Consider the following 115,343-nt stretch of genomic DNA (forward strand, 5'->3'; position numbering starts at 1 on the left):
GGGGCGGAATCACGGGCGCGGCGCGGTCCCCAGGGGCCGCGCCGCGCCCGTTTCGCCCCTCGCCCTCCGCCCCGTCCCCACCCTCGGCACGCCCGACGCCTTCCCCTCCGTCACGGCCCTGCCCGCCTGTCCCGCCTGTCGCGCCTGTCGCGCCTGTCGCGCCTCCGGCCGCGTCGACGCCCCGGCCCCCGCCGGTACGTCCGGCGCCCTCCGCGCCCGCACCCCCGGCAGCGGCACCGTCGCCACCGGCGGAACCGGCCGCCCCGGCCATCGCCTCGATCCCGGCGATCACACAGTCGAGCGCCACATCGAAGTCCCGTTGCTCCACGAGCCGGACGGCCCGCTCCCCGCCGTCCTCCTCCCGCGCCCCGTACTCCGGGTACTCCGAATACTCCGGCAGCGCACCGAGGCGCGCACGCAGCGCACGCGAGCACTCCTGCGCCGAGACCCCCGCGGCCCGGCACCGGCTGCGCCACCCCGCCTCGACGGCCGCGTGCCCGTACACGAACGAGAACAGCGCCGCCAGCGCCCCGTCCGCCCGCGAACGGTCCAGCCCCGCGCTCAACAGCACCTCCCCCACGGCGAGACGGTGCGCCACCGCACTCGGACCGATGTTCAAGAACCCGTCCAGCATCCCCGTCACCCACGGATGCCGCCGCAGCAACTCCCGCAGCTCATGGGCGACCTGCCGCAACTGCACCCGCCAGTCGGCCCCCTCGCCCGCGGGCTCCGGCACCGCCAGCTCGCCCTCGACGGCGTCCAGCGCGAGTTCGAGCAGATCGTCCTTGCGGTCCACGTACCAGTACACCGACATCGCCGTCACCCCGAGCTCGGCGGCGAGCCTGCGCATGGAGAACCCGGCCAACCCCTCGGCGTCCAGCAACCGCACGGCAGCCGCGGTCACCTTCTCCCGGTCCAGCCCCTCCGCCTGCCCCTCCCGGCCGGTCGTCCTGCCACCGGCCCTGCCCCCGCGCCGCCGGGGCCCCGGCGGCTCCTCCAGCCAGACGCTGGTCCTGCGCACACGGCTCGTACGACTGCCGTCGCTCATGGCATGCGCTCCTTCGGGAACCGGCTCGCACAGAACCGGAGGGAGGCGGAACGTGGGCCGCAACCGCCCGCCGCATGCGGACCGTTACCCCCTCGATGCTAATCCGTGTCCACCCCCACCGAGCCCGCCCGCACTACCTACGAGTCAGCCCCAGAACGCACAACCGACCCCCGTCTCCTACACGCCCCTCCCACCAACTTCCCGCTGCCTGCTGCCTGCTGCCTGCTGCCTGCTGCTGGACCGGCGGCTGAGGTGTGATGCCTGACAGCTGACGACTGGGAGCCTGCGCCCGAATCCCGGAGCCCGATGGCCGACGCCCAATGCCACACGCCCGACGGTCGACGCCCGCGTATCGACCACCTCGCGCTGCCGACGGCCCATCCGACAACAGGCCGGGTCGCCCACGACTCACTCCGCCGGAAACCCCACCGCCATCAGCCCCAACGGCTCGTGCCCGTACGGCAGAAGCGACGGCCGCACCCCCCGCAACAGCTCGTCGTCGAACCCGGCGACCAGCACAGCGCCCAACCCGGCCTCCGCAGCCCGCAGATACACGTTCTGACTCGCGTGCCCCGCCTCCAGCCACACATACCGCTGACCACGCAGTCCGCGCGGCGGCTGATCCGCGAAGTGCCGGGTGGCGGCCGCCAGGTCACCGCTCAACAACAGCAGCGCCGGCGCTTCCCTCAGCCACTCCCGATCGACGAGCGTCGTCCCCGCGACCCGCTCCCGCAGATCTCCCTCCGCGACGGGCCTCAGCTCGTGCGCCCCCGCCTCGTACCGATAGGCCCCCGGGTCGAGCCCCTCCACAGCCCCGGCGATCAACGTCACCCCCAACGGATACAGCCCGTGCGCCGACGGGCCCACCCGATGCCCTTCACCCGTCTCCCCCTGCGCCGCCCACAACAGGCCCCCGACCTGCTCCCGGTCGACCGCCCGCCCCGCGAAACACCGCGTACTGCGCCTCCGCCGCAACAGGGAGAAGAGCCCACCCTCACCACCCGTCTCACGCCCGACTCCGCCCACCGGCCCCAGACTCACCCGCGCCCCGTCCATGAACCCAGGCAAACACGCGGCACCGACAGCGGCCGCAGCCCGCGCACACGAAGAAGCCCCCTCCGTCCCCGAAGAGGGCTTCCGCGATGCTGCCGGATCAGCCGACGCCCGCCGCTCCGACCTCAAGGCACACGGCGACGTACCCGGCGCCTTCCGGCTCCACGCCCGCCCGGAAGACGGCAAGACCGCTCCGGCCGTGAGCGCGAGGAAGCGTCTGGTTCACATCCAACGGGAGAGTGAGCAGTTGGAACTGCCCGCGTACCGCAACGGGCCCCGCCACGACCTCGACCACGGTCTCGCCAGTCGACACCCTGCCCGTGGCGCCCCCGACGGTCCGTCACCACCGGTCCGGAGCTCTGTCAGAAATACAGAATCCGGAATCCCAGTAGCCAAGTCCCGAGGTGATAGAAACCCCAAAGAAGATTGATAAAATGCACAGTACGCCCAACGAACGGCGCGACGTCTGCGGAGCAGCCGCACGGGTGTTACGTATACCCACGAACAGACCGTAAAGCACGGACATGTACATCAGTCCGTAGAACAACAAGATACCGATAGCTCTGGCGTCGATCGAAAGACTGACGACAAAGCGGAAGCTGATTAGTCCCGCGATGTACCCGAAGGCCGCAACAGTGATGCCGACCCACGGGTTTCCCCACCAGCTCCCGGCGGACCTGGGCGCATGATTTTCGGGAGGAACCGGTGGCGGCTGGATGGGGTCGTAAGCCGGTCGTTCGGGGATCGGCGTCGGTTGCGCGACCGACGTCCGGCGCGAGACGGGCATCTGCATGGCGGCGAGAATCATGGACCGCATCTGCCCGGCGCTGGACGGCCTCTTGTCCGGCTCCTTGTCCAGGGATCTGGAGATCAGTCTCTGAACCGCTTCGGGTACCGTGACGCCCAGGCTCGACAGCAAAGGGGGCGCCGAGTGGACATGGTGATACAACAAAGCGGCCTCTGACTCCGCATGAAAGGGCCGTCTACCCGACAGAAGCTCGAAAAGGAGAACACCCGTCGGGTAGAGATCACTCCTGTGATCGAGTTCCTTTCCTTGGGCCTGCTCAGGCGACATGTAGTGGGCTGTGCCGACCACCGTTCCCGTCCGGGTGATCGGTGAGGCATCCGCCGCTATGGCCCTGGCAATTCCGAAGTCCAGAACTTTCACGTCGCCGTCCATGGTCATCATGACATTGGCCGGTTTGATGTCCCGGTGAATCAGTCCAGCTTTGTGGCTCGCAGCCAGACCATCCAACACGTCCGCGGTGATCCGCAGGGCTTCATCGACGGGCATCGGGCCGGCGGAGACGAACTGGCTCAGGGGACGGCCTTCGACGAATTCCATCACCATGTAGGGGACGGAGTCGCCGTCGGGGACCGGCTCCTCTCCTATGTCGTGAACCGCGACAACTGTGGGGGTGTTGAGCCCTCCCACCGCCCGAGCCTCTTGCTGGAACCTGGCCCTGAATTCCTCGCTCGCGGCTGCGCGGTGCATCACCTTCACCGCGACCTTGCGTCCTAACGCACTGTCGACGGCCTCGTGAACAGTAGCCATACCACCACGGCCGACAGTTTGGATCAGCTCGTAGCGGCCCGCACCAACCGATGTCAGGCCCTCCCCCTCGTACACGCGTCCTCCTGCCAACTCCCCCTGTTGGATACAGACGATGCCAGCGAATGACTGAGGCGAACAAGGCGTCAAAACAGCCATCGCTCCACCCGAAAAATGATCGCCGGACCCGGACGGTGCTCGCTTGGCTCGTCAGAGATCTTCTCCACGTATGACCAGAGCGATGACCACCGGCACATCGAGCCGAAACCGTCAGCGATCAGCTGTGATCGGAGAGCGGCACAGGCCGGCCTCCGGTGAGACGCACCAATCCTTGCGCTGTGCCTCGGCTCCGCCCGGTGAAGCGTCGAGGCGGCGCAGGCAGGACGCGATCGACCTCGACGCGTACGAGCTGTACCCGAACCATTGGTTCCGGCAGGCCGGTTCTCCGCGTGATCCCGTCGCGGGACGCCCGGCGCACCGCCGGCGTGCTCCTCGTCGTGCCCAAGGCCCACCCGGGGGTGGCCCAGCACATCCTGCGGAGGCTCACAGGCCACGATGACCATGGACGTCTGCCGAAGCGCCGATGAGGCCGGGCCCGGGACCGCCCGCCCCCCGGCAGCTCTCGGAAGCGCTACGGGTGGAGCAGCCGCGTAGGAGGCCGTAAGAGGTCGTTGCTGTGCTCCACTGCCGTACGGCCCAACGCAAGAGGGCCCCGGGGTGACCCGGGGCCCTCTGAGCTGCTGCGCGCTCGGCAGGATTCGAACCTGCAACCTTCTGATCCGTAGTCAGATGCTCTATCCGTTAAGCTACGAGCGCTTGGCTTCCCGGCGGTTTTTCTTGCCGGTCGGCGTTGCGGGAACAACATTACATGACCTGCGACCGGAGGCGAAATCCGATCGACGGACCGCCTCTGACCTGCGGAAACTCCTCTGAGGAAGGTGTAGGGCGGGACAGCCCGGGGGAGCCGGCGGGGCGGATGCGGTGGGGGTGTCGGCGGGGTGGGAACTCGCTGTAGTTCGGTGGATACCGAGAGGGGTCGGAGTGCCCCGGGAAAACGAAGAAGCCCCGGCGCTGGGCCGGGGCTTCGGAGACCTTGACGATCTGAAGCGGAGGCTCCGGGATTTGAACCCGGGATGGGGGATCACCCCAAACCGCATTAGCAGTGCGGCGCCATAGACCAGACTAGGCGAAGCCTCCAGCACACATCCGTCCCCGGAGGGGCGGTAAGTGTGGTGCCGATGATGGCACAGCCACCGGGGCTGTCACCAATCGGCCCCCACGGTACTCGTCGCGGGAGCCCAGGGCAAAGCGTTACGGAGGCCGTCTCCGTCACTCGGTGTCACTCAGCGGAGTGGCGTGAAGGGGGCGCAACGAGGGCGTGGGTGGGGCGTTGGGGCTGGGAGGGGCGCGGCCCGCGCCCCGTTCGCCCCGGAACACATGGGAGTTCCCGTGCCACGTCGCACCGATCTGTCAGCGCCCTCGTCGCACTCGCCGTCGCACTCGTCTCCACACCCGTCCCCGACGCCTTCGCCGGAGTCGTCACCGGCGTCGTCGCCGTCCGTCGTGCGACTGCTGTCGTCGTGTTCCCCCGCGCGCCGGGCGGCGACCGGGCTCGTCTCCGCGGCCTTGCTCGCGGCCACGGGTGTGCTCGCCGGGGCGGGGCCGGCGGGGGCGGCGCCGAGTGGGGGTCCGGGCACGGTCGCCGGTACGGGTGATGTGCTGAGGTTCACCGTCCGGGACAGCGGGGATCCGGCGTACGACGGGACGTACGAGCTGCGCTGTCGTCCGGCGCGTGGTGGCCATCCGGCGCCGCTGCGGGCGTGCGGGGCGCTGGACCGGGCGGAGGCGGAGGGCAAGGAGCCGTTCCGCGCGGTGCCGTCGGGGGCGATGTGCACGATGGTCGACGGTGGGCCGGCGACCGCGCGGGTGACCGGTTTCTGGCATGGACGGGCGGTGGACGCCGAGTTCAGCCGGCACAACGGGTGCGAGATCGACCGCTGGCAGGCGCTCGTTCCGGCGCTGCCGCGGGTGCGCTGACGGCGAGCGTGCTCACGGCGGGTGCGCCCACGGCGGGTGCGCTGACGTCGAGTGGGTCGTCGGCCGGTGGTTGGCCGCGGCCGGGTGTGCGGGGCGCTCAAGGAGGGCGGGTGACGGGCGGGTTCGGAGGTCGGACGGGGGTTGTTCCGGGGTCGTGCGGGGGTCGTTCGGGTGGGCGCCTGGAGGGGGCTGTGCGCCTGTTCCGTGCTCCCGGTGCCCCCTCCGGGACCCCACCGGCCTCCACCGTCCCTCCCCGCATCCGGCGCCGCGTGTGCTGTCGCTCCCCGTAGACTCCCCCCTGTGACACGCCCGGGGTGGACGACAGACCGGCAGTCGTGACCTGACGGACCAACGCGGAAGAAACGGGCGGATGTCACGAGCACCGTGAGGTCAGCAGGAGGGAACACTCGCCGTGAGCAGCAGGCCATCCCGAGGCGCTGCTCGCCTCGCCGCCATACTCGACGCCCTGCCCGACGCACTGCTCCTGGTGAACTGCAACGGCACGGTCGTCAATGCGAACACCATCGCGCTGGAGGCATTCGAGACACCCGGGACAGCACTGGTGGGCCGTGGACTGCTCGACCTGCTGCCCGAGTTCGACTCGAAGCGGATCCCCGGGTCGATGCGGCGTCCCGATGAGGCAGCGCAGGCGCAGGGCCGCCAGAAGCCGACCCGCATGGTTGCGCGGCGGACGGACGGCACCGAGTTCCCGGTCGAGGTGACCAGCACCAACCTGGAGGACGGGCGCACCCCGTACGCCTCCGCTTTCGAGGCCGCGTACGCCGATCACGGCGCGGGCAACGGGTTCACCGGGGACGAGCTGTTGATGCTCGTCGTCCGTGATCTGACCGGCACGCTGGACACCGAGGCCGAACTGGCCCGCCAGCAGCGGCAGACGGAGATGATCCTGCGGGCGGCCTCCGAGGGGGTCGTCGGGGTGGACGCCGAGGGGCGGATCGTCCTCGTCAATCCGGCGGCGGCACAGATCCTCGGCTACCGCGCGGGGGATCTGGGCGGGCGCCGGCTGCATCCGTTGCTGCACCACGCACGGCCGGACGGCAGCCCCCTCCCGTACGAGGAGACGCCGCTCGCCGACACGTTGCGCTCCGGCCGCAAGCACCGGGTACGCGCCGGTCAGGTGCTGTGGGCGAAGGACGGGCGGGCCGTGCCCGTCGACATGACGACGGCGCCGGTGCGGGACGGCGAGCAACTGGTCGGAGCGGTGCTGGCGTTCACCGACCGGCGGCCGTACGACGCGCTGCGCGCACGGCACGAGCAGCTGCGGGCCCTGCTCCAGGACGCGCTGCGCGGGCCGTTGGAGCAGTTGCGCAGCGAGCTGGCCGGGCTGGCGTCCGATCCGGCGGGGCAGCTGTGGCCGGAGGCGAACCAGGTGCTGCACCATCTGGCGGCCGGCTACTCGCGGATGACGACGCTCGTCGACAACGTCCTCGGCTATCAGCGGCTGGACGCGGGGCTGGAGCGGCTGCGGCCGGAACCGGTACCGGTGGACGCCGTGGTGAACGCCGGTGTCGAAAGCGCTATCGAGCTGATCGGGCCGGGCCGGGCCCAGTTCGCCGTGCACGCTCCGTCGACGGAGGCGGAGGTCGACCCGGAGCGGCTGGCCGTGGCGCTCGCCCATCTGATCGCGGATGTCGCCGGGGTGGACGCGACCGGCTCGGCCCCCGCGGCGCCGCCTGCCGGGGTGGACCCGACGATCGTGGTCGCCGCGGCGCAGCGCGGCGGGGCCGACGGGGTCGTACGGATCGAGGTGCGCGGGCCCTACGGCGGCGGCAGCGCCGTCCACGAACCGCTGGTGCGCGGGGTCGTCACCCGGCACGGCGGTGTCCTCCAGACCCACGAGGTGCCGGGGTCGGCGGGCAGCGCGTACGTCCTGGAGGTTCCCGTCACCGCCACGGGTGAGGCGGCGCGCGGTGCCCGCCGTGCGCGGGGGGAGCACGGCGACGGCTCGGGCCGCACGCGCGGCGGCAGCCACGCACGGGTCGCGGCGCGCGGCGACGGCGGGGAGAGCGGTGAGGGCGGCCCGGCGACGGCCGTCGGCGGGGCCACCGGGGAGACGACGGTGATGCCCGTGCCGTCCGCGCCCGCGCGCGGCACCGGCGCCGGGGTCTCACCCGGCGGTCCCGGTGATCAGGGCGATTCCACCGGGACCACCGGCGGGCCCGGCGGCGCCGGGGTCGGCGGTGTCGACGGGGCCGACGGGACGGGCGGCGTGGCCGCGATGGGCCCGGAGGCGGGCGCCGGGCGGCCGGACGCGGGGCCGGGGAATGCCGTACCGGGGCCGGGGATGCCGCCGCACGGAACGCCCGCCGGTGGGACGGCTGTTGCTCCCGGGACGGGTGAGCAGGTTCCCGGGGTCGCGGGTGCCCCCGGGGCGGCGCTCGCCCGGCCGGACGACGGCGGCGAGGGCCTGGCCGACGGGGCCGGGCTGACGGACAGGACCGGCCTGACCGGTGGGAACGGTGGCGCCGGGATGAGCGGCGGCGCCGGGATGGACGGTGGCCCGGCGGCCGGGTCCGCCGGTGGTCCGGGGCACCCGGAGAGCGGTACGGCCGGGGCAGCGGTGCCGATGGGCCCGGCGGTGCCGGCGGTACCGCCCATCCCGGCCGTGCCGGATCCGCGGCGGAGCCTGGAGCAGCAGGGGGAGCCGTCGGCGGGCGGGGTTCCGGTTCCGGTGCAGGGCCGTCCGGTGCACGACACGTTCGGGCCCGGGGGCCCCGGCGGGCCCGGTGGGCCGACGGGCGAGGGCGCGGGGTCGGCCGGGGCCGGTGCCGGGGCCGGTGCTGAGGCCGGGCAGGGCATGGGGGCCGGGTCCGCCTCCGCGTCCGGGGCGGGGCTCGGTGAGGAGCCGGTGCACGGGGCCGGGTCCGGCGAAGGGCCGGTGCACGGGCCCGGGGACGGTGCCGGGAGCGGTGCCGCGCACGGGCAACTGCACGGGCAGGCACACGGTCAAGCGCACGGACAGACGCACGGCCAGACGCAGGTGGCGCCCCACGGGCAGGGATCGGCCCCCGGACAGGCGCCCGGGCCGTTGCACGGGCAGGAACACGCCCAGGGACCGGCGCAGGCTCGGGGACCGGCGCAGGTTCAGGGACCGGAGCAGGCGCAGGGGCAGACGCAAGGGCAGGGTCCGGAGCTGGGGCCGCATGCGGTGCCCGGTGGTGAGCAGGGGGCGCCGGCCGGCGAGGTGGTGCCCCCGCCCACGGGCCGACGGCGCCGGGCGCGGCCGAACCCGGCCGAGGAGCAGCCCGAGCAGGCGTCCGGCGCGGAATCCGGGGCTCCGGCGCTGCCGCCCGGCGGCAGCGCGCCCGTGCCGGTACCGGCGCAGGGGTCCGGGCGGCGCGCCCGGCGCGCGCTGGCCGATCCGGCGTCCGGTGCCCGGGTGCACGGCGGCGCGGACGACACGGCGGGCGGGCACGGCTCCGGGCCGCAGGGCGCGGCCGCGGAGCTGCCCGCCGCGCAGGACGCCTCGTGGGATCCGGCGCGGGACGCGTCCGGTGAGGTCCCGCTGGGGGCGGCGGAGCACCGTGCGGTGCACGCCCTCCCCGCTGCCGAGGGCCATGGGCGGTACGGCACGGCCGGTGGCCGGCAGAGCCCGGGCCCTGGCGGAGCCGTCGAGATCGCTCCCGTGGAAGGCGAGGGCGCGCACGGCACGGCGCCGCACGCCCCGGAGGCTCCCGCGGGCTCGGGGGCCGGGGCCGCTCCCGGGGAGGCGGGTCCCGTCGGCACGGTGACGCCCGAGGAGGCGGGGCCGGGCGGGGCCGGGGGAGCCGGTGCGCCCGGGGGCGAGCTGCCGGCCGCCGCGGGCGGTGGCCGCAGGGCTCGGCGCATCGCGGCCGCGCGGGCCCGCGCCGAGGCGGAGGCCGCTGCCCAACGCGGCCCGCAGCATGCGCCGTTCGCGCTGCCGCCGGTGGCCGGGGACGACGCGGAAGCGCCGGGAGCCGGTGGCGGAGCCGCCGGGGCGGCCGGTCCGGCCGCAGCGCAGGACCCGGGCGTACCGGGGGAAGCGCCCGGTGATCGGGAGGCGCACGGTGCGGCCCCGCACGCTCCTGGTGGCGCCCCCGGAGCAGGAGTTCAGCCCGGGGCGGGCGTGCCCGGGGCGGGGCTTCAGCCGGTCACGGGTGCGCCCGGGGAGTCCGGGCCGTCCGGTGCGCAGGACGAGCAGACGGCCCAGGCGGCGCAGGCGCAGCCGGCGGAGCGCTCCGTCGTGGCGGCCAGCCCGATCCTGGGCGGCGGACCGCTGCCCGAACAGGTGCCGCAGCAGTCGGGGAGCCCCGCGGCAGAGTCGGCGAAGCAGGCCGGGCAGACCGGGCACACCGAACAGACCGGGCAGGCCGGTTACGCCTCGTCCCCTCAGCAGGAGCGGGCGGGGCTGCCGGAGCGCCGGGGGCTCGAACAGGGCCCGCGGGTGCGGACCTTGGGCCAGGGCGTGCCGTTCACCGAACGGATGCCCGAGCAGGCGGGGCACCAGTGGTCCGGGCAGCAGACACCTGCCGGCCCGGCATCGCCGGCAGCGGCGTCGTCGGGGCCGGGAACGGCGGCCTCGACGCCCTCGACCGTTTCGGCCATACCGTCCACTCCGTCGACGCCCGGGCCGCCGCCCGGTTCGGGCCGTCGGCGCAAGCTGGCCACGCCGCAGGAGAAGCCGGAGCAGGAGAGCCCGCAGACGGCGGGCCGGACGGAGAGCGCACAGCCGTCCGAGCCGGGACAGCAGTCCGGTCCGGGCCCGCTGCCCGGGCCGATGCCGATGCCGCAGCCGGCTCCGCAGCCGCAGCAGTCCACCGGGGCGTACGGGGCGGGGCAGTACGAGAGCGGGCCGCAGGAGTTCGCCGTCGGTGCCGCCGCGGCGACGTCCGGCGGGGACTCGGAGGGCCCGGAGCCGCTGGACGGGCCGGACAGCCCGGTGGAGATCGCCGACGGCCGCGGGCTCCGGCTGCCGCCGCAGGCGGTGGACGACGAGCTGCCGCCCGAGCCGCTGGACAACCCGCGCCGGCTGCTGGTGTGGCCGGAGCCGGACGTCTCCACACAGCAGGCGCTCTCCGAACGCGGCTACCGGCCCGTCCTGGTGCACTCGCGCGAGGAGGTGGACGCGCAGATCGCGGCGTACCCGGCCGCGCTCTTCGTCGACCCGCTCACCGGGCCGATCACCAGGACGGCGTTGCAGTCGCTGCGGACGGCCGCGGTGGCCGCCGAGGTTCCCGTCCTCGTGACGGCCGGTCTCGGGCAGGCGACGCGCGAGGCGGCCTACGGCGCCGATCCGGCCGTGCTGCTCAAGGCGTTGGCGCCGCGGGACAGCGAGCAGCATCCGCCCCGGGTGCTGCTCGTCGAGGAGCACGAGGCCATCGCGCGCGCCTTCGCGACGACGCTGGAGCGCCGGGGCATGCAGGTGGCGCACGCGCCCACCGACTCCGAGGCGGTGAACGTGGCCGCGCAGGTACGGCCGAACCTCGTCGTCATGGATCTGATGCAGGTGCGGCGCCGACGGGCGGGGATCATCGACTGGCTGCGGGTGAACGGCCTGTTGAACCGGACGCCGTTCGTCGTCTACACCTCTGCCGGTCTGGACGAGGCCGAGCTGCCGGGCCTCGCCTCCGGGGAGCGGGTGCTGTTCCTGGCCGAGCGTTCGACCAGCGCGGAGGTGCAGTCCCGGATCGTCGACCTGCTGACGAAGATCGGCGCCAACTGACCGCTCACGCGCCTCGCCGGATCGGATGAGGGGGCCCTGCCCCCACGCCCTCGTCGGGGCCGCCCCGACCGGGAGGGACGGGGCCCGGCCGGGGCATGCGGCGAGCAGCGAGCGAGAAACGGCGAGCGGCGAACCGGCCGTCGGTGTGCGGCGGTTGGGCTGCGCACCGCACCGCGCAGCGGCCCCCGTACTCAGGACCGTGGGGTGGGGCGGGCCGGTGGCCTCGGGTGGCAGGCGTTCAGGCGGAGTGGGTCAGTTCGGTGACGTCCAGCTCGCCGGCCGCGTACCGGGCGCGGAGCACCTTCTTGTCGAACTTGCCGACGCTGGTCTTCGGCAGGCTCTCCACCGTGGCCCAGCGCTCCGGCAGCTGCCAGCGCGCCACGTTCTCGCCGAGGAAGGCGCACAGCGCCCCGTACGGTACGGGCCCGTCCCGGAACGCGACGGCGGCCAGCGGGCGTTCGCCCCACTTGTCGTCCGGTACCGCGATGACGGCGGCTTCCGCGACGGACTCGTGTGCCATCAGTACGTTCTCCAGCTCGACGGAGGAGATCCACTCCCCGCCGGACTTGATGACGTCCTTGGCCCGGTCGGTCAGCGTGAGGTATCCGTCGGGGCTGATCACACCGACGTCGCCGGTGCGCAGCCAGCCGTCGGGGCTGAACTTGTCCTCGGGGCGGAGCGGTTCGGCGTCGGCGCCGCCGAAGTAGGCGGCGGCGATCCAGGGGCCGCGCACCTCCAGCTCGCCGGGTGAGCGCCCGTCCCAGGGGGCGAAACCGCCGCCCGGTGCGGCGAGCCGCGCCTCGACGCCCGCGGGGAAGCGGCCCTGCGTCACCCGGTACGGCCACTCCTGTTCGGCGGTGAGCCCGGCGGGCGGGTGGGCGACGCTGCCCAGCGGCGAGGTCTCCGTCATGCCCCACGCCTGGCGCACGAGGACCCCGTGCCGCTGTTCGAACGCCTCCATCAGGGCGGGCGGGCAGGCCGAACCGCCGATGGTGACGGTGGCCAGGCAGGAGATGTCGCGCGGCCTGGCGTCGAGTTCGGTCAGCAGCCCCTGCCAGATGGTGGGGACGGCGGCGGCGTGCGTGGGCCGCTCCCGTTCGATCATCTCGGCGAGCGGGCCGGGTTGCAGGAACCTGTCCGGCAGCAGCAGATTGATACCGGTCATGAAGACGGCGTGCGGCAGACCCCAGGCGTTCACATGGAACATGGGGACGACCGGGAGCGTGGTGTCCTTATCGGTCAGGCCCATGGATTCGGCCATGTTCACCTGCATCGAGTGCAGATAGACCGAACGGTGCGAGTAGACCACGCCCTTGGGCTCGCCGGTCGTCCCGGAGGTGTAGCACATGGCCGCCGCGGTGCGCTCGTCCAGCTCCGGCCAGTCGTAGGTGGTGGGGCGGCCGGCCAGGAGTTCCTCGTAGTCGTGCACCCGGGGGCGGCAGTCGGCGGGCAGCGCGTCGCCCGGGTCGTCGCCCACGACGACGAGGTGTTCGACGGTCTCCAGGCGCGGCAGCAGCGGGGCCAGGAGCGGCAGCAGGGTGTGGTCGACGAGGACGACGCGGTCGGCGGCGTGGTTGATGATCCAGGTCAACTGCTCGGCGGGCAGCCGCAGGTTGAGCGTGTGCAGGACGGCGCCCATGCCGGGGACGGCGAAGTACGCCTCCACATGGCGGCTGTTGTTCCACATGAGCGTCGCGACCCGGTCGTCGCGCCGTATGCCGAGCCCGTCGTGGAGCGCGTGCGCGAGCTGCGCGGCACGCTGCCCGGTGGCGCGGAAGGTCGTACGGTGCGGTTCGCCTCCGGTCCAGGTGGTGATCCGGGAATCGCCGTGGATCGTCGAACCGTGCTGGAGGATACGCGAGATGGTCAGCGGTACGTCCTGCATCGTGCTCAGCACCGGGGCCTCCCGAGGCGTGGATTGCGCGGAGTGAGAGCGCATTACGCACCGGTAATGCGCGGGCTTCCGCGGAAGCCTGCCACCGACCCAGCGGTATGTCACGAGTGCGGAGCGCACTCCGGGCCACCCGGGCGCGACACGGGCGCCGGGCGCACCGGGCCGCCGCGCCGCCGGTCAGGCGGCCAGCGGCTCCTCCTCGCCGTACTCCCCGAGCGCGGTGCCGGGCTCGCCGGACTCCTGCGCGGGGCGCACCCGCGCACCGTCCCGGTACGCGCGGCGGCCGGCTCTCCCCTCGTACGCGAGGGCGCCGCAGGAGCCGACGATCCGGCCTGCGGGCGCCGCCGCGCCCTCGGACGCGCCCGGTGCCTCCGGCGCGCCCGCGCTCCGGCCCGGGGACGCGGCCTCCGGGGAGACGGCTGCCGAGGCGGCGGCCCCCGGCGACGACGCGCCCAGGACGTCCGAGGCGAGCTGTGCGTCCTCCCGCAGCTTCGCCAGGGCGCGGGAGACCGCGCTCTTGACGGTGCCGACCGAGACGCCGAGCACCTCGGCGGTCTGCATCTCGCTGAGGTCCTCGTAGTACCTCAGGACGACCATGGCGCGCTGCCGCGCGGGCAGCTTGCCCACCGCGCGCCACATGGCGTCCCGGACGGCCTGCTGCTCCGCCGGATCCGGCGAGGGCAGCGGATCGGGCTCGGGCAGCTCGTCGCAGGCGAACTCGTCCACCTTGCGCCTGCGCCACTGCGAGGTGCGGGTGTTGACGAGCGCGCGGCGCACATAGCCGTCGAGCGCCCGGTGGTCCTGGATCCGTTCCCAGGCGAGGTACGTCTTGGCGAGCGCCGTCTGGAGCAGGTCCTCGGCGTCGCTCGGGTTGGCGGTCAGCGAGCGGGCGGTGCGCAGCAGCACGGGGCCGCGTGCCCTGACATACGAAGTGAAGGTCAGCGGTGATCCCCCCGTGCCTGGCTGCACGGCAGGGGCGACCCCCGCGTGCGTCGCAGCGGTGGTCCGGGTGTGCCGAACTGTCCCAGGCGTGGTCATGGCTCAACGCTAGAAGTCGCCGGGGCCCCCTCGGATCGACCGGAGGTCCCGAAGCCGCGTCCGCCTCAGGGTGTAGGGGTGGGGCCGCCTACACCTCCTGAAGGTGGAGGCCGCCCCGCGACCGGGTCAGGGACGGGCGTACGGGACGCCTCCCGGGGCGCCTCCGTACGCCCGTGTCCCCCGGCCCCGTACGCCTGTACGCCTGTCCCCGGCCCCCTACGGCTCGTCCCCCGGCCGTCGTCCCCCGGTACGGGGAGCCCGCCGTCGTACCCCCCGGGGGGGGCCGGGCGGAGCGGGGTCATCCGACGACGGCGACGGGGGCGTCCACGAGGTTCTCGTCGATGTGCAGCGTCCGCCCGCCGTACGTCCGCTGCACATTGCCGGAGTGCTGGTGGATCCGGCGGTGCGGCTGCCACGCGCGGGCGTGCAGCCGGCGCTCGGCCGTCACCGACTGCGGCACCCGCCACCGCGCGAACCACATCACGGACGGCAGCCCGCGGGCCCCGGCCGCACGCGCCGTCTCCAGATGGGCGATGCCGGAGTCGGCACTGCTGTAGTAGCCCGCGAGATAGCCCTGTGAGCGGACCGCGTTGTTCCACCCCTGGACGAAGCGCAGGGTGGTCTCGGCGCACTCGGTGTTGTGCCGGTCGTAGCCCTCCATGTCGAGGTAGACCGCGCTGCGCCGGGCCATACCGAGCCGCTGTGCCTGCCGCACGGCGTCCATGCCCTCGCGGCGGCCCTGCTCGTACGGCTCCTCGGTGCTCATCCGCATCTTGCGCTTGTGCGGGGCCGACACACAGGGGGACTGCGAACTCACGTACAGCGGGAGCAGTTTCCAGCCCATGCGGTGCACGGCGTCCACCCACTCCGGGGTGAGGTTCCGCTGCTGCGGACAGGCCCTGCCCCGGCCCCCGATGTACACCCCGACGGCGCCGAAGGGCGAGTCCCGCTTCCAGGTCCGCATGGTCTCCGCCGGGGGCGCCTGACAGGTGTCGAAGGCGCGCCCGTCGAAGATCTCGGCGCCGAAGTCCCGCGGGTCGCCCCGTACCAGGGACGCCTCACCGCCGGGGACGCCCGGGGCGCCGGGGGCCGCCGGGTCGTCGGGCGCGTCCGGCGCCGCCGGGTCGGGCAGCGGGCCCCGATCCTCGGACGGCGCGTCCGGCGCCTCGGGGGAGCCCGGCGAGCGGGGTGCGCCGCCGGAGGCGCCCGGCGAGGACGGCTCGCCCGAGGACGGCTCAGGGGAGGACGGCTCCGCCGGGGACGACGCGGGTGCCGACGGCTCGGACGCCCCGGACGGCGCGGAGGCCCCGGGGGAAGCAGGGCTTCCGGCCGTGTCGGGCGTTCGGGGGGAAGCGGACGGTTCGGAGGGCGTGGCAGCGGTCGGCCGGGTGGACGGCGGCGGGCCGCCGCCCTCGCCGGAAGGTGCGGGAGGGTGGCTCGTGGCCGGATCCGGTGGTGGGACCGCGGCACCCGCGGTGGCGGGCACGGCGGTGGCAGCGGTGGACGCGGTGAACGCGGTGAACGCGGTGAACGCGGTGAACAAGGTCACCACGGCGGCGGCCAGAACGGACATCCGACCGATGATGTGATTTTTCTTCCGCATGGGGCCGAGTGAAGGAGACCGGCCGCGCGGAACCGCTCAGGCACGCCCGCCGCCACTTCGGGTTCCCCCGGATCTCCCCGGATTTCAGCCATCTGCCCCGCACGCCGCGAGATCCGCCCGTACCTGTGCGTGCCTGTGTGCCCGGGCAGCCGAGCCCCGGGCCACCGCCCGGAGACCGCCGCCCCGGCCCCGGCCCCGGCTAAGCGTCCTGCGCCAGGATCAGGCCGGACGTCGGGACGCCCGTGCCCGCGGTGACCAGGACATGGCCGGCGCCCTCGACCTGGTTGACCGCGCTGCCCCGGATCTGCCGCACCCCCTCGGCGATGCCGTTCATCCCGTGCAGATACGCCTCGCCCAGCTGTCCCCCGTGGGTGTTCAGCGGAATCCGTTCCTCCGCGACGAACCCGGCACCCTCCCCGCGCCCGCAGAAGCCGAACTCCTCCAGCTGTGTGAGCACGAACGGGGTGAAGTGGTCGTAGAGGATCGCCACGTCGATCCCGGCCGGTGTCAGCCCGCTGCTGCGCCACAGCTGGCGTGCGACGACGCCGGACTCCGGCAGCCCCGTGATGTCGTCCCGGTAGAAGCCGGTCATCTGTTCCTGCGCACGCCCCGCCCCCTGGGCCGCCGCGGCGATCACCGCGGGCGGGTGCCGCAGCCCGCGCGCCCGCTCGACGGAGGTGACGACGATCGCCTGGCCCCCGTCCGTCTCCTGACAGCAGTCGAGCAGCCGCAGCGGCTCGACGATCCAGCGGGAGGCCGCGTGGTCGGCCAGCGTGATGGGCCTGCCGTGGAAGTGGGCGGCCGGATTGGTCGCCGCGTACTTGCGGTCGACCACGGCCACGTGCCCGAAGACCTCCGGCTCCAGCCCGTAGGTGTGCAGATAGCGCTGTGCCGCCATGGCCACCCAGGAGGCGGGGGTGAGCAGACCGGACGGCAGCACCCAGCCGAGCGCCGCCCCCTCAGCGGAGGGTTCGCGCTGCTGCACACCGGAGCCGAAGCGGCGCCCGGAGCGCTCGTTGAAGGCGCGGTAGCACACCACCGTCTCGGCGATTCCGGCGGCGACGGCCAGGGCGGCCTGCTGCACGGTGGCGCACGCGGCGCCTCCGCCGTAGTGCACCCGCGAGAAGAAGGACAGCTCCCCGATCCCGGCCGCCTGGGCCACGGTGATCTCCGGACTGGTGTCCATCGTGAAGGTCACCATGCCGTCCACATCGTCCGGCGCCAGTCCGGCGTCGTCGAGCGCGGCCCCCACCGCCTCGACGGCGAGCGCGAGTTCGCTGCGGCCGGAGTCCTTGGAGAACTCCGTCGCCCCGATCCCGGCGACGGCGGCCCGGCCCCCGAGCGTGTCCGCACCCCGCAGGCTCATCCCCGCGCTCCCTTCCCGTCACGGCCCGGCAGTTCCACGAGGACGGTGCCGGTCACATGGTCCCCGGCCGCGTTCGCTCCCCGGATCGACAGCTCCACCGTCCGCCCGGGCCCGTGCTCCTCCGCGGCCGGAGCGGGGCGTACGGCGGTGACGCGGCCGGTGAGCGTCATCGTGTCGCCGGGGCGGTTGGGCACGCCGAGGCGGATGGCGACCCGGCGCAGCCGCGCGGCGGGGCCGGCCCACTCGGAGACATAGCGGCCGACCAGCCCGTTGGTGGTCAGGATGTTCATGAAGATGTCCGGGGAGCCCCGCTCCCGCGCCGCCTCGGCGTCGTGGTGCACGTCCTGGAAGTCCCGCGAGGCGAGCGCCCCGGCGACGATCAGCGTCCGGGTCACCGGCACGTCGAGCGGCGGCAGCGCGTCCCCGACGCACACCGGTTCCTCGTCGCCGACCGGGCCGGCGGGCCGGAAGACGGGCAGCACGAGGCCCTCGTCCTCCCCCTCCAGCCGTGCGAAGTCGACCCGGACGGGCATGCCGATCCGCACCCGGCGGTAGGAGATCCCCGCCAGCTGGGCCACGATCCGCACGCCCTCCTCCAGTTCGACGAGGGCCACGGCGTACGGCGGATCGAACGCGGGGAACGGCGGATGGTGCATGACCACGAACGAGTGGACGGTGCCGCGCCCCGACGCCTCCTCGGCCGTCCACTCCCTCGCGCCGCACCCGTTGCAGCCGGGCAGCCAGGGAAAACGCGCTGTCCCGCAGGCCGTGCAGCGCTGGAACAGCAGCTGTTCACGCTCGACGCCCGCCCAGAAGCCGGCGTTGTCGCGGTTGATCACGGGGCGCGGTCGCCGGTTCCCCTTCCGCGCCCGTCCCGCGGGCGGCTCCCCGGTGGAACGCGGCTCGGCCGGGCGGTACTTGAGGATGCGGAAGCGGTGGGTGCCGACGAGCGTGCCACCGGCCCGGACGTCCATCCGCGTCGTGACGAAGTAGCCGGTGCCCAGCCCGGTCCGCTTGCGCGGCGAGACGGACTCGATCACCGAGTCGAAGACGATCTCCTCGCCCGGGGTCAGCGTCCGCACGTACTCCTGTTCGCAGTTGGTCGCGACGACCGAGGTGCAGCCGGCCTCGTCGAGGGCGCCCAGCAGCCCCTCGTAGGCCGCGGACCGGCCGCCCGGGGCGTCGTCGTCCGTCTGCCGGGACGGCTCCGTCAGCCCCGCCATCGTCCACACCTGGAGCATCGTCGGCGGCGCCGAGCCGTCGGCCGGCAGCGGATGCCCGAGCGCCTCGCACCAGTGCCGGATCATCGGCGCGTTGACCGGATCGCGGCCCCGCACGGCCGTGGCGGCCGGCTGCCCCTCGTAGGACGCCAGGCGCTCGTACAGCGGGTCGTCCACGTCCGCGTCCCGTCCGGCAGCCGGTTCCCCCACGCCCGTCTCCTCCCCTCGGCCCGATCAACTGACTGTGCGTCAGTTTCTGACGGGCCGTCAAGTAGTCGGGCCGGCCGGAGGCGGAGGCCGGCGCGCGGAAACGGAACCGCGCGCCCACGGAAGGCCCGTGGACGCGCGGCTTCAGCCCATCCCCATGAGATTCCGGCCGCGGGGGCGGTCGCCCCCGTCATGCCGTCACACCGTCACCACAGGTTGTTGAAGACGACGGTGTAGGTGTTGTTCGTCGTCTCGTTGTCCTGGTCGACGACCGCGCCGTGGCCGGAGACGGTGGCGTTGTTGGCGTTGTTGGTGCTGTTGCCGGCACCCTCCGCGTTCTGCACCTGGACGTTGTCGGCGGCGTTGGAGTTCGCCCCCTCGTCCGCGAAGGAACCGTTGTCGGCCTGTGCCACGCCCGACAGCACCGTGACGGCGAGCGGGACGGCGGCGGCGGCCGAGACGAGACGGACGACCGTGCGGGTGCGTGCCATGTTTCATTCCTCCGGAAAGCGTGAGTGCGCCGCGGGCGCGGCGCTGCACCGAGAAGTGCGCTGTCGTGGACGGCAGTTGGCCCGCTGCCTGGTGTCGCTTGCGACGTCGCGGGACCAGAGTTGCCCAACGTGCCGGTGGTGAACCCCGGACCGCGGCGGCTTTCCCTCGCACGTATGACGACGTGTCGATAAACCCTCTTCGCTCCCGTGCACCCGCGGCACCGCCGCACGCCCCCGGGGCGCCGACCCCTTCCCTGACGTGGGGGAAGGCATCACAGCCGGTGCGGGGAAACCGCTTGCTCCGCTTCCCGGACAGCCGCCCGACGACCCGGCGCACCGCGTGGGGACGACCGCCCCGGGGAGCGCCCCCGGCGCGCCCACGCGTACGCGAAGGGGCCGTCGCTGCCCGGCGGAACAGCTCCCGGAACGCACCCGCGACACCCGCTCAGCCACCGCCCCACGCCGAACCGGCCACCGCACAGCTGTACTTCGGACAGGGGCCTGCCCCGGCCCCGGACGCGCGACGGCCCCTCGCCGGACACCGGTCGACCACCCCGCGCATCCGCACGGCCGCACGCCGTGCCGGGCGCCCCCACCACCCCGGAGCACGGCCCTCCGGAAGCCCGGACCCCGGCCCCGGCCACCCCGTTTCAGGCGTTTCAGGCCGCGCACCACCCCGGGTCGCGACCGGTGAGCGCGAGGACGCGGTCCAGCAGCGGCGCGCCCCGGGGCACGGAGACGGCCGGCCCGAAGAGCCCGGGCACCCCGGCCGGGTCGGCGGTCCGCTCCAGCATCGGAAGCAGCGCGCGCAGCGCCCGCTCGTCCCCCGTGTACGGCTGACCGGTGGCCCGCGCGAGGTCCCAGCCGTGCACGACGATCTCGTCCAGGCCGGTCAGCGCCGCCTCCCCGGCAGGCATCCCGATCCCGGCGACCCGGGTCTCCCCCCGCCAGGCCGCCGGCTCCCGCAGGGCCGCTGCCAGCTCGTCCAGCCGCCGCGGCAAGCGGGCCCGCCAGTCGTCCGGAAGCGGGGTGCTCACCTCGGGCGGAGCGTCCGTGTACGCCGTGTGCTGCTTGCCCGCGGCGTCCCGGAAGGCCGCCGCCCCGTCCAGCACATGCCGCAGCAGATCCCGTACGTCGTACCGCGCACACGGCGTCGCCCGCCCGAGCGCCGCGTCCTCCACCCGCTCCGCGACCCGCGCCAGCTCCCGCGCCGCCGGGCCCGCGTCCACCGGCACCTCACCGCCCGCACCCGCGCCCCCGTCGCTGCCTCTGGCCCCGTTCCCGTCCGTCATCGCGCTCCGCCTTCCGCTTCCGTACGCCCTGTCACCGGCGTGACCGGCGTGACCGGCGTGACCAGCCGTCACCCTGGCCCGCCCGGGCCGCCGGCCGGGCCACCGCCCCCGGGTTCCCCGGGACGCGCTGGGCTCACCGGCCGCCGGCGGGCAGGGCGCGCCGCAGATGGTCGGCCGTGTGTGTGCGGGCGGAGCGCACCATCGTGTGCGGCGTGCCGGAGAACACCACCTCGCCGCCGTGCGCGCCGGCGTCCGGGCCGATGTCGATCACATGGTCGGCGTGCTTGACGATGTCCAGATCGTGCTCGACGACGATCACCGTGTTCCCCGCGTCCACCAGCCGGTCCAACAGCCCCAGCAGAGCGCCGACATCGGCCATGTGCAGCCCGGACGACGGCTCGTCGAACACGTACACGACCCCGGTGCGGTGCAGCCGGTGTGCGAGCTTCACCCGCTGCCGCTCACCGCCCGACAGCATCGACAGCGGCCGCCCCAGCGTCAGATATCCGAGCCCGACCTCCCGCAACGGCGCCAGCCGGTGCAGCACCACCGGATCGGTGAAGTGTGCAAGCGCCTCCTCGACGGTCATCTCCAGCAGCTCGGCGACGTTCCGCCCTGCCAGCCGGTATCCGAGCACCTCCTCCCGGTAGCGCCGCCCCGCGCACAGCTCGCACACCGTGGTCACCGGATCCATGAACGCCATGTCCATCGTCACCGTGCCGCGGCCCTGACAGCCCGGGCAGGCGCCCTTCGAGTTGAAGCTGAACAGCCCCGGATCGACCCCGTGTTCGCGTGCGTACGCCCGCCGTACCGGATCCCAGATCTCGGTGTACGTGGCCGGCGTCGACCGCGCCGAGATCCCGGCCGCCGACTGATCGAGCACCACGGCCTCCGCGCACTGCTCCACCAGCACACCGGTGACCAGCGACGACTTCCCCGAACCCGCGACCCCGGTGACGGCCGTCAGCACCCCCGTGGGGAAGTCCACGTCCACGCCCTTGAGGTTGTGCAGCGCCGCGCCCCGCACCGGGAGCACACCATCCGGCGACCGCAGCCGCCCCGCCGGCTTCAGCCCCCGCGGCTCCCGGAAGTGCCGCCCGGTGACGGTGCCGCTCTCCGCGAGCTTCTCCACCGTGCCCTCGAAGACCACCCGGCCCCCGCCCGCACCGGCGCCCGGCCCCATGTCGATCACATGGTCGGCCCGCGCGATCACCTCCCGGTCGTGCTCGACGACCAGCACCGTGTTGCCCTTGTCCCGCAGGGCGAGCAGCAGCGTGTTCATCCGGTCCACGTCCCGCGCGTGCAGGCCCACGCTCGGCTCGTCGAAGACGTACGTCATCCCCGTCAGGCTGCTGCCCAGATGGCGCACCGTCTTCAGCCGCTGCCCCTCGCCGCCCGACAGCGTCCGCGTCGGCCGCTCCAGCGTGAGATAGCCCAGCCCCACCTGCTCGATCCGGCGCAGCACCGCCAGCACGGCATCCACCGCCGGTCCGCCCACCGGGTCCCGGGCCACCCGCGAGCGCTCCAGCACCCCGGTCAGCTCCCGCACCTCCAGCGCGCACAGCCCGGCGAGGGAGCGCCCCTCGATCAGGGACGCGCGGGCACGTGCGTTGAGCCGCGCGCCCTCGCACTCCGGGCACACCACCTCGTGGACGACCGCCTCGGCGTGCCTGCGGTCCCGCTCGCCCAGCGACTCCAGGCCGGGCGCGATGAACCGCCGCGTGAAGCGCGGCACGACCCCCTCGTAGTCGTTGAACGCGATGTTCCCCGCGTCGTCGCCCTGCGGACGCTGCGTCCTGAACCCGCCGCCGTACAGCAGCAGTTCCCGCTCCTCGGCCGAGAAGTCGCCCAGCGGCTTGTCCGGGTCGAACACCAGCGGCCCCCGGCCGAGGCTCTCCTTGCCCTCGTACCGGCGGATCTGGGCGTACCGCTTCCAGTAGTTGGTGCCCACGGCGAACGCCGGATGCCGGATCGCCCCCTCGTTGAGCGACTTCGACTCGTCCAGCAGCCTGCCCAGGTCCAGCTCCACCGTCCGGCCGAGCCCCTGACAGTGCGGACACATGCCCTGCGGATCGTTGAACGAGTACAGGTTCGACGAGCCCGCACTCGGCCGGCCGCACCGCGAGAACAGCACCCGCAGCACCGGATGCACATCCGTCATCGTCCCCACCGTCGAACGCGCCCCGCCACCGACCGGCTTCTGGTCGACGACGATCGCCGGCGTCAGATTCTCCAGCCGGTCGAACGCCGGCCGCTCGTACCGCGGCAGCCGATTGCGGACGAACGAGGGGAAGACCTCGGCCAGTTGGCGCTGCGACTCGACCGCCACGGTGCCGAACACCAGCGACGACTTCCCCGAACCCGACACCCCCGTCACCACCGTCAGCCGGCCCCGCGGAATCCGCACCCGCACCTCGCGCAGATTGTTCTCCCGGCCTCCGACCACCTCGATGTCGCCACCGACACCCGCACCGACCCCGTCCACCCGTCCTCCTCACGCAACGCTGAAACCCCCAGCCTCACGCGCAAACCAGACACCTTCTGTCAGGTATCCAAAACCACCTCACCGCCCGCCCGCTCCACTCCCCGGGAACCCCGGCCACCCCGCCCCCGGCCAGCACAAAGGGGCGCCCCGAATCCGGGACGCCCCTCGATGAGCTGGGCCTTCATCCACCCTGCGGAGGCGGTGGGATTTGAACCCACGGAGACATCGCTGCCTCGACGGTTTTCAAGACCGTTCCCTTCGGCCGCTCGGGCACACCTCCCCGCGCCGTGCTGGACGGCGCCGAAGACAGCCTAGCGTGTGGCTTCGGGCCGCCGGGGCGCGAGGGCGTGAACGGGCAGGCCGGAAGGGGCCGTCGGCCCGTGGGCGCCCGGGAGGGGCGGCCACGGGCAGCGGCCGGGTGGAGGCGCGGCCTACTGGTCGTCGCCCTTGCGGGTGCCCAGGGTGACCTCGACCTTGCGTTCGTCGCCGCCCCGCTCGAACGTGATCTGGACCTTCTCGCCGGGGCTGTGGGTCCAGATCGTGCCGATCAGGGTCGGTCCGCTGTCGATGACGGTGTCGTCGAGCTTGGTGATCACATCGCCCGGCTTCAGGCCCGCCTTGTCGGCCGGGCCGCCCGGGGTGACGGCCTCGTCGGTACCGCCCTCGCCGGTGCGGGCCACGGTGGCGCCGTTGCCGTTGCCGCCCATCTCGACGGTCGCGCCGATCATCGGGTACACCGGCTGGCCGGTCTTGATGAGCTGGCCCGCCACCCGCTTTGCCTGGTTGATCGGGATGGCGAAGCCGAGGCCGACGCTGCCTCCGGACTGGCCGCCGCCGCCCATGCCACCGCCGCCACCGCCCGGCTGGATCGCCGAGTTGACGCCGATGACCGCGCCCTTGCCGTCCAGCAGCGGGCCGCCGGAGTTGCCCGGGTTGATGGAGGCGTCCGTCTGGAGCGCGCTCATGTACGACGCCTTGCTGCCCTGCCCGTCGCTGGAGGCGACGGGGCGGTTCTTGGCGCTGACGATGCCGGTGGTGACGGTGCCGGAGAGGCCGAAGGGAGCGCCGATCGCGATCGTCGCGTCGCCGACCGCCACCTCGTTGGAGTTCGCCAGCGGCAGCGGCTCCAGCTTGCGGTCGTCCGCGCCCTTCAGCTTCAGCACGGCGATGTCGTAGCCCTGGGCCTCGCCGACGACCTTCGCCTGGTACTTCTTGCCGTCCGAGAACGTCGCCGTCAGCCGGCCGCCCCGGGTGCTGTTGGCCACCACGTGGTTGTTCGTGAGGATGTGGCCTTCCTTGTCGTAGACGAAGCCGGTGCCCGTGCCCTCCTCGCCGCCGCCGGACGACTGGAGCGTCACCACGCTCGGCACCGCCTTGGCCGCTATGCCCGCGACGGACTTGGGCGACCGGTTCAGCGTCTTCGGGTCGGTGGACGAACTGACCGTCGTCGTCCCGCCGTCGCCCTTGTTGGCCGCCCAGTAGCCGAGGCCGCCGGCCACACCGCCGACCACGACGGCCGTGGCGACGAACGCCGCGAACAGCCCGCCGCGCCGCTTACCGGGCGGGGGGCCTGCGGGCGGCATCGCCCACGGGTTCGGCGGACCGCCGTCGGAGCCGCCACCGCCGTACGGGGGAGGCGGCGGGGCCTGGCCGTAACCGGAACCGCCCCGAGCGCCCCAGCCCCAGCCGCCGGGCGCACCGCCCTGCGGAGGCATGCCGCCGCCCGGGGGAGTCTGCGGAGGCTTGTGCAGATCCGGGCCCTGCGCAGGGCCCTGCCCGTATCCGGCCGGGTGCGGGGGCTGCTGGGGCGGGGGCGCGGCGGGCGTCTCCTGGCGCGGCTCCAGCACCGCAGTGTCCTCGGCACGGCCGGCCGGCTCGCCGCCGCGGCCCGCGGCAGAACCCGGGGCGGAGCCGGAAACGGAACCCGAAGCGGAACCCGAAGCGGAAGCGGAATCGGCAGCCGGGGCGGGTGCTTCGGAGGTCGCCGGGGGTGCGGCCTGCGCGGGGGAAGCGGCGTCGGCGGTGTCGGCGGCAGCGGCGGGCGCGTCCGCCGGGGCGGCGGGGGAGGCGGCGGCGGAAGTCTCGGAGGCAGCAGGGCCCGCCGGGGCGGACGGTGCAGCGGGAACGCCGGAATCCGCGCCGGCCCCGCCGCCGGCCGGTGCGCCGGTGGACGGGGCGTCGGCCGGCGCCGGTGGCGTGGGGTCCGGCCCCGCCGCAGGCGGCACGGCAGCGCCCTCGTTCTCGGTGCTCACAGCTCACTCCTCATCGGGGACACGACATCGCGGGGACGGTGATCACATATTCGGGTATCCGAAGCCAGTTTTTCCCATCGTGCGTCAGCAGGACGTAAGCGGAGGGGGTCGGCCCGGCACCGGTCCTTATCCCGGGCCGACGTGGCCGCGTACGCGGGGGTCGCGTAGGGGTCCGCGGCGCTCCGTGGCCCGGAGCCCAGCGTAGGGGTGCGCGCTGAGCACCGCTCCTCGGCCGTACGCCGCACGCCCCCGTCCAAGCCCCGTGCGCCCTCGCGAACGGCCGCCCGACGCGGCCTTCCTGGGCGACGACCGGCGCCGCGGGCGGTGCGGGGCACCGTGCCGTCCGGCGCCGCCCCGATGGGACGATGACCTGGTGAGCCAGGAGACCGCCACCGGGAGCGGACGGCGTCCGCCGCGCACCGTGTCCGTCATCGCCCACCGCGGCGCCTCGATGGAGGCGCCCGAACACACCCTCGCCGCGTACCGCAGAGCCATCGAGGAGGGCGCCGACGGGCTGGAGTGCGATGTCCGGCTCACCGCCGACGGCCATCTGGTGTGCGTGCACGACCGCCGCGTCAACCGCACGTCCAACGGGCGCGGCGCGGTCTCCGCCCTGGAGCTGGCGGACCTGGCCGCGCTCGACTTCGGCTCCTGGAAGGACCGGCACGCCGACCCGTACGAACTGCCGGACAGCGCCGTCGACACCGACGCGACGGACGGCCGCACGGGACTGGCCGGGCCCCTGCTGCCCGTCTCCGAACGCCCCGCGGAACGCCCCGCGGAACGCCCCATGGGACACCTCGCGGAGCACCCCGGAGAACACGCGGCCGAACGCCCCGGCACCCGCCCGGACAGCCGTCGGAGCGGCCGTCCCGACGGCCGCTCGGACAGCGACCCGGCGGCAGGCCCCGGCACCGCTCACGGGCCGGACGCCGTCGACCCGGAGCGCACCTCCGTCCTCACTCTCGAACGGCTGCTCCAACTGGTGGCCGAGGCCCCGCGCCCGGTCGAGCTGGCGATCGAGACGAAGCACCCCACGCGCTGGGCGGGACACGTCGAGAAACGGCTCCTGGAACTCCTCGACCGCTACCGGCTGCGCACCCCCGTACGGGTCATGAGCTTCTCCGCCCGCTCCCTGCACCGGGTCCGCGCGGGCGCACCGCATCTGCCGACCGTCTATCTGATGCCGTTCCTGCTGCCCCGGCACCGGGACGGCAGGCTGCCTCCCGGGGTGCGGATCGCCGGTCCGAGCATGCGTCTGCTGCGCGCCCATCCGGAGTACGTGGAGCGCGCGCACCGTGCGGGCAACCAGGTGCACGCGTGGACGGCGGACGAGCCGGAGGACGTCGAGCTGTGTCTGCGGCTGGGGGTCGACGCCATCATCACCAACCGCCCCCAGCAGGTCCTCGCACAGGTACGCCGGGCCGCGACGGGCGACGGCTGAACCGCAGCCGAACCACGGCCGGAGCGCGACCGCGACGCGACGGCGGCTCGACGGGAGCGCGGCGGGAGCGCGGCGGAACCGCGGCGCCGGCCGGGTGCATGCCGGCGGTGGAGGCGGGCACGCGTGCGGTGTGCTCCGGCGCACTCGTCGCTTAGGACGGAATGGCGAGCGCGTCAAGTGAACACGGGTGTCCGGTTTCCGATCCACCCACAGGGGGCATTCATCCCCTGGCGTGGGGCGAAGGAGGTCTCGGGGGTGGCGTTGGTGGTGGCACAGGAAGTGCCGACTTCGTCGACCATGACCGTGCCCCATGGGCCGGTCGGCGTGGGGGTGGCAAGGCGCAGAATGCGCGAGGATCTGCTCGCGTGCGGCGCTCCCGACGCGGTCGTGGACGATGCGATCTTGATCCTTTCCGAACTGCTCAGCAACGCGTGCCGGCACGCGCGCCCGCTGAGCCATGGATGTCCGGACGAGCCCGTCGGCAACGGCGCGCCGGGCGGCGGCCTGCACGGCAGGAACGGCACCCACGCCTCCGAGCCGTACGGGGCGCACGGCGGCGTCCACCGGGCGCACGGCATCCATGGCCCGCACGGCGTACCGGCGCCCAACGGCGCGCACGGACAGCACGGTTCGCACGGCGCGCAGAACGGCCACGGGCCGCCCGGGCCCAACAGCCCGCACGGCCCGCACACCCCGCACGGCGCGCAGAACGGCCACGGTCCGCACGGCCCCGGCGGCAGATCCGGCGCCGAGCGCGGCACCGGCGCGCACGGCGGTACGGGCGCCGGGCAGCCGGTCGTCAGAGCGGCGTGGAGCCGGGACGCCCGGGGTGAGGTGACCATCTCCGTCACCGACGGCGGTGGACCCACCCGTCCGCTTCCGGCCAAGCCGTCCGTGACGGCGCGCGGTGGCCGAGGGCTGTCCATCATCACGGCGCTCGCGCGGGACTGGGGCGTACGCACCGAGCGGGACGAGCGGGGGGACGGCCAGCCCGGCGTGACGGTCTGGGCCGTGCTGCCACCGGGCAGTTCGTTCTCCGGCCGGCTCGCCACGGACATGGGCTTCGACCTGGCGGCCCTGGAGGACCTGGCGTAGCCCGGAGGATCCGTGTCTGCGCGGCCGTCCGGCCGCGCAGCGGCGCGCGGACGACAGCGGCTAGGATCGCGGATCCCGAACCGCCGCACACCTGGAGTACCGCTCGCCATGGCAAAGAAGCGCCGCCCCCAGACAGCAGCCGCGGGAACCGCGAACCGGGCAGCCGGTGACATCCCCGTCGTGGGCGCGCGTCAGCCGTGCCCCTGCGGGTCGGGCCGCCGCTACAAGGCGTGCCACGGCCGGGCCGCCGCGCAGGCCGCGACCGAACTGGTGCGCCGCCCGTTCGAGGGGCTGGCCGGGGAGAGCGACTGGGTCGCCCTGCGGGAGCTGGTTCCGGCCGCCACGGCGCGGCTGACGCTCAAGGACGGGCTGCCGGAGGGCGTTCCGGCGGTGACGCTGGCGACGGTGCTGCCGATGGCCTGGCCCGCGCTGCGCCGCGAGAGCGGTGAGATCCTGCTGGGTCTCCAGAACGACACCGCGACCGGCGACATCAGCCGCGATCTGGCGGACACGCTGCGCCGGGCGCTGGAGGCCGAGCCGGGCACCCCGGTCGACGCGGGCCGCCCGGCTCCCGACGGTCCGCGGCTCCAGGATCTGCTGGACCCGCACGCGCCGTTCGAACCCCAGGTGCACACGGGGTTCGAGTTCTGGCTCGATGACGAGGAGAAGCCCACGGGAGAGGTCGCGGCCTCGCTGGAGAGTGCCAATTCGGCCGCCATTCCGACGGCCCGGCTGTCCGGAGTGGAGGGGGCGTACTGGTGCGAGGCGCCCGAAAAGAACCACCTGCGGTGGGTCATGACGCACCCGGAGGAGCAACTCCTGGACGCGCTCGCGCGGCTGCACGCCGCAGGGCTGTCCACTCTGGGTAACGGCTCGACGACGGAGGGATCCCGTCTGGTGGGCTCGTTCCGCGCCCACGGTCTGACGGTGCCCGTCTGGGACCTCCCCTCCGGGATGACCTCGCAGGACTGCGAGAAGCCCGCGGCGGAGTTCGCCGAGCGGCTGGCCGAGGCGCTCACGAACACCGCCGAACTGACGGCCGACGAGCGCCGGGCCCGCAGCGGTCTCACCAACCGTCAGATCACGCTCAGCTAGGGCCGTTCGGCTGCGCTTGGGGAGATTCCGGGGAGAAAACGTGACCGTGACACCGGTCACACCGGAACCCCAACTTCCCGTACTCGCAAGTAAATCGACGTCCGGATCTGGGCGATTGAATTTGCTAACGGCCGATCTCTTGTTACCGTTCTAGGAGCCCGGTCGCTGGTGCATCCCCCGTCGCCAGCGACCGGGTTCTTCCATGTGCGGCACCTGCCGCCCGGACCAACTCGCGCCCGCGGCCCGTCAGTTGCTGCCCGCCCGCAGCACCTTGCGCGCACCGTCCGCCGAGGCGACCTCCACCATCGCGTACGGGCCGCGCCGCCCGTCCTCCGGCCCGGCCGAGCGCTGCCGGCCGTCCTCCCGCGAGCCCTCCCGGCCGCCCGCACGCGGCGCTCCGGGGGTTTCACATGTCCCGTGCTCGGCGCCGGGCCGCAGCGTGCAGTGCACCCGCGTGGTGGTGCCGCCGGGCCGGGTCAGCGTCAGCACCGCCGGAAGCGCGCGGTGCGAGGGATTCGTGTAGTACGTACGCGCCCAGCTGCCGTCCTCCCCGGTCACCACGCACGTCTGCACCTTCACCCCCGACGAGGAGGCGATTTCCGGGCCGCAGGTGCCGACCGGCCGGGCGTGGCCCACGAACCCGCCGTCCCGGCCGTGTGCGCCGCCGCGCCGCTGCTCGCCGGCGTCGCCGCTCGAACGGCCTTGCCCCGGGCCGTCCTTCCGCTCGTCCCGCCCCGACCGGTCCGCCGCGGCGGACGGCGATGGATGCTCCCGCTCCGCGCGCAGCTGCGCGACCTCGCTGGCGAGCCGCGCGTCCTCGCCGGCCACGGCCGCGGCGAGCGGCAGGGCGGCGGCGAGCGCGACCGTGCTGGCGAGTGTGATCACACGGAGCCTGGAGGCGCGCTGGTGCGGCTGGTGCATAGGAACCCACCTGGGTCGTCAGAGCGGTGCGGGGAGCGGCGCCGCGCGGTGGACCCCGGGAACGGCGAACGAGCGCGGCGGATCGGGCAGATGGGCCGAACATAACGGCAGAACCCGCGTGCGCGAGGCCGCCGGGCGCCTCTTTCCCCTACAAGCCAGCCCCGTTCCAACCCTTAAGAGTGAAGATCGCAGTGGCGCGCGCCCTTGTACGCCCGCGCACTGCCGCCCCCGTGCGCCGTCGTCCTCAGTACGCCAGCCTGCTGCCGGTGTCCGGGGTCGCGACGCTCTCCTCGACGAGGACGTCCAGCAGGCTCTCCAGGCGCGGCAGCCAGGGCCGCCCCGACGGGCCGGGCTCCGGGGAACGCTCCCAGCGCACCTTGTCGGAGCCGGTGCGGGAGGGAGGCAGCACGATGTAGCCGCCGTCGCCGTGGAACCGCAGCGAACTGGGCACCAGATCCTGCGCGTAGAGCAGCTCCCCCAGCTCCTCGATGGCGTACGGCGCCACCAGCACGGAGAACCGGGTGGGCGTGGCCACGACCGGGCCGAGCCGCACGCCCGTCGCCTCGAACCGGGCCAGCGCCCGCGCACCGGCCACGGCGGGGAGGCTCAGCGCGCTCACCGCGGTGCCGCCGGTCGCCACGACGAGCGGTGCCTGCGGGCGGTTGTCCCACCACCAGCGCACCATGCCGGGCTCCGTCGTGGCCGCCAGCAGGACGGGATCGAAGGGGTGCGCGCCGGGCACCACGCACTCCGGGTCGCGGCACGCGCACAGCGCCGGGCCGGTACCGCCCTGCCCCGCCGCGTGCCCCGGCCCGTCGGGCGCCGGCCCCGCACCGGGTACGACGGGCCATCGCCACTGTGTGGCAGCGGTCAGCGCCGCGCTGCGCATCGGGGAACCGTGCGGGTGCCGCCCGGATCCGGACCCTGCGCGGGCCGCGAACGGCCCCCGGGACCAGGGGAAGCGTCGCCTTCCGAGGATCTCGCGCATGAGCGCTCGTTCCTTTCCGTGAACGCCAACTGACCGTGTTCAACCGAGGTCTAGCCGCTGCACCGTGCGCACCGTCCGTGATCGTGCCCGTCCCGCGTGCGACTGCGGGCCGTGTCGGGTACGGACCGCGTCCGGGAACCGGCAGGGACGGCAGGAGCAGGGAAAACCGGCGAACGGTGGCGCGCGTGTCCGCACGCCGTGTGGATCACCTGGACTGCCACCGTGCCGGTACTGCTCGTACGTGCCTGCTACGTTCCGGAACCGCTTGCCCGCCCGCGCCTGCCGCGCCGGTGCTGCTTGGTGCAATCCTGCCGGGAATGATGGCGGGCCGAGCCCGCTGCCTATTGGGACGCCCCGTCTCCCTGCAGGGTTCCGTACCCGCGACAGCGATGCCAACGCGCTGCCGAAGAGCCTCAGTGCATCGCAATACACCTGCCATGGCGGCGATTTTGCGCCAACTTCCCCGCCTACCGCGGGTTCCGGCGCTGTCGCACCGCGTGTTTTTCGCGCCTCCCCGCGAGCGGATGGCGTGCGCGGGCGCGCCCCCGGTGTCGCCGGGGAGTGCTGGACATCACGTCAACGGTATGTGTACATGTAGGGGCATTGATAGCGGAGCAGCATGACATGGGGGTTTGCGATGCTATGGGAACCGATCACATGCCGCGCTGGCCGTCGCCCATGAGCTCCCCGCACCTTCCGAAAGTGGCCGGAATCCAACCGGCGATTTCTCCCCCCTCGCAGACGTCCTCCTCGGACGATCCGGACTCCGCAGACTCCTCGGACGCCTCCGGGAATCCCTCCTCGCGCTCCGCCGCAGGCCGCTCGTCCGCGACCGGCGCCTCCGCCGACGCCGACGGCCCCACCGACCGCGACCGCGTCGCCGAACTCTCCGCGCTGCACGACCTCACCACCCGCCTGGTGCGCACCGACACCCTCGACTCGGCCCTGCACGAGACGCTCCGGGCCGGCGCCCTGCTGCTCGGCGCCCGGCGCGGCCTGATCGCCCTCGAACCCGGCACGGACGGCGGCTCCCCGGACGCCCCCGAGCGCACCATCGGGCTGGGCCTCGGCCGCGCCGACCTCGGCCAGATCGAGACGGTGCCGCGCACCTCCGCCACCTACACCCGGGTCCTGGACGCCAGGACCGCCGGCGCGGCACACGCCCGCACCGCCACCGCCCCCGCCGGGGACCGGGCGACGGCGTACGACGGCGGGTACGGCGACGGCGCAGCGGAGCCGGAGCGGAACGCCGCCCTCCGTGCGGGCTCCCCGCCCCTCGACGCCCCGTCGCACCACCCGGATCCGGCCGGTGATCCGCCCGCCCCCGTCTTCCCCGGGCTCGCCTGCCCCGACATCGCGGCCGACGAGCGGCTCTCGCCCCGGCACCGCGAGGTCGCGGCCCGGCTCGGGTACGCCGCCACCTACGCGGTGCCGTTGACCACCGAGGCCGGCAGCCGCCTCGGTGCCGCCGTCTGGCTCTACGACGAGCCGGGCGAACCCACCCGGCGCCAGCGCGCGCTGCTGGAGCGCTATCTGCGGCACGCCACCGAGCACTCCGCACGGCTGGGCGAACTCACCCGCACCCGGGCCCGGATGGCGACCCTGCGCGAGGAACTGCTGCCCAGCACGCTGCCGCGGGTGCCGGGGGTCTCCCTCGCGGTGCGCCATCTGTCGGGTCCGCGGGGCGGCGGGGACTGGTACGACGCGCTGCCGCTGCCCGAGCGGGCGCTGGGGCTCTCCGTCGGCGGCGTGACCGGCGGCGGGCCCGAGGCGGTCGCGGCGATGGGCCGGATGCGGGCCGCGCTGCGTGCCTACGCCGTGATGGAGGGCGAGGATCCGGTCGCCGTCCTCTCCGATCTGGAGCTGCTGCTGCGGCTGACCGAGCCGGCCCGCTCGGCCACCGCGCTGTTCGCCTACGCCGAGCCCGCCGGCCGCCGCGTCCTGCTGGCCGGTGCGGGCCACTGCCCGCCGCTGATCATCGGGCCGCACCGGGTGGAGCCGGTGGAGACCGCCGTCTCCGCCCCGCTCGGCATGCTCGCCTGCTGGGAGGCGCCCAGCGCCGAGGTGCTGCTGCGGGAGGGCGAGACCCTGCTGTGCTACACCGACGGGCTGCTGCACCGCACCGGGCACTCCCGGGACCGCGCCTTCGCGCGGCTGCGCTCCGCCGCCGCGAGCGCCCCGCGCCAGGCGTGGAAGGACCCGGAGCTGCTGGTCGACCACGTGCTGCACACCGTCCTGCCGGAACCGGCCGCCGGGCGGGGTGACGGCGAGGGTGCGGTCGATACCGCCGGTGCAGCAGCTGGGACAGCGGGTGCTGCCGGTGCAGCCGACCCTGCCGGTGCTGGTGGTGCTGCCGGTGGCGCCCGTGCGGCCGGGGCGGCGGACGGGTCCGGCGGGTCCGCGGGGGCCGGTGAGCCCGGTGGGACTGGCGGGTCCGGTGGGGCTGGCGGGTCCCGTGGGTCCGGTGAGGACGTCGTGCTGCTCGCCGCCCGCTTCTGACTGCTTCCTGCCGCTTCCCCCCGCTTCCACCCGCTTCCGATTCCCTCCCCGCACGCCGCCGGGCCTCCGTTCCGGCCGGTCCGTGCGCTGCCGCCGCCCGCCGCGGGGACGCGACGGGGATCCCGGCGAGGGCCACGGTTTCCGCTGGTCCGCCGCGGGGCCGGTGCCGGGCCCCCGCCGCCCCGCCCGGGCAGGGGACGCGTTCCCGCCCAGGGCGGGCCGAACGTCACATCCGCACCACTCTGGACCAGCCGGAAGCCACCCATACGATGGAAGGTGGTTTCAACCGTGTCCAAGAGGAGGCAGACGTGGCAGACGCCGCCGAGGAACAGCCGATCAAGCAGCGGAAGAACGGCCTGTACGCGGGCGTCTCCGACGAGCTGGCCGCCAACATGCAGACCGGCTGGGCCGACACCGAGCTGCGGGACCTGGAGCCCATCGCCCAGGCCGCCCGTACGGCCGCCCGGCGTGCCGAGCTGTCCGCCCGCTTCCCCGGTGAGCGCCTGGTCGTCCCCGCCGGGAACCTCAAGACCCGCTCCAACGACACGGAGTACCCGTTCCGCTCGTCCGTCGAGTACGCGTACCTCACCGGCAACCAGACCGAGGACGGCGTGCTGGTCATGGAGCCGGACGGGGAGAGCGGGCACACGGCCACGCTGTACCTCCTGCCCCGTTCGAACCGCGAGAACGGCGAGTTCTGGCTGGACGGCCAGGGCGAGCTGTGGGTGGGCCGGCGGCACAGCCTCGCCGAGGGCGAGCAGCTCTACGGCCTGCCGTGCGCGGATGTGCGCACCGTCCTCGACGTGCTGAGCGCGGCCGACGGCCCGGTGCGGGTCGTCCGCGGCCACGACGCCGGGGTGGAGAAGGCCCTGCACTCCGCTGCCGACGCCGAGCGGGACGAGGAGCTGCGGACGTTCCTGTCCGAGCAGCGGCTGGTCAAGGACGAGTTCGAGATCGGCGAGCTCCAGAAGGCCGTCGACTCCACGGTGCGCGGCTTCGAGGACGTCGTCCGCGTGCTGGACAAGGCGGAGGCGACCTCCGAGCGGTACATCGAGGGCACGTTCTTCCTGCGCGCACGCGTGGAGGGCAACGACATCGGCTACGGCTCGATCTGCGCCGCGGGGCCGCACGCCACCACGCTGCACTGGCAGCGCAACGACGGCCCGGTGCGCTCGGGCGAGCTGCTCCTGCTGGACGCCGGTGTGGAGACGCACACTCTCTACACCGCCGACGTCACGCGCACGCTGCCCGTCAACGGCCGGTTCACCGACTTCCAGCGCAAGATCTACGACGCCGTCTACGAGGCGCAGGAGGCGGGCATCGCCGCCGTCCGGCCCGGCGGCAAGTACCTGGACTTCCACCACGCCGCGCAGCGGGTGCTGGCCACCCACCTCGTGGAGTGGGGCCTGGTCGAGGGCCCGGTGGACCGGGTCCTGGAGCTGGGCTTGCAGCGGCGCTGGACGCTGCACGGCACCGGCCACATGCTCGGCATGGACGTGCACGACTGCGCCGTCGCCCGCCGCGAGACCTACGCGGAGGGCACGCTGGAGCCCGGTATGTGCCTGACCGTCGAGCCGGGGCTGTACTTCCAGGCCGACGATCTGACGGTGCCGGAGGAGTACCGGGGGATCGGCGTCCGTATCGAGGACGACATCCTCGTCACCGAGGACGGCAACCGGAATCTGTCGGCCGCGCTGCCGCGGGCGAGCGCCGACGTCGAGTCCTGGATGGCCCGGCTGAAGGGCTGACGGCGCCCCTCGGCACATCCGGCGCGTCCGGCACATCCGGCACCGCCGACCCCGCCGCGCCCCGGTCCGCCGGGGCGCGGCCGCACCCGCCCGCGCGCCCCGGACGGCGGCGGGACATCCGCCCGGCCACGAGGAGGGCCACGAGAGGTACCGCACGACGCGGCTTCACCGAAGCCCCTGACACCGACGAGGAAGAGAGCACGCCTTGGTCTCCCGGTTCCGGACCGGACTGCTGTCCGCGTTCCCCTTCCTCGCCATGGGTGTCGTCGGTGCGGTCGACCTGACCGGCGGCCCCGGCATCGGGCTGCTGCCGATGATGGCGCTCGGGCCCGCGTTCGCCGGGCTGACGGGCGGCAAGCGGCGCACGGCGATGGTCGGTGTCGTGGCGCTCGCGCTGACCCTCGCGCTCAGCTTCTACAACGACCAGTTCGGCGAGCGGCGCGGCAACGCCACGATCCTGTCGGTCGCCGGGGTGTCCGTCGCCGCACTGCTGGCCACGGCCATCCGGCAGAAGCAGCAGACCGAACTGGCCAATGTGCGCTCCATCGCCGAGGCCGCGCAGCGGGTGCTGCTGCGGCCGGTTCCGCGGGGTGCGGGGCCGCTGCGGGTCGCCGTCTCCTACACCTCCGCCGTGGCCGAGGCGCGCATCGGCGGGGATCTGTACGAGGTCGTCACCTCGCCGCACGGGGTGCGGATCATCGTGGGTGACGTACAGGGCAAGGGACTTGAGGCCGTGGAGACGGCGGCCGTGGTGCTCGGCGCGTTCCGTGAGGCGGCCTACGACGAGCCCGGTCTGCTGTCGGTCGGCGAACGGCTGGAGCGCGCCCTCGACCGCCATCTGCTGGGCGAGAAGTTCGTGACGGCCGTGCTGGTGGAGGTGCCGCATCTGCGGGACGACCCCGGCGCGGACGAGGAGAGGACAGCCGACGGCGGCACGGTGAGCGGCGGGACGGCCGACGGCGAGAAGGCGGCCGGCGCGCGCAACGCCACACTGCTCAACTTCGGCCATCCGGCGCCGCTGGCGGTCCGGCACGACGGCACCGTCCACTTCGCGGAGCCCCCGCAGCGCTGTCTGCCGCTCGGCCTCGGACTGCACGGCCTCGCACCGCCCCGGCCGCACCAGGTGCCCTTCGCGCCCGGCGACCAACTCCTCTTCTACACCGACGGCGTCACCGAGGCCCGCGACGCCGACAACCACTTCTACCCGCTGGACCAGCGCGCCCATCTGCTGAAGGATCCCGACGCGGACGCGGCGCTGGAGGCCGTGCGGCAGGACATCGAGGAGCACGTGCGCGAACCGCTGCACGACGACGCCGCGATGCTGCTGCTGCGCTTCCGGGACTGCCCGGCGGCACAGCCGGCGGACGAGGCCGCGGCGGCCGGGACCGGTGACGGTGAAGGTGACGGTGGCGGGAGCGAGAACGGCCGGCAGGCACCGGCCGGGGCGACCGAGCACGGCGAAGCGGCGCGGGACGCCGCCGAGTAGGGCCGCCGACCGAGCAGGGGCGCCACCGAGCAGGGCCGCCGACCGAGCAGCGGTCACCGCCGCACAAGGGCGCCGACCGAGCAGCGGTCACCCCTCCCCGGAGGCCATCGGCCCGGCGGGGCGCGCCGGTTCAGGAAGCGGTCAGCAGCGGGTCCGGACCGCGGTCGAGCACCTTGTCGAAGCTGACGACGGCGCCGCCGCGGCCCGGTCTGTTGCGGAACCGCACATGGTCCGCGAGGGATTCGATCAGGAAGAGACCCCGGCCGCTCTCCGCCTCGTGCGGGGCGTGGCCGGGGTCGGACGGCGCGGGGAAGCCGGGTCCTGTGTCGGCGACCTCGATCCGGCAGCGGTTGCCCTCCAGATAGGCGCTCACCCGGAACGCGCCTGCCCGGGCGTCGGTATCGCTGCCGTGCTCGACGGCGTTGGCGCAGGCTTCGGAGAGGGCGACGGACAGTTCGAAGGCGGTGTCCCCGTCCACACCCGCCGCCTCCATCGAGCTCAGCAGCAGATGCCGCGCGAGCGGCACGCTGGCGGCTTCGCGCCGTAGCCGGAGAGACCACCACAGGCTGCTCATGTCACCCTCCTCACGGCTCGACACACGGGTTACGTATAGCCGACGCGCGAGAGCACTACGCGGTGCGGTCCCGATGCCCCTCGTACGGCGGAAAAGTGCGGCATCCGGTGCCCTGCCGACGGGGATTGCCGCGTTTTCGCGGGCTGATTGCCGGGGCTTCGCGGGCTGCGTGCCGGGGGTGAACAGGACGGTCCCTCACCGTGGGTACCGGTCGCGGCACCGCGTGCCGTGCTCGGAGGCGGGGCTTGTACCTGGTGTATCCCGATCAGTCCGCCGGTGAGATGATGGCGCGGCCATGACTGCCGGTGTGGACCTGAGACTGTTGCGGGCCGCGGTGTTCGCCGCGGTCTGCGTCACGTTGTCCGCCGCCGGTCACCTGCTCGCGGCCGGCGGCGGGCTGCCGTTCGTGACGCTGCTCGCGGGCTTCGCCGCCGTCCTCGTGGTCGCGCTTCCCCTGGCGGGCCGGGAGTGTTCGCTGCGCGGCATCACCGCGCTGCTGGCGCTCGGCCAGTCCGGGCTGCACCTGCTCTTCTCCTGCGGGAGCCATCCGGCCCCCGCCTCCGGCGCGTCCGCCGACCCGGGCGGTACGGCGACGCTCGCGCAGCGGCTGCTGTGCCACACCGGATCCGGACAGCTCTCGCCCGCCGAGGCCCACCGGATCGTCGCCGACGCGGGGCTCTCGCCCGCGCACACCACGGCGCACGCCGCCGGGCCGGCCGCCGGCACTCCGCTCGACTGTCTGCGCAGCGCCGCCCACACCGCCGTACAGCTGCTGGACGGGCCGATGCTGCTCGGGCATCTGCTGGCCGCGCTCGTGCTGGGCTGGCTGCTGCGCCGCGGCGAGGCCGCGCTGTGGCGGCTGGTGCGGCTGTCCGCACAGGCGGCCGCCGTGGCCGACGAGGTGCTCGCGGCCCGCGCCCTGCGTGCCGCGCTCGCCTACGTCCGGGCCCTGCACGCCGGGCTGCTGCCCCGGGTTCCCGCGCGTGCCGTTGCACGCCGCGACCGGGGCGACGTACCCGAGCCGCGCTCCGCGCTCCTTCAGCACTCCGTGCACCGGCGCGGCCCGCCAGCGCCCGCCCGGGACGCGTTGACGCTCGCCGCCTGAGACACACACCACCGAGCACAGCTCCTGTGCCGTCCGGATCCCGTCCTGGACGGGACGCGGTGGTGCGCGCGCGGCCGAGCGCGCCCGAACGCGCCCCGCACGCCGGGCCACAGCACGCCGGGCGACGGCAGCACAGCTGCACACGGAGACCGGCACACCGGCAGCGCCCCGCTGCCGCGCCGCTCCGTGCCCCGGCACGGCCCGCGCAGCACGCCCCGTCCCTGTCACTCCGTGCACTCAGGAGCGCACACCACATGAAGACCTCGCACCGTCGCGTCGCGACCGTCGGCGCCCTCGCCGCCGCCACCGTCCTGCTCGTCGCCGGGCCGGCCTCGGCGCACGTCTCCGTCGACCCCGAGCAGGCGCCCAAGGGGGGTTACGCCACCGTCGACTTCAAGGTGCCCAACGAGCAGGACGACGCCTCCACCGTGAAGCTGGAGGTCGTCTTCCCCGACGACCATCCGCTGGTCTCCGTGATGCCGCAGCCGGTGCCCGGCTGGGACATCAAGGTCGACAAGAAGAAGCTGGACAAGCCCGTCGAGATGCACGGCGAGAAGGTGACCGAGGCCGTGTCCAAGGTCACCTGGAGCGGTGGGAAGGTCGAGCCGGGCCAGTTCCAGCAGTTCCCGGTCTCCATGGGCCAAATGCCCAAGAACGCCGACAAGCTGGTGTTCAAGGCCCTCCAGACGTACGACAACAAGGACGTCGTACGGTGGATCGAGGAACCGCAGGAGGGCGCGGCCGAGCCCGAACACCCCGCTCCCGTCCTCCAGCTGACCGCCGCCGACGAGGGCTCCTCCGGCGGCTCCTCGTCCGACGACGGCAAGGCGGCGGAGCAGGCCGGGAAGAAGACCGCCGCGGCGGACTCCCCTTCCGGCTCCGACACCACCGCGCGGGTGCTCGGCGGCATCGGGATCGTCGTGGGCCTCGCGGGTGTCGCCTTCGGTGTGCTCGCCGGACGTCGCCGTTCCGCCTGACCCGACCGCCCGGTGACGGCGCGGCCCGGCAGGTTCCGGGCGTGCGGCGGCTCTCCGCCGCACGCCCGTGCCCCGGGCCGTGCCGCCCCAGCACACTTGGATGCACGCAATGCGCACTCGCAAAACCGTCACAGCTGCCGTCGCTTTCGCCGCCGCCACCTCCCTCGCGCTCACCGCGTGCCAGGGCTCCGACGGCGGGGACGACGCGGGCGCCACCAAGCCCGCGACGGTGGAGAAGCAGGAGAAGAAGGGCGGTGCCGTCCTCGACCAGCCCTTCGAGAAGCCCGATTTGACGCTCACCGACACGCACGGCAAGAGCTACGACATGATCGAGGAGACCAAGGGCCACCCCACGCTCCTCTACTTCGGCTACACGCACTGCCCGGACGTGTGCCCGCTGACGATGAGCAACATCGCGTCGGCAAAGGTGAGCCTCAAGAAGAAGCTCGGCAAGAAGGCGCTCGACGATCTGCGGGTCGTCTTCGTCACGACCGACCCGAAGCGGGACACCCCGGAGGAGCTGGGGAAGTGGCTGCGCGGCCAGGACCCCTCCTTCATCGGGCTGACCGGTGACTTCGACACCATCCAGGCCGGCGCGCGCAGCGTCGGCGTGCACGTCGAGCCCTCGTACAAGAAGAAGAACGGCGACATCGTCTCCACGCACGGGGCACAGCTGCTGGCCTTCTCGCCGAAGGACGACAAGGCCCACGTCCTCTACACCGAGGGCAACACCGCGCCGGAGATCCTGGAGAAGGACCTCCCCAAGATCCTCAAGGGAGAGACCCCGTGAAGCACGACCAGGACCCCGGCCGTCAGCAGAGCCCGCGCCGCACCGGCCCGCTGCGCGCCGGCGCCGGACGGCCGCTCGCCGCCGTCGCACTGGGGGCCGCGCTGACCCTCGCGCTCGGCGCCTGCTCGTCGTCCGACGGCGACTCCGGTGGCGGCTCCGGTACCGAGTCCGGTTCCGCGGGGGCGCAGAAACTTCCGCAGCTGAAGGTCAGCGGCGCCTATGTGCCGCAGCCGCCCACCGACGAGATGGCCGGCGGCTTCCTGACCGTGCGCAACAGCGGCGGGGCCGACGACAAGCTCACCTCCGTCACCAGCGACGTCGCCGGCACGGTGCAGATGCACGAGACGGTGAAACAGCAGATGAAGCAGGTGAAGTCGCTGCCCGTACCGGCCGGCGGCACGCTCCGGCTCTCCCGCGGGGGCAACCACCTGATGCTGATGGACCTCGAACACAAGCCGAAGAAGGGCGAGACGGTCACGTTCACGCTGCACTTCGCCAAGTCCGGCCCCGTGACCGTCAAGGCCCCCGTCGAAGCGACCAACTACACACCCGACAAGTGAGGTTGCAGGCGTGTTGTCGTTCCCGACCGTACGACGTCGTCGCGCCACCCCGGCCACGCTCCCGGCCCGCCGGCTCCGGCGGGCCGGGGCGCTGCTGACCGCGGTACAGGCCGTGGTCGTCGGCGCGCTGGCCCTGTTCGCCGTGGTGGGCGTCGCGTCCCCCGCCTCCGCACACGCCGCGCTCACCGCCAGCGACCCGGCGGAGGGCTCCGTGGTGCGGGGCGCGCCGCCCCGGCAGGTCACGCTCACCTTCTCCGAGGGCGTGGCCATGTCCGACGGTTCCGTCCGGGTCCTCGACCCGCAGGGCAAGCGTGTCGACGAGGGCAAGGTGCGCACCCCGGGCACGTCCGAGGGCGTCCAGCGCGCCGTCGGGCTCAAGTCCGGCCTGGCGCAGGGCACCTACACCGTGGCGTGGCAGGCCGTCTCCGCCGACAGCCACCCCGTCTCCGGTGCTTTCACCTTCTCCGTCGGCAAGAAGTCGAGCACGACGGCGAAGGTGCCGGAACAGAACGACCACGGCGGCCCCGGCGCCGTCGACTCGCTCTACGGCATCGCGCGCTACGCCGCCTACGCGGGCTTCGTCCTGCTCGTCGGCGGCGGCGCGTTCGTGCTGCTGTGCGCGCCGCGTGCCGCCTCGGCCCGCAGTGTGCAGCGGGTCACCGTCACCGGGTGGATCACGCTGACGGCGTCGACCCTTCTCCTGCTGTTGCTGCGCAATCCGTACACCACGACGGGCAAGCTCGCCGACGTGTTCGACCTGGGCGGGCTGCGGGACGTCGTCGCCACCAAACCCGGCGCCGCGCTCGTCTCCCGGCTGCTGCTCCTCGGCGCCGCTGCGCTGTTCGTCGCCGTGCTGTTCGGCAGCTACGCCCGGCGGACGGCGGCGGAGGACGGCCCCGGCAAGGAACCGGAATCCGGCCCGGCGGACCGGCGGGACCTCTCCTTCGGGCTGGCCGTCGGCGGCACGGTCGTCGCCGCGGGGCTCGCCGCGACCTGGGCCATGGCCGAGCACGCCTCCACCGGCATCCAGACCGGGCTGGCGATGCCGCTGGACGTGCTGCATCTGCTGGCGATGGCGCTGTGGCTCGGCGGGCTCGTCGCGCTGGGCGCCCTGCTGCTGCGGGGCCCGGCCCCCAGCCGGGCGGCCGCGCAGCGGTTCTCCCGGGTGGCGTTCACCAGCGTGACGGTGCTGGCGGCGACGGGGCTCTACCAGTCGTGGCGCCAGGTCGGCTCGTTCGACGCGCTGACCGGCACGGCGTACGGGCAGTTGCTCATCGCCAAGGTGTGCCTGGTGGCGGTGCTGGTCGGCCTCGGCTGGTTCTCGCGCCGCTGGACGGCCCGGCTGACGGACACCCCGGCCCCCGTGCCGGCCGGACGCCGCCCCGCCCACGACACCGCGACGGCGACCCGCCGCACACCGGCGGCCGACCGGCGCGGGGCGGACGGCGGTTCGGGGCCGGGTTCGGATGCCGCTTCCGCTTCCGGATCCGGTTCGGGTTCCGGTTCGGGTTCCGGTTCCGCGCCGGAGGCGGACTCCGACGCCGACACCGCGTCCGGGGACCCGGTGCGCGCGGCGCAGCTGGCCCGGCAGCGCGCCGTCCTCAACGCGGCCCGGCGGCGCCAGGAACGGGACTCCGACGCCGAACGCTCCGGGCTGCGCCGCTCGGTGCTGATCGAGACGGGCGTGGCCGTCGTCCTGCTGGTCGTCACCACGGTGCTGACCACGACGGAGCCGGCCCGGACCGAGGAGGCGGTGCGGGCGAAGGGCGGCGCGGCACAGCAGCGCAGCGGCCCCCTGGAGCTGAAGGTGCCGTACGACACCGGCGGGGACGGCGGCAAGGGCACCGCCCGGCTGCGCTTCTCCCCCGGGAACGCCGGGGACAACACGCTGGACCTGCGGACGACGGACCCCTCGGGCGAGCCGGTGCCCGCGCCCGAGGTGAAGGTGTCCCTCACCCTGCCGGCGAAGGACATCGGGCCGCTGCCCGTGACACCGAAGCCGGTGCCGGGCGAGAAGGGCCACTGGAAGGCGAAGGGGGTGCAGCTGCCGATGGCCGGAAAATGGCGGATCGCGGTCACGGTACGCACCTCGGACATCGACATGGTCACCGAGACCAGGACAGCGACCATCGGCTAGAGCCGGACCGGACAGGACATGAGTACGCAGCACGACGACGAACAGCGCGGCGGGCAGGCCCCCCGGGACGCCGGGGGCCGCCCGGACGGGCACACACCCCGCAAGACGAAGGGCGCTGCCCGCACGACGAAGGGCACGTCCCCGTCCGCGGGCGGCGCCTCCCCGCCCGCGGACGGCGGGCCGCGCCCGCGCAAGGGCCCGGCGAAGGGCGGTGCCGGCGGCCGGGTCCCCGGGCAGGGCGCCACCACCGGTGCCACCGGCACCCCTGGCACCCCCGACTCCACCGGCGAGACCGGCGCCGGGGCGGAGGGCGGCGGCCGGGCCCCGCTGACCCGCCGCCGGCTGCTGGGCACCGCCTCGGCCGCCGGGGCCGCCGGGCTGGTCGTGGGCGGGGCCGGCGGTGCCGCCGGATACGCCGCGACCCGCGAGGAGCCGCCGGCCGCGCTCTCCTCGCTCGGCTCCTCGTCGGTGCCCTTCCACGGCACGCACCAGGCGGGCATCACCACCCCGGCGCAGGCGCACGGCCATCTGCTGGCCTTCGACCTGGCGCCGGGCGCGGGCCGCAAGCAGGCGGCTGCGCTGCTGCGCCGCTGGTCGGAGGCGGCCCGCCGGATGATGGCCGGTGAGCCTCCGCACGACGGCGACAGCGACACCGGCATCGCGCTCGACGCGGGCCCCGCCTCGCTGACGGTGACCTTCGGCTTCGGCCGCTCCTTCTTCTCCCGTACGGGGCTGACGGACCGGCTGCCCGCCGAGCTGGAGCCGTTGCCGCACTTCTCGGCGGACGCGCTCGACGCCAAGCGGTCGGACGGCGATCTGTGGATCCAGATCGGCGCGGACGACGCGCTGGTCGCCTTCCACGCGCTGCGGGCGCTCCAGCGGGAGGCGGGCGGCTCCGGCGGGCCGGCACGGCTGCGCTGGCAGATGACCGGGTTCAACCGCTCACCGGGCGCGACCGCGCACCCGATGACGGTCCGCAATCTGATGGGCCAGGTCGACGGCACGAACAACCCGAAGCCCGACGAGAAGGACTTCGCGAAGAAGGTGTTCGTCCCCTCCTCCGGCTCGCCGTCCTGGATGGCGGGCGGCTCCTATGTGGTGCTGCGCAGGATCCGGATGCTGCTGGACGACTGGGACGGCAGGTCGCTCGCCGAGCAGGAGAAGGTGATCGGACGCCGCAAGGCGGACGGTGCCCCGCTCTCCGGCGGCGACGAGCACACCTCCCCCGATCTGGACAAGCGCGGCGAGGACGGGCTGCCGGTGATCGCCGCCGACGCACACGTACGGGTGACGGCCCCGGAGACCAACGGAGGCGCCGCCATGCTGCGCCGCCCGTTCTCCTACCACGACGGCTTCCGGGACGACGGTGCGCCCGACGCGGGACTGCTCTTCCTCGCCTGGCAGGCGGACCCGCTGCGCGGCTTCGTCCCCGTGCAGCGCAAGCTCGACCGGGGGGATGCGCTCTCGCGGTTCCTGCGGCACGAGGCGAGCGCTCTGTTCGCGGTGCCGGGCGGGCCGGGCAAGGGCGAGTACGTCGGGGAAAGGCTGCTCGAAAGCTGAGATCGGGCAGCCGGGGGAGGCCCGCCGGACTACCGTGTCGGACATGCCACCTGCGAGCCGTTACACGTACCTCGGTCCCGAGGGGACCTTCACCGAAGCCGCGCTGCACACCCTGCCGGAGGCCGCCACCCGCGAGCTGACGCCGACGGTCTCGGTGCCGGCCGCGCTGGACGCCGTCCGCAACGGGGAGGCGCAGGGGGCCTTCATCCCGATCGAGAACTCGGTGGAGGGCGGGGTCACCGCCACGGTGGACGAACTGGCCGGCGGCCGCCGCCTGATGATCTACCGCGAGGTGCTGCTGCCCATCTCCTTCGCGCTGCTGGTGCGCCCCGGCACGACGCTGGAGAACGTGAAGACGGTGACGGGCCATCCGGTGGCCCAGCCGCAGGTGCGCAAGTGGCTGGCGGCTCATCTGCCCGACGCGGTGTGGGAGTCGGCGGCGTCGAACGCGGACGGCGCCCGGCTGGTCCAGGAGGGCCGGTACGACGCCGCGTTCGCGGGGGAGTTCGCCGCGGCCAGGTACGGCCTCGAAGCGCTGGTGACGGACGTCCACGACGCGGAGAACGCGACGACGCGGTTCGTCCTCGTGGGTGCGCCGGGGCGGCCGGCGGCGCCGACGGGTGCCGACAAGACCTCGGTGGTGTTCTGGCTGCGCGGGGACCAGCCGGGTGCGCTGCTGGAGGCGTTGCACGAGTTCGCCTCGCGCGGGGTGAACATGATGCGGATCGAGTCCCGGCCGACGGGCGCGGGCATCGGGCAGTACTTCTTCTCCATCGACTGCGAGGGCCATGTGCAGGACCGCAGGGTCGGCGATGTGCTGATGGGGCTGCGCCGCTCCTGCCGGGAGGTGCGCTTCCTCGGCTCGTACCCGCGTGCGGACGCGCAGGAGCCGACGGTGCGTTCGGGCACGTCCGACGAGGACTTCGTCTCGGCCGCCGACTGGCTCTCCCGCTGTCTGGACGGGCGGGACTGAGCCCCGCCGGACGGCCGGGTCCGCGCCTGTGCACGGGCCTGTGAACAGCTGTGCAAAGTTATCCACAGCCCTGGGGGCCGACCTGTGCACAAGTCGACAGACAAACCGGACTCTGTCGACAAACCCGTATGCAGACCTCAACTCCATCCACAGTGCGCATCGGGTGCTTCGTCACGCCAATTCCCCTGTCCAACCCCTTGGAGTGAGCCAATCCCGCTCGATCGAGTGTGTATTCCGGGTTTGACAGGGGAATCCTGCGCCGGCACTTCGGGCGTCGAAGTTCTCGGCCCCTTTTTCCACAGCTCTTCCTCCACCCCTGTGGAAAACTTTTCCCGGCCCCGGCTGAGCTGTGGATAAGTAGCGGCTCCACCCCGCCCGGGCCGGGCCAACTCGCCCCGCGCGGGCGGGAGTCGGCGGCGCGCCGCGCACACCGCGCGGCCCCGGACATTCCACGCAGAACCGCTTTTCTCTTTTTTCGCGGGCGCCGGCCTCCCGGTACCCGCGAACACCCTCGCGGCCGCGCTAATAATCCACCGCAATACCTACCAATTCGGGCATTGAATAACAAAAGCCATCGGAATCGCATCGAGGTGCTCCGCTCCCCACCGGTACCCTGGCGGGGTGATTGACCTTCGCCTGCTCCGTGAGGACCCCGACCGTGTGCGCGCCTCCCAGCGTGCCCGTGGAGAGGACGTCGGCCTCGTCGACGCCGTGCTCTCCGCCGACGAGCGGCGCAGGTCCTCCAGTTCCCGCCACGACGAGCTGCGCGCCGAGCAGAAGCAGCTGGGCAAGCGCATCCCCAAGGCCGAGGGCGAGGAGAAGGCGGAGCTGCTGCGCCGCACCGGCGAGCTGGCCGCCGCCGTCAAGGCCGCCGACGCCGAGCACGACGAGGCCGCCGAGGAGACCCGCACGCTGCTGCGGCAGCTCGGGAACCTCGTCCACCCCGACGTCCCGGTGGGCGGCGAGGAGGACTTCGTCGTCCTGGAGACGCTCGGCACCCCGCGCGACTTCGGCGCCGAGGGCTTCGAGCCCAGGGACCATCTGGAGCTGGGCCAGCTGCTCGGCGCGATCGACGTCGAGCGCGGCGCCAAGGTGTCCGGCTCGCGCTTCTACTACCTCACCGGGATCGGCGCCCTGCTGGAACTGGCCCTGGTGAACGCCGCGATGGCGCAGGCCACCGAGGCCGGGTTCACGCCGATGCTGACGCCCGCGCTGGTCAAGCAGCAGGCCATGGAGGGCACCGGCTTCCTCGGCCAGGCCGCGCAGGACGTCTACCACCTGGACAAGGACGACATGTACCTGGTCGGCACCTCCGAGGTGGCGCTCGCCGGGTACCACATGGACGAGATCCTCGAAGCGGACCGGCTGCCGCTGCGCTACGCCGCCTTCTCCCCCTGTTTCCGGCGCGAGGCGGGCTCCTACGGCAAGGACACCCGCGGCATCTTCCGCGTCCACCAGTTCGACAAGGTGGAGATGTTCTCCTACGTCGCGCCGGAGGACTCCGAGGCCGAGCACCGCAGGCTGCTGGAGTGGGAGAAGCAGTGGCTGACCTCGCTGGAGCTGCCGTTCCAGGTCATCGACGTGGCCACCGCCGATCTGGGCTCCTCGGCGGCCCGCAAGTACGACTGCGAGGCGTGGATCCCCACCCAGGGCAAGTACCGCGAGCTGACCTCCACTTCGGACTGCACGGAGTTCCAGGCCCGGCGGCTCTCGGTCCGGATGCGCGAGCCCGCCACCGACGGCCGCAAGAGCGGCCAGCAGGTGCGCCCGCTGGCCACCCTGAACGGCACGCTGTGCGCCGTGCCGCGCACCATCGTCGCGCTGCTGGAGAACCACCAGCGCGAGGACGGCTCGGTGTGGGTCCCGCCCGTGCTCCGGCCCTATCTGGGCGGCCGTGAGCTGCTGGAGCCGGTGGCCCCGTGACCGCCGCCGACGCCCCGCAGCTGACGTACCAGCTCATCGCGACCGATCTGGACGGCACGCTCCTGCGCTCCGACGACACCGTCTCGGAGCGCACCCGCGCCGCGCTCGCGGCGGCGAGCGCGGCCGGCGCCGCCCACATCATCGTCACCGGCCGCGCCGTGCCCTGGACGAAGCGGATCTTCGCCGACCTCGGCTACCGGGGCCTGGCGGTCTGCGGCCAGGGCTCACAGGTCTACGACGCGGGTACGGGCCGGCTGCTGACGTCGATGACGCTCGACCGGAGCGTGGCCCGGCTCGCACTGGAGAAGCTGGAGGCCGAGCTGGGCCCGCTGGCGCTGGCGGCCTCGCGGGACGGCGTCGACGGCCAGGTGCTGGCCGGCCCCGGCTACCGGGTGCACGACGGACCGCTGCCGTACACGCCCTTCCAGGACCGTGCGGTGCTGTGGGCCGAGCCGCTCAACAAGGTGTACATACAGCATCCGCAGCTGGACGACGACGCGTTGGCCAAGGCCGCGCGGGAGACGGTCGGTGATCTGGTCGCGGTGACGATGGCCGGCGAGGGCGTCGTCGAGCTGCTGCCGCTGGGTCTGAGCAAGGCCAAGGGGCTCGCGCTGGCGGCCCGCAGACTGCGGATCTCCTCGGCGCGCACGCTGGCGTTCGGCGACATGCCCAACGACGTCCCGATGTTCGCCTGGGCCGGGCGGGGCGTGGCCATGGAGAACGCACACGAGGAACTGCTGTCCGTCGCCGACGAGGTGACCGCCTCGCACAACGAGGACGGGATCGCGCTCGTCCTCGAACGGATGCTTGAGGCCGGGGAGTTGACGGCCGCGCCGGAGCGCTGAGGCACACACCGGCGCCCACGGGGAATCCCGGGCGCCCCGGCCCGGGCCCCGGCTCACACCTGCCGCAGAAAGGGCCCCGGTCCCTTGAGCGACCGCACCAGGGGCGAGGTCTGCACCTCGTGCGCCGGCAACTGGGCCAGCGGGCCGGTGAGATAGCGGTACAGCTCGGCGGTGTCCTTGCACAGCACCGTCAGGAAGAGGTTCGCCGGGCCGGTCATCGCGCAGGCGAAGGCCACCTGGGGGTGGCCGGCGGCGGCGCGGCCGGCCGCGGGCAGTTCGGCCGGCGGCACGGACAGCCACACGGCGGCCCGCAGCCCCACGCCCAGGACGTAGGGCGCGTAGTCCACGTCGTAGTACAGGGCGCCGCAGGCGCGGAGTTCGGCCATGCGCCGGCGCACCGTGGTGGCCGACCAGCCGGTGGCGGCGACCAGTTCGGGGACCGGGGTGCGGCCGTCCCGGGCGAGCAACTCCAGCATGCGGCGGTCCTCCGCACCCAGTTCGACGGGATCGTCCGGCCGGTCAGCCGCGGGCGGGGCGAGCCGGGCCACCTGTTCGGCGGAGAGCAGCCCGGACTTGAGGATGAGCCCCTCGGCGCCGCCGAAGAACTGGTGCAGCTGGCAGTGCGCGTCCACCGACAACACCCGTGGCGTGCGGGGGAGTTCCCGCATCAGCATCGCCTCGCCGGAGCCCGAGACCCAGTCGGTGCCGGACCGGGCGACCGCGCTCACCTCCGTGCCGCCCGCCGTGAGCGCGACCCAGGAGGTGTCGGTGCGCCGGGCGAGCGCCTCGGCGAGCGGCAGCGCACCGTCCGGCGTCGTCCGCACCCGTACGAGCCACACCGTCTCGCCGAGCACCTCGGGTTCGGTCAGCCCCAGCACCCGCATGACGCCCGTCGAGCGGAGCTTCGCCCAGCGGCGCGCGATCGTCTGGTCGGAGACGCCGAGGACCTCGGCGATGTGCGCGAAGGACGCCCGACCGTCGAGCTGGAGCGCGTGGCCGATCTGCCGGTCGAGATCGTCCAGCGGGGGCGGCGCCGGGCGGCGGGCCCGCCCACGTGCGGTGGTGTCGGTTCTCACCGCCACGACGCTAACCGGTGTCGGATTCCGCCGCATCCCCGGTGCCCGCTGGGGTGGCTGACCGCCGCGAACCGAACCTGGCGGCATGCGTACGAGAAACAAGTGGTGGCCCCTCGTGGGCCTGTCGCTCGGCGGCTTCATGCTGCTCATCGATGTGACGATCGTGAACACCGCGCTGCCGCGCATGGCGACGTCCCTGGACGCCTCGTTCACCTCGCTCCAGTGGGTGGTGGACGTCTACGCGGTGGCGCTGGCGGCGCTGCTGCTGGTCGCCGGGTCCGTCGCCGATCTGTACGGGCGGCGGCGCGTCTTCACCGGCGGACTGGTGCTGTTCGCGGTGGCCTCGCTCGCCTGCGGGCTGGCCCCGGACGTGGGCACGCTGATCGCGGCGCGCACCGTGCAGGGCATCGGCGCCGCCGGGGTCTTCGCCGCCAACGCGCCGCTGATCACCGCCGTCTACAGCGGCCGGGACCGGGGCATCGCCTTCGGCGTCTGGGGGGCGGTCAACGGTGCCGCCGCCGGGTGCGGGCTCGCGCTCGGCGGGCTGCTCACCGAGTATCTGAACTGGCGGTGGATCTTCTTCGTCAATCTGCCGCTCACGGCGATCGCGCTGTGGATCACCTTCCGTTCCATCTCCGAGTCCCGCGCGCCGGGCTCCGCGCGGGCGCGCGTCGACTGGCTGGGCGCCGTGCTGTTCACCCTGGCCGCCGGGGCACTGACCTATGGCCTGGTGCGCGGCGGCGACGCGGGCTGGGGGGACACCCGCGCGGTGGCGTCCCTGGTGACGGCCGGGGTCGCGGCGCTCGTCTTCGTGCTGGTCGAACGGCGGCACCGGGCCCCGCTGCTGGATCTGTCGCTGCTGCGCAACCGCTCCTTCGCGGTGCTGATGATCACGGCGCTGCTCGCCCAGGCCGCCGCGTTCACGCACTTCGTCTACAGCGCCCTGTGGGCCCAGTCGGTGCTGGGCATGAGCCCGCTGAGCGCCGGGCTCGCCATGCTGCCCATGGCCGGGGTGTCCTTCCTGGTCGCGGCCGTCTGGGGCAGCAGGCTCCAGCGGATGCGTCCGCAGTACCCGCTCGGCATCGGCGTCCTGGTGATCGGCGTGGGCGTGCTGCTCCAGACCATGGTGGCGCCCGGCTCCTCCTGGACGGCGCTGCTGCCCGGCTGTGTGGTGATCGGTGTGGGCGTCGGGATGGCGCTCACCGTGCTGATAGCCGCGGCCCTCGCCGCGGTCCCGCCGCACCGGGCGGGCGTGGCCAGCGGGGCCGTCAACACCTTCCGGCAGCTCGGCTACGCGCTCGGGGTCGCCGTGCTGGGCACGCTGTTCGCCTCCCGGGTGCACGAGGTGCTCACCGGCCACGGGGTGGCTCCGGGCGCTGCCGAGGCGGCCGGCAGCGGGCGCGCGGCGCAGGCGGGCGTGCCGATGCACCTGGTGCGCGAGGCGTTCGCCGCCGGGCTCGACCGGATCTTCGTCGTCTGCGGGGCCGCCGCGCTGCTCACCGGCGTCGCCGTGCTGCTGTTCGTCCGTGCGCGGGACACCGCAGGGCACGGGGACGGACACGGACACGGGAACGCAGCCGGGCACGGAAACGGAGCCGGAAACGGGCACGGGCCGGAGGCGGTGTCCGGGGCCGGGGCGGCGTCCGGGGTTCCGGCTCAGTCCGCGCCGGTCGTCTCCGGGGCGTCGGGTGCGCGCGGGGCCTGAGCGGGGGCCCGTTCCCGGGGTGCGCCGTACCGGGCGGCCACCTCGGCGGCGCGCGTGGCCAGCACCGTGCGCGCCTCCTCCGGTTCGACGACCTCCACGGCCGTACCGAACTGGAGCAGCTGGCTGACGGCCCGGAGCACGGGGAAGACGAGGCGTACCGTCACCGGCGGGCCGTCGTCCGGGCCGTCCGGCCGCTCCCCGTCGGGGCCGTCCGGCCGCTCCTCCCCGGGGCCGTCGGCGAAGGGCTGTTCGACCAGGGACGCCGCCATGAGGCGCAGGAACATACCGAGCACCGGGCGCTCCACCCGTACGGTGACCTCGACCGTGCGCGGCCGGTCCTCCACCCGGCGGCGCAACTCCTCCCACACGTCCGCCAGTTCGAGACCGGGCCGTCGGCGCACCGGGGCCTCGACGAGCGTCGCGGAGACGATGCGGTCCACCCGGTGGAGCGCCGGCTCGCGCTGCCGGTCGGCGACGAGGTACCAGACCCCGGCCTTGCTGACGAGCCCGTACGGATCGACGGTGTACGTGCGCTGCCGCCGCTCCCCGCCGTGCCGGTAGCGGATCCGCAGCCTGCGGTCGGTGAAGACCGCGGTGTGCAGCACGTCCAGCGGCCCCTGCCCGTCGGCGGCGCGGGGCCCGGCCAGCCAGCGGTCCGGGTCGATCAGGATGCGCCGGCTGGTCAGCTCGGCGGCCGGGCGGTGCGGGGCCGGGAGCGCCGCCATCACCTTGCGCAGGGCCGTACCGAGCGCTCCGCCCAGGCCGAGCGCCTCGTGTGCGCCCTGCGCCGCGAGGACGAACAGCGCACGTGCCTCGTCGGCGGTCAGCCCCGTGACATCCGTGCGGTACCCGGGCAGCAGGCTGATGCCGCCGGCCCGGCCGCGCTCGGCGTACACGGGCACGCCGGCGGTGGAGAGCGCCTCGATGTCGCGGTAGATCGTGCGCCGGGACACCTCCAGCCGGGCCGCCAGCTCGTCGGCCGGAACCCGGTGGCGGGTCTGGAGGATCAGCAGGATCGACAGCAGCCGGTCGGACTTCACCCGGTGCGGCTCCCTCGGGCTCGGCAGCAAATATGACGGCGGTTGTCACATTAGCCGGGGAGACTCCAGGTCGTCGCCGGGTCCGCACGGAGGAGACCGGCCGCCCGAGGACCGCCGAAGAGCGGTCGAAGGAGTGGAGCACCCATGAACGCCGCACCGCAGACGCCCGATCCCCGCCCCGCGCTGGCGCGCGCCACCGAGCAGCTGGCCGAGCTGCTCGACGGCCTGCGCCCCGGGCAGCTCGACGCCCCCACCCCCTGCGCGGAGTTCGACGTCCGCGCGCTGCTGGGCCATGTGACCGGTGTGGCCGACCGGTTCGCGAACCTCGGCGAGGGCGGCTCGGTCGTCGGCCCCGGGGTGCCGGAGTGGGCGGCCGGACTGCCCGCGGGCGACTGGCCGGACACCTACCGCCGGGCCCGGGAGCGGCTGCTCGCCGCCTGGCGGGACGACGCACGGCTGGAGGCGGTCGTGACGGCGCCCTGGGGCACGGTGCCCGGCCGGATCGCGCTGTCCGGCTGTGTCATGGAGACCGTCGTCCACGGCTGGGACCTGGCCCGCGCCCTCGGCCGGGACCCCGGCCTCGACCCGGAGCCGGCCGCCCTCGCCCTGGCCACGGCCGAGCGGGCCGTTCCGGCCGGGTCCCGCGCGCACATCCCGTTCGACGAGGCCCGCCCGGTGCCGGCGGACGCCGGGGTCCACGAGCGGCTGGCGGCCTGGCTCGGCCGCGATCCGCACTGGAGTCCGGGCACCGCCGGACGCGGGACGGGCACCGCGTGAGCGCGAGACCCCGCACTCCTGCCGCGGCACGCATCTGCTGCTGGACGACGAGGGGTCCGGGCCGGACGTCCTGACGACCGTGCCGCGGGCGGCCGGGCCCGCCGCCGCCCTGTGCGTCCTCGGAGTGCGCCACCTCGGCGGCGCCTTCGCCCGGGCGTCCGGACGCCCGACGCGGTCGGCCGCCGGGACGCCGGGTACCTGCTGTCGGTGGCCTCCCCGCCGGACGGGCCCGGCGCCGACGGGATCCGCGCGCCGCACGACGCCTCCTCGCCCCGGCGTCCGGGCACGCCCTCGGCCGCAGCCCCGACTTCCTCCACGGGCCGCAGGACCCGGACACCCCGCGCGGCGCCCACCCCCCGGACACCCGGGCCCGGCGGCGTGCCCTCGCCGGCCGCTGCGACCCGGACGGGCTGCTGCGCTCCGGCCGCCGGTCAGCCCTGCGCCGACTCCTCGTCCAGCCCGGCGAGGACCAGCGGCAGCCGGGCGGGGGCCCCGGCGGCGAGCCGGACCGGTACGCCCCAGTCCTGCTGGTGCACATGGCAGGCCGGGTACTCGCCCTCCTCGTCGCAGGAGGCGGCCATGGCGGAGACGTGCAGCACGCCCTCGGTGCCCGCCTCCCCCGCCAGCCGCACCTCGCGCCGCAGGTCCGTCCCGGCTCCGGCGCCGTCCGCCAGCAGCCCGGGCGGTGTCGCGCTGACCACCAGCCGGGTCGAGGGGCCGTAGCGGGTGTCGAGCTTCTGGCCGGGCGGCGCCTGGAAGACGACGTCGAGCGTCAGCGCGCCCGGCGCCACCTCGGTCGCCTCGCGGCGGGTGCGGTGCGCAGCGGCCTCCACCTGTGCGGCCCGCTCCGGGAGCCGCAGCCGGGTCAGCCGGTGCCGGGCCGACTCGACCACCACGACCTCGCCGCCGCCCTCCGGCGCCGGGACGGCACCGGAGGGTTCGCGCAGATCCGTCGCCGCCGTGCCGATCTCGTCGGTCGCCGGGTCGTAGCGGCGCAGCGCGTGGTTGTAGGTGTCGCAGACCACGACCGAGCCGTCCGGCAGGGCCGCCACGCCCAGCGGGTGCTGGAGCAGCGCCTGTTCCGCCGCCCCGTCCCGGTGGCCGAAGTCGAACAGCCCGGTGCCCACGACCGTGCGGACGGCATGGCCGCCTTCCGGGGCGCGCTCGATGCAGCGCAGCGCGCTCGTCTCGGAGTCCGCGACCCACAGCCGTTCGCCGTCGGGCGCTGCCGCAAGGCCCGAGGGCTGCGCGAACCACGCCTCGGCCGCCGGCCCGTCCACCAGGCCCTCGTTCGTCGTCCCGGCGGCCACCCGCACGGTGCCCTCGCGCGGGTCGTACGTCCACAGCTGGTGGACGCCGGCCATCGCGATCCACACCCGCCCGTCGAACCACGCGAGGTCCCACGGGGAGGAGAGCGCGATCTCGCGTGCGGGCCCGTCCGTCGGGCCGCCCTGCATCCACTGCGCGCCGGTGCCCGCCACCGTCGTCACCTCGCCGGTGGCCAGGTCCAGGCGGCGCAGCGCGTGGTTGACGGTGTCGGCGACGAGCACCACGCTGCCGGCGCCGCCTTCGTCGTCCGGCAGCAGCAGGAGGCCCTGCGGCTCGCTGAACCGCGCCTGCTCCGGCGCGCCGTCGACCAGCCCGCGCTCCCCGGAGCCGATACGGCGCACGGCGGTCTCGCCGTCGGCGGCGAGCTGCACGAGCTGGTGCCGGGTGGTGTCGGAGACGAGATAGCCGCCCTCGGGCAGCGCGAGCACCTTGCCGGGGAAGCGCAGATCGGTCGCCGTCGGCTCCGGCGGCTCCCACGGGCTCTCGCCACGGCGCAGCGTGCCCTTCGCCTCGTGCTCGGCCTCCAGCTCGGTGATCAGCTTCTCCATCGCGTGCACATGGCCCTCACCGGCGTGCTGGGCGACGACGTACCCCTCCGGGTCGATCACCACGAGCGTCGGCCAGGCCCGCACCGCGTACTGCTTCCACGTCTCCAGCCGGGGGTCGTCCAGCACCGGGTGCGCGACGCCGTACCGCTCGACGGCGTCGACCACGGCCCCGTGCTCGGCCTCGTGCACGAACTTCGGCGAGTGCACCCCGATCACGACGGTCGTGTCGTGGTGCCGCTCCTCCAGCTCCCGCAACTCGTCGATCACATGGAGGCAGTTGATGCAGCAGAAGGTCCAGAAGTCCAGGACGACGACCTTGCCGCGCAGCTCCCCGAGGGAGAGCCGCTCACCGCCGGTGTTCAGCCAGCCACCCTCACCGACCAGCTCGGGGGCACGGACGCGCGCACGCTTGTTCATACCTCCAGGCTCTCATCCGGGCCGGCGGCCCGGACGGGGCCAGGGCACCGCACGGGCCGCCGCCGCGGGCTCCACCGCGCCGGGCGCCCGCTACGGCACACGGTCCTATCGCACGCCGTCCTTCAACACACCGTCCTTCAGCACGCCGTCCTTCAGCACGCGGTCCTTCAGCACGGGGAAGGACTCGCGGACCTTCTCGACCTGGGCGAGGTCCAGCTCGGCCGTGACGACCGTCTCCTCGTTGCCGTCCGTCTGTGCGAGGACCTCGCCCCACGGGTCGATCACGGCGGTGCGGCCCGCCTGCGCGACGCCCGCGTGCGCCCCCGCCGTGCCGCAGGCCAGCACGAACGTCTGGTTCTCCACGGCGCGGGCGCGGGCCAGCAGATCCCAGTGCGCGGCCCGCTTCTCCGGCCACCCGGCGGGCACGACGAACGCGCGCGCCCCGCTGTCGGTCAGCGCCCGGAACAGCTCGGGGAAGCGCAGGTCGTAGCAGGTGGCGAGGCCGAGGGTGGCCTGGGGGTGGGCGACGGTGACGGGCTCGGTGCCGGCCGAGAGCAGCGTGGCCTCGCCGCGGTCGAAGCCGAAGCGGTGGATCTTGCGGTAGGCGGCGACCGGTTCACCGGCGGGGGAGAAGACCAGCGAGGTGTTGTAGAGGGCGCCGCCCCGGTGGCCCTTCTCGACGATCGAGCCCGCGTGCAGCCACACCCCGGCGTCCCGGGCGGCCGCGGACATCGCCAGCGCCGTCGCGCCGTGCTCCGGATCGGTGGATTCCGCCTCGGCCGCGAACCGGTCGAAGGCGAAGGCGCCGACGGTCCACAGTTCGGGCAACACCACGAGATCGGCGCCCGCTTGGGAACGGACGAGCGAAGCGACGCGCTCCCGGCGGGAATTGACCGACTCGTCCGGGTCGACCTCGATCTGGAGGAGAGAAGCGCGCACGGTACCACCGTCCTTGGTCTGCCGGGGGCGGTCGGGGCCTAGCATCGTCCCGGAAGCACTGCCCCCGAAAGGACTGCCGGGGCGCCCGTGCGCAGCGTAACTTGAGAGCACCCAGCCCGCGAACGATCCGCAATTCCGAGGGGTCCCGTGACGACCGACCACCCTAGTCTTCAGCCGTACGTTGACGCCTGGACCCAGTCCATGGAAGCCATATCCGAGCTGGTCACTCCGCTTTCGGAAGGAGAGTGGAACCGGGCGACCGAGTGCCCGGGCTGGTCGGTTCGGGACGTGGTCTCCCACCTCATCGGTATGGAGTGCGAACTGCTCGGCGATCCACGCCCGATCCACTCCCTGCCGCGCGACATCTACCACGTGCGCGACGAGATCAGCCGCCACATGGAGATCCAGGTCGATGTGCGCCGCCACCACACCGGCCCGGAGATGACCAGCGAACTGGAGTACACCCTCATCCGCCGCTCCCGGCAGCTGCGGAACGAGAAGAAGGGCCCGCAGGACGAGGTCCCCAGCCTGCTGCCGTTCGGCCCGAAGAAGATCACGCTGGAGCGGCAGTTGATGCTGCGGGCCTTCGATGTGTGGGTGCACGAGCAGGACCTGCGCCGCGCGCTCGACAAGCCGGGCAATCTGGACTCCCCCGGTGCCCATGTCGCCCGGGACGTGCTGCTGGACGGGCTGCCGAAGGTCGTCGCGAAGGACGCGGGCGCGCCGCCTGAGAGCGCGGTGGCCTTCGATGTGAGCGGCCCTGTGGAGTTCATGCGCACCGTCCGCGTCGACAAGCAGGGCAAGGGCGCGGTGGACGAGAGCCCCTCGCTGGGCCCGGCGGTGACGCTCTCCCTGGACTGGGAGACCTATCTGCGGCTGGCCTGCGGCCGGGTCCGGCACGACGCGGTCGCCGACCGGGTCAAGACGGACGGCGACACCGAATTGGCCGACGCCATCCTCCGCCACTTCGCCGTGACGCCCTGACCGGCGGGCCGCCCGGTCGGCCGCCGGCGTTCCCGGGCGCCCCGGCGGGCCCTGCGGGACCCGCCGGGCCCGCCGGGTCCCATCGGCCCCTCCCCGGCGTACCGTTCGGCCCTCCGCCGGGGTTCCGTCGGGGTTCCCTCGCCGTCCCGCCGGGTCACACCGGCACGTGCACCGCCTCGACGCGGCTGGCGACGGTCCTCTCCTGCTCGCGGCGCACGGCACGGGCCCGCAGCCGGGCGAACTGGACGAGGCCGACGGCCTGGAGGACGAAGACGCTGGCGAAGGCGATGCGGTAGTTGTCGCCGGTCGCGTCCAGCAGCACACCGATGGCGAAGAGCGTCGTCATGGAGGCGGTGAAGCCGCCCATGTTCACGATGCCGGAGGCCGTGCCCTGCCGCTCGGGCGTATTGGCGGGCCGGGAGAAGTCGAAGCCGATCATCGAGCCGGGCCCGCAGGCGCCGAGCACCACGCACAGCACGATCAGCAGCGCCATCGGGGCGCGCCCCGGCCAGGCGAGGGTCGTGGCCCACACGGCGGCGGTCGCCACGACCGTACCGACGACGAGCGGAGTGCGCGCCGCGTGGTGCCGCGCGATGACCTGCCCGTAGACCAGCCCGCACACCATGTTGGACACGACGACGAGGGTGAGCAGTTCACCCGCCGTGCCGCGGTCGAGCCCCTGCGCCTCGACGAGGAACGGCAGCCCCCACAGCAACAGGAAGACCATGCCGGGGAACTGGCACACGAAGTGCGTCCACATGCCGGCGCGGGTGCCGGGCTCCCGCCACGCCTCGGTGATCTGCCGCCGGATGAAGCCCGCACCGCCCTGCGCACCGTGCTGGTGCGCGGGCGGCTCGTGCCCCTCCGGGTGGTCCTTCAGGAAGAAGACGACGAACAGCAGGATGACGAGCCCGCCGGCCGCGCTGCCCGCGAACGTCGGTGTCCAGCCGAACGTGTCGAGGATGCGGGCGAGCACCAGGGTGGTCACGAGGTTGCCCGCCATGCCGATGAGCGCGGCGATCTGCGCGACGACGGGACCGCGCCGCGCCGGGAACCAGCGGGTGCCCAGGCGCAGTACGGCGATGAAGGTCATGGCGTCGCCGCAGCCGAGCAGGGCACGCGAGGCGAGGGCCATGGCGTAGCTGCCGGAGAACGCGAAGCCGAACTGCCCCGCGGTGAACAGCAGGACGCCGAGCAGCAGGATGCGCTTGGTGCCCCAGCGGTCCACGAGCAGCCCGACGGGGATCTGCATGCCCGCGTAGACGAGCAGTTGGAGGATGGAGAAGCTGGAGAGCGCGGAGGCGTTGATGCCGAAGCGTTCGGTGGCGTCGATTCCCGCGACGCCGAGGCTGGTGCGGTAGGTGACGGCGACGAAGTAGACGGCGACACCGATGCCCCAGACCCACATGGCCCGGGCGCCACCGGGCGGGTCTCCGGGCAGTCGTATACCGGGGGCCGAAGCGGAGGAGCTCACCGGGCCTCACCGCTCGGGTTCCCACCGGTGGACACCTCGGCACGGGCATCGGCACGCACACCGGCAGCGCCGGCAGCGCTCTCGGGGCTGCCGGGGCTGCCGCCGTCGTCGGCCGGTGGTTCACCGGGCCAGGGGCCGGGCTGCCGACCGCGGGCGTCCTCGCCGCGCACCAGATGGCGGACGCGGGCGACGTGCCGGTGGACGGCGCGGGCCGCGGCCTCCGCGTCGCCCGCGCGCAGGGCGGTCAGGATGCCGGCGTGCTCGTCGAGGTTCTTGGCGATGCGGTCGGGGTGCGCGTGCATCACGGCGACGCCCATCCTCAGCTGGCGATCGCGCAGTTGGTCGTAGAGCCGGGTGAGGATCTGGTTGCCGGTGGCCTCGACGATGGCCGCGTGGAAGCTGCGGTCGGCGACCGAGACCGCGGCCAGATCGCCCGTCGCCGCGTGCGCGTGCTGCTCCTCCAGCAGCTGCTCCAGCCGCGCGACGAGGGAGCCGGAGACGGGCACCGCCCGGCGCACGGCGTGCTGTTCGACGAGCAGCCGGGTCTCGACGACGTCCTCGATCTCCTGCGCGGAGACCGGGAGGACGAGCGCGCCCTTCTTCGGGTAGAGCCGGATCAGCCCCTCGACCTCCAGCCGCAGCAGGCCCTCGCGTACCGGTGTGCGCGAGACCCCGACGGCCTCGGCGAGCGCGCCCTCGGTGAGCAACATGCCGCCCTCGTAACGGCGTTCGAGCACGGCCTGCTTGACGTGGGTGTAGACGCGTTCGGCGGCCGGGGGCTGTTGTCGGGCGGGGGCGGCTGGAGACATGTGCACATCATAGATACAACACACATGCACACGAAGGCGCCGTCCACGATACGGACGGCGCCTTCCGAAAACGCGCGCCGAGGCCCGGCATCAGCCCCGGAACATCAGCACCGGGACCTCAGCACCGGACATCAGCCCCGGAACGCCAGCACCGGGACGTCAGCCGAGGCCGTCAGCCCCAGGTCATCAGCCGCTTGGGCCGTTCCAGGACGGCGGCCACGTCGGCGAGCACCTTCGAGCCCAACTCGCCGTCGACCAGCCGGTGGTCGAAGGAGAGCGCCAGCGTGGTCACATGTCGCGGCTTGATCTTGCCCTTGTGCACCCACGGCTGCTCACGGATCTGCCCGAAGGCGAGGATCGCGGACTCGCCGGGGTTGAGGATCGGCGTCCCGGTGTCGACACCGAACACCCCGACATTCGTGATGGTGACCGTGCCACCGCTCATCGCCGCCGGGCTGGTCCGCCCCTCCCGCGCCGTCGCGACCAACTCGCCCAGCGCGGAGGCCAGTTCGGTCAGCGTCAGATCCTGGGCGTCCTTGATGTTCGGCACGACCAGGCCGCGCGGGGTGGCCGCCGCGATGCCGAGGTTCACATAGTGCTTGCGGACGATCTCCTGCCGCTCCTCGTCCCAGGCCGCGTTGACCTCCGGGTTCCGCCGGATGGCCAGCAGGAACGCCTTGGCCACGAGCAGCAGCGGATTGATCCGCACGCCCTCCATGTCCGGGTCCTGCTTGAGGTCGCGGACGAGCTTCATCGTGCGCGTCACATCGACGGTGACGAACTCGGTGACGTGCGGCGCGGTGAACGCGCTGTCCACCATGGCCTGCGCCGTCGCCTTGCGGACGCCCTTGACCGGGATCCGCGTCTCGCGCTCGCGCGCCGGCGCCGGCTCGGGCGCCTGCGGTGCGGGCGCGGGAGCGGGGGCGGGCGCGGGCTCGGCGGCCGACTGCTGCCGCGCCGCGGCCGCGTGCACGTCCTCGCGGGTCACGATCCCGTCGGGCCCGCTGGGCGCGACGGCGGTCAGGTCCACCCCGAGGTCCTTGGCCAGCTTGCGCACCGGCGGCTTGGCCAGCGGACGCTCCCCGGCACCCGTCGCACCGCCCGCCGGGGCCGGGCCACCGGCGTGCCCGTTGGCAGCGACGGCGGCGGGCCCGGCAGCAGGGCCGGCGGGTGCGGCAGAGGGAGCGGACACGGCCGGCTCCCGCTCCCGCGCCGCGGCGGGAGCCCCGGCGCTCCCCGTGTCCGCTGCGCCCCCTGCGCTCTCCGGGGCCTGCTGCTCCTCCGGACGCTTGCGCGGCCGGCGCCGGGTGGAACCGGCGGAGACGCCGTAGCCGACCAGCACCGGCTGTCGGCCCTGCGGCTCCCCGCCCTCGGCCCCTTCCGCGGCCTCCCCGGCCGGTTCGGCGGTCGCCGGCTGCTCGGCGGGCGCCTCGGGCGCGGGCGGAGCACCGGCCGAGGGCGCGGTGTCGACGGTGATGATCGGGGTGCCGACATCCACCGTCGTGCCCTCCGCGAAGCGCAGTTCGTGGACCGCGCCGTCGAAGGGAATGGGCAGCTCGACGGCGGCCTTCGCCGTCTCCACCTCGCACACGACCTGCCCGTCGCTGACGGTGTCACCGGGCTGTACGTACCACTTGAGGATCTCGGCCTCGGTGAGCCCCTCGCCCACGTCGGGCATCTTGAACTCGCGGATGCGCTCGGCGCTCCGGACGCTCTCGGTCATCGTCACGGCTCTCCTCAGTACGCCAGCGCGCGGTCGACGGCATCGAGCACACGGTCCAGGTCGGGGAGGTAGTCCTCCTCCAGGCGGGCCGGGGGGTACGGCGAGTGGAAGCCGCCGACCCGCAGGACGGGGGCCTCCAGGTGGTAGAAGCACCGCTCCGTGATGCGGGCGGCGATCTCCGAGCCGGTGCCCAGGAAGACGGGCGCCTCGTGCACGACGACGAGCCGGCCGGTCTTCTCCACCGAGCGCTGCACCGTGTCGAAGTCGATCGGCGAGATCGACCGCAGGTCGACGACCTCCAGGTCGTGGCCCTCCTCCTCGGCCGCGGCGGCGGCCTCCAGGCAGACCTTCACCATCGGCCCGTAGGCGAGCAGCGTCGCCGAGGTGCCCTCGCGGGCCACCCGGGCGCTGTGCAGCGGGGCGGGAATGGCCGACGGGTCGACCTCCCCCTTGTCCCAGTAGCGGCGCTTGGGCTCGAAGAAGATGACCGGGTCGTTGCTCTCGATCGCCTGCTGCATCATCCAGTAGGCGTCGGCGGCGTTCGACGGCGAGACGCACTTGAGCCCGGCCACGTGCGCGAACAGCGCCTCCGGGGACTCGCTGTGGTGCTCGACGGCGCCGATGCCGCCCGCGTACGGGATCCGGATGACGATCGGCAGCTTGATCTTGCCCAGCGCCCGCGCGTGCATCTTGGCGAGCTGGGTGACGATCTGGTCGTAGGCGGGGAAGACGAACCCGTCGAACTGGATCTCGACGACCGGGCGGTAGCCGCGCAGCGCGAGGCCGATCGCCGTGCCCACGATCCCGGACTCGGCCAGCGGCGTGTCGATCACCCGCTGCTCGCCGAAGTCCTTCTGGAGCCCGTCGGTGATCCGGAAGACGCCGCCGAGCTTGCCGACGTCCTCGCCCATGACGAGCACCTTCGGATCGTTCTCCATCGCCGTGCGCAGCGAGGAGTTGATCGCCTTCGCCACGGGCATCTTCTGCGGCGTCTGCGGCGTCTGCCCGAGACCGTTCGCCGCCGGGGACGGAGCGGGGGATGCGGCAGCGGTAGCCATCAGCGGGCCTCCTTGGCGTCGGCGAAGGACGCGAGATACGCGGAGAACTGCGCGCGCTCCTCGTCGACGAGCGCGTGCCCGTCGGCGTAGACGTTCTCGAAGATCGCCATGGTGTCGGGGTCGGGCATGGTGCGGATGGCCTCGCGTACGTGCTTGCCCATCTGTTCGCTCTCCGCGTCGATGTCGGCGAAGAACGCGTCGTCCGCCGCGCCCTCCCGCTCCAGACAGCTGCGCAGCCGCGTGATCGGGTCCTTGGCCTCCCAGGAGGCGCGCTCGTCGTCGGAGCGGTAGCGCGTCGGATCGTCCGAGGTGGTGTGCGCGCCCATGCGGTAGGTGTACGCCTCGATGAGCATCGGGCCCTGCCCCGTACGGGCCCGCTCGGCGGCGGCCCGCGTCACCGCGAGACAGGCCAGCACGTCGTTGCCGTCCACCCGTACGCCCGGGAAGCCGTAGCCCTGCGCACGCTGGTAGATCGGCACCCGGGACTGGCGCTCGGCCGGCTCGGAGATCGCCCACTGGTTGTTCTGGCAGAAGAAGATCACCGGCGCGTTGTAGACGGCGGCGAACGTGAACGCCTCGGCCACATCGCCCTGGCTGGACGCGCCGTCGCCGAAGTAGGCGACGACCGCGGAGTCCGCGCCGTCCATGGAGACGCCCATCGCGTACCCCGTCGCGTGCAGCGCCTGGGAGCCGATGACGATCGTGTAGAGGTGGAAGTTGTTGGCGTTCGGATCCCAGCCGCCGTTGTTCACCCCGCGGAACATGCCCAGCAGCATCGTCGGATCGATGTCCCGGCACCAGGCCACACCGTGCTCGCGGTAGGTGGGGAAGACGTAGTCGTCGGCGCGCAGCGCCCGGCCCGAGCCGATCTGCGCCGCTTCCTGCCCCAGCAGCGAGGCCCACAGGCCCAGCTCGCCCTGGCGCTGGAGGGCCGTCGCCTCGGCGTCGAACCGGCGGGTGAGCACCATGTCGCGGTACAGACCGCGCAGCTCCTCCGGCGTCGGATCGATCGCATAATCCGGATGAGTGACCCGCTCGCCCTCGGGCGTGAGCAGCTGCACCAGCTCGGGGCCCTCGTCGGCCTCCGTGCCGGCCCCCGCCGGCTTCCGCCCGGCAGCCGCCTTCACAGCGGCACCCTTGCCCTTCCCGGCCGCACCCGCGCCGTTACGACTGCTCGCGGCCTTCTTGGCACTCGCGGAACCCGTGGCCTTCTTGCCGCTGTCACCGCTCTTGGTGCTCTTGGTGCCCTTGGCGCCCTTGGAGTTCTCGGCGGCCTTCGCCGTGCCCTTGCCGGCGGCCTTCGTCCCCGCGGTCTCGGCGGCGGACTTGGTGCCTGCCGCCTTGCCGGACGTCGCCTTGGCGGTGGCCTTGCCGCCGCTCGTGCCCGACGCCTTCGCCGAGGTCTTGGCGGATGTCTTGCCGGACGTCTTAGCGGTGGTCTTGGCGGATGCCCGCCCGGACGCCGTACCGGAGGATTCCTTGCCCGCGGCGGCGGCCCCGGAGCCTGCCGTCCTGCCGCCCTTCGCCGGTGCTGTCTGCTTCGCCGCCGCCCGCGTACCGCCGGCCGCGGAGCCCGCGACCCTCGGACCCTTGCGGGGCGTCTGCTGCGCCTCCGCCTGTGCCGGCTCCGTCGCCGGGGCCGTCGGTGCCGTCCGTGTGGTCGTCGACGGGGTTGCGCCCTGTCCTCCGGTGCCGCTGCGGCGCGACGTGCTCTGCGCGGCAGTCCTCTCCACGGTCACGTGTGCTCCTCCGTATGTCCGGCCCCCGGGATTGCCGGTGACCTGGGGCTCCCCCGCCCAGCGGCGGGGGGAGGCTCGCCCGGTCCGTGCGGCGCACGGGGTGGGAGCGTCGCGGCCGTACCGGGTGGTGACTCAAGCTGTCCCGGTCGCGGCCCGTGCGTCCCGACCTCCGTCGGGGGCGCCCCCGGCCATGGCCAGTAACTCCATAGACGCACGAGGCGCCCCTGACCTGCAACTTTGCTCGGATATCCAAGTAAGAACCCGGAGGGCCGAACAGAGCGTCGAGATCAGGGACATCACTGGTCACGGCCTCGCGAGCCGCGGACACCCGCACGTTAACCCGGGGTACCGGAACCCGGGAAGAGTGAAGAGCGGATCATTATGTGAGACTGAGAGAGTGCCCGAAAACGGACGTATCCGAGTATTTCTGGTGGACGACCACGAGGTGGTCCGCAGGGGCGTGCACGACATGCTGACCGCCGAACCCGACATCGAGGTGGTCGGCGAGGCCAGCACAGCGGCCGAGGCGGTCTGCCGCATCACGGCCACCCGGCCCGATGTCGCCGTCCTCGACGTCCGGCTCCCCGACGGCAGCGGCGTCGAGGTCTGCCGCGAGATCCGCTCCCACGACGAGCACATCCACTGCCTGATGCTCACCTCGTACTCCGACGACGAGGCGCTCTTCGAATCGATCATGGCCGGGGCCTCCGGCTACGCCCTCAAGGAGATCCGCGGCCCCGAACTCCTCGCCGCCGTACGGGAGGTCGCCGCCGGGAAATCGCTGCTCGACCCCGTCGCCACCCGCCGGGTACTCGAACGGCTGCGCGGCGACGGCAGCCGGCCGCAGCAGGACGACCGGCTCGCCGCCCTCACCGAGCAGGAGCGCAGGATCCTCGATCTGATCGGCGAGGGCCTCACCAACCGGGCCATCGGCGAGCAGCTCCATCTCGCCGAGAAGACGATCAAGAACTATGTCTCCGGGCTGCTGGCCAAGCTCGGTATGGAGCGCCGCTCCCAGGCCGCCGCCTATGTCGCCCGCCTCCAGGCCGGCCACGACAAATGACCCGCCGGCGGCCCGGCCCGCCCCCGGCCACACCCTCTCGCGGCCCCCTCTTCGCGGCCCCCCTCTTCGCGGCCCTGCCCGGCCACGGCCACGCCGCCCCGGGGCCCCTGCACGTGGCCCTGCCGGGTACTCGGCCGGGCCGCCTCCCGCCTGGTCGCCGCATGCCGTCGCGTGCTCGCCGCCCGGCTGCTCCGTCGGGCCGCCGGTCAGTCGCAGAACGCCGACCGCACGGCCTCGTAGCACGCGCTCCACCACACCACCAGGGCCGCTGCCGCCGGGAACTGCGGATCCGCGCGGACGTCCCGGAGCTGATAGCGCCACCGCAGCATCCAGAAGTCGTTCAGCCTCTCCCACCACACCCGGTGGACCGCCGCCGCCAACTCCTGCCGGGAAGCCCCCGCCCAGCGCCGGTACGCCCGCGCGTACGCCCGGACCTTCCGCAGATCGAGCGTGCCGTCCGGCCGGACGAAGAAGATCGCCGCGCCGCGTACCGCCTCTTCGGCGCGCGGACGCACCCCGAGCCGGTCCCAGTCGAGGATCGCCACCGGCTCCGCCTCGTCCCGGCCCGCACCCCGGCGCACACCGACCCCGGCGCCGACCCCGACTCCGGCTTCGGCTCCGGCTCCGGCTCCGGCTCCGGCTCCGGCTCCGGCTCCGGCGGGCAATGTCCCCGCGTACATCCCCGCGTACGCCCCCGCGCCCGTCGCACGCCCGCAGGCCGCCGGGGACGCCCCCTCCTTGCCCCGGGCGGACGGCGCACCCCCGGCGGCCTGCGCCCCCGTCCGTGCCGCGCCGTAGAGCAGGTTGAGCGGGTGGAAGTCGCCGTGCACCCACCCGTGGAATCGGGCGGGCACGACGGGCGGGCGGGCCCCCGCGTAGCGGCGCAGCAGCTCGCGCCGCTCGGTCAGCCGGTGCTCGGCCAGCTCGTCGAAGCTGTCCCGACGGAGCCGTGCACGGATGTGCACCAGCAGCTCGCCGATCACCTCGTAGGTGGCCGCCGGATCGGCGCTCTCCTCGGACGGCGTGCCCGCCTGTGGCAGCACCTCCGCGAGCCGCGTATGGACCCGCCCCAGCAGCGCACCCAGCTCCCCGCACTGCGCGGCCGACAGCTCACTGCCGTACCGGTGCCGGCCCTCCACCCAGGGGTGCAGCGCATAGCAACGGCCGGACACCACCGCGACCGTCCGCCCTTCCGGATCGGCCACGGCGGGCACCACCGGCAGCCCCAGCGCGCCGAGCCGCGCGGCGGCCCGGTGCTGCCGCTCGATACGGGCCGGACCCGCCGGGGCGGCGGGATCACCGTCGAGGTGGTGCTTGAGGAAGAAGCGCCCCCGTGTGGTGGTCAGCCGGTAGCCGCGGTTGAGCAGCCCCTGGGAGACCGGGTCGCAGGAGAGCGGCGCTCCCACGTCGTACTGCCGCAGCACGGAGTGGAGCGTGCCCTCGGTGAGGGCGAGGGAAGACGGCTGCACGAGGCGCATCGTAGGGGACACGGAGCGTGAACCGCACGGCGTCAACTCCCGGACGACAACCGCCCGTCGACCACGGACGACAGCCACTCACCGACGAGTCCCCGACACCCCTCCGACCGGCACGACCGGCACGAACGGCAGACGGCAGACGGCAGACGGCAGACGGCAGACGGCAGACGGCAGACGGCAGACGGCAGACGGCGAACGCTTCGGCCCCGGACAGGTGTCTGCCGTCCGGGGCCGAAAGTGTCTGCGGAAGGGGAAGGGGAAGAGCCGGGGGCGAGTGCTCACCGGCGGACCGGTGTGCGGATCACTCCCCGTTGGCGCCGCTGTTGGCGGTGTCCCCCGGCTTGCCTCCGGGGAGGCCGCCGATGTCCCCGCCGCCCTGGTCGTCGCCCTCGTCGGGCGGCGACGGGTCGTCCGGGTCCTCCGAGCCGCTTCCGCCGTTGTCGCCGTTACCGCCGTTGTTGTTGCCGCCGTGACCGCCGCCGCCCTCGGACGTGCCGGACGGGGTGTCGCTCGGCGTCTCGGACGGCGTCGGGTTCGGGTCGATCGGCACCGACTGCGTCGGGTCCTGGGTCGGGGTCCACTCGCCGGGGTCGCCCGCGGAGGTGCCGGGGTCCTCCTCCTCGGTCTCCGTCGGCGAGCTCGACGGCTCCTTGCTCGTCTTCTTGTCCTTCGGCTCCGTCGTCGACTTGTCCGGTGCGTCCGGCTTGTTGTCGTGGTCCTTGGAGGAGTTGATCGCGAAGAAGATGCCGCCCGCTATGGCGATCACCGCGAGGAAGGCCACCAGCGCGTACTTGAGCCCGTTGCCGCCGCGGCCACCGCCGCCGCGCCGCGGACCCCCGTCGAAGCCTCCGTCGTCGTCCCGGGGCGCGCCCAGCATCGGTGCGCCCATCTGGGAGGTGTCCGAGTGCGTCGGGTGCTGGCGCGTGTCCCCGCCGGCCATTCCCATCATCTGCGTCGCGCCACCGGTCTGCGCGACCGGACCGGTGTTCCACAGGCCGCCCGTGTGGCCGCCCTGCTCCTGGAGCATCTGGAGCGCGTACTGCGTCAGCCCGCGCATCTCCTCGGCCGTCTGGAACCGGTCGTCCGGCTCCTTGGCCAGCGCCCGCATCACCAGGCCGTCGAGCTCCGGCGGGACGACGTCCGAGACCTCGGACGGCAGCACCGGATCGTCCTGCACGTGCTGGTAGACCACCGACAGCGGCGTCTCACCCGTGAACGGGGGCCGCAGCGTCAGCAGTTCGTAGAGCAGACAGCCGGTGGCGTAGAGGTCGGAGCGGGTGTCGACGGTCTTGCCGAGTGCCTGCTCCGGGGAGAGGTACTGCGGCGTACCCATGACCATGCCGGTCTGCGTCATCGTGTTCGACGCACCGTGCAGGGCCCGCGCGATACCGAAGTCCATCACCTTGACGGCGCCGTTGTTCGTGATGATCACGTTCGCCGGCTTGATGTCCCGGTGGACGATGCCGTGCTGGTGGCTGTAGGCCAGCGCTTCCAGCACCCCGGACACGATGATCAACGCCTGGTCGGCGGGCGGCGCTTCGGCCGTCATCAGCAGATCACGGATCGTGCTGCCCTCGACCAGCTCCATCACGATGTACGGCGTGATGTTGCCGCCGATCAGTTCCTCGCCGGAGTCGTAGACGGCGACCACCGCGTGGTGGTTGAGGCCCGCGACGGACTGCGCCTCGCGGGTGAACCGCGCCTTGGACACCGGGTCCTCGGCCAGATCGGCACGGAGCAGCTTGACGGCGACGGTGCGCCCCAGGCGCAGGTCCTCCGCGCCGAACACCTCGGCCATACCGCCTCGGCCCAGCCGCCGCGTCAGGCGGTACCGGCCGTCGCCGACGAGCCCGCGGTTACCCCACAACTCCGGCGAATCGGGCAGAGAGCCGCCCGTCGCATCAGGGTCCGGAGAGCCCCCGGCGGCTTGCGTCTGTGCCATCAGTCCTCGCCGTCGATTCGAATCCGCGGCCTTCTCGCGCGGTACGTACTCCCCAAGGAGGCTACAGGCACGCAGGGGGTACTTGGATGGGGACGGAACATGGAAGAAAGGCCATACAACTAGCTGCGGCACCGGGCTGGCAAGTTCGCTGACAGCTACCGGCCGGACACGCACACCCCTCTTCCCCTCCGCTTCCCCCGCCTCGTCCCCCACCCCGGCACACCCGGCCCACACACCCCGCCACGGCCGCCGCCACGACCTCTGCCACGACCGCCGTCCAGCCCCCGCCACGGCCCCGTTCCGCAGCTCCCGGAGCCTTCCCGAAGCCTTCCCGGGGCCTTCCCGGAGCTGTTCCGAAGCTGTTCCGGAGCCCGACCGTGCGGGCCCGACCGCAGCCCCGACACGGACCCGACGCGGACCCGGCGCGGACCCTAACGCCGCGCAGCACCCCCCCCCGCGCCGCTCCCCGCTCTTGGCACCGCGTACCCACCGCGTACCCGTCCCGTACCGCGCGTGTTCAGCCCCGCCCGGAGAGAGGTGGACACGCGACGCGTGGGCACGGCGGGTGCGAGGAGGGCGTGCCGGGGGTTCGACGTATGTGCCGCTCTCCAGAGGGGCTGCGCCGCGTACCCGCACCGTGTCCACGCGCACCCGCCACGTATCCGGGCAAGCGCCGCACGGGTCACGCAGAGTCATCAAGCGGTCGACCCGGAGCCGTTGACCGAGAACGTCGCACGAAGACGTACGGAAACGTCGCACGGCTACACACGGAGACGCACGGAGAGATACGGAGGGGACGGGGACCACCCGCGCGGAAGGCCCGGCTCGCGGGGCCCCTGCGGCCCGTCTCACAGGGCCCCTTAGTCTCGTGTGACGGTCCGCACGAAGGCCCTGTGGGCATCCGGTCACGGAACGGGCAACCAGCTTGACGTGGCGGAGCCCTCGGGCAAACTTGGGCCAGTATCAGGTCTATGGATCACTCAACGTACCTGCACGGGGGCAGCGCCGCCGAGGGGGAAGCAGTCAGATGAGCGAGGACGGCGCACAGGCGGCCGGAAACTATGTGGGCCGCATGGTCGGCGGGGGGCGTTTCCAGCTCCGTTCGCTGCTCGGGGCGGGCGGGATGGCGTCGGTCTATCTCGCCTACGACTCCGTGCTCGACCGTCAGGTCGCGGTCAAGACCCTGCACACCGAACTCGGCCGGGAACAGTCCTTCCGTGAGCGGTTCCGCCGCGAGGCGCAGTCCGTCGCCAAGCTGACACACACCAACATCGTCTCCGTCTTCGACTCGGGCGAGGACGAGATCGACGGCGCCCTGGTGCCGTACATCGTCATGGAGTACGTCGAGGGCAAGCCCCTGCGTACCGTCCTCGACGAGGACATCGCCCAGCACGGCGCGATGCCCGCCGACAAGGCACTGAAGATCACCGGCGATGTCCTCGCCGCCCTTGAGGTCAGCCACGAAATGGGCCTGGTGCACCGGGACATCAAGCCCGGCAACGTCATGCTCACCAAGCGTGGCGTGGTCAAGGTCATGGACTTCGGCATCGCCCGCGCCATGCAGTCCGGCGTGACGTCGATGACCCAGACCGGCATGGTCGTCGGCACCCCGCAGTACCTCTCCCCCGAGCAGGCGCTCGGCCGCGGCGTGGACGCCCGTTCCGACCTGTACTCGGTCGGCATCATGCTCTTCGAACTGCTCACCGGGCGGCTGCCGTTCGACGCCGACTCGCCGCTGGCCATCGCCTACGCGCACGTCCAGGAGGAGCCCGTCGCGCCCTCCTCCATCAACCAGTCCGTGCCGCCGGCCGTCGACGCGCTCGTCGCCCGCGTACTGAAGAAGAACCCCAACGAGCGCTTCCCGTCCGCCGAGTCCATGCACGACGAGTGCGAGCGGATCGGCGGCTCCGGGGTGGCCTCCGGCTCCTCTCCGATCATCATCAGCGGCGGCCCCCCGGCCAACAGCGGTGCGGGCGTGGGCCAGGCCGTCTTCCCGCCGGTCAACGACGCCGGCACCCCGCCCCCGCAGGGCAACATGCAGCAGCCGTACCAGCCGCCGGGGCCCTACGCCGGCGGCTTCGGCCCCTCCACCCCGCCGCCCGCGCCCGCCATGGGCCAGGCCGGCTACGCGCCGTACGGGCACCAGCAGGGCGCCGCCACCCCGCCGCCGTACAACCTGGCCCAGCCGCCGGGTGTGCCCGGCGCACCCGGGGCCCCGGGTGGCCCCGGCGGCAAGAAGAAGACCTCACCCGGCGCCCTGGCCGGATACGGCCTCGCGGCCGTCGCGGTCATCGCCGTGCTCGTCTTCGTCGTCGTGCAGCTCACCGGCGACGACGGAGGCGGCTCACAGGCCGACGACAAGCCCACCGGCCAGAACAGCGCCAGCGAGGACCCCGCGAACGACAACACCGGGGGCACCGCCACCAACAGCGGGGGCACGGGCGGCCACAACGGCTCGTTCAAGGGGCCGGACAAGAGCCGCACCATCGACTCCACCGAGTGCACCGACGCGAGCGAGAGCTACGACGACAAGCGCAAGGTCATGATGCCCGACCTGACGGTCAAGGACCTGACCTCCGTCAAGGCGTGCCTGCGCGCGGCCGGTTGGGACATCGGCGAGGTCACGAAGGAAGACGAGAACATCTGGGGCAAGAACACCGTTCTGGAGCAGAGCCCCAGCAGCTCCGACGACTTCGACCCGAAGAAGGACAAGATCGACCTGACGGTCTCGACGGGCCGGCCCGCCTCGACCTCCTGATCCGCGCCGTCCCTTCACCTCCTCCGTCCGGTACCGCCTCCGCGCATGGGGCACCGCTGTCCACGACCGCCCCGGGCCGCCCCGACTTGTCGGCTCACGCGGCCTGTTGGCCCACCCGCTCTGTCGGCCCACTCGGTTTGTCGGCCCACCCGGTCTGTTGGCGCGCCGCGGCTCGATGCCCTCGTTCCGCTCCCGCCGCGAGGGCCGACTCCGGCGCCCCGGCTCCGTCCCTTCCTGCCCGGGGCCCCGAGCAGGAAGGGAGAAGGAGCCGAGCCGACAGGCTCCGTGGCAACGGCGGACCGGCATCCGCCGGACGGCGGACTCGGCGGGCGCGCTCCTCGTCGGCGGGCTCACTCCGCGGACATGCGCCTCACCTCCACCGTCCGGAAGCGGTTCGCCACGAACGCCCCGTCGCACAGCGTGCAGTTGGCGGACGGGTTGCCGCCCGAGCCGTGGAAGTCCGAGAAGCCGGCGGTCTGGTTGACATAGACCCCGCCGGTGAGGTTCAGCGAGAGCTGGGCCGGCTCGTCGAAGCACACCTCCGCCACCTGCTGTTCGACCTCACGCGAGGTGGTGTACGCGGCGACGGTCATCGCGCCCTTCTCCCGCAGGGTGCGCCGCAGCAGGGCGAGGGCCTCCTCCGTGGAGCTCACGGCCACCGCGAAGGACACCGGCCCGAAGCACTCGTCCAGGCAGTTCTCCTCCGTCTCCGGGTTGGCGGCGTCCACCGCGAGGATCGCGGGCGTGCGCACCGTGGCCCCCGGGAACTCGGCGTTCTTCACCGTCCGTGAGGCGAGGGCCACCCGGCCGCGGCCGGGCGCGGCGTCCAGCCGTTCCCGGACGGCGTCGTTGACGAGGGCGCCGAGCAGCGCGTTCGCACGGGCGTCGTCACCGAGCAGCTTGTCGACCGCGGCGGCGAGATCGGTGACCACGTCGTCGTACGTCCGGTGCCCGGCGTCGGTGGCGATACCGGAAGCGGGGATGAGCAGGTTCTGCGGCGTCGTGCACATCTGCCCGCTGTAGAGGGAGAGCGAGAAGGCGAGGTTGGCGAGCATGCCGCGGTAGTCGTCCGTGGAGTCGATCACCACGGTGTTGACGCCGGACTTCTCGGTGTGCACCTGCGCCTGGCGGGCGTTGGCCTCCAGCCATTCGCCGAACTGCGAGGAGCCGGTGTAGTCGATCACCCGGATCTCGGGGCGCACCGCGAGGTTCCTGGCGATGCCGTCCCCCTCGGCCTCGGCGGCCAGCGCCACGAGATCGGGCTCGAACCCGGCCTCACCGAGCACGTCCCGTGCGATCCGCACCGTCAGCGCGAGCGGCAGCACCGCCCCGGGATGCGGCTTGACCAGCACGGGGTTCCCCGTGGCCAGCGAGGCGAAGAAGCCGGGGAAGCCGTTCCAGGTCGGGAAGGTGTTGCAGCCGATGAGCAGGGACACGCCCCGTGGCACGGCGGTGAACTCCTTCTCCACCCGCAGCGGTTCGCGCTTGCCCTGGGGCTTGACCCAGGTGGCCCGGGCCGGTGTGCGCGTCTGCTCGGCATAGGCGTAGGCCACCGCCTCCATCCCGCGGTCCTGGGCATGAGGGCCACCGGCCTGGAACGCCATCATGAACGCCTGCCCGCTGGTGTGCATGACGGCATGGGCGAACTCGTACGTCCGGGCGCTGATCCGCGCGAGGATCTCCAGGCAGACCGCGGCGCGTACCTCGGGGCCGGCCTGGCGCCAGGCGGGCATCGCCGCGCGCATCGCCGGCAGCAGCACGTCGAGCGCGCCCTCGTCCGTGCGCGGATACGAGATGTCCAACTCCAGGCCGTAGGGGGACCGTTCGCTCGTCACCCACTCGCCGGACACCGGCTGGCCGGGGAGTTCGAACCGGGTACCGCGCAACGCCTCGAAGGCCGCCTTGCCCTGCTCGGCCGCCTCCTCCCCGTACGCCTTGGGGTGCTCGGGGTGCGGGGTCCAGAACTCCCTGGTGCGGATGGCCTCCAGGGCGCGTTCCAGGGTGGGGCGATGCTTGTCGACGAGCTGCGTCGTGGTGGATCCGGTTGCGGTGGTCACGGGACCAACTCCTCGCTGAGCTGGGACGACAACGGACTTCGGGCGGTGTGCGGACGGACGTGCCGACGAGCGTGCGTCCGGCGCGGGCGGCACGGCCGTACGCGTGGTGCGGGCGTACACGGGGTGCGGGCGTGCGTGGTGCGGCGTACCGATGGCGGACAGGGTTCGGGCCCGGCGCGGGGAGCGGTCGGGAAGCGGTCAGGGCTCGGGCCCGGTGCGGGGGCCGTAGGCGGACGGGAGGGGCGGGTGTGCGGCGGGTGTGCGGCGGACGTGCTGTAGGCGTGCTGTGGGCGTGCGCGGACATGCTGCGGACACCGGCCCGGGGCCGGAGCGGGCGGTCGACGGGCTTGGCGGCGGCCGCTCACGTGGTAGATACTGCAACCGAACGATCGGTCGGTGCAAGGGGGTCGGAGGACCTGTGGATAACTCGGTTCCGGGCACCGCTAGCATCGGCCGCATGCCCACGGTCAAGCGCGACACCTACACGCCCGACTCCCTGCTCTCCGTCGCCGTGCGGGTGTTCAACGAGCGGGGGTACGACGGCACGTCGATGGAACACCTGTCGCAGGCCGCCGGGATCTCGAAGTCCTCGATCTACCACCACGTCCGCGGCAAGGAAGAGCTGCTGCGCAGGGGGATAAGCCGGGCGCTGGACGGCCTCTTCGGCATCCTGGACGAGCCGGCGGCGCGCGAGGGGCGCGCGGTGGAGCGGCTGGAGTACGTCACGCGCCGGACGGTCGAGGTGCTGATGACGGAACTGCCGTATGTGACGTTGCTGCTCAGGGTGCGCGGCAACACCGACACCGAGCGCTGGGCGATGGACCGCCGCCGCGAGTTCGACCAGCGGGTCGCCGGACTGGTCAAGGAAGCCACGGCGGAGGGCGATCTGCGCTCCGACGTGGACGCCCGGCTGGCGACGCGGCTGCTGTTCGGAATGATCAATTCGATTGCCGAGTGGTACCGCCCCGAGCGGGCCGCCGGGGAGGGCTCGGGGGACACGAGCGCGGAGGTCGCCGAGGCCGTCGTCCGCACCGCCTTCGCGGGGCTCCGCACCCACTGACCCGCGCGCGGGCGCGCCCGCCCGCGCCGGCTGCGCCTCCTACAGCTCCGGCTCCAGGTCCGTCTCCTCGAACACCAGCAGCGTGCGGGTGCTCACCACCTCGGGGATCGACTGGATGCGGGTGAGGACGAGATCCCGCAGCGCACGGTTGTCCTGGGTGTGCACCAGCAGCAGGACGTCGAAGTCCCCGCTGACCAACGCCAGATGCGCCGCTCCCGGAAGCTCCTGCAACTGCTCGCGCACTGTGCGCCAGGAATCCTGGATGATCTTGAGCGTGATGTAGGCGATGGTCCCGTGTCCGGCGCGTTCCTGGTCGACCCGGGCGCTGAAGCCCCGGATGACCCCGTCCTCGATCAGCCGGTTGATCCGCGCGTAGGCGTTGCCCCGGGAGACGTGCACGCGTTCGGCCACGGAGCGGATGGAGGCCCGGCCGTCGGCCCGCAGCAGCCGCAGGATGTCCCGGTCGATCGCGTCCAGGGGCCTGGCCGGAGGCCGCGTGTCCCCGTCCGGTCCGCGCCCCGCGCCCGCCCCGGCAGGCGCCTCGTGCCCACGGCCCGCGCCCGCCCCCGGGGGCTCCTCCGGCCCGTCCGCCGCACCGGTACCGGGCGTGCGGGCGGCGTCGAACTGCCCGGTGCCACCGGACCGCTCGCCGGCGCCGGATCCGTCGTCGGGCCCGGGCTCCCCGTGGGGAGCGGGGTCCGTCCCGCGCGGGGCCAACTGTTCATCCGGCACGGTCCCCGGCCTCCCCTCGGTGGACGCTCTGCGGTCATCGAACGGCCCTGCGAGCCATTTGTCCACAGGCTGAGGCCACCCGTAGCCAAAATGCGCTGTCGACCGAACAATCGGTAGAGGACGACGTCGCGGTCGCTGCCGTCGGCGTCCCTGCCCGGCATGCCCGGGTCCGCCGCGTACGGGGGCCACATCCGCGCGTCCTCGGCAGCGGCACTCCGGCGCGTAGATCCCGCCGCAGCCCCGTTCCCACGAGGAGGTGCTCGTCATGACGGTTCTGGAGCAGTTGGGAGCCCATGTGCCTGTCCCGCCCCCGTCCTGGCGTCCGCGGACGGACCCGGCGCCGCTGCTTCCGGACGCCACGCCGCACCGGGCGCTCGGGGTACGCGACGCGGAGGCCGGGAGCGCCGGGCGCGCCGGAAGCGGGGACGAGGAGCTGCTGCTGCGGCTGTACGCAGCGGTGGTGCACGGCCGCCGGTACAACGAGCAGGCGACGGCGCTGACGAAGCAGGGCCGACTCGCGGTCTATCCCTCATCCACCGGGCAGGAGGCGTGCCAGGTGGCGTCCGGGCTGGTGCTGCGCGAGCGGGACTGGCTGTTCCCCAGCTATCGGGACACGCTGGCGGCCGTGGCCCGGGGCCTCGATCCGGTCGAGGTGCTCTCGCTGCTGCGCGGTGACTCGCACAACGGCTACGACGCGCGCGAGCAGCGGGTCGCGCCGCTGTGCACGCCCCTGGCGACGCAGCTGCCGCACGCCGTGGGGCTCGCGCACGCGGCCCGGCTGAAGGGCGACGATCTGGCGGTCCTCGCCCTGGTGGGGGACGGCGGCACCAGTGAGGGAGATTTCCACGAGGCGCTCAACTTCGCCGCTGTGTGGCAGGCGCCGGTGGTCGTGCTGGTGCAGAACAACGGCTTCGCGATCTCCGTTCCGCTGTCGAAGCAGACGGCGGCGCCGTCCCTCGCGCACAAGGCGGTGGGATACGGCATGCCGGGGCGTCTGGTGGACGGGAACGACGCGCTGGCCGTCCACGAGGTGCTCGACGAGGCGCTGGAGCGTGCCCGTTCCGGCGGCGGCCCGACGCTGGTGGAGGCCGTCACCTACCGCGTGGAGGCCCACACGAACGCGGACGACGCGACCCGCTACCGCACCGCCGACGAGGTGGAGACCTGGCGGGCGCACGACCCGCTGGCGCTGCTGGAGAGGGAGCTGCGCGAGCGCGGGCTGCTGGACGAGGAAACAGCGCGCCGCGTGCGCGAGGAGGCCGAACAGAAAGCGGCACAGCTGCGCGAGCGGATGCACCAGGACGTGGCACCGGATCCGCAGGAGCTGTTCGCGCACGTCTACAGCGAGCGCACACCGCAGCTGCGCGAGCAGGAGGCACAGCTGCGCGCGGAACTGGCCGCCGAGGGCCACCGGACGGCGGGGGAGGAGCAGCGATGAGTACGGCAGTTCGGCAGCAGTCGGCGTCGGGCGGCGCCGCGGAACGCAAGCCGGCCACGATGGGGCAGGCGCTCAACCGGGCCCTGGCGGACGCGATGGCCGAGGACCCGGCCGTGCATCTGCTGGGGGAGGACATCGGCACCCTCGGCGGGGTCTTCCGGGTGACCGACGGGCTCGCGGAGCGGTTCGGGCCCGACCGCTGCGCGGACACCCCGCTGGCCGAGGCGGGCATCCTGGGCACCGCCGTGGGCATGGCCATGTACGGACTGCGCCCGGTGGTGGAGATGCAGTTCGACGCGTTCGCCCTGCCGGCGTTCGAGCAGCTGGTGAGCCATGTCTCGCGGATGCGCAACCGCACGCGCGGCGGGCTGCCGATGCCGCTGACGGTCCGCATCCCCTACGGCGGCGGTATCGGCGGCGTGGAGCACCACAGCGACTCCTCGGAGGCGTACTACGCGGCGACCCCCGGCCTGCACGTCGTCACCCCGGCGACCGTCGCGGACGCGTACGGGCTGCTGCGGGCCGCGATCGCCTCGGACGATCCGGTGGTCTTCCTGGAGCCGAAGCGGCTGTACTGGTCGAAGGACGGCTGGGATCCCGAGGCACCGGAGCCGGTGCCGGGGATCGGCGCTGCGGTGGTGCGCCGGCCGGGCCGATCGGCGACGCTGATCGGCTACGGGCCGTCCGTCCCGGTGTGTCTGGAGGCGGCCGAGGCGGCGCGGGAGGACGGCGCCGAGGGGTGGGATCTGGAGGTTGTGGACCTCCGCTCCCTCGTGCCGTTCGACGAGGAGACGGTGGCCGCTTCCGTGCGGCGCACGGGCCGCGCCGTCGTCGTCCACGAGTCGCCGGGGTTCGGCGGGCCGGGCGGCGAGATCGCCGCCCGGATCACGGAGCGCTGCTTCCACCACCTGGAAGCCCCGGTGCTGCGCGTCGCCGGCTTCGACATCCCGTACCCGCCGCCGATGCTGGAGCGCCACCATCTGCCGGGTGTGGACCGCGTGCTGGACGCGGTGGCCCGGCTCCAGTGGGAGAGCACCTGGGTCGCTCCGGGCGGGGACGGGGGTGGCCGCTGATGGCGGAGGTACGCGAGTTCGCCCTGCCGGATCTGGGCGAGGGGCTCACAGAAGCGACAGTGGTGCGCTGGCTGGTGGGCGTGGGCGAGGCCATCGAGATCGACCAGCCGGTGGTGGAGGTGGAGACGGCCAAGGCGCTGGTGGAGGTGCCGTGCCCGTACGGAGGCGTGGTGACGGCGCACCAGGCGCAGGAGGGCGCGGAGATCCCCGTGGGCGCCCCCCTGGTGACCGTCGCGACGGGCGCCCGGGCCGACGAGGCGGCGTCCGGCGGTCTCCGGGGCGCGGAGGCGTCCGGTGGTGCGGGCGCACCGGAGCCGACGGCGCCCGAACTCGAACACGTCGGCGGGTCGGGCAATGTCCTCGTCGGCTACGGCACGTCCCCCGCCGCCCGCCGCCGCCCCCGTGTCTCCCGGCCCCTGCCGGGCACCCCGGCGGGCCCCGGCACCGGCCGGGACGCACCCACCGGACCGCCGCCGCGTGTGCCGGAGGTGAACGGCAGCGGCGCTCCCGCGGGTCACGGTGTTCCGACGACCGGCCCGGGCGCGCCGGACGGGCCTGCACGCCCCGCCGTCGGCGCCGGGGTGCCGCACGCCGACGGGACGCCGGTCCGCCGGGGCCCGGTCGCCGTCATCTCCCCGCTCGTCCGCCGTCTGGCCCGCGAGCACGGCATCGACCTGGCCACGCTGGACGGCACGGGCCCGGACGGACTGATCCTGCGCGCGGACGTCGAACGCGCCGTACGGCAGCCACAGGCGGCGACGGAGCGCGGACCCGGACCCAGTACGGCCGGTGCGCAGGCGGACGGCGACGGAGCACGCCGTATCCCCCTGCGGGGCCTGCGCGCCACGGCCGCCGAGCGGCTCACGCGCAGCCGCCGGGAGATCCCGGACGCCAGCTGCTGGGTGGACGCGGACGCGACCGAACTCCTCGCGCTGAAGCGCCGGATGAACGCCCCGCTCACCCACTCGGCGCCCACCCGCTCCGTCGGCTCACCGGGCGCGGCCGAGGGCGGCCGGGAGCGGAAACCCGTCTCCCTGCTGGCCCTGCTGGCCCGCATCTGTACGGCGGCGCTCTCCCGGTTCCCGGAGCTGAACGCTTTCGTCGACACAGATGCGCGAGAAATCGTGCTGCTGCCCCAGGTGCATCTCGGTTTCGCGGCACAGACGGACCGCGGCCTGGTCGTCCCCGTCGTCCACGAGGCGCACACCCTGGACGCGGAACAGCTCACCGAGCGGACGGCACAGCTGACCGAGGCCGCCCGCGCGGGCACCCTCACGCCGGGCCAACTGACAGGCGGAACCTTCACGTTGAACAACTACGGTGTCTTCGGCGTCGACGGCTCCACGCCGATCGTCAACCACCCGGAGGCGGCCATGCTCGGCGTCGGGCGGATCGTGCGCAAACCCTGGGTAGTCGGGGACGAACTGGCCGTGCGGGATGTCGTCCAGCTGTCGCTCACCTTCGACCACAGGGTGTGCGACGGCGGGACGGCGGGCGGTTTCCTGCGTCATGTCGCGGACTGCGTGGAGCACCCCGGGGAGTTGCTCCGTACGCTCTGAGGGTGACCCACGCTTCGCAGCCCGCCCCCGGCCCGCAGTCCGCCGGAGCCCCGTCCGCCGCACCGCCGGCGTACGGGGCGCTGGTCCTCGCCGGAGGCGCCGCACGACGGCTCGACGGCCGGGACAAGCCCGCCGTCACCGTCGGCGGCCGTCCCCTGCTGGACCGGGTGCTGACGGCCTGCGCGGACGCCGCACAGACGGTCGTCGTCGGCCCCCGCAGACCGACGCCCAGGCCGGTGGAGTGGGCGCGTGAATCCCCGCCGGGCAGCGGGCCGCTCGCCGGGCTGCACGCGGGACTGCGTCTGCTGTCGCAGGAAACGGTCCTCGTCCTCGGCGCCGACCTGCCGTTCCTGGACCGGGAAACGGTGCGTGCGCTGCTGCGCATCCCGGACGGCTGCGAGGGAAGCCTGGTGCACGACGGCCGTGACCAGCCGCTTACCGCCGCCTACCGCACGGAGCCGCTGCGCCGCGAAATCGCCCTGCTGTACACGGAGTACGGCACGCTGTCGGACCTGCCGCTGCGGCTGCTGCCCGCACAGCTGCGGCTGCACCGCGTCACCTCCCCCGCGTCGTCGGCCGCGGCCCACGACTGCGACACCTGGGAGGACGTGGCGACGGCCCGCGCCCGCGTCAGGGAGCATGGCACTGTGCTGGATGAATGGATTACCGCCGTCGAGGCCGAACTGGGCATCGAGAGCGGCGCCGACAAGGCCGCGCTGCTCGACCTCGCCCGGGACGCCGCCCACGGCGTCGCACGGCCCGCGGCGCCGTTGACGACGTTCCTCGTGGGCTACGCCGCGGGCCGGGCGGGCGGTTCGCCGGAGGAGATCGCCCGCGCCACCGCCAAAGCAGCTGATCTGGCCCGGCGTTGGGCCGAGGAGAGCGCACCGGGCGGGACGGAAGGGGGAGCCGGCGAGCAGCCGCCGCAGCCGGGCTCCACCGCATCCCCCCGCACCGCACGCGACCCGGACACGGAAGACGAACGATGAGCGGAGCCGACGAACTCGACGAGGCCATCGCCCTGGCCAACAGCGGCAGGACCCGCCCCACTCCGCCGCCGGCTCCCCGGCTGAAGAGGATCCGCCGCATCGAATGGAACGACGACCCGCGCCGGTCGTCCGAGGACGACGCCGGGGAGAGCGTCTACGCGAGCGACGGAGCGCCGTACGACCCCGACGCGGAAGAGGCCGAGGAGACCGGCGAGGACGCGCAGGAGACCGCGGAATCCCCAGCCGCCCGCCGGCCGCGTGCCGCCGCCCTGCCCACCTGGGAGGAGGCGCGGGAGCAGGCGGCACGCTCGGCCTCGGCACTGCCCGCGACGACCCTGCCGCTCGACCACACGCTCGGACACACCCTGGCGGCCCCCGTGTGCGCCCTGACGGATCTGCCCTCCTTCGACACCTCGGCGATGGACGGCTGGGCCGTGGCGGGCCCCGGCCCCTGGGCGGTGGCCGGAGCGGACGGAGGCGACGACGCCGTCGGCATCCTCGCCGGTGACACCGCTGAGCCACCGCAGCTCGCCGACGGCGAAGCGGTGCGGATCGCCACGGGCGCCCGTATCCCGCCCGGCACGAGCGCCGTCCTGCGCGCCGAGAACGCCGACGTCACCGGAAAGGGGCGCCGGCTGCGCACCCCCGAGGCGCCCCAGCCGGGAGCCGACATCCGCTCCCGCGGCCAGGAGTGCCGCACGGGCGACGAACTGCTGCCCGAGGGGCTGCACATCACTCCGGCCGTGCTGGGTCTGTGCGCCGCCGCCGGCTACGACGAGCTGCGGGTGGTGCGCCGTCCGCGTGCCGAGGTCCTCGTGCTGGGCGACGAGCTGCTGCACCGGGGGCTGCCGCGGGACGGCCGTATCCGGGACGCGCTCGGCCCGATGGTCGGTCCCTGGCTGAACGCCCTGGGCGCCGACGTCATCGCCACACGCAGGCTGGGCGACGACGCCGAGGCGCTGTACGAGGTCCTCTCCGCCACCACGGCGGACATGGTCGTCACCACGGGCAGCACGGCCTCGGGCCCCGTCGACCATCTCCAGCCGACGCTGCGCAGGCTCGGTGCCGAACTCCTCGTCCACGGCGTCCGGGTACGCCCCGGGCACCCCATGCTGCTGGCCGCGCTGCCCGCCCAGGCGCACGCCGGGAGCGCACCACCGTCCACCTCGGACGCTCCTCGGCGCGCACATCTGGTGGGGCTTCCCGGCAACCCGCTGGCGGCGCTCTCCGGCCTGGTCACGCTCGCCGCGCCGCTGCTGTACGCACTGGCCGGCCGTGTCGAACGCCCGCTCGCCCAGGCGACGTTGGGCGCCGAGGTGAGCGGCCACCCGAGCGACACCCGTCTCGTACCCGTCGTGCGGGAGGGCTCAGGGCTGCGGGCACGTGTGCAGCCGCTGCGGTACGCGGGCCCCGCCATGCTGCGCGGCGTCGCCGCCGCCGACGCTCTCGCCGTCGTCCCGCCCGGCGGCGCCGCCCCGGGCACCGATGTGACCGTCGTGGACCTGCCGTGGTGAGGCGGCTGCGCAGCCCCAAGGAGGAGAGCGAGGAGGAGCGGCACGGCTATGTGCTGCTCCCCCGCGTCGAGGTCAGCCCCATCCGCCAGGTGGTGCGGCGGCTGCTCGCCGCCGTGGGCGTGCTGGCGGTGACGGTGCTGCTGGTGTGGCTGGACCGGGAGGGCTACCGGGACAACGCCGACGGCGAGATGAGCTTCCTGGACTGCGTGTACTACACGACGGTCTCGCTCTCCACGACCGGCTACGGCGACATCGCCCCCGCCTCCGACAGCGCCCGCCTGGTCAACGCGCTCCTCCTCACGCCCCTGCGCGTGCTGTTCCTGATCATCCTCATCGGCACCACGCTGGAAGCGCTCACGGACCGCACCCGCCAGCAGTGGCGCCTGTCCCGTTGGAGGTCCGCCTTGCGCGACCACACCGTCGTCGTCGGTTTCGGAACGAAGGGGCGCTCGGCCACCCAGACGCTCCTGTCGACCGGGGTACCCCGCAACCAGATCGTCGTCATCGACCCGCACCCGACCGCCGTCAAGGCCGCCAACTCCGAGGGTTTCGCGGGGGTCGAGGGGGACGGCACCCGCAGCGAGGTGCTCGTCAGGGCGGAGACACAGCGCGCCAAGCAGATCGTCATCGCTCCGCAGCGCGACGACACCTCGGTCCTGGTGACGCTGACGGCGCGGCAGCTGAACCCGCGCGTCAAAATCGTCGCAGCTGTGCGCGAGGAGGAAAACGCGCCTCTGCTGCGGCAGTCCGGCGCGGACGCCGTCATCACCAGCGCCAGCGCCGCGGGACGGCTGCTCGGCCTGGCGATGCTCAGCCCGAACGCCAGCACGGTGATGGAGGACCTCATCCAGCAGGGCACCGGGCTGGACCTCAGAGAGCGCCCCGTCACCAAGGCCGAGGCGGGCCACTCCCCACGCGAGTGCGCCGACCTGGTGGTCTCCGTCGTCCGGGGCCACCGGATACTGGCGTTCGACGACCCCGAGGCCGGCACGCTCCAGCTCACCGACCGCGTCGTCGTCATCAACCGCGCCTCGCGCGAGATGCCCGAGTCCACCGACCGCCGCGGCGAACCGCGCTGACGCCGACGGTGCACCGCACGCGGGCGGGCACCGACGGCCTCGGCCGGCGGGAAAACTTCCACAGCTGTGGGCGGCACCGGCGGGACCGGCTTCCGCCCACAGCTGTGCGACGCCGAAGCCGGTCCGGGCTCATCCCTTCGGGTGGCGGAGTCGCGCGCACGGCCTGCCGACCGCCGCCACGCGTGACGATGACGCGATGGACCCTCCGCCGACCTGCCCCGACTGCCCCGACCGGCTGCTGTGGAAGGACACCCGCGGGACCGGCCCCGGAAAGCCCGACTCCTGGTTCTGGTTCTGCACCGGCTGCCATCGCGGCTACATGCCCACACCGGAACAGAAGCTCCGCTTCACCTGCGCGGCCTGAGCCCCGCGCGGCCGCCGCCCCCGTCGCCGGTCCGGCTGCTGCGGCACCCCGCGCCGCGCGCGGGAGCGAGCGGTAGCGTCGACGGCATGCATGCGATCACGATTCCCGAACCCGGCGGTCCCGAGGCGCTGGTCTGGGCCGAGGTCCCGGACCCGGAACCCGGGGACGGCGAGGTCCTCGTCGACGTCGCTGCCGGCGCCGTCAACCGCGCCGACGTCCTGCAACGGCAGGGCTTCTACGACCCGCCTCCGGGCGCGAGCCCCTACCCGGGCCTGGAGTGCTCCGGCCGGATCTCCGCCGTGGGCCCCGGCGTCTCCGGCTGGGCGGTCGGCGACGAGGTGTGCGCGCTGCTGGGCGGCGGCGGGTACGCCGAGAAGGTCGCCGTGCCCAGCGGACAGCTGCTGCCCGTCCCGGACGGCATGGACGTGACGACGGCGGCCGGTCTGCCCGAGGTGGTCTGCACCGTCTGGTCGAACGTCTTCATGGTGGCGCATCTGCGCCCCGGCGAGACCCTTCTCGTGCACGGCGGCTCCAGCGGCATCGGCACGATGGCGATCCAGCTGGCCAAGGCCGTCGGTGCCCGGGTCGCGGTCACGGCGGGGAGCGCGGAGAAGCTCGACCGCTGTGCCGAACTGGGCGCGGACGTGCTCATCAACTACCGCGAGCAGGACTTCGTCGAGGAGATCCGCTCCGCGACGGGCGGGGCCGGAGCCGACGTCATCCTCGACATCATGGGCGCCAAGTATCTGGACCGGAACGTGAAGGCGCTGGCGACCAACGGTCGGCTCGCCGTCATCGGTCTCCAGGGCGGTAACAAGGGCGAGTTGAACCTGGGCGCCCTCCTGGCCAAGCGCGGCGCCGTGACGGCCACCTCCCTGCGGGGCCGGCCGGCCGACGAGAAGGCGGCCATCGTGGCCGCCGTCCGCGAACACGTCTGGCCGCTGCTGTCCGACGGACGCATCCGCGCCGTCATCGACAGCACCGTGCCGATGCGGGACGCCGCCGAGGCGCACCGCTCCCTGGACGCCAGCCGGCACATCGGCAAGATCCTGCTGACCACGGACTGAGCCGCCCCGCACCACCGCCTCGCGCGCGTGCCCGCCCGGCGGGCACGCGCGCCGGCCCTCGTACCGCCGCCCACGCGAGGAACTTCCTTCCACAGCTGCGCGAGTTTCCGCCCGCACGCCCCAGCTGTGCGCCTGCTCCCGAGGCGGCCGCCGGGTACCTCCACAGAGGTGCGGCCTCACCCGGGCCTGCGCCCGCGAAAACCTGCCACAGCTGTGCCGGAGACACCGCAGCTGTGCCGAGGAACCGGACGGCCGGGAACGCCACACAGCCGACACGAGCGCACGCGGTCCGCAGCGGACCCCCTAATGCCCGCTTGTCTGAAATGCCGGAAATACTCCTTCATGTGACGCTGGTGAGGTCTATGGACCATCCAGCTCGGAAGGGTCTCGGCCGTGGCAGAAGCGCGCCGCCGACGCATCGGAGTCGCCCTGGCGACCTGTGCACTGCTGCTCCTCCCCACCCCGCCGCTCGCCGCGGCCCACTCGTCGCCGCAGAGGGGCGGCGCACCGGAGCGCGCCGAACGGCTCCTCCGCCCGGACACCTCGCCACAGCCCCCCGCAGCTCCCGGGCACTCCCTGCCCGCCCCGCCCTCTCCGCCCGCGCTGTCTCCCCTGCCCTCGCTGACGCCTCCCGCCCCGGACAGCCGGCACGCGCCCCCGGACCGGCACGGCGCGCATCCGCAGCAGAGCACCGGCACCCGCGCCGCCTCACCCGGGCACGAACAGCAGGCCCAGCTCCCCCGCTCCCCGCTCACCCTGCCCGGCCCCTCGCACATGGCCCCGCGCACGCCCCCCGACGCGCCTCCGCCGCACCCCGGTGACGAACACCCGCTGCCTCCCGGGCTCGCGCTCCCCGAGGGCATCAGCGGCACGTTCGCCCCCGGGCACGCGGGCGGGGACCCCACGGCGGGCGACGCACGGCCTCCTGCCCGCCCCCCGGACGGTTCCGGCCCCCGCGCACACGACCGGCCGCCGCAGGACGGCCGGTCCGGGCACGGTGACACCGAGGGGGACGGCGGCGGGGGAGCGGCCCGGAGCAGCACGAAAGCAGCCGGTCCGGACGGGGCGCTGCTGCCGCTGCCGGGCCGTCCGGACGACCGCCCGGAACCCCGGCCCGAGTCGGCCCCCGGAAAACGGGACGCCCCCGGACCGCACCCCAGCACCGGCCACTCGTCCGGCTCCGGCGAGAGCGGCGCCGGCCACCGGAACCCCGGCGAGGCCCGTCCGCACCGGAAGAAGCCGGACGACAGCCGGCAGGGCCCCGGGAGCCACACACCGGACGAGGGCGCGGCCACGGGGGAGCGGTCTCACCGGCCGCGGGAAACCCCGGGCCCCACGTCGCTCCTGGACGGCCCGTCCTCGTCCGAAGAGGCCGTGGAGGAACCCCCGGCCCCGCCCGAGCAGTCCATCGGGAAGCACGATCTCTACAGCTCGGGAGGCACCGTGTCCGAGCGGGGCGACGAGGCGCGCGAGGACGGCGAGGAGAACGTCCCCACGCAGCCTTCCGGGCAGGTACTGCCGGTGCTGCCGCTGGGCGCCGGCATGGCCCTGATCGGTCTCGGCCTCGCGTTCCTGGCCCTGCTGCTGCGCCGTGGCTGATCTTCGCTCGCCCGGCACACGGCACAGCTGACGATGCAGAATGGGGGCATGACACAGCCGAGCAACGAACAGTCGCAGGAGAGCCCCCAGGTCCTGGTCGTGGGGCCCGACGGTATGGCTCTCGGCGGTGCCGCGGGCAAGAGCGGTGACGGTGAAGGCGACGAGCAGGCTGAGGTCCCCGTGACGGACATGGTGGAGCAGCCGGCGAAGGTCATGCGGATCGGAAGCATGATCAAGCAGTTGCTGGAGGAGGTGAAGGCCGCACCGCTGGACGAGGCCAGCAGGGCCCGCCTCAAGGAGATCCACACCAGCTCGATCAAGGAGCTGGAGGACGGTCTGGCGCCGGAGCTGATCGAGGAGCTGGAACGGCTCTCGCTTCCCTTCACCGAGGGTTCCACCCCCACCGACGCCGAGCTGCGGATCGCCCAGGCCCAGCTCGTGGGCTGGCTGGAGGGCCTCTTCCACGGCATCCAGACGGCGCTCTTCGCCCAGCAGATGGCCGCACGCGCACAGCTGGAGCAGATGCGCAGGGCGCTGCCTCCGGGTGTCCTCCCCGAGGAGGGCGCGCCGGGCGAAGACGCGAAGGGCCGCACCGGCGGGCCCTATCTGTGACCCTTCTTCGCCTGCCCGGCGAAGAAGCGCTCCTGCGCAGACCTTTTCCCGAGCCCGGGGCTCCGCGCCCCGGGCTCGACGCTTTTCTGCGTCAGCTGTGGGGACGTTCCGCCACGTCTCCACGGGAGCGCGAGGACGTTCCCTCCGGGACGCCGATGCGCCGGGTGCTCGGCCCGAGGGCCGGGACGCCGCTCAGGCCGGCTGCGCCATCCAGTGGTAGAGCGCCATGGCCACGCTGGTGGCGAGGTTGTAGCTGGAGACCTGGGGCCGCATGGGCAGCGCCACCAGCTGGTCGGCACGCGCCCTGACCTCGGCGGAGAGGCCGTGGCGTTCGGAGCCGAAGGCGAGCAGCGCGTCGGCCGGCAGCGGCACGGACCGCAGATCGGCGCCGTCCGCGTCGAAGGCGTACAGCGGTCCGTCCGGCAGCTGAGGAACCGTGCGCCGCTCCACAGCTGTGGCGAAGTGCAGCCCGGCGCCCGCGCGGACAGCCGCAGGATGCCAGGGGTCCACGTCGCCGGTGGTGAGCACGCCACCGGCCCCGGCGCCCGCCGCCAGCCGCACCACGGCCCCGAGATTGCCGAGGTTGCGCGGGTTGTCCAGGACGACGAGGGGAGCGGTCCGGTCCAGCTCCCGAGCGGTGTCCCGCAGGGCGAGCCCGGCGACCCCGGTGGGGTGCGGGCGGGGCACCAGCTGACGCAGCCTTTCCGCCGGCACCTCGTGCAGCAGACCGTCCAGAGCGTCCACCAGGTCGGGCGCCAGCTCCTCGGCGAGGGCCAGCGTCGCGCCGCGGTCCAGCGTCCGGGCCACCGGCACCCGTGCGCCGAAACGCAGCGCGTGCTTGAGCGCGTGGAACCCGTCCAGCAGCACGCCCTGCGGCGCATACGCGGCCCATGCGGCGTCACCGGTGCCCGCGCCGTCGGCTCTCCCGTCGTACCTGGTCACCGGGCCAGCCTACGGGCAGCGGAACGGCGGCGGGAGCGGTGTTCAGCGCCCCGGCAGCCGGGTACCGGCGACGTCGTCCTCCGACTCCTGAGCGGCGGGGATCCCGGCGGGAGCACCGTCCGGGCCGTGATCCATCGCCTCGTCCCTCCCGTGCTCCTCGCGTTCCTCGTGGCCGGTGTCCGGCCGACGGCCGCGCGGCAGCAGTCCGCGTACCCGGGCGGCCAGGGCGCCGAGGCGACGCCCGGACCACACCAGGAAGACGGTCGGCAGGAAGACGGCGTCGGCCGCGATCATCGCCAGCGAGAAGAACGGCAGGCCCAGCAGAACGGCGATGCCCAGATGCTCGACGATCATGAAAGCGAGCAGCACGTTCTTCGCACGGCGGTTGAGCAGCGTGAACGGGAAGGCGATCTGCATGCCGACCGTGACATAGGTGACCAGGAAGATCATGAGGCCGTTGCCCGCGAGCACATGGCTCAGCTCCGGCCAGGGACTGAAGTAGTCCAGGTTCATCGGGTAGTAGACGGCGCTTCCGTCCTGCCACCGGGTGCCCTGGATCTTGTACCAGCCGGCCGTCGAGTAGATCAGACAGACCTCGACCATGATCACGAGCAGGACGGCGTTGTGGCCCAGGTTGGCGAGGATGTCGCAGACATCGCGCGCCTCGCGCACGCTCCGCCCCCCGCGCGCACCCGCGCGCCGCAGCACCCACCACAGCCCGTTGGCCACCCACAGCGCCCAGAAGAACAGGCACCAGCCGAGGCTGAAACCGCCCGCGACGGTGCCGCCCAGCAGCACGGCGCCCAGCACCGCCCACAGAACGACACCGGCGGTCCCCTCCGTCCGGCCGCGTGCCGCCCGGCGCGCGTCCAGCGACCACACCTGGCCGCACCGGGTGAGCACCAGGTAGATCGCCATCAGATGTATGACGTTGTCGCCGCCGTCGCCCATGAAGACGCTGCGGTTCTGCAACGAGAGCACACCGACCATGAACAGCACGGACGAGGCACGGGTGTGCCAGCCGAGCGTCAGGGCCGCGGCGGAGAGCAGCGCGAGGAGGTACACCAGCTCGAACCAGCTGTTGCTGCTCGACCACATCAGCACCGTGAAGGCGTGGTTGGAGTCGATGAGCCGCTCGGCCAGACCCCAGCTCCAGGGGCCCTCGGGCCCGTACAGCTCCTGCCGGTGCGGCCACTCGCGCAGCAGGAAGAGGAACCACACCAGGCCGAAGCCGATACGGACGATCGCCGTCTGGTACGGGCCCAGCGCGGACGAGGTGACGCGGGTGAGGCCCCGCGAGACCCAGCCCTCGATCCGGGCCCGCGGCCCGGCGACAGCCTTGTCCGGGACGGCCGGCGGTACCGCTCCGTGCCGCCCCTGCGCCGGGCCGTACCGCGGCTGCTCCCCGTCGCTCTGCGCCGTGACCTGCCCGCTCGCGGCGGTCGGGCCCGCGTTCCTGGCGTCCGTCGGGTCCGTCACGAGTCACTCCCGGGAAGGTCGGCGCTGGTGACCGGCCACCAGGGCTGAACCGCGTACTTGGTCCGCAGGTCCATGCGTTCCTGGCTCCAGGGCGGCGGCTTCACCGGTGTGATCGCCGAGCGCAGCTGGATGCGCTCGACGCTGCCGCCGTTGAGCCGGGTACCGAAGCGCCGCATGACGATCCGCTTCATGTACTGCTCCGAGAGCCGGCCGCGCAGGCCGACCGGACGGCTCTTGTCGTCGTGGTAGTTGGCGTAGAACTCCCAGGCCCGGCGCAGCTCGTTCTGCTGCGTGTGGCTCGGTGCGGGGTTGCCGCGGACGGCGGCGCCGTCGAGGGCGGTGAGGTTGACCCAGCCCGTGGTCTCGGTGTTGCCGTCGTCCTTCGTGACGGCGGCCCGGGCGTGCACGGCGACGTTCTGCTGGAGCGGGTTGGGGGCGAAGAGCTTCCAGTTCTGTTCGAACTCGGGGAGCACGTAGTCGTCGACGGCGTCGGAGTGCTGTCTGCTGACGGTGTTGTCGGGCGCGACGTGCAGAAAGACCATCGTCACGTGGACGGCGACGGCCACCGCGACGACGGCCACGGTTATCGCCACGAAGATCCTCGCGGGGAGCGACAGCCGAGCCAGCCCGGCGGGGCCCGCCTCCTCGCCACCACCCGAACTGCCGTGCCCGGCGGGCCCGTTCGAGTCGCCGTCGGCCTCGTCCGCCCGTATGGATGTCGATGACGCCGCGGGCTCTCCGGGCTCCGTGGGCGGCTCGCCCCGGCCCTCCGGCTCCTCGGCAGCGGGAGTACGCCGCTCCCGGTTCCCGGGGATCGCACGGGACCCGCCCCCCCGCGCACCACCGGGCGCACGTGCGTCGCCGTCCGCCGCCCCGGGCTCCTGGTGCGCTGCTGGCTCCATGCCCTCCCTGCTCCCCTTTGTCTTTTCCATGCCCATGACTGGGCCGGCCGCCTCAGAGACTCTCAGAGGGTACTTGCGCCCGTCGTTCCGGGCCCGTGGGGCCGCAGCAATCGCTCTTGACAGGACCCGGAGGCCGTCGCATGCTTGCACCGAACGATCGGTCGGTCGGTTGCTGTGGAGACCGGTGCCCGCAGGTGGGCACGGGTACGGCGCGGTCTGAGATCTGGGGGTTCGGATGGCATCGGCGACATCACCTCCGCGGGAGCGGGAGGCGGGGAGCGGGGCGGGCCCGGCGCGGGCCGGGGCTCCTCCGGAGAAGAGCGAGCAGGAGTTCCAGGCCGATTTCGACGCCGCCGTGGCCGCGGACGAGCGGATCGAACCGCGGGACTGGATGCCGGACGCCTACCGGGCCACGCTCGTCCGGCAGATCGCGCAGCACGCGCACTCGGAGATCATCGGCATGCAGCCGGAGGCCAACTGGATCACCCGGGCCCCCTCCCTCCGCCGCAAGGCGATCCTCATGGCCAAGGTGCAGGACGAGGCGGGTCACGGCCTCTACCTCTACGGCGCCGCCGAGACCCTCGGCGCCGACCGCGAGGAGCTGCTCGACAAGCTGCACTCCGGTCGGCAGAAGTACTCGTCCATCTTCAACTACCCCACGCTGACCTGGGCGGACGTCGGCGCCATCGGCTGGCTCGTGGACGGGGCGGCCATCACCAACCAGGTGCCGCTGTGCCGCTGCTCCTACGGCCCCTACGCCCGCGCGATGGTCCGCGTCTGCAAGGAGGAGTCCTTCCACCAACGGCAGGGCTACGAACTGCTGTTGGCGCTCAGCCGGGGGACGCCGGCCCAGCGCGCCATGGCTCAGGACGCGGTCGACCGCTGGTGGTGGCCCTCCCTGATGATGTTCGGCCCGCCGGACGAAGCCTCGTCGCACAGCGCCCGGTCCATGGCGTGGAAGATCAAGCGGCACTCCAACGACGAACTGCGGCAACGCTTCGTGGACATCTGCGTCCCCCAGGCCGAGTCCCTCGGACTCACCCTTCCCGACCCGGAGTTGACGTGGAACGCCGAGCGCGGCCACTGGGACTTCGGACCGATCGACTGGCAGGAGTTCCAGGAGATCCTCAAGGGCAACGGCCCCTGCAACGCCCAGCGCCTGGAGCAGCGGCGCCGGGCACACGACGACGGGGCCTGGGTCCGCGAGGCGGCCGCCGCCCACGCCGCCAAACAGCGCTCCCGTCCCGTGGAGCCGCCGGCACACCAGGAACGGCAGCCCGCCGGGGCGCACACCGCCGCCCCGCGGGCAGCGAGGAGTGGAGACCGATGACCGGCACCGACTGGCCCCTGTGGGAGGTGTTCGTCCGCAGCAGGCGCGGCCTCTCCCACACCCACGCCGGGAGCCTGCACGCGCCGGACGCGCACATGGCCCTGCGCAACGCACGTGATCTGTTCACCCGTCGCTCCGAGGGCGTCTCCCTCTGGGTGGTGCCCGCCGGCGAGATCACGGCCTCCTCCCCGGACGAGAAGGACCCCTTCTTCGAGCCCGCCGGGGACAAGCCGTACCGCCACCCGACGTTCTACGAGGTCCCGGAGGGGGTGCAGAACCTGTGACCGCCACGGCTCCGCCGGCCCTGGCGCTGCTTCCCCCGGCCGACGACGCCCTGGTCCTCTCCCACCGCCTCGGCGAATGGGCGGGCCACGCACCCGTGCTGGAGGAGGAGGTCGCCCTCGCCAACATCGCGCTGGATCTGCTCGGTCAGGCCCGTGCGCTCTACGCCGAGCTGCGGGACGAGCTGGGCTCGGAGGACGAGATCGCCTACCTCCGGGAGGAACGGGCCTTCCGGAACTGCCAGTTGGTGGAACAGCCCAACGAGGACTTCGCCCACACGATCGTGCGCCAGCTGTACTTCTCCGCCTACCAGCTGCCGCTCCACCACCGCCTGGCCTCCTGCGTTCCGGTCGCCGCCAAGGCGGCACAGGAGACGGCCTACCACCTCGACCACGCCGAGCAGTGGACGCTCCGTCTCGGGGACGGCACCGAGGAGAGCCACGCGCGTATGCAGCGGGCCGCGGACGCGCTCTGGCGCTACACGGGCGAGCTGTTCGAGCCGATCGAGGGCCTCGACATCGACTGGCACGGGCTGCGCGCCGAATGGTCCGGGACGCTCACGGACGTGTTCGGCCGCGCGGGGCTCACCGTGCCCGACGGTCCCGGTACGGGGGCCTGGTCCGCGGGCGCCGGCCGGCAGGGCCTGCACACCGAGCCCTTCGGCCGCATGCTCGCCGAGATGCAGCATCTGCACCGCAGCCACCCGGGGGCGTCATGGTGACCGCGCGCCCGGCCCCGCAGGACGCCCCCGGCACGCGCCCGCCGGCATCCGGGCCCACTCGGCTCCCGGCGCTGCGGGAGCTGGCCGGCTCGGTCCCGGACCCGGAGCTTCCGGTGATCACGCTCGCGGAGCTGGGGGTCCTGCGCAGCGTCAGCGAACCCGAGCCGGGCCGGGTCGAGGTCGAGCTGACCCCCACCTACACCGGCTGCCCCGCGCTGGAGACGATGGCCGAGGACGTCGAACGGGCGCTCACGGCGGCCGGCGTCCAACGGGTCACGGTGCGTACGGTCTTCAGCCCTCCCTGGTCGACGGACGACATCAGCGAGGAGGGGCGCCGCAAGCTGGCCGAGCACGGGGTGGCGCCGCCCCGGCCCGGCACCGGGCGGGACGGCCCGGTCCCGGTGAGGCTCTCCCCCGCCCGTCGGGCCGACGGCCTCACCGAACAGATCCGCTGCCCGCACTGCCGTGCGGCCGGTACGGAGCTGCTCAGCCGGTTCTCGTCGACCGCCTGCACATCCCTGCGCAGATGTCTGGCGTGCCGGGAGCCGTTCGACCACTTCAAGGAGGTCTGAGGGTGTTCCACCCGCTGCGTGTGGCCGCCGTGGACCGGCTCACGGACGACGCCGTCGCCCTCACCCTCGCCGTGCCGGAGGAACTGCGCGCCACCTACCGCTACGCACCCGGCCAGCACATCGCGCTGCGCCGCACGACGGAGCCCGGCGAGGAGATTCGCCGCACCTACTCGCTGTGCGCTCCAGCCGAGGAGGAGCCCGCCACGCTGCGGGTGGGGATACGCCTGGTGGAGGGGGGCGAGTTCTCCACCTATGCGCTCAAGGAGCTGACGGTGGGCAGCACGGTCGAGGCGCTGCCGCCCACCGGCCGGTTCGTGCTGGAGCCGCGCCGCGGCCGGTTCGCCGCCGTGGTGGGGGGCAGCGGCATCACCCCCGTGCTGTCGATGGCGGCCACCCTGCTGGCGCGCGAACCGCAGGCGTCCTTCTGTCTCATCCGCAGCGACCGGACGACGGGTTCCACGATGTTTTTGGAGGAGGTGGCCGACCTCAAGGACCGCTACCCGGAGCGCTTCCAGCTCGTCACCGTCCTCTCCCGGGAGGAGCAGGAGAGCGGGCTGCCGACGGGCCGCCTCGACGAGGAGCGTCTCCGTGCCCTGCTGCCCGCCCTGTTGCCGGAGGGCGGGGCGGCCTCGATGGACGGCTGGTATCTGTGCGGTCCGCTCGGGCTGGTCGAGGGGGCGTCCCGTGCGCTGCGGACGCTGGAGGTGCCGCGTGAGCACATCCACCAGGAGATCTTCCATGCGGAGGCGGACACGAACACGGACACGGGCGCGGCCGCGGCGCCGCCCCGTCCGGCCGCGCAGCCGTCCGCCAGGTCGGTCTCCGTCCGGGCGGTTCTGGCGGGCCGCAGCGGCACCTGGCCGGTGGACGAGGGCGAGTCCGTGCTGGAGGCGGTGCTGCGCAACAGGCCCGACGCCCCGTATGCCTGCAAGGGCGGGGTGTGCGGCACCTGCCGGGTCCGCCTGCTCGGGGGAGAGGTCCATATGGAGCGCAACTACGCCTTGGAGGACGAGGAGTTGAAGGCCGGGTATGTGCTGGCCTGCCAGTCCCGACCGCTGACGGAGAAGGTGGAGGTCGACTTCGACGCGTAGCAGCACAGGCCCGCACGGATGGGTCCGGCCCGCCCTCGCTCTGGCGAACTGCGCCCGGCACCCTTAACCTGACGCCCCATCAGCTCACAAGGTAACGCTCCCGCACGGCACTCCGGGCACGAGGGCAGGGAAAGGGGCGCACGGCATGGACTTCAGCTTCAGCGAGGAACAACAGGCAGCGCAGGAGGCGGCGCGGGCCGCGTTCTCCAAGGTGGCGCCCGATGCGGTACCCAGCCCGGCGATGACGTCGCGCGCCGTCGCCGAGGACTTCGACAGGGCGCTGTGGCAGCAGTTGGCACAGTCCGATCTGCTCGGCCTCGTCGTGCCGCAGGAGCACGGCGGTTCCGGCCTGGACCTGGCGGCGCTCTGCCTCGTCCTGCGCGAGGCGGGCCGGGTGCTCGCCCGGGTCCCCCTGCTGGAGACGGGCGCGGCGGCGCTGACGGTCGCCGCGTACGGCAGCGAGGAGCTGCGCGCGAGCCTGCTGCCACGGATCGCGGACGGCACATGCGCCGTGACGGCGGCGTCGGCCGGAGGGTCGGGGCACGAGCGGCCGGAGCTGGCGGTCACTGCCCGTCAGCAGGGCGGGAGTTGGGCGCTCGACGGTGTGCAGACCACGGTGCCGTGGGCGCAGACGGCCGAGCTGCTGGCGGTCCCGGCGCACACGCCGGAGGGCGCGCCCGTGCTGGCCTTCGTCGGCCCCGGGGCGGAGGGGGTGGGCCTCGCGGAACAGTTCTCGACGAACGGGGAGCGGTACGCCGAGGTCCGCTTGGACGCGGTGCGGGTGCCGGCGGGTGAGCTCGTCACCGCCCCCGAGGCGGCCGGTCATCTGCATCGGCTGCTGTGCACGGGAAACTGCGCCCTGGCCGCCGGTCTCGCCGGCCAGGTGCTGGAGATGACCAGCGCCTACGTCTCGGAGCGCAAGCAGTTCGGGCATCCGGTCGCCACGTTCCAGGCCGTGGCCGTGCAGGCCGCCGACCGCTACATCGATCTGCGGGCGATGGAGGCCACGCTGTGGCAGGCGGCCTGGCATCCCTCGCCCGAGCATGTGGCGGTGGCCAAGAGCTGGGCGGCGGACGGCGTGCGGCGCGTGGTGCAGACGGCGCAGCATCTGCACGGCGGTGCGGGTGCCGACGTCGACAACACCCTGCACCGCTTCCATGCCTGGGCCAAGCAGCTCGAACTGTCCGCCGGCCCGGCGGCCGCCCACGAGGAGGCCCTGGGCGACCTCCTCTGCGGGCAGGAGAACGCGGCCACCGAGGACAACCGGCGCAAGGATCTCGCGAACACCTCGGCCGGCTGAGGAAGGAAGGCGGAAAGGGCGGAGAGAACCGGGGGCGGAGGGGAGGAGAAAGGACGGGTCAGCGGACGAAGGCGGGTTCGCTGTCGCCCACGAGCGGTTTGCCGGCCTGTTCCCAGGCGAGCATGCCTCCGTCCACGTTCACCGCGTCGATGCCCTGCTGGAGCAGATACGCGGCGACCTGGGCCGAGCGTCCACCGACGCGGCAGACGACGTACACCCGCTCACCGTCGTCGAGCCGCTCGGTCAACTCCCCGAGGCGGCCGACGAATTCGCTCATCGGGATGTGCAGGGCGCCTTCGGCGTGCCCCGCGTCCCATTCGTCCTGCTCGCGGACGTCCAGCAGCAGTGCGTCGGCCGGCAGCGACGTGATGTCGGTCTGCGGCAGCTGTCCGGGGGCGCTCATGCCTGCTCCCGTTCCTTTCTCAGTTCTTCCGTGACGCGTACGAGTTCCTGCTCGCGCTCCGCAACCTGGGCGAGAAGCTTCTCGGCGATCTCTTCCAGCAGCGTGTCGGGGTCGTCCGGCGCCATCTTGAGCATGGCGCCGATCGCGCTCTCCTCCAGCTCCGCCGCCATCTGCGACAGCGTTTCCTTGCGCTGGGCGAGCCATTCCAGACGTGCGTACAGCTCTTCGCTGCGCAGCAGTTCGGCCTCGGCGGCGGGCAGCGGTCCGGCCTCCCACTCCTCGGCGAGCGCGGCGAGGGCCTGCCCGTCCCCCTCGGCGTACGCCTTGTTCACGCGCACCAGGAACGCCTCGCGGCGGTCGCGTTCGGCCTCGTCCTGGGCGAGGTCGGGGTGGGATCTGCGGACGAGGTCGCGGTAGGCCTTGCGGACCTCTTCGCTGGGGCGGACGCGGCCGGGCGGGCTGACGGACTGCTCGTTCAGCATGGCCTGCGCCTCGGGCAGCATGCCGCCCGAGTCGATCCACCCGAAGAAGAGTTCCTCGACGCGCGGCATGGGGAGCACGGCGCCGCGGGCCTCGTCGGCCCTGCGCTGGTCCTCCGGGTCCTGCGTCCGGGCGGCGACGGCCTCGGCGATCTGTGCGTCGAGTTCGTCGAGGCGGGCGTGCAGAGGGCCGAGCCGCTGGTGGTGCAGCCGGGAGAAGTTCTCCACCTCGACCCGGAAGGTCTCGACCGCGATCTCGTACTCGATCAGCGCGGTTTCCGCCGCCCGCACCGCCTTCTCCAGCCGTTCCGTCCCGGGTTCGCCACTGGCGCTGTTGGGGGAGTTGGCGTTCATCGCGTCCACCCTACGACCGCGCGGGGGCGCGGGCCCCCACAGTCCGGCCAACCGCCACCACGGTCCGTGCACGGCCCGTATCCTGCCCCGCCGCAGCGCGCACACCGGCACCGCGCACACCGGCACCGCGCACACCGCACAGCCGCCGTTCGACAACGGCCGCACCACGGAAGAACCGGCCGCGGCGGCCCGGAGCCGACGGCCCCGAAGCCCCGGCCCCGCCCGGCCGTGCCCGGCCGGAGGGGAGCGGGGTCAGTCCCGGAACGCCTCCGGGCACTTCTCCGCGCTGGTCGGCAGGTGTCCGTCCGCCCAGCGGGTCAGCTCCACCATGGCGGGCCGCAGTGCGTACCCGGAGTCGGTGAGGCTGTAGCTGACCCGTAGCGGCGGCCCCTCCTCGACGGAGCGGACGACGAGCCCGAAGGCGATCAGCTCGGTCAGCCGGTCCGACAGCATGCGCTCGCTGATGCCGGGCACGGCTCGGCGCAGCTCGGCGAAGTGTCCTGGGCCGCTCATGAGTGCGGCCAGGATCACGCCGGTCCACCGCTTCCCCAGGAGATGGAAGACACGGGTGATGGCGCTCTCGGGCTCGGTACAGCTCTCCGCCGCCGGCCCGGGCGGGGGGTCGCGCTGCTCGCGAAGCTCTGTCATGCACCCAGGGTACTGGCCATCCGCAAGGAGATGCAGAAAAGTAAGTCCCTGTGGTACCAATAGCTACAGCAGAAAGTTCCTCTGCTGTATCCCCCCGCTGAGGAGAATGATCATGGCCACCCTGCTCCACATAGACTCGTCCCTGTACCCGCTGGGCGCCTCCGTCTCGCGGGACGTCGGGGCGTCCTTCCGCAAGGCATGGGAGTCCCAGCACCCGGACGGCAAGGTGATCCACCGGGATCTGAGCGCGAACCCGCTGCCGCACCTGGACGCCTCGGCGGCGATCGCGGGATTCGTTCCGCCCGCCGACCGCACGCCCGAGCAGGTGCGGGACTTCGCGCTCCGCGAGGAGCTGGTCAGCGAGCTGGAGCAGGCGGACGCCGTGCTCATCGGCGCGCCGATGTACAACTTCACGATCCCCTCCTCGCTGAAGGCGTGGCTGGACCACGTGATCGTGATGGGCCGCACCACCGGCACGGAGAACCGCACCGCCGCCGGCAAGCCGACCACCGTCATCGCCAGCCGTGGCGGCGGCTACGGCCCGGGCACCCCGCGCGAGAGCTTCGAGTTCGTCCAGAACCTCCTGGGCAAGATGCTCGGCGACGGCGGCTTCGGCCTCGACGTGGAGTTCATCGTCCCGGAGCTGACGCTGGCGGAGTCCACCCCCGGCATGGAGGGCCTGGTCGACATGGCCAAGGCGTCCCGTGCCCAGGCGCACGAGAGCGCCGAGCGCCGCGGCAAGGAGATCGCCGCCTCGCTGGCCGCCTGATCCGCGGCCCATTCGGCTCCGCGGCCCCGCGGACTCTTCCGCGGCCTTTCCGCGTCCCGGCCGTCCACGGCCGGAACACTTCCCGGGCCGGGCCCCGCACTTCCGCGGGCCCGGCCCGATGTGTGTCCGACGGCCGGCACCCACCGGCCCGAGTGATCCATCCCACAGGGCGAGTTGACCGCCGCCACGACGCCGTCACCGACAGCAGCCGCCCCGGAGTGGGTGGTCCGGCGGGACCCGGAAGCGAGAGGAGATCCGGAGGGGAGACGCGGCACACAGCGAAGAGGCCCCTTCGCCGACGTTTCCGTCCGGCGAAAGGGCCTCTCCTTCGGTGCGCGAGGGGGGAGTTGAACCCCCACGTCCTTTCGGACACTGGAACCTGAATCCAGCGCGTCTGCCTATTCCGCCACCCGCGCATTGGGTGTTGTCGTGGTCCCGGTCGGGCCGGGCGCCTGCCGACATCCAGAACATTAGCACGCTGTCGGGGGTGGACTCACATCCGTATGACCGGCCCCCGGACAGCCCGGTCCCACAGGCTCCCCACGTGCACACTGCGCACACGGATCGATGCGCTGCGCACCGCGGATCCCCCGAGCCGTCGTCGCCCCGAGCCGTCACCCCGACCCGCAACGGCCGCAACGACCGCAACGGCCACCGCGAGAACACCCCCGTCTCCCCGTCTCCCCCGCCTCTTCGCCCCTTCGCCCCCTCGCCCCCTCGCCCCTCGGGGCCGTTCCCCGGGAACCCGCCCTTCCTCACCCTCGGCCCCCCGCACCGCACACACGCCCCCTCCCCCTTCCTCCTCGCCGCCCCCGTATTCCCCGTGTCCCTCGTTTTCGGTCAACCACCGCTTCCGGCCACCCGCGTCGTTCCAGCCGCAGTTTTCCGGCCACTGCTCCGGTGTCCCGCACGCGCGCGATCCCGCCCCTTCTCCACCGGCGCTGGGGGACACTGGGGCCCGGCGCCCTTACGATCCATGTGAACCTGTGGCGAGGACATACGACGGAGTACGGCACTGTGAGAGGCAACACTGGCCGGTCAGCCTCACGCAGGGAACCACCCGGTACCACCGCGCGTGGATACGATCAGTAAGCAGTACCGCAGACGCGTCGTGCCCGCGTTCGGGGACACTGGGAGGCGTCACTAGGCCCGAGGGCATCTGGGAAGGAGGTGCATCGTGGGAGTTCTGAAGCGCTTCGAGCAGCGTCTCGAAGGTCTCGTCAACGGCACCTTCGCGAAGGTGTTCAAGTCCGAAGTGCAGCCCGTGGAGATCGCCGGCGCCCTCCAGCGCGAGTGCGACAACAACGCGACCATCTGGAACCGCGAGCGCACGGTGGTCCCCAACGACTTCATCGTCGAACTGAGCGCGCCCGACTACGAGCGGCTCAGCCCGTACGCGGGCCAGCTCGGGGACGAACTCTCGGGCATGGTGCGGGACTACGCGAAGCAGCAGCGCTACACCTTCATGGGCCCGATCAAGGTCCATCTGGAGAAGGCCGAGGATCTCGACACCGGCCTCTACCGCGTACGCAGCCGCACGCTCGCCTCCAGCACCTCGCAGCAGCAACCCCCGAGCGCGGGCCCGCAGGGTCCCGGCGGTGCCGGCCAGGGCGGCTACCCTCCCCGCCCGTCCTCGGCTCCGCCCGTCCCGTCCGGCCCGCCGCCGTACGCGCCCGGCCCGACGGGCCCGGCCGGTCCGATGCCGGGGGCGGAGACCCGGCGCTGGATCGAGATCAACGGCAACCGGCACCAGATCTCGCGGCCGACGCTCGTGCTCGGCCGCAGCACGGAGGCCGATGTCCGGATCGACGACCCGGGCGTCTCCCGCCGTCACTGCGAGATCAGGACGGGAAACCCCCCCTCGATCCAGGACCTCGGCTCCACGAACGGGATCGTGGTGGACGGACAGCACACCACGCGCGCTACGCTCCGCGACGGCTCACGCATCGTCGTGGGCAGCACCACGATCATTTACCGGCAAGCCGAAGGGTGAAGCGGGGGCAATGTCAGAGCTGACCCTCACGGTCATGCGGTTGGGGTTTCTCGCCGTACTGTGGCTGTTCGTCATCGTGTCCATCCAGGTCATCAGGAGTGACCTGTTCGGGACGCGGGTGACGCAGCGCACCGCGCGGCGCGCTCAGGACCAGCGTCCGCAGCAGCGCCCCCAGCAGCAGCGCCAGCAGCCCGCCGGCGGCCGGCGCGGACGCGGTGGCGGCCGGGGCGCCCCCACCAAGCTCGTCGTGACCGAAGGGTCGCTGACCGGCACCACCGTCGCCCTCCAGGGGCAGACCATCACCCTCGGCCGCGCACACGATTCGACGATCGTGCTGGACGACGACTACGCGTCCAGCCGGCATGCCAGGATCTACCCGGACCGTGACGGCCAGTGGATCGTCGAGGACCTCGGGTCGACCAACGGCACGTATCTCGACAGGACCCGGCTCACCACACCGACGCCGATCCCGCCCGGAGCGCCGATCCGTATCGGCAAGACGGTCATCGAGCTGCGGAAGTAGTACCGACATGACGACCGGAGGGTGGGCACCGTGCGGATGTACCCGGAGCCGACGGGCGAGGTGCGCATGAGCCTGTCACTGCGCTTTGCCGCCGGATCACACGACGGCATGATCCGTGAGCACAACGAGGACTCCGGCTACGCCGGTCCACGGCTGCTCGCGGTGGCCGACGGCATGGGCGGCCAGGCCGCCGGCGAGGTCGCCTCGTCCGAGGTGATCTCCACGATGGTCCAGCTCGACGAGGACGTTCCCGGCTCGGATCTCCTCACCTCGCTCGGCACCACGGTGCAGCGCGCCAACGACCAGCTGCGCGTCATGGTCGAGGAGGACCCGCAGCTGGAGGGCATGGGCACGACGCTCACCGCGCTGCTGTGGACGGGCCAGCGGCTCGGCCTCGTGCACGTCGGCGACTCGCGGGCCTATCTGCTGCGGGACGGCCAGCTCACCCAGATCACCCAGGACCACACCTGGGTGCAGCGGCTCGTCGACGAGGGCCGCATCACGGAGGAAGAGGCCACCACACACCCGCAGCGCTCGCTGCTGATGCGCGCGCTGGGCAGCGGCGACCACGTCGAACCCGATCTGTCGATCCGCGAGGTGCGCGCCGGGGACCGCTATCTGCTGTGCTCGGACGGGCTCTCGTCCGTCGTCTCCCACCAGACGCTGGAGGAGGCGCTCGCCGGGTACCACGGCCCCCAGGAGACGGTGCAGGAGCTGATCCAGCTCGCGCTGCGCGGCGGCGGTCCCGACAACATCACCTGCATCGTCGCGGACGTGCTCGACGTCGACCACGACGACACCCTCGCCGGATACCTCAACGACACCCCCGTCATCGTCGGCGCCGTCGCCGAGACGCAGCAGCCGCTGGGCGGGGACCCGGGCACGCTGCGCACACCCGCGGCCCGCGCGGCCGAACTGGGCCGCGGCGGAGTGCCGCAGCAGGGGCAGCAGGGCGCACCGGAGGGCTTCGGGCCGCCCACCGACGGGCCGGCGGCGCCCGCGGGCGCGTTCGGGCCGTACTCCGACGAGGACTTGAACAAGCCGCGGGGCGGCAAGGGCCGGTGGGTGAAGCGCTCGCTGTGGATCGCGCTGGCGCTGGCCGTCGTCGGCGGCGGGCTCTACGGCGGCTACCGCTGGACGCAGACGCAGTACTACATCGGCGCCAAGGACGAACACGTCGCGCTCTACCGGGGCATCAGCCAGGAGCTGGCCGGCGTCAAGCTGCACAACGTGTACGAGGACGCTCCCGAGATCGAACTCAAGTACCTGCCCACCTTCCAGCGCAACCAGGTCCGCGACACGATCGCGCTGAACAACCGGGACGAGGCCAGGGACAAGCTCGACGAACTCGGGAAGCAGGCCGAGGTCTGCAAGATCGTGGCGGACCGCAAGCAGAAGCCCGAAAAGCCCGAGTCGGACAAGAAACGCAAGGACGAGGAGAACCGGCCCGGTGACGCGGGCCGGAAGGGCGGTGCCGAGACCGGCAACGGCAGCGACACCGGAACCGGTACGGGCACCGGGACCGGAACCGGGACCGGCACCGGCACCGGCACGGCGAACCCGGCCGCCTTCACCTCAGGCTCCACCCACGACTCCACTCGCAGCGGCTCGCCCTCTCCCGACCCCAGCTCCGGGCTGACCGGGAAGCAGCAGGAGCTGGCCAAGCAGTGCACCGCGCCGTAGGGGGCGGCCAAACAGCATGAGCAGCAATCTCACCACCACCGGCAGTAACACCACGGTGTCCTCGGGCGGTCTGCCGAGCCGCCGCAACACCGAGCTCGCGTTGCTCGTCTTCGCGGTGCTGATCCCGGTGTTCGCCTACGCCAACGTCGGCCTGGCGATGGACGACCGGCTGCCCTCCGGCATGCTCGGCTACGGGTTCGGGCTGGCGCTGCTGGCCGGCGTCGGCCATCTCGTGGTGCGCCGCTGGGCGCCGTACGCCGACCCGCTGCTGCTGCCGCTGGCCACGCTCCTCAACGGCATCGGCCTGGTGATCATTTGGCGGCTGGACCAGTCCGAGCGGCTCCAGACCCGCGCCAAGTTGCTGTTCGGCGCCTTCTCGCCGGACGCGCCCAACCAGCTGATGTACTCGGCGATCGGGCTGGCGCTGTTCGTCGCGATCCTGGTCGTGCTCAAGGACCACCGCGTGCTCCAGCGGTACACCTACATCTCCATGGCCGTGGGCCTGGTGCTGCTGGTGCTGCCGGTGTTCTTCCCCGCACGCAACGGCGCGAAGATCTGGGTGAGCCTGGGCCCGCTGAACCTCCAGCCCGGTGAGTTCGTCAAGATCCTCATCGCGGTCTTCTTCGCCGGCTACCTCATGGTGAAGCGGGACGCCCTGGCGCTGGCCTCACGCCGCTTCATGGGCCTGTATCTGCCCCGCGGGCGGGACCTCGGCCCGATCCTGGTGGTCTGGGCGCTCAGCCTGATGATCCTGGTCTTCGAGACGGACCTGGGCACCTCGCTGCTGTTCTTCGGCCTGTTCGTGATCATGCTGTACGTGGCGACGGAGCGCACCAGCTGGATCGTCTTCGGTCTGCTGCTGTCCGCCGGCGGCGCCGCGGCCGTGGCCACCTTCGAGCCGCACGTACAGGACCGCGTCCAGGCGTGGCTGCACCCCTTCGCCAAGGAGACGATGGCCCAGAGCGACCAGATCGCCCAGTCGCTGTGGGCGTTCGGCTCCGGCGGGGTGCTCGGCAGCGGCTGGGGCCAGGGCAACTCGGACCTGATCGGCTTCGCCGCCAACTCCGACTTCATCCTCGCCACCGTCGGCGAGGAGCTGGGCCTGACGGGCACGATGGCGATCCTCATCCTCTACGGGCTGATCGTCGAGCGCGGCGTCCGCATCTCGCTGGCCGCCCGCGACCCGTTCGGCAAGCTGCTCGCGGTCGGTCTCTCCGGCGCCTTCGGTCTCCAGGTCTTCGTCGTCGCGGGCGGTGTGATGGGCCTCATCCCGCTGACGGGTATGACGATGCCGTTCCTCGCCTCCGGCGGCTCCTCGGTGCTCGCCAACTGGGCGCTGATCGGCATCCTGATCCGGATCAGCGACACCGCGCGCCGCCCGGCGCCCGCCCCGGCGCCGTCTCCCGACGCCGAGATGACCCAGGTGGTCAGGCCGTCATGACCGCACACACCCAGGCATCGCGAGGTCTTTCACGATGAACAAGCCCCTGCGCCGTATCGCGATCTTCTGCGGGCTGCTCGTGCTCGCCCTGCTGGTCCGTACGAACTATCTCCAGTTCGTGCAGGCCGAGGAGTTGAAGACCGACACGAAGAACCGTCGCGTCGACATCGCCCGGTACGCCCAGCCCCGCGGCAACATCATCGTCGACGGCAAGTCGGTGACCGGGTCGACCATCGTCAACGGCAACGACTTCAAGTACAAGCGGACCTACAAGAACGGCAAGCTGTGGGCGCCGGTCACCGGCTACGCCTCGCAGGGCTTCGGCGCCACCCAGCTGGAGAACCTCTACGACCCGATACTCACGGGCGACGACGACCGGCTGTTCTTCAACCGCACCATCGACATGCTGACGGGCAAGCCGCAGAAGGGCGGCAACGTCGTCACCACGCTCGACGCCAAGGCACAGAAGGCCGCCTACGACGGGCTCGGCGACGCCAAGGGCGCGGTGGCCGCGATCAACCCGAAGACCGGCGCCATCCTCGCGCTGGCCAACAAGCCCTCCTACGACCCGTCGAACTTCGCCGGCGTCGGCAAGAAGGACAGCGAGGCGTACAACGCCCTCCAGAAGAAGAACGACCCGGACGACCCGATGCTCAACCGGGCGCTGCGGCAGACCTATCCGCCCGGCTCGACCTTCAAGGTCGTCACGGCGGCGGCCGGCCTGGAGAGCGGCAAGTACGACGTCGACAGCAAGACGGACTCGCCGGACCCGTACCGGCTGCCGGGCACGACCAGGGACCTCGGCAACGAGGGCAACATCCCGCAGTGCAAGAACGCCAGCATCCGCGTCGCGCTCCAGTGGTCGTGCAACACCGTCTTCGCGAAGATGAGCCATGAGCTCGGCAACGACGAAATGATCGAGGCCGCCGAGAAGTTCGGCTTCAAGAAGGACGTCAAGGGCGGCACCCTGGACCCGGACCTGGACATGCCGGTCCGCCCCGCGAAGAGCATCTACCCCAAGGACATCGCCTCGCAGAACGCGCAGGCGGGTATCGGCCAGGCCTCGAACCGCGCCACCCCGTTGCAGATGGCCATGGTCGCCGCGGCGGTCGCCAACGACGGCAAGCTCATGAAGCCGTACATGGTCGACCAGCTCGTCGCGCCGAACCTCAACGTCATCGAGCAGACGAAGCCGAAGGAGCTGAGCCAGCCGATCTCCGCGGAGAACGCGCAGAAGCTCCAGTCGGCGATGGAGACGGTCGTCAAGGACGGTACGGGCAAGCCCGGCCAGATCCCCGGCTTCACCGTCGGCGGCAAGACCGGTACCGCACAGCACGGCGAGAACAACAAGGACAACCCGTACGCCTGGTTCATCTCCTACGCGAAGACGGGTGACGGATCTCCCGTCGCCGTCGCTGTCGTGGTGGAGAGTTCCGACACACTCCGCGACGACATCGCGGGTGGCAAGCTCGCCGCCCCCGTCGCGAAGAGGGTGATGGAAGCCGTCCTCAAGGGAAAGCAGTGAGGCACACGGCGGGCAAGGGGTGACCCCGGTCACCACGGTCACGCCGGGCACGTGAGGACGGCCGGGTACCGTATGCCGAGCAGCACACCGCCGTGCCGAAGGCCGGACGTCCATCCAGGCGCCGCGGCACGGAAGACCGGAGAGGGCTGGAGACTATGGAAGAGCCGCGTCGCCTGGGCGGCCGGTACGAGCTGGGCTCCGTGCTCGGCCGGGGAGGCATGGCCGAGGTCTACCTCGCCCAGGACACCCGGCTGGGGCGCACGGTCGCGGTCAAGACGCTCCGCGTCGATCTCGCCCGCGACCCGTCGTTCCAGGCCCGCTTCCGCCGCGAAGCCCAGTCGGCCGCCTCGCTGAACCACCCGGCGATCGTCGCCGTGTACGACACCGGCGAGGACATGGTGTACGACGACCCGTCGGGGGCGGGCGCCGGCGTCTCCATCCCGTACATCGTCATGGAGTACGTGGACGGCTCCACGCTCCGGGAGCTGCTGCACTCCGGCCGCAAGCTGCTGCCGGAGCGGGCCATGGAGATGACCGTCGGCATCCTCCAGGCCCTGGAGTACTCGCACCGCAACGGCATCGTCCACCGCGACATCAAGCCGGCGAACGTCATGCTGACGCGCAACGGCCAGGTCAAGGTCATGGACTTCGGCATCGCCCGCGCCATGGGCGACTCCGGGATGACGATGACGCAGACGGCCGCGGTGATCGGCACGGCCCAGTACCTCTCCCCGGAGCAGGCCAAGGGCGAGACCGTCGACTCCCGCTCCGATCTCTACTCCACCGGCTGCCTGCTGTACGAACTCCTCACCGTGCGGCCGCCGTTCGTCGGCGACTCCCCGGTCGCGGTCGCCTACCAGCATGTGCGTGAGGAGCCGCAGCCGCCCAGCGCCTTCGACCCCGAGATCTCGCCCGCCATGGACGCGATCGTGCTGAAGGCCCTGGTCAAGGACCCGGACTACCGCTACCAGAGCGCCGATGAGATGCGCGCCGACATCGAGGCGTGCCTGGACGGCCAGCCGGTGGCGGCGCCCACCGCGATGGGCGCCGGCGGCTACTACCCGCCCGAGGACCAGCCCACGGCCGCGCTGCGCCAGCAGGACGCACAGACGTCGATGCTGCCCCCGACGCGGCCCGACGACGGCGGCTACTACGACGAGCAGCAGGGGCGGCGCCGCCCGAAGAAGAGCCCGGTCTCCACGATCCTGCTCGCGCTGGCCGTGATCCTCGTCCTGGTCGGCGCGATCTTCGTCGGCCGCGCGCTGTTCAACAGCCCGAACAACAGCCCCGAGGTGCCGGACGTGGCGGGCCTGTCCGTGTCCGAGGCGACGCGGCAGATCGAGAACTCGAATCTGAAGGCCACCACGGGCAAGAGCGTCTACTGCGACGAGAAGAAGGGCACGGTCTGCAAGACCTCGCCGGGCGCCGGTGAAGAGGTCGACCAGGACAGCACCGTCAGCCTGATCATGTCCAAGGGCGCGAAGCCGCGCGCCGTGCCGGATGTGACGAACGAGGTCTTCGCGGACGCCAAGCAGAAGCTCAACGAGGCCGGATTCAAGGTCAAGAAGGAGACCGAGGAGTCCGAGCAGCAGGCCGGCACCGTGATCAGCCAGGACCCCTCGGGTGGCCAGAAGGTCCAGAAGGGCTCCCAGGTCACCCTGACCGTCGCCACCGAGTCCCGGCCGACCGTCCCCAACGTCGTCGGCAAGGACTTCGAGGCGGCCAAGACGCAGCTGGAAGCGCTCGGCTTCAAGGTCAACAAGGCCGAGCAGGACGACGAGTCCAAGCCGGCCGGCACGGTGCTCAAGCAGGACCCGGGCCCTGGCAAGCAGCCGGAGGGCACCCCGATCCAGCTGACCGTCGCCAAGGCGTCCGACGACGAGCCGGCCAACGTGCCCGACGTCACCAACCAGAAGCTCGGGGACGCGAAGAGCGCACTGGAGGACGCCGGCTTCACCGTCGGCGACGTACACGGCGACCAGTCCGACGAGGCCATCGTCGTGACGACCAACCCGGCCGCCAACTCCCCCGGCAAGAAGGGCGACAAGGTCGACATCATGACCCGCCCCGCCGGCCCCGACGAGGGCGGTGACGACGACGGAGGGGACGGCGGCGGCCTCTTCGGCGGCTTCGGCCGCCACCGCGGCCATCACTGACCCGACGGCGACCTCACCCGTACGAGCCCCGGCAGCGCCCGCTGCCGGGGCTCTGCTCTCTCTCCAGCGCTCCCAGCGCTCCGGACCCGGCCTCAGGCCGCACGCCCCTCCCCGGCCGGGCTAGCTGCTCCAGCTGCGGTGGACCACCCGGGCCGCGGCTTCGAACAGGGCCTCGGTGCGCGGCGATTCGGGCAGATACGGGCGGGCGGCGGCCCCGGCCTCGTCCAGCAGCCGCGCGGCCCGCTCCTCGCACTCCTTGACGGCCCCGCTGTCCTCGATCGTCCGGGCCCAGCAGCGCAGGGCCTCCTCGCCGGGCCCGTCCGGCTCCTCGCGCACCGCGCGCCACAGGGCGGCGGCCTCGGCGCGGGGGAGCAGCGCGACGGCGTGCGCCAGCGGGAAGGTGACCTTGGCATTGCGCAGATCGTCGGCCACACGCTTGGTGGCCTTCTCGCGGTGCACGACGCCGCGCAGGTCGCCGACGTCGTCGATGATCTGGTAGGCGAGCCCCAGCGCCTCGCCGAACGCGCCGAGCGCGGCACGCTGCCGGGGCCCCGCCCGCCCGGCCAGCGCGCCGATCTCGCACATCGCGCGAACCTGGGCGCCGGTCTTCAGCCGGTGGGTGAGGGTCAGCATCTCCAGCAGCGGCCGGGTGTCGCCGGTGGTCAACGCGTGCTCCAGCTCCCGGTCGTGGCCCTGGATGTCCAGCGCCTGCCCGGCGTGGGTGGCGCGCAGATGCGCCAGATAGGTCTCGTACACCGCGAGCCGCAGGGCGGCGTCCCGGGGAAAGGTGTTGCGGATGGCGCGGTCGAGGCTGAAGTAGGCGGCGGTGCCCGCGTTGATGGCCGTGGCCTCGCCGAAGACGGTGTGCGCCGCCGGTCCGCCGCGCCGCACCGGAGAGCCGTCCTCCACGTCGTCGACCATGAGCGAACCCGCGTGCCCCATCTCGCACGCGGCGACGAGTTCCGCGTAGTGCCGGCCGCCGGCGTCGAACATCTCCAGGACGAGCGTCATCAGGTGTGCGCGCCAGCGCTTGCCGCCGGCGTCGAGCAGATAGCGCACCGGCGCCACCAGCGCCGCGTGCAGCCGCCGGTCCCGCACCCCGGCGGCGCCGTCCCCGCCGAGCGTCGACGGGTCGGACAGGCCCATCAGTTCCGCGCTGAGCGCGGGGCCCGGTTCCCGCGGACAGAGCAGGGAGAATCCGTCCTCCAGCGGCCGGGCGGGCCCGTCGCCGGGATCCGGCGGCTTTCCGGAGTCGGCCCGTGGGCGGGGCAACGAGGGCACTTCATGGGTCATACGTCGCTCGCTCCGTTACGAGGAAAAGGTGGGAGCAACGTAGCCAATCCGCACCCGCTCACCTCGCGTCAACAGCCGTCCGTATTCCGCCCCGAGGCCCGCTCGGCGGGGCACAGCAGGCTCGGTGAACGACCACGTGTACGCACGGTGCAACCCCTTCGAGTGCATCGGTACACAGGTCGGACGGACCACTCACCGGTGACCCCGTGCGGTCCGTCCCCTCGTGCGAAAAGCCGCCGGGCCCCTCGGCTTCAGCGCAGCTCGGCCGGGGGCGTGCGCTTGCTGTCCACGTCCTGGGTACGCACCAGTTCGCCCCACACGATGTAGCGATGCCGGGAGGTGTAGACGGGGGTGCACGTCGTGAGGGTGATGTAGCGGCCCTCGGTCTTCTTGCCGGACTCCTTCGGCACCGGGTCGAGCACGTCGACGTTGTACTTCGAGGTCTTCGGCAGCGTCTTGTAGACCTTGTAGACGAACCAGGTGTTCTTCGTCTCGAAGACGATCGGGTCGCCCTCGTGGATCTTGTCGATGTTGTGGAACCTGGCGCCGTGCCCGTCGCGGTGCGCGGCCAGCGAGAAGTTGCCCGAACGGTCCTGCGGAAGCGCGGACTTGACCGGTTTCGTGTAGTACCCGGCGATGCCCTGGTTCAACTCCTTCGGGTCGGTGCCCTTCTTGACCAGGATCTCGCCCGAGGTCATCGACGGCACGTGCAGGAATCCGATGCCGTCCTTGGTGTCCAGCGCGCCCGGCCCGCCGGAGTCGCCCGCGGCCCAGTGCTCGCGCACCCGGTCGCTCTCCTTCCGGGCCTCGCGGTCGGCTATCACATTGGTCCACCACAGCGAGTAGACGACGAAGAGGCCCAGCACCAGCCCGCCGGTGATGAGCAGTTCGCCCACGACCCCGACAACGGCAGCCACCCGCCCCCGCGTCCCCGCCCCGGCCCGGGCCCCTGCATCAGCCTCCGCCCCGGCACCGGCCCGTGCGTCCTCGCTCTTGCCCTCGTCCCCGTCCTCGTTGCCCTTCGCGTCCGGGCCGGGCTCCGCCTCCGCAGCCTCCGCAGGCCGCAGGTCGGACCCCGCCTCCGCACCTTCCGCAGCACCCGAGCCGGGCTCCGCCTCCGCGCCCTCACCGTCCCCCTGCACAGACGCAGTCACGGGCTCAGGCGCGGACTCCGGCTCCGGCTCCGCCTCCGGGCGCTCCTCGGGCTCCTGGGCGCGCTCCGTCGCGTCCTCGGGCCCGCGCTCCTCCGGGCCGGTCCCCCGCCTGCTCTTCGTCACTCTTCCGCCGCCTTCGCGATCTCGCACTGGGCGCCACGCTCGTGCGCGTGGCGCTGGGCCCGCCCGTACCGGACCGGCCCGGAGCCGTCCGGCCGGTCAGTCGACGAGAGCGTCCGGCTTGCCCTCGCTGCGCGGACGCTCGTCGACCATCCTCCCCCAGACGATCAGACGGTACTTCGAGGTGAATTCGGGGGTACAGGTGGTCAGCGTGACGTACCGGCCGGGACGCGTGAAGCCGGACTGGGCCGGAACCGGGTCGATCACGCTCGTGTTGGACGGTGACGTCGACGGCAGCTGCCGGGTGACCTTGTAGGTGTAGTACTTCGACTGGGTCTCCACGACGACGGTGTCGCCGGGCCCCAACTTGTTGATGTACCGGAACGGTTCGCCGTGTGTGTTGCGGTGTCCCGCGAGCGAGAAGTTGCCCTGCTCGTCCCACGGCATGGCCGTCTTGAGCGGCTTCTTCCCGTAGTGCCCCACCATCCCCTTGTCGAGCACCGCGCTCTTGGACACGCCCTCGGCGATCGGCGCGGAGATCCCGATCTTCGGGATGTGGATGATCGCGAAGCCCTCACCGGGCTTGAACGCCCCGGGCCTGCGCTCGGGATCCACCGACTTCTTCGGCTTCTTGTCGCCCCACTTCTCCTGGAGCTTGTCGGTGGCGCCCCCGGCCTGCATACCGGCCCGCACATTGGTCCACCACACCTGGTAGACGACGAAGAGCAGCATCAGTACGCCGAAGGTGATGAACGCCTCACCGAGGAAGCGGCTCGCGATGATCCCGGGCCCCGGCTTCTGCGCCCGCGCCGCCCTGCGTGCCTCCAACCGCGAGGGCCCGGGCGGACGTTCGGTACGCGGCCCGGCAGGCAGCGGCTCCCCCGCCGGGCCCCCGACCGGGCCGCGGCCGGCGGCACGGCGCGCCAACTCCTCCCGCCGCGGCCGCCGCAGCCCGACCGTCCCCCGGTCCTGCCCGGCGCCCGGTGGCGTCCCGTACGCCGGAGGGGCGGCCTCCCGCGCCGGAGCGGCCGACCGCGCACCGGCCTGCGGCACGGGGTGCGGCACGGCCTGCGGCGCGGGCCGGGACGCCGGGGCGGGCGCGCCCTGCCCGGCGGGCTCGGGCACCCGCTGCGGGGCCGACTGCGGGGCGGGCGCGGGCTGTGGCACGGGATGCGGTGCCGGCGCGGCCCGCTGCGGCCCCGGCGCCGGCGCGGCCTGCTGGACGGGCGGGGGCTCGGGAAGGGGCGCGGGATCCCGGACAGGTTCCGGGTCCGGGTCCGGGAGCGGGTCGGGCTCGCGGACCGGCTCGAACGGGCCCCGCTCGCGCGGCTCCTGAGCGGCCGGAGGCCGCGCCTCCTGCTGCGCCCGGAGGCCCGGCTGCGGGCCGGGCACCGGGATCGGATCGTTCAGCGGATCGTCGAGCGCGTCGACGGCGGCCCGGTAGGCGTCGCGATCGGGGTAGGGACCTCCACCGTACGGAGGGCCCCCGTCGGGCCCGCCGTACGTGCCGTCGTGCTCCGGGGGCCCGGAGGTCACCCCGTGACCGTCCCCAGACCGGCCGCGCCCGGCACCGCCGCGAGGCCCGTGGAACGCTCGACGGCGCCCCGGTCGCCGCAGTCGGCGAGCCAGTTGGCGAGCATCCGGTGACCCCACTCGGTGAGCACGGACTCGGGGTGGAACTGGACGCCTTCGACGGGCAGTTCGCGGTGCCGCAGCCCCATCACCAGGCCGTCGTCCGTCCAGGCGGTGACCTCCAGCTCGTCCGGCACGGGGCCGGGCGCGACCGCGAGGGAGTGGTACCGGGTGGCGGTGAACGGCGAGGGCAGCCCGGTGAAGACCCCCGCGCCCTCGTGCAGCACCCGGGAGGTCTTGCCGTGCAGCAGTTCGGGCGCGCGGCCGACGACGCCGCCGTAGGCCACGGCCATCGACTGCATGCCCAGGCAGACGCCGAAGACCGGCACCCCGGCCGCCGCGCAGTGCCGCACCATGTCGACGCACACCCCGGCCTCCTCGGGGGTGCCGGGCCCGGGGGAGAGGAGCACCCCGTCGAAGCCCTCGTCGGCGCGCGCGGTGACGATCTCGTCGTTGCGCACGACCTCGCACTCGGCGCCCAGTTGGTAGAGGTACTGGACGATGTTGAAGACGAAGCTGTCGTAGTTGTCGACGACGAGGATGCGCGCGCTCACGCCGCGCCCCCCACGGCCGTCGCACCGGCGGCCGGCGCCGCGCCGTCCACCGTCACGTCGTTGAACGGCAGCAGCGGCTCCGCCCACGGGAAGACGTACTGGAAGAGCAGGAACACCACCCCGGCCACCAGCACCAGGCAGATCAGTGCCCGCACCAACGCGTTGCCCGGCAGATGCCGCCAGATCCAGCCGTACATCCCGCGATGCCGTCCTCTCTTCTCCGGTCCGCCCCGGTCTTCTCCGGGCCCCTCCGGGCCACCTCGACGCCTGTGCCGGCGAGGCCGGTACGCCGTTCGGGCCTCACCCAGAGTACGGCGTCAACGGGTCAGCGCGTCCGGCTTCCCCTCGGACGCGGGACGGACGGCGTCCAGGTGTGCCCATGCGATGAGCCGGTGGCTGCTGCCCCACTCCGGGTCGCACGTGGTGAGGGTGAGGTAGCGGCCGGGCCGGTCGTAGGGCGCGGCCGCCTTGTCCAGCGGGTCCGGCACGGCGTCGAGCACCCCGGTGTCGGTGGGCAGGGTGCGGTAGGGGCGGCGGGTGATCGTGTAGGTGAACCAGGTGTCCCCGTCGGTGACGACCACCGGGTCGCCGGGCCGCAGCCGCGGGAAGTCCTTGAACGGGTCACCGTAGGTGCGCCGGTGTCCCGCGACGGCGAAGTTCCCCTCGGCACCGAGGTGATCGCTGCGGGTGTAGTGGCCCAGCCCCTTGCGCAGGGTGCCCTCCGCGGTGTTCTCCAGCACGGGCTTGGCCCAGTCCCGCCCGAAGCGGGGGATGTACATCACGGCGAAGGAACGCCCGTCCACGTACGGGCGCGCGGCAGCGGGCTGTTGGCCGCCCGCGCCCCCGTCCGCCCCGGACTGCGCCTCGTCGCCCGCCCCGCCGCCCTTGCCGGCCTGCGTCCCGCTGCCGCCGCCGGAGCCCTGCGAAGTGCTGTGTCCCGCCCACTCCTTGCGCAGGTGCGCGATCTCGCTGTCGGAGGCGCTGTCGGCCCGCACACCGGTCCAGTACAGAAGGTGGACGACGAACAGGACGATCAATACGCCCACGGTGATGCACAGTTCGCTGAGACTCCGTACGACCGTTCGTAACGCCACTGCCGTCACTCCCCACCGCCGGGGCGGCCCGGACGCCGGGGCCGCCGGCCGCCCGGCCGCCGAACGGCTCGCTACCGCACGGGTTCGGCCTGTTGGAGATCCACTGTGCCGGAGTAGCCGGGAAGAGTCACCGCCTTGTGCTCGTCGACTTTCCAGCCGAGGCCGTAAGCGTCCACGTACTCCTGGTAGTTCTTGATCGCGGGAGCGGCGTCGAGCGCCTGCCGCAGCTTCCCGGGATCGCCGACGGCGGTGACGGTGTACGGCGGCGAGTAGACGCGGCCCTGGAGGATGAGGGTGTTGCCGACGCAGCGCACCGCGCTGGTGGAGATGAGCCGCTGGTCCATGACCTTGATGCCCTTCGCGCCGCCCTTCCACAGGGCGTTGACGACGGCCTGGAGGTCCTGCTGGTGGATCACGAGGTCGTTGGGCTGCGGATCGGGCAGCCCCGGCACCTTGGCGGTGGCGTTCGTCGGGGCGTCGTCGAGGGTGACGGACAGCCCGGAGCCGCGCACCTTCTCCAGCCCGGCGTTCTTCTCCAGCCGGTGCAGCCGCCGCTTGTCCTCGGCGGTGCTGCCGTCGTCGCGCTGGGCGAGGGCGTCGACCTGACGCCGCAGCGCCGCGGCGGAGTTGTCGAGCTCGGCGTTCTTGCGGCTGCGGTCCTGGATGAGGTCGGAGAGGCGCAGCATGGAATCATCGCTGCGCAGGTTCGTGCCTTGCGCGGTGTTGAAGCTGACCCAGAAGATGAGTCCCGCCAGGGCGAAGACCCCGATGGCGGCCAACCGCGCAGGCCGGATGAACGATCTGGTCACCGTACCCTTGTCTCCCTCCGCCCTGGGAAACCACTACGCTAACGGACCACCCTTCCCGTGGGCCGTACGGCGGTCAGCAGCGCAGCATCGACAGGAGAACCTCTCGTGCCGAAGTCACGGATCCGGAAGAAAGCGGACTACACGCCTCCGCCGGAGAAGAAGGCCACGAACATCGACCTCCGCGGGGGCGGCCGCCGCTGGGTGGCCCCGCTGATGCTGGCGCTTTTCGGGATCGGCCTCGCCTGGATCGTCGTGTTCTATGTCACAGACGGCTCCCTGCCGCTGGACCCGCTGGGCAACTGGAACATCGTCGTCGGCTTCGGCTTCATCGCGGGCGGCTTCGTGGTCTCCACCCAGTGGAAATAGAAGTTATCCACAGGCTGATCCACAGCCTTGGATAACTCACAAGATCTGTGGATAACTTTCTGGACGTTGACGCCGATGTGACCGGGGCTGTTTTGTGAAGCCCCTGGTCACAGGCTTCTCACCACAGAAAACGCACACGTGGACGACCGTCTCCGCGTGCGGGCCACACCGTGCACAAGATCCCCTGCACGCTGTGGACAACTCTCCGCCGGGCGCCGCCCGGGGCCCTTCCGCTGCCGCTGCCGGCCCGGCCCGTCAGGGCGTCAGCTGCGCCGTCCGCACCACCAGCAGCACGATCACCACGGCCAGGACGAGCGCGAAGGCGCCGTACTGCACCAGCCGCCGACGACCGCGCGGCGCGTGCACCATCGCGTAGGCCAGCACCGCCCCCGCGACCAGACCCCCTATGTGCGCCTCCCACGCGATGTTCTTCCACGTGAACGTGAAGACGAGGTTGATCGCGAGCAGGATCAGGATCGGGCGCATGTCGTAGCGCAGCCGGCGCATCAGCACCGCCGTCGCCCCGAAGAGCCCGAAGATGGCGCCCGAGGCGCCCAGCGACGCCTGCTGCGGCGCGGCCAGCAGATAGGTGACGGCCCCGCCCGCGATCCCGGACAGCAGATACAGCCCGAGGTACCGGACCCGGCCCAGCGCCGCCTCCAGCGGCGGACCGAGGAACCACAGACCCAGCATGTTCATCGCGACGTGCCAGATCTCCTGGTGCAGGAACATCGAGGTGACCAGCCGGTACCACTGGCCCTCCGCGACGCCCTCCAGCGGGCCGTACGCCTGGGTGATCGCCTGCCCGAACAGCAGCGTGCGGTCCAGCAGCGGCCCGCCGACGATCTGCACCGCGATGAAGACGGCCACGTTGATGCCCAGCAGCACCTTGGTGACCAGCCGGGTGTCCGAGGAGAGCCGGCCGCCCGCGAGCGTCCGCGGCTCCGGCGCGGCGGCCGGATGGCCCGTGCCCGAACCGGACTTGACGCACTCCGGGCACTGGAACCCCACGGAGGCCGGAATCATGCAATCCGGGCAGATCGGCCGGTCGCACCGGGTGCACCGTATGCCCGTCTCACGGTCGGGGTGCCGGTAGCAGTACGCGGGCGCGGCCGGATCCGGTCTCCCGTCCGCCGGCTGCCCGGGACCAGGGCCCCCCGGCGGCCCGTCCTGCTCGTTCATCCGCCCCTCCCGGACCGTCCTCGTCTTGCGGACCGCCCGGTGCGGGCGCCCCGTTCGCACCTCACTGCCACGCGAACCCTCGTGTACCGGCGGGCGGAGCCGGGCGGCGTCCCTGGACGCGCGCCGGCTCCGCGGCCCGGCCGCGTCAGCGGCGCTCGATCACCACCGACTCGATCTTCACGTCCTCCAGCGGACGGTCGGTGCGCGGGTTGGTGGCGGTGCCGCCGATGGCGTCGACGACCTTCTTGCCGGCCTCGTCGGCGACCTCGCCGAAGATGGTGTGCTTGCCCGTCAGCCACGTCGTCGGCGCGACGGTGATGAAGAACTGCGAGCCGTTGGTGCCCGGGCCGGCGTTCGCCATGGCCAGCAGGTACGGCTTGGTGAAGGCGAGATCGGGGTGGATCTCGTCCTCGAACTCGTACCCGGGGCCGCCGGTGCCGTTGCCCAGGGGGTCACCGCCCTGGATCATGAAGCCGCTGATGACGCGGTGGAAGACCGTGCCGTCGTACAGCTTGGCCGTGGACTTCTGGCCCGTCGACGGGTCGGTCCACTCACGGGAGCCCTCGGCGAGCTCGACGAAGT

The 115,343-nt window shown here is 73.1% G+C and carries 88 protein-coding genes, 4 tRNA genes and 2 pseudogenes (1 of these 94 running past the window's edge); 47 read left to right on the top strand and 47 right to left on the bottom strand.

Annotated elements, in window-relative coordinates; genetic code table 11:
• From SCA03_RS15595 to SCA03_RS15615, 5 genes are all read right to left on the bottom strand, one after another.
• A partial coding sequence (locus tag SCA03_RS15595) for a TetR/AcrR family transcriptional regulator (protein ID WP_141275452.1) occupies nucleotides 1–1,048 on the bottom strand: 1,048 nt, incomplete at its 3' end.
• 408 nt (nucleotides 1,049–1,456) lie between these two features.
• On the bottom strand, nucleotides 1,457–2,104 hold the full coding sequence (locus SCA03_RS15600) for a SagB/ThcOx family dehydrogenase (RefSeq protein WP_086818290.1): 648 nt from the start codon (nucleotides 2,102–2,104) through the stop codon (nucleotides 1,457–1,459).
• A gap of 337 nt (nucleotides 2,105–2,441) precedes the next feature.
• Entirely contained in the window at nucleotides 2,442–3,731 is a 1,290-nt protein-coding gene (locus SCA03_RS15605) for a protein kinase domain-containing protein (RefSeq protein WP_158102367.1), read from the bottom strand.
• 665 nt (nucleotides 3,732–4,396) lie between these two features.
• A tRNA-Arg gene (locus SCA03_RS15610) sits at nucleotides 4,397–4,469 on the bottom strand.
• Nucleotides 4,470–4,760: 291 nt separating this feature from the next.
• A tRNA-Ser gene (locus SCA03_RS15615) sits at nucleotides 4,761–4,850 on the bottom strand.
• A 519-nt stretch (nucleotides 4,851–5,369) separates the two neighbouring features.
• Here SCA03_RS15615 and SCA03_RS36200 point away from each other — a divergent pair.
• Together SCA03_RS36200 and SCA03_RS15625 are read left to right on the top strand one after the other, a co-directional pair.
• Nucleotides 5,370–5,690 (top strand): SSI family serine proteinase inhibitor, encoded by a 321-nt coding sequence (locus SCA03_RS36200; protein ID WP_230988727.1) that lies wholly within the window; start codon nucleotides 5,370–5,372, stop codon nucleotides 5,688–5,690.
• 412 nt (nucleotides 5,691–6,102) lie between these two features.
• Nucleotides 6,103–11,394: a PAS domain-containing protein gene (locus SCA03_RS15625; protein WP_141275454.1), complete on the top strand. Its 5,292-nt coding sequence runs from the start codon at nucleotides 6,103–6,105 to the stop codon at nucleotides 11,392–11,394.
• Nucleotides 11,395–11,632: 238 nt separating this feature from the next.
• On the opposite strand, the gene SCA03_RS15630 is transcribed toward SCA03_RS15625, so the two are convergent.
• The 10 genes and pseudogenes from SCA03_RS15630 to SCA03_RS15675 all read right to left on the bottom strand — a co-directional run bounded on the left by SCA03_RS15630 (nucleotide 11,633) and on the right by SCA03_RS15675 (nucleotide 25,242).
• The gene (locus SCA03_RS15630) at nucleotides 11,633–13,291 is read right to left on the bottom strand and encodes a long-chain fatty acid--CoA ligase (protein ID WP_086814306.1); all 1,659 of its coding nucleotides are present in this window, start codon (nucleotides 13,289–13,291) and stop codon (nucleotides 11,633–11,635) included.
• A gap of 465 nt (nucleotides 13,292–13,756) precedes the next feature.
• Nucleotides 13,757–14,326 (bottom strand): annotated as a pseudogene (locus tag SCA03_RS15635) (SigE family RNA polymerase sigma factor); the annotation flags it as partial.
• A gap of 298 nt (nucleotides 14,327–14,624) precedes the next feature.
• A complete protein-coding gene (locus SCA03_RS15640) occupies nucleotides 14,625–15,899 on the bottom strand; it encodes a DUF1906 domain-containing protein (RefSeq protein ID WP_230988729.1) in 1,275 nt (424 codons plus the stop codon).
• 229 nt (nucleotides 15,900–16,128) lie between these two features.
• On the bottom strand, nucleotides 16,129–17,295 hold the full coding sequence (locus tag SCA03_RS15645; RefSeq protein WP_030883200.1) for a lipid-transfer protein: 1,167 nt from the start codon (nucleotides 17,293–17,295) through the stop codon (nucleotides 16,129–16,131).
• On the bottom strand, nucleotides 17,292–18,725 hold the full coding sequence (locus SCA03_RS36210; protein ID WP_371863945.1) for an OB-fold domain-containing protein: 1,434 nt from the start codon (nucleotides 18,723–18,725) through the stop codon (nucleotides 17,292–17,294). The genes SCA03_RS15645 and SCA03_RS36210 overlap by 4 nt, the downstream gene beginning before the upstream one ends.
• Before the next feature lie 203 nt (nucleotides 18,726–18,928).
• The gene (locus SCA03_RS15655) at nucleotides 18,929–19,213 is read right to left on the bottom strand and encodes a hypothetical protein (RefSeq protein ID WP_030883205.1); all 285 of its coding nucleotides are present in this window, start codon (nucleotides 19,211–19,213) and stop codon (nucleotides 18,929–18,931) included.
• Between the two features lie 659 nt (nucleotides 19,214–19,872).
• Complete coding sequence (locus tag SCA03_RS15660) at nucleotides 19,873–20,505, bottom strand: TIGR03086 family metal-binding protein (RefSeq protein WP_086817856.1); 633 nt, start codon at nucleotides 20,503–20,505, stop codon at nucleotides 19,873–19,875.
• 133 nt (nucleotides 20,506–20,638) lie between these two features.
• The gene (locus SCA03_RS15665; RefSeq protein ID WP_086817855.1) at nucleotides 20,639–22,990 is read right to left on the bottom strand and encodes an excinuclease ABC subunit UvrA; all 2,352 of its coding nucleotides are present in this window, start codon (nucleotides 22,988–22,990) and stop codon (nucleotides 20,639–20,641) included.
• A gap of 193 nt (nucleotides 22,991–23,183) precedes the next feature.
• Nucleotides 23,184–23,270 (bottom strand) — tRNA-Ser (locus SCA03_RS15670).
• Nucleotides 23,271–23,421: 151 nt separating this feature from the next.
• Nucleotides 23,422–25,242, bottom strand: a complete 1,821-nt coding sequence (locus tag SCA03_RS15675; RefSeq protein WP_141275455.1) for a S1C family serine protease — start codon at nucleotides 25,240–25,242, stop codon at nucleotides 23,422–23,424.
• Nucleotides 25,243–25,693: 451 nt separating this feature from the next.
• Between SCA03_RS15675 and SCA03_RS15680 the strand changes: the two genes are divergently transcribed.
• From SCA03_RS15680 to SCA03_RS15690, 3 genes are all read left to right on the top strand, one after another.
• Nucleotides 25,694–26,686 (top strand): glycerophosphodiester phosphodiesterase family protein, encoded by a 993-nt coding sequence (locus tag SCA03_RS15680; RefSeq protein WP_170223841.1) that lies wholly within the window; start codon nucleotides 25,694–25,696, stop codon nucleotides 26,684–26,686.
• Between the two features lie 345 nt (nucleotides 26,687–27,031).
• Entirely contained in the window at nucleotides 27,032–27,781 is a 750-nt protein-coding gene (locus tag SCA03_RS35740) for a hypothetical protein (protein WP_371863946.1), read from the top strand.
• Nucleotides 27,782–27,889: 108 nt separating this feature from the next.
• On the top strand, nucleotides 27,890–28,876 hold the full coding sequence (locus tag SCA03_RS15690) for a DUF5926 family protein (RefSeq protein ID WP_030883215.1): 987 nt from the start codon (nucleotides 27,890–27,892) through the stop codon (nucleotides 28,874–28,876).
• A gap of 246 nt (nucleotides 28,877–29,122) precedes the next feature.
• Here SCA03_RS15690 and SCA03_RS15695 read toward each other — a convergent pair whose 3' ends face one another.
• Nucleotides 29,123–29,797, bottom strand: a complete 675-nt coding sequence (locus SCA03_RS15695; RefSeq protein ID WP_086816337.1) for a hypothetical protein — start codon at nucleotides 29,795–29,797, stop codon at nucleotides 29,123–29,125.
• A 244-nt stretch (nucleotides 29,798–30,041) separates the two neighbouring features.
• Nucleotides 30,042–30,785, bottom strand: a complete 744-nt coding sequence (locus tag SCA03_RS15700; RefSeq protein WP_030886222.1) for a bifunctional DNA primase/polymerase — start codon at nucleotides 30,783–30,785, stop codon at nucleotides 30,042–30,044.
• Nucleotides 30,786–31,463: 678 nt separating this feature from the next.
• Between SCA03_RS15700 and SCA03_RS15705 the strand changes: the two genes are divergently transcribed.
• From SCA03_RS15705 to SCA03_RS15720, 3 genes are all read left to right on the top strand, one after another.
• Nucleotides 31,464–33,284: a PP2C family protein-serine/threonine phosphatase gene (locus tag SCA03_RS15705; RefSeq protein ID WP_169729654.1), complete on the top strand. Its 1,821-nt coding sequence runs from the start codon at nucleotides 31,464–31,466 to the stop codon at nucleotides 33,282–33,284.
• A gap of 269 nt (nucleotides 33,285–33,553) precedes the next feature.
• Nucleotides 33,554–35,032 carry an aminopeptidase P family protein gene (locus SCA03_RS15715; protein ID WP_030883226.1) on the top strand — a complete coding sequence of 493 codons (1,479 nt, stop codon included), beginning with the start codon at nucleotides 33,554–33,556 and terminating at the stop codon, nucleotides 35,030–35,032.
• Between the two features lie 205 nt (nucleotides 35,033–35,237).
• Nucleotides 35,238–36,518, top strand: a complete 1,281-nt coding sequence (locus tag SCA03_RS15720) for a PP2C family protein-serine/threonine phosphatase (protein WP_371863947.1) — start codon at nucleotides 35,238–35,240, stop codon at nucleotides 36,516–36,518.
• A gap of 130 nt (nucleotides 36,519–36,648) precedes the next feature.
• Here the strand turns inward: SCA03_RS15720 and SCA03_RS15725 are convergent, their stop codons facing one another.
• Nucleotides 36,649–37,092, bottom strand: coding sequence for an ATP-binding protein (locus tag SCA03_RS15725; RefSeq protein ID WP_030886213.1), 444 nt, complete (start codon nucleotides 37,090–37,092; stop codon nucleotides 36,649–36,651).
• A 295-nt stretch (nucleotides 37,093–37,387) separates the two neighbouring features.
• Between SCA03_RS15725 and SCA03_RS15730 the strand changes: the two genes are divergently transcribed.
• The 9 genes from SCA03_RS15730 (at nucleotide 37,388) to SCA03_RS15770 (ending at nucleotide 47,962) form a co-directional block, all read left to right on the top strand.
• Nucleotides 37,388–38,197: a hypothetical protein gene (locus SCA03_RS15730; RefSeq protein ID WP_030883232.1), complete on the top strand. Its 810-nt coding sequence runs from the start codon at nucleotides 37,388–37,390 to the stop codon at nucleotides 38,195–38,197.
• Between the two features lie 254 nt (nucleotides 38,198–38,451).
• On the top strand, nucleotides 38,452–39,174 hold the full coding sequence (locus tag SCA03_RS15735) for a YcnI family copper-binding membrane protein (RefSeq protein ID WP_030883234.1): 723 nt from the start codon (nucleotides 38,452–38,454) through the stop codon (nucleotides 39,172–39,174).
• Between the two features lie 109 nt (nucleotides 39,175–39,283).
• A complete protein-coding gene (locus tag SCA03_RS15740; protein ID WP_086816336.1) occupies nucleotides 39,284–39,964 on the top strand; it encodes an SCO family protein in 681 nt (226 codons plus the stop codon).
• 50 nt (nucleotides 39,965–40,014) lie between these two features.
• Entirely contained in the window at nucleotides 40,015–40,524 is a 510-nt protein-coding gene (locus SCA03_RS15745) for a copper chaperone PCu(A)C (RefSeq protein WP_030883238.1), read from the top strand.
• A 10-nt stretch (nucleotides 40,525–40,534) separates the two neighbouring features.
• Nucleotides 40,535–42,661 (top strand): copper resistance protein CopC, encoded by a 2,127-nt coding sequence (locus SCA03_RS15750; protein ID WP_371863948.1) that lies wholly within the window; start codon nucleotides 40,535–40,537, stop codon nucleotides 42,659–42,661.
• A gap of 18 nt (nucleotides 42,662–42,679) precedes the next feature.
• Nucleotides 42,680–44,221, top strand: coding sequence for an iron uptake transporter deferrochelatase/peroxidase subunit (gene efeB, locus SCA03_RS15755; RefSeq protein ID WP_230988733.1), 1,542 nt, complete (start codon nucleotides 42,680–42,682; stop codon nucleotides 44,219–44,221).
• A gap of 43 nt (nucleotides 44,222–44,264) precedes the next feature.
• The gene (pheA, locus tag SCA03_RS15760) at nucleotides 44,265–45,194 is read left to right on the top strand and encodes a prephenate dehydratase (RefSeq protein WP_030883245.1); all 930 of its coding nucleotides are present in this window, start codon (nucleotides 44,265–44,267) and stop codon (nucleotides 45,192–45,194) included.
• A gap of 621 nt (nucleotides 45,195–45,815) precedes the next feature.
• Nucleotides 45,816–47,117, top strand: coding sequence for a serine--tRNA ligase (serS, locus tag SCA03_RS15765; protein WP_078873384.1), 1,302 nt, complete (start codon nucleotides 45,816–45,818; stop codon nucleotides 47,115–47,117).
• Entirely contained in the window at nucleotides 47,114–47,962 is an 849-nt protein-coding gene (locus SCA03_RS15770) for a Cof-type HAD-IIB family hydrolase (protein ID WP_086816335.1), read from the top strand. Before serS ends, SCA03_RS15770 begins: the two co-directional genes overlap by 4 nt.
• Before the next feature lie 53 nt (nucleotides 47,963–48,015).
• On the opposite strand, the gene SCA03_RS15775 is transcribed toward SCA03_RS15770, so the two are convergent.
• Entirely contained in the window at nucleotides 48,016–49,038 is a 1,023-nt protein-coding gene (locus SCA03_RS15775; RefSeq protein WP_230988734.1) for an Lrp/AsnC family transcriptional regulator, read from the bottom strand.
• Nucleotides 49,039–49,123: 85 nt separating this feature from the next.
• Between SCA03_RS15775 and SCA03_RS15780 the strand changes: the two genes are divergently transcribed.
• Nucleotides 49,124–50,743 (top strand): DHA2 family efflux MFS transporter permease subunit, encoded by a 1,620-nt coding sequence (locus SCA03_RS15780; RefSeq protein WP_086816333.1) that lies wholly within the window; start codon nucleotides 49,124–49,126, stop codon nucleotides 50,741–50,743.
• Here SCA03_RS15780 and SCA03_RS15785 read toward each other — a convergent pair.
• Nucleotides 50,695–51,783 (bottom strand): helix-turn-helix transcriptional regulator, encoded by a 1,089-nt coding sequence (locus SCA03_RS15785; protein ID WP_086816332.1) that lies wholly within the window; start codon nucleotides 51,781–51,783, stop codon nucleotides 50,695–50,697. The two genes, SCA03_RS15780 and SCA03_RS15785, sit on opposite strands and share 49 nt — an antisense overlap.
• Nucleotides 51,784–51,927: 144 nt before the next feature.
• Between SCA03_RS15785 and SCA03_RS15790 the strand changes: the two genes are divergently transcribed.
• On the top strand, nucleotides 51,928–52,560 hold the full coding sequence (locus SCA03_RS15790) for a TIGR03086 family metal-binding protein (protein ID WP_030883255.1): 633 nt from the start codon (nucleotides 51,928–51,930) through the stop codon (nucleotides 52,558–52,560).
• Nucleotides 52,561–52,991: 431 nt separating this feature from the next.
• On the opposite strand, the gene SCA03_RS15795 is transcribed toward SCA03_RS15790, so the two are convergent.
• Together SCA03_RS15795 and SCA03_RS15800 are read right to left on the bottom strand one after the other, a co-directional pair.
• Entirely contained in the window at nucleotides 52,992–54,854 is a 1,863-nt protein-coding gene (locus SCA03_RS15795; RefSeq protein WP_030883257.1) for an NHL domain-containing thioredoxin family protein, read from the bottom strand.
• A gap of 105 nt (nucleotides 54,855–54,959) precedes the next feature.
• The gene (locus SCA03_RS15800) at nucleotides 54,960–55,793 is read right to left on the bottom strand and encodes a carbon-nitrogen family hydrolase (protein WP_037849439.1); all 834 of its coding nucleotides are present in this window, start codon (nucleotides 55,791–55,793) and stop codon (nucleotides 54,960–54,962) included.
• A gap of 201 nt (nucleotides 55,794–55,994) precedes the next feature.
• On the opposite strand from SCA03_RS15800, the gene SCA03_RS15805 reads away from it, so the two are divergent.
• The gene (locus SCA03_RS15805) at nucleotides 55,995–56,777 is read left to right on the top strand and encodes a maleylpyruvate isomerase family mycothiol-dependent enzyme (RefSeq protein WP_051846003.1); all 783 of its coding nucleotides are present in this window, start codon (nucleotides 55,995–55,997) and stop codon (nucleotides 56,775–56,777) included.
• A 154-nt stretch (nucleotides 56,778–56,931) separates the two neighbouring features.
• On the opposite strand, the gene SCA03_RS15815 is transcribed toward SCA03_RS15805, so the two are convergent.
• From SCA03_RS15815 to pdhA (SCA03_RS15835), 5 genes and pseudogenes are all read right to left on the bottom strand, one after another.
• Complete coding sequence (locus SCA03_RS15815; protein ID WP_037849437.1) at nucleotides 56,932–58,185, bottom strand: MFS transporter; 1,254 nt, start codon at nucleotides 58,183–58,185, stop codon at nucleotides 56,932–56,934.
• Between the two features lie 221 nt (nucleotides 58,186–58,406).
• Nucleotides 58,407–59,060: pseudogene (locus tag SCA03_RS15820) on the bottom strand (GntR family transcriptional regulator); the annotation flags it as partial.
• Nucleotides 59,061–59,232: 172 nt separating this feature from the next.
• Nucleotides 59,233–60,783: a dihydrolipoamide acetyltransferase family protein gene (locus SCA03_RS15825; RefSeq protein ID WP_086816330.1), complete on the bottom strand. Its 1,551-nt coding sequence runs from the start codon at nucleotides 60,781–60,783 to the stop codon at nucleotides 59,233–59,235.
• 14 nt (nucleotides 60,784–60,797) lie between these two features.
• Nucleotides 60,798–61,763 (bottom strand): alpha-ketoacid dehydrogenase subunit beta, encoded by a 966-nt coding sequence (locus tag SCA03_RS15830; RefSeq protein WP_030883269.1) that lies wholly within the window; start codon nucleotides 61,761–61,763, stop codon nucleotides 60,798–60,800.
• A gap of 77 nt (nucleotides 61,764–61,840) precedes the next feature.
• A complete protein-coding gene (pdhA, locus tag SCA03_RS15835) occupies nucleotides 61,841–62,968 on the bottom strand; it encodes a pyruvate dehydrogenase (acetyl-transferring) E1 component subunit alpha (protein WP_051846051.1) in 1,128 nt (375 codons plus the stop codon).
• A 1,009-nt stretch (nucleotides 62,969–63,977) separates the two neighbouring features.
• Here pdhA (SCA03_RS15835) and SCA03_RS15840 point away from each other — a divergent pair.
• The gene (locus SCA03_RS15840) at nucleotides 63,978–64,643 is read left to right on the top strand and encodes a response regulator (RefSeq protein ID WP_141275457.1); all 666 of its coding nucleotides are present in this window, start codon (nucleotides 63,978–63,980) and stop codon (nucleotides 64,641–64,643) included.
• A 206-nt stretch (nucleotides 64,644–64,849) separates the two neighbouring features.
• Here SCA03_RS15840 and SCA03_RS36225 read toward each other — a convergent pair whose 3' ends face one another.
• The gene (locus SCA03_RS36225) at nucleotides 64,850–66,121 is read right to left on the bottom strand and encodes a phosphotransferase (protein WP_086817986.1); all 1,272 of its coding nucleotides are present in this window, start codon (nucleotides 66,119–66,121) and stop codon (nucleotides 64,850–64,852) included.
• A gap of 301 nt (nucleotides 66,122–66,422) precedes the next feature.
• Entirely contained in the window at nucleotides 66,423–68,063 is a 1,641-nt protein-coding gene (locus SCA03_RS15850; RefSeq protein WP_030886173.1) for a protein kinase domain-containing protein, read from the bottom strand.
• Between the two features lie 1,027 nt (nucleotides 68,064–69,090).
• On the opposite strand from SCA03_RS15850, the gene SCA03_RS15860 reads away from it, so the two are divergent.
• On the top strand, nucleotides 69,091–70,821 hold the full coding sequence (locus SCA03_RS15860) for a protein kinase domain-containing protein (protein ID WP_086817806.1): 1,731 nt from the start codon (nucleotides 69,091–69,093) through the stop codon (nucleotides 70,819–70,821).
• Between the two features lie 350 nt (nucleotides 70,822–71,171).
• Here SCA03_RS15860 and paaN read toward each other — a convergent pair whose 3' ends face one another.
• Nucleotides 71,172–72,878: a phenylacetic acid degradation protein PaaN gene (gene paaN / locus SCA03_RS15865; protein WP_086817805.1), complete on the bottom strand. Its 1,707-nt coding sequence runs from the start codon at nucleotides 72,876–72,878 to the stop codon at nucleotides 71,172–71,174.
• 457 nt (nucleotides 72,879–73,335) lie between these two features.
• On the opposite strand from paaN, the gene SCA03_RS15870 reads away from it, so the two are divergent.
• Nucleotides 73,336–73,938 (top strand): TetR/AcrR family transcriptional regulator, encoded by a 603-nt coding sequence (locus SCA03_RS15870; RefSeq protein WP_030883282.1) that lies wholly within the window; start codon nucleotides 73,336–73,338, stop codon nucleotides 73,936–73,938.
• 39 nt (nucleotides 73,939–73,977) lie between these two features.
• On the opposite strand, the gene SCA03_RS15875 is transcribed toward SCA03_RS15870, so the two are convergent.
• The gene (locus SCA03_RS15875; protein ID WP_051856743.1) at nucleotides 73,978–74,415 is read right to left on the bottom strand and encodes an Lrp/AsnC family transcriptional regulator; all 438 of its coding nucleotides are present in this window, start codon (nucleotides 74,413–74,415) and stop codon (nucleotides 73,978–73,980) included.
• A 520-nt stretch (nucleotides 74,416–74,935) separates the two neighbouring features.
• Here SCA03_RS15875 and pdhA (SCA03_RS15880) point away from each other — a divergent pair.
• The 10 genes from pdhA (SCA03_RS15880) to SCA03_RS15920 all read left to right on the top strand — a co-directional run bounded on the left by pdhA (SCA03_RS15880) (nucleotide 74,936) and on the right by SCA03_RS15920 (nucleotide 85,964).
• The gene (gene pdhA / locus SCA03_RS15880; RefSeq protein WP_030883284.1) at nucleotides 74,936–76,108 is read left to right on the top strand and encodes a pyruvate dehydrogenase (acetyl-transferring) E1 component subunit alpha; all 1,173 of its coding nucleotides are present in this window, start codon (nucleotides 74,936–74,938) and stop codon (nucleotides 76,106–76,108) included.
• Entirely contained in the window at nucleotides 76,105–77,181 is a 1,077-nt protein-coding gene (locus tag SCA03_RS15885) for an alpha-ketoacid dehydrogenase subunit beta (protein WP_030883286.1), read from the top strand. Before pdhA (SCA03_RS15880) ends, SCA03_RS15885 begins: the two co-directional genes overlap by 4 nt.
• Nucleotides 77,181–78,740: a dihydrolipoamide acetyltransferase family protein gene (locus SCA03_RS15890; RefSeq protein ID WP_030883288.1), complete on the top strand. Its 1,560-nt coding sequence runs from the start codon at nucleotides 77,181–77,183 to the stop codon at nucleotides 78,738–78,740. The genes SCA03_RS15885 and SCA03_RS15890 overlap by 1 nt, the downstream gene beginning before the upstream one ends.
• 2 nt (nucleotides 78,741–78,742) lie before the next feature.
• Nucleotides 78,743–79,729 (top strand): NTP transferase domain-containing protein, encoded by a 987-nt coding sequence (locus SCA03_RS15895; RefSeq protein WP_371863949.1) that lies wholly within the window; start codon nucleotides 78,743–78,745, stop codon nucleotides 79,727–79,729.
• Complete coding sequence (locus tag SCA03_RS15900) at nucleotides 79,726–81,243, top strand: molybdopterin molybdotransferase MoeA (protein WP_086816271.1); 1,518 nt, start codon at nucleotides 79,726–79,728, stop codon at nucleotides 81,241–81,243. Before SCA03_RS15895 ends, SCA03_RS15900 begins: the two co-directional genes overlap by 4 nt.
• Entirely contained in the window at nucleotides 81,237–82,322 is a 1,086-nt protein-coding gene (locus SCA03_RS15905; RefSeq protein WP_030883295.1) for a potassium channel family protein, read from the top strand. Before SCA03_RS15900 ends, SCA03_RS15905 begins: the two co-directional genes overlap by 7 nt.
• 196 nt (nucleotides 82,323–82,518) lie before the next feature.
• Nucleotides 82,519–82,686: a hypothetical protein gene (locus tag SCA03_RS35110; RefSeq protein WP_169729653.1), complete on the top strand. Its 168-nt coding sequence runs from the start codon at nucleotides 82,519–82,521 to the stop codon at nucleotides 82,684–82,686.
• An 86-nt stretch (nucleotides 82,687–82,772) separates the two neighbouring features.
• Nucleotides 82,773–83,753, top strand: coding sequence for an NAD(P)H-quinone oxidoreductase (locus SCA03_RS15910; protein WP_086816269.1), 981 nt, complete (start codon nucleotides 82,773–82,775; stop codon nucleotides 83,751–83,753).
• Nucleotides 83,754–84,146: 393 nt separating this feature from the next.
• On the top strand, nucleotides 84,147–85,352 hold the full coding sequence (locus SCA03_RS15915; RefSeq protein WP_141275459.1) for a hypothetical protein: 1,206 nt from the start codon (nucleotides 84,147–84,149) through the stop codon (nucleotides 85,350–85,352).
• A 48-nt stretch (nucleotides 85,353–85,400) separates the two neighbouring features.
• Nucleotides 85,401–85,964, top strand: coding sequence for a bacterial proteasome activator family protein (locus SCA03_RS15920; protein ID WP_030883302.1), 564 nt, complete (start codon nucleotides 85,401–85,403; stop codon nucleotides 85,962–85,964).
• Between the two features lie 192 nt (nucleotides 85,965–86,156).
• On the opposite strand, the gene SCA03_RS15925 is transcribed toward SCA03_RS15920, so the two are convergent.
• The 3 genes from SCA03_RS15925 to SCA03_RS15935 form a co-directional block, all read right to left on the bottom strand.
• The gene (locus SCA03_RS15925; protein WP_107061465.1) at nucleotides 86,157–86,831 is read right to left on the bottom strand and encodes a TrmH family RNA methyltransferase; all 675 of its coding nucleotides are present in this window, start codon (nucleotides 86,829–86,831) and stop codon (nucleotides 86,157–86,159) included.
• 117 nt (nucleotides 86,832–86,948) lie between these two features.
• Nucleotides 86,949–88,220, bottom strand: a complete 1,272-nt coding sequence (locus SCA03_RS15930; RefSeq protein ID WP_086815433.1) for an HTTM domain-containing protein — start codon at nucleotides 88,218–88,220, stop codon at nucleotides 86,949–86,951.
• Between the two features lie 161 nt (nucleotides 88,221–88,381).
• On the bottom strand, nucleotides 88,382–88,978 hold the full coding sequence (locus SCA03_RS15935; RefSeq protein WP_230988736.1) for a DUF5819 family protein: 597 nt from the start codon (nucleotides 88,976–88,978) through the stop codon (nucleotides 88,382–88,384).
• Between the two features lie 544 nt (nucleotides 88,979–89,522).
• On the opposite strand from SCA03_RS15935, the gene paaA reads away from it, so the two are divergent.
• From paaA to SCA03_RS15965, 6 genes are all read left to right on the top strand, one after another.
• Nucleotides 89,523–90,617 (top strand): 1,2-phenylacetyl-CoA epoxidase subunit PaaA, encoded by a 1,095-nt coding sequence (gene paaA, locus SCA03_RS15940; RefSeq protein ID WP_051846002.1) that lies wholly within the window; start codon nucleotides 89,523–89,525, stop codon nucleotides 90,615–90,617.
• Nucleotides 90,614–90,901: a 1,2-phenylacetyl-CoA epoxidase subunit PaaB gene (gene paaB, locus SCA03_RS15945; RefSeq protein WP_030883311.1), complete on the top strand. Its 288-nt coding sequence runs from the start codon at nucleotides 90,614–90,616 to the stop codon at nucleotides 90,899–90,901. Before paaA ends, paaB begins: the two co-directional genes overlap by 4 nt.
• Complete coding sequence (gene paaC, locus SCA03_RS15950; RefSeq protein ID WP_086815430.1) at nucleotides 90,898–91,620, top strand: 1,2-phenylacetyl-CoA epoxidase subunit PaaC; 723 nt, start codon at nucleotides 90,898–90,900, stop codon at nucleotides 91,618–91,620. The genes paaB and paaC overlap by 4 nt, the downstream gene beginning before the upstream one ends.
• The gene (paaD, locus tag SCA03_RS15955; protein WP_086815429.1) at nucleotides 91,614–92,192 is read left to right on the top strand and encodes a 1,2-phenylacetyl-CoA epoxidase subunit PaaD; all 579 of its coding nucleotides are present in this window, start codon (nucleotides 91,614–91,616) and stop codon (nucleotides 92,190–92,192) included. Before paaC ends, paaD begins: the two co-directional genes overlap by 7 nt.
• Nucleotides 92,147–93,283: a 2Fe-2S iron-sulfur cluster-binding protein gene (locus SCA03_RS15960; RefSeq protein WP_086815428.1), complete on the top strand. Its 1,137-nt coding sequence runs from the start codon at nucleotides 92,147–92,149 to the stop codon at nucleotides 93,281–93,283. Before paaD ends, SCA03_RS15960 begins: the two co-directional genes overlap by 46 nt.
• A 145-nt stretch (nucleotides 93,284–93,428) precedes the next feature.
• The gene (locus tag SCA03_RS15965) at nucleotides 93,429–94,583 is read left to right on the top strand and encodes an acyl-CoA dehydrogenase family protein (RefSeq protein ID WP_086815427.1); all 1,155 of its coding nucleotides are present in this window, start codon (nucleotides 93,429–93,431) and stop codon (nucleotides 94,581–94,583) included.
• 58 nt (nucleotides 94,584–94,641) lie between these two features.
• Here SCA03_RS15965 and SCA03_RS15970 read toward each other — a convergent pair whose 3' ends face one another.
• The 3 genes from SCA03_RS15970 to SCA03_RS15980 all read right to left on the bottom strand — a co-directional run bounded on the left by SCA03_RS15970 (nucleotide 94,642) and on the right by SCA03_RS15980 (nucleotide 96,467).
• The gene (locus SCA03_RS15970) at nucleotides 94,642–94,986 is read right to left on the bottom strand and encodes a rhodanese-like domain-containing protein (protein ID WP_030886108.1); all 345 of its coding nucleotides are present in this window, start codon (nucleotides 94,984–94,986) and stop codon (nucleotides 94,642–94,644) included.
• Nucleotides 94,983–95,819 (bottom strand): J domain-containing protein, encoded by an 837-nt coding sequence (locus SCA03_RS15975; protein ID WP_030883321.1) that lies wholly within the window; start codon nucleotides 95,817–95,819, stop codon nucleotides 94,983–94,985. Before SCA03_RS15975 ends, SCA03_RS15970 begins: the two co-directional genes overlap by 4 nt.
• A gap of 252 nt (nucleotides 95,820–96,071) precedes the next feature.
• A complete protein-coding gene (locus SCA03_RS15980) occupies nucleotides 96,072–96,467 on the bottom strand; it encodes a winged helix-turn-helix transcriptional regulator (protein ID WP_030883323.1) in 396 nt (131 codons plus the stop codon).
• Between the two features lie 112 nt (nucleotides 96,468–96,579).
• Between SCA03_RS15980 and SCA03_RS15985 the strand changes: the two genes are divergently transcribed.
• Nucleotides 96,580–97,236 (top strand): FMN-dependent NADH-azoreductase, encoded by a 657-nt coding sequence (locus SCA03_RS15985; protein WP_030883325.1) that lies wholly within the window; start codon nucleotides 96,580–96,582, stop codon nucleotides 97,234–97,236.
• 332 nt (nucleotides 97,237–97,568) lie between these two features.
• Here the strand turns inward: SCA03_RS15985 and SCA03_RS15990 are convergent.
• Nucleotides 97,569–97,652 (bottom strand) — tRNA-Leu (locus SCA03_RS15990).
• A 761-nt stretch (nucleotides 97,653–98,413) separates the two neighbouring features.
• On the opposite strand from SCA03_RS15990, the gene SCA03_RS15995 reads away from it, so the two are divergent.
• The 6 genes from SCA03_RS15995 to pknB all read left to right on the top strand — a co-directional run bounded on the left by SCA03_RS15995 (nucleotide 98,414) and on the right by pknB (nucleotide 106,557).
• Complete coding sequence (locus tag SCA03_RS15995; RefSeq protein ID WP_030886101.1) at nucleotides 98,414–99,229, top strand: FHA domain-containing protein; 816 nt, start codon at nucleotides 98,414–98,416, stop codon at nucleotides 99,227–99,229.
• A gap of 10 nt (nucleotides 99,230–99,239) precedes the next feature.
• Nucleotides 99,240–99,752 carry an FHA domain-containing protein FhaB/FipA gene (locus SCA03_RS16000; protein WP_030886097.1) on the top strand — a complete coding sequence of 171 codons (513 nt, stop codon included), beginning with the start codon at nucleotides 99,240–99,242 and terminating at the stop codon, nucleotides 99,750–99,752.
• Nucleotides 99,753–99,788: 36 nt separating this feature from the next.
• Nucleotides 99,789–101,435: a Stp1/IreP family PP2C-type Ser/Thr phosphatase gene (locus SCA03_RS16005; protein ID WP_230988741.1), complete on the top strand. Its 1,647-nt coding sequence runs from the start codon at nucleotides 99,789–99,791 to the stop codon at nucleotides 101,433–101,435.
• A 16-nt stretch (nucleotides 101,436–101,451) separates the two neighbouring features.
• Nucleotides 101,452–102,876: an FtsW/RodA/SpoVE family cell cycle protein gene (locus tag SCA03_RS16010; protein WP_030888001.1), complete on the top strand. Its 1,425-nt coding sequence runs from the start codon at nucleotides 101,452–101,454 to the stop codon at nucleotides 102,874–102,876.
• A 34-nt stretch (nucleotides 102,877–102,910) separates the two neighbouring features.
• Nucleotides 102,911–104,401, top strand: coding sequence for a peptidoglycan D,D-transpeptidase FtsI family protein (locus SCA03_RS16015; RefSeq protein ID WP_030886088.1), 1,491 nt, complete (start codon nucleotides 102,911–102,913; stop codon nucleotides 104,399–104,401).
• A 155-nt stretch (nucleotides 104,402–104,556) separates the two neighbouring features.
• Nucleotides 104,557–106,557 (top strand): Stk1 family PASTA domain-containing Ser/Thr kinase, encoded by a 2,001-nt coding sequence (gene pknB / locus SCA03_RS16020; protein ID WP_030886086.1) that lies wholly within the window; start codon nucleotides 104,557–104,559, stop codon nucleotides 106,555–106,557.
• 120 nt (nucleotides 106,558–106,677) lie between these two features.
• On the opposite strand, the gene SCA03_RS16025 is transcribed toward pknB, so the two are convergent.
• The 7 genes from SCA03_RS16025 to SCA03_RS16055 all read right to left on the bottom strand — a co-directional run bounded on the left by SCA03_RS16025 (nucleotide 106,678) and on the right by SCA03_RS16055 (nucleotide 113,213).
• Nucleotides 106,678–107,850, bottom strand: coding sequence for a polyprenyl synthetase family protein (locus SCA03_RS16025; RefSeq protein WP_051846000.1), 1,173 nt, complete (start codon nucleotides 107,848–107,850; stop codon nucleotides 106,678–106,680).
• Between the two features lie 251 nt (nucleotides 107,851–108,101).
• Nucleotides 108,102–108,992 (bottom strand): class E sortase, encoded by an 891-nt coding sequence (locus SCA03_RS16030; RefSeq protein ID WP_371863950.1) that lies wholly within the window; start codon nucleotides 108,990–108,992, stop codon nucleotides 108,102–108,104.
• A 231-nt stretch (nucleotides 108,993–109,223) separates the two neighbouring features.
• Entirely contained in the window at nucleotides 109,224–110,660 is a 1,437-nt protein-coding gene (locus SCA03_RS16035) for a class E sortase (RefSeq protein ID WP_141275460.1), read from the bottom strand.
• Nucleotides 110,657–111,310: an aminodeoxychorismate/anthranilate synthase component II gene (locus SCA03_RS16040; protein WP_086814743.1), complete on the bottom strand. Its 654-nt coding sequence runs from the start codon at nucleotides 111,308–111,310 to the stop codon at nucleotides 110,657–110,659. Before SCA03_RS16040 ends, SCA03_RS16035 begins: the two co-directional genes overlap by 4 nt.
• On the bottom strand, nucleotides 111,307–111,507 hold the full coding sequence (locus SCA03_RS16045) for a hypothetical protein (RefSeq protein ID WP_030886070.1): 201 nt from the start codon (nucleotides 111,505–111,507) through the stop codon (nucleotides 111,307–111,309). The genes SCA03_RS16040 and SCA03_RS16045 overlap by 4 nt, the downstream gene beginning before the upstream one ends.
• Before the next feature lie 120 nt (nucleotides 111,508–111,627).
• The gene (locus SCA03_RS16050; RefSeq protein ID WP_141275461.1) at nucleotides 111,628–112,404 is read right to left on the bottom strand and encodes a class E sortase; all 777 of its coding nucleotides are present in this window, start codon (nucleotides 112,402–112,404) and stop codon (nucleotides 111,628–111,630) included.
• A 71-nt stretch (nucleotides 112,405–112,475) separates the two neighbouring features.
• On the bottom strand, nucleotides 112,476–113,213 hold the full coding sequence (locus tag SCA03_RS16055) for a DUF881 domain-containing protein (RefSeq protein ID WP_030886065.1): 738 nt from the start codon (nucleotides 113,211–113,213) through the stop codon (nucleotides 112,476–112,478).
• Between the two features lie 105 nt (nucleotides 113,214–113,318).
• On the opposite strand from SCA03_RS16055, the gene crgA reads away from it, so the two are divergent.
• On the top strand, nucleotides 113,319–113,579 hold the full coding sequence (gene crgA / locus SCA03_RS16060; protein ID WP_030886062.1) for a cell division protein CrgA: 261 nt from the start codon (nucleotides 113,319–113,321) through the stop codon (nucleotides 113,577–113,579).
• A gap of 255 nt (nucleotides 113,580–113,834) precedes the next feature.
• On the opposite strand, the gene SCA03_RS16065 is transcribed toward crgA, so the two are convergent.
• On the bottom strand, nucleotides 113,835–114,761 hold the full coding sequence (locus SCA03_RS16065) for a rhomboid family intramembrane serine protease (RefSeq protein ID WP_086818031.1): 927 nt from the start codon (nucleotides 114,759–114,761) through the stop codon (nucleotides 113,835–113,837).
• Nucleotides 114,762–114,906: 145 nt separating this feature from the next.
• Nucleotides 114,907–115,343: the 3' portion of a peptidylprolyl isomerase gene (locus SCA03_RS16070; RefSeq protein WP_030886056.1), read on the bottom strand. It continues 91 nt past the right edge of the window; only the last 437 of its 528 coding nucleotides appear in the window; its start codon lies off the right edge, out of view; the stop codon is at nucleotides 114,907–114,909.

This window comes from Streptomyces cacaoi (genome assembly GCF_006539165.1).
Taxonomy (GTDB): domain Bacteria; phylum Actinomycetota; class Actinomycetes; order Streptomycetales; family Streptomycetaceae; genus Streptomyces; species Streptomyces cacaoi.

Coding starts and splice junctions, on each gene's coding strand:
- SCA03_RS15600 (WP_086818290.1), bottom strand. CDS start 2,104: ATGGACGGGGCGCGGGTGAGTCTGGGGCCGGTGGGCGGAGTCGGGCGT.
- SCA03_RS15640 (WP_230988729.1), bottom strand. CDS start 15,899: ATGTCCGTTCTGGCCGCCGCCGTGGTGACCTTGTTCACCGCGTTCACC.
- SCA03_RS15645 (WP_030883200.1), bottom strand. CDS start 17,295: ATGAGCCTGCGGGGTGCGGACACGCTCGGGGGCCGGGCCGCCGTCGCC.
- SCA03_RS15655 (WP_030883205.1), bottom strand. CDS start 19,213: ATGGCACGCACCCGCACGGTCGTCCGTCTCGTCTCGGCCGCCGCCGCC.
- SCA03_RS15660 (WP_086817856.1), bottom strand. CDS start 20,505: ATGACGGACGGGAACGGGGCCAGAGGCAGCGACGGGGGCGCGGGTGCG.
- SCA03_RS15680 (WP_170223841.1), top strand. CDS start 25,694: ATGGAGGCGCCCGAACACACCCTCGCCGCGTACCGCAGAGCCATCGAG.
- SCA03_RS35740 (WP_371863946.1), top strand. CDS start 27,032: ATGCGCGAGGATCTGCTCGCGTGCGGCGCTCCCGACGCGGTCGTGGAC.
- SCA03_RS15690 (WP_030883215.1), top strand. CDS start 27,890: ATGGCAAAGAAGCGCCGCCCCCAGACAGCAGCCGCGGGAACCGCGAAC.
- SCA03_RS15695 (WP_086816337.1), bottom strand. CDS start 29,797: ATGCACCAGCCGCACCAGCGCGCCTCCAGGCTCCGTGTGATCACACTC.
- SCA03_RS15700 (WP_030886222.1), bottom strand. CDS start 30,785: ATGCGCGAGATCCTCGGAAGGCGACGCTTCCCCTGGTCCCGGGGGCCG.
- SCA03_RS15705 (WP_169729654.1), top strand. CDS start 31,464: ATGAGCTCCCCGCACCTTCCGAAAGTGGCCGGAATCCAACCGGCGATT.
- SCA03_RS15715 (WP_030883226.1), top strand. CDS start 33,554: ATGGAAGGTGGTTTCAACCGTGTCCAAGAGGAGGCAGACGTGGCAGAC.
- SCA03_RS15725 (WP_030886213.1), bottom strand. CDS start 37,092: ATGAGCAGCCTGTGGTGGTCTCTCCGGCTACGGCGCGAAGCCGCCAGC.
- SCA03_RS15730 (WP_030883232.1), top strand. CDS start 37,388: ATGACTGCCGGTGTGGACCTGAGACTGTTGCGGGCCGCGGTGTTCGCC.
- SCA03_RS15735 (WP_030883234.1), top strand. CDS start 38,452: ATGAAGACCTCGCACCGTCGCGTCGCGACCGTCGGCGCCCTCGCCGCC.
- SCA03_RS15740 (WP_086816336.1), top strand. CDS start 39,284: ATGCGCACTCGCAAAACCGTCACAGCTGCCGTCGCTTTCGCCGCCGCC.
- efeB (WP_230988733.1), top strand. CDS start 42,680: ATGAGTACGCAGCACGACGACGAACAGCGCGGCGGGCAGGCCCCCCGG.
- pheA (WP_030883245.1), top strand. CDS start 44,265: ATGCCACCTGCGAGCCGTTACACGTACCTCGGTCCCGAGGGGACCTTC.
- SCA03_RS15780 (WP_086816333.1), top strand. CDS start 49,124: ATGCGTACGAGAAACAAGTGGTGGCCCCTCGTGGGCCTGTCGCTCGGC.
- SCA03_RS15790 (WP_030883255.1), top strand. CDS start 51,928: ATGAACGCCGCACCGCAGACGCCCGATCCCCGCCCCGCGCTGGCGCGC.
- SCA03_RS15795 (WP_030883257.1), bottom strand. CDS start 54,854: ATGAACAAGCGTGCGCGCGTCCGTGCCCCCGAGCTGGTCGGTGAGGGT.
- SCA03_RS15805 (WP_051846003.1), top strand. CDS start 55,995: ATGGAAGCCATATCCGAGCTGGTCACTCCGCTTTCGGAAGGAGAGTGG.
- SCA03_RS15815 (WP_037849437.1), bottom strand. CDS start 58,185: ATGTGGGTCTGGGGCATCGGTGTCGCCGTCTACTTCGTCGCCGTCACC.
- SCA03_RS15825 (WP_086816330.1), bottom strand. CDS start 60,783: ATGACCGAGAGCGTCCGGAGCGCCGAGCGCATCCGCGAGTTCAAGATG.
- SCA03_RS15830 (WP_030883269.1), bottom strand. CDS start 61,763: ATGCCCGTGGCGAAGGCGATCAACTCCTCGCTGCGCACGGCGATGGAG.
- SCA03_RS36225 (WP_086817986.1), bottom strand. CDS start 66,121: ATGCGCCTCGTGCAGCCGTCTTCCCTCGCCCTCACCGAGGGCACGCTC.
- SCA03_RS15850 (WP_030886173.1), bottom strand. CDS start 68,063: ATGGCACAGACGCAAGCCGCCGGGGGCTCTCCGGACCCTGATGCGACG.
- SCA03_RS15860 (WP_086817806.1), top strand. CDS start 69,091: ATGAGCGAGGACGGCGCACAGGCGGCCGGAAACTATGTGGGCCGCATG.
- SCA03_RS15870 (WP_030883282.1), top strand. CDS start 73,336: ATGCCCACGGTCAAGCGCGACACCTACACGCCCGACTCCCTGCTCTCC.
- pdhA (WP_030883284.1), top strand. CDS start 74,936: ATGACGGTTCTGGAGCAGTTGGGAGCCCATGTGCCTGTCCCGCCCCCG.
- SCA03_RS15885 (WP_030883286.1), top strand. CDS start 76,105: ATGAGTACGGCAGTTCGGCAGCAGTCGGCGTCGGGCGGCGCCGCGGAA.
- SCA03_RS15890 (WP_030883288.1), top strand. CDS start 77,181: ATGGCGGAGGTACGCGAGTTCGCCCTGCCGGATCTGGGCGAGGGGCTC.
- SCA03_RS15900 (WP_086816271.1), top strand. CDS start 79,726: ATGAGCGGAGCCGACGAACTCGACGAGGCCATCGCCCTGGCCAACAGC.
- SCA03_RS35110 (WP_169729653.1), top strand. CDS start 82,519: ATGGACCCTCCGCCGACCTGCCCCGACTGCCCCGACCGGCTGCTGTGG.
- SCA03_RS15910 (WP_086816269.1), top strand. CDS start 82,773: ATGCATGCGATCACGATTCCCGAACCCGGCGGTCCCGAGGCGCTGGTC.
- SCA03_RS15920 (WP_030883302.1), top strand. CDS start 85,401: ATGACACAGCCGAGCAACGAACAGTCGCAGGAGAGCCCCCAGGTCCTG.
- paaA (WP_051846002.1), top strand. CDS start 89,523: ATGGCATCGGCGACATCACCTCCGCGGGAGCGGGAGGCGGGGAGCGGG.
- paaB (WP_030883311.1), top strand. CDS start 90,614: ATGACCGGCACCGACTGGCCCCTGTGGGAGGTGTTCGTCCGCAGCAGG.
- paaD (WP_086815429.1), top strand. CDS start 91,614: ATGGTGACCGCGCGCCCGGCCCCGCAGGACGCCCCCGGCACGCGCCCG.
- SCA03_RS15960 (WP_086815428.1), top strand. CDS start 92,147: ATGTCTGGCGTGCCGGGAGCCGTTCGACCACTTCAAGGAGGTCTGAGG.
- SCA03_RS15965 (WP_086815427.1), top strand. CDS start 93,429: ATGGACTTCAGCTTCAGCGAGGAACAACAGGCAGCGCAGGAGGCGGCG.
- SCA03_RS15970 (WP_030886108.1), bottom strand. CDS start 94,986: ATGAGCGCCCCCGGACAGCTGCCGCAGACCGACATCACGTCGCTGCCG.
- SCA03_RS15975 (WP_030883321.1), bottom strand. CDS start 95,819: ATGAACGCCAACTCCCCCAACAGCGCCAGTGGCGAACCCGGGACGGAA.
- SCA03_RS15980 (WP_030883323.1), bottom strand. CDS start 96,467: ATGACAGAGCTTCGCGAGCAGCGCGACCCCCCGCCCGGGCCGGCGGCG.
- SCA03_RS15985 (WP_030883325.1), top strand. CDS start 96,580: ATGGCCACCCTGCTCCACATAGACTCGTCCCTGTACCCGCTGGGCGCC.
- SCA03_RS16000 (WP_030886097.1), top strand. CDS start 99,240: ATGTCAGAGCTGACCCTCACGGTCATGCGGTTGGGGTTTCTCGCCGTA.
- SCA03_RS16005 (WP_230988741.1), top strand. CDS start 99,789: ATGTACCCGGAGCCGACGGGCGAGGTGCGCATGAGCCTGTCACTGCGC.
- SCA03_RS16010 (WP_030888001.1), top strand. CDS start 101,452: ATGAGCAGCAATCTCACCACCACCGGCAGTAACACCACGGTGTCCTCG.
- SCA03_RS16015 (WP_030886088.1), top strand. CDS start 102,911: ATGAACAAGCCCCTGCGCCGTATCGCGATCTTCTGCGGGCTGCTCGTG.
- pknB (WP_030886086.1), top strand. CDS start 104,557: ATGGAAGAGCCGCGTCGCCTGGGCGGCCGGTACGAGCTGGGCTCCGTG.
- SCA03_RS16025 (WP_051846000.1), bottom strand. CDS start 107,850: ATGACCCATGAAGTGCCCTCGTTGCCCCGCCCACGGGCCGACTCCGGA.
- SCA03_RS16045 (WP_030886070.1), bottom strand. CDS start 111,507: ATGTACGGCTGGATCTGGCGGCATCTGCCGGGCAACGCGTTGGTGCGG.
- SCA03_RS16065 (WP_086818031.1), bottom strand. CDS start 114,761: ATGAACGAGCAGGACGGGCCGCCGGGGGGCCCTGGTCCCGGGCAGCCG.